General features: G+C 64.1%; 110 protein-coding genes, 1 tRNA gene and 1 pseudogene (1 of these 112 cut by a window edge). 59 read left to right on the forward strand and 53 right to left on the reverse strand.

Translation table 11 applies throughout. The annotated features are described in order from the left end of the window. A pseudogene (locus IQ25_RS07160) lies at window positions 1-203 on the forward strand (IS5/IS1182 family transposase); the annotation flags it as partial. A 178-nt stretch (window positions 204-381) separates the two neighbouring features. Here IQ25_RS07160 and pyk read toward each other — a convergent pair. Continuing rightward, window positions 382-1833: a pyruvate kinase gene (pyk, locus tag IQ25_RS07165; protein ID WP_181447200.1), complete on the reverse strand. Its 1452-nt coding sequence runs from the start codon at window positions 1831-1833 to the stop codon at window positions 382-384. 43 nt (window positions 1834-1876) lie between these two features. Here pyk and IQ25_RS07170 point away from each other — a divergent pair, with 43 nt between their 5' ends. From IQ25_RS07170 to IQ25_RS07185, 4 genes are all read left to right on the forward strand, one after another. After that, window positions 1877-2215, forward strand: coding sequence for a DUF1244 domain-containing protein (locus IQ25_RS07170; RefSeq protein WP_144904273.1), 339 nt, complete (start codon window positions 1877-1879; stop codon window positions 2213-2215). Window positions 2216-2311: 96 nt separating this feature from the next. After that, on the forward strand, window positions 2312-2548 hold the full coding sequence (locus IQ25_RS07175) for a DUF2312 domain-containing protein (protein WP_144904275.1): 237 nt from the start codon (window positions 2312-2314) through the stop codon (window positions 2546-2548). Window positions 2549-2621: 73 nt separating this feature from the next. Then, window positions 2622-2939: a heavy metal-binding domain-containing protein gene (locus IQ25_RS07180; RefSeq protein ID WP_144904276.1), complete on the forward strand. Its 318-nt coding sequence runs from the start codon at window positions 2622-2624 to the stop codon at window positions 2937-2939. Window positions 2940-3038: 99 nt separating this feature from the next. Further along, window positions 3039-3638, forward strand: a complete 600-nt coding sequence (locus IQ25_RS07185; protein ID WP_144904278.1) for a hypothetical protein — start codon at window positions 3039-3041, stop codon at window positions 3636-3638. 3 nt (window positions 3639-3641) lie between these two features. On the opposite strand, the gene IQ25_RS07190 is transcribed toward IQ25_RS07185, so the two are convergent. After that, on the reverse strand, window positions 3642-4331 hold the full coding sequence (locus IQ25_RS07190) for a CPBP family glutamic-type intramembrane protease (RefSeq protein WP_144904280.1): 690 nt from the start codon (window positions 4329-4331) through the stop codon (window positions 3642-3644). 103 nt (window positions 4332-4434) lie between these two features. On the opposite strand from IQ25_RS07190, the gene IQ25_RS07195 reads away from it, so the two are divergent. The 10 genes from IQ25_RS07195 to ruvB all read left to right on the forward strand — a co-directional run bounded on the left by IQ25_RS07195 (window position 4435) and on the right by ruvB (window position 9819). Continuing rightward, window positions 4435-5199, forward strand: coding sequence for a YebC/PmpR family DNA-binding transcriptional regulator (locus IQ25_RS07195; RefSeq protein ID WP_144904282.1), 765 nt, complete (start codon window positions 4435-4437; stop codon window positions 5197-5199). Then, window positions 5199-5762, forward strand: a complete 564-nt coding sequence (locus IQ25_RS07200) for a hypothetical protein (protein ID WP_144904284.1) — start codon at window positions 5199-5201, stop codon at window positions 5760-5762. Before IQ25_RS07195 ends, IQ25_RS07200 begins: the two co-directional genes overlap by 1 nt. 3 nt (window positions 5763-5765) lie before the next feature. Beyond that, window positions 5766-6116, forward strand: coding sequence for a DUF3147 family protein (locus IQ25_RS07205; protein WP_144904286.1), 351 nt, complete (start codon window positions 5766-5768; stop codon window positions 6114-6116). A 1-nt stretch (window position 6117) separates the two neighbouring features. Continuing rightward, on the forward strand, window positions 6118-6594 hold the full coding sequence (ruvC, locus tag IQ25_RS07210; RefSeq protein ID WP_144904288.1) for a crossover junction endodeoxyribonuclease RuvC: 477 nt from the start codon (window positions 6118-6120) through the stop codon (window positions 6592-6594). Between the two features lie 34 nt (window positions 6595-6628). Beyond that, window positions 6629-7138, forward strand: coding sequence for a nucleoside deaminase (locus IQ25_RS07215; RefSeq protein WP_246415709.1), 510 nt, complete (start codon window positions 6629-6631; stop codon window positions 7136-7138). Between the two features lie 82 nt (window positions 7139-7220). Next, on the forward strand, window positions 7221-7838 hold the full coding sequence (gene ruvA / locus IQ25_RS07220) for a Holliday junction branch migration protein RuvA (RefSeq protein WP_144904290.1): 618 nt from the start codon (window positions 7221-7223) through the stop codon (window positions 7836-7838). Between the two features lie 4 nt (window positions 7839-7842). Next, window positions 7843-8193, forward strand: a complete 351-nt coding sequence (locus tag IQ25_RS07225) for a hypothetical protein (RefSeq protein ID WP_144904292.1) — start codon at window positions 7843-7845, stop codon at window positions 8191-8193. A 63-nt stretch (window positions 8194-8256) separates the two neighbouring features. Then, window positions 8257-8505, forward strand: coding sequence for a ribbon-helix-helix domain-containing protein (locus IQ25_RS07230; RefSeq protein ID WP_144904294.1), 249 nt, complete (start codon window positions 8257-8259; stop codon window positions 8503-8505). Then, window positions 8498-8794 (forward strand): type II toxin-antitoxin system RelE/ParE family toxin, encoded by a 297-nt coding sequence (locus IQ25_RS07235; RefSeq protein WP_158637705.1) that lies wholly within the window; start codon window positions 8498-8500, stop codon window positions 8792-8794. The genes IQ25_RS07230 and IQ25_RS07235 overlap by 8 nt, the downstream gene beginning before the upstream one ends. Continuing rightward, the gene (gene ruvB, locus IQ25_RS07240; protein ID WP_144904298.1) at window positions 8791-9819 is read left to right on the forward strand and encodes a Holliday junction branch migration DNA helicase RuvB; all 1029 of its coding nucleotides are present in this window, start codon (window positions 8791-8793) and stop codon (window positions 9817-9819) included. The genes IQ25_RS07235 and ruvB overlap by 4 nt, the downstream gene beginning before the upstream one ends. Here ruvB and IQ25_RS07245 read toward each other — a convergent pair. The 3 genes from IQ25_RS07245 to IQ25_RS21330 all read right to left on the reverse strand — a co-directional run bounded on the left by IQ25_RS07245 (window position 9796) and on the right by IQ25_RS21330 (window position 11603). Next, window positions 9796-10005 carry a helix-turn-helix transcriptional regulator gene (locus IQ25_RS07245; RefSeq protein WP_144904300.1) on the reverse strand — a complete coding sequence of 70 codons (210 nt, stop codon included), beginning with the start codon at window positions 10003-10005 and terminating at the stop codon, window positions 9796-9798. The genes ruvB and IQ25_RS07245 overlap by 24 nt on opposite strands. Then, window positions 9998-10429: a hypothetical protein gene (locus IQ25_RS07250; RefSeq protein WP_144904302.1), complete on the reverse strand. Its 432-nt coding sequence runs from the start codon at window positions 10427-10429 to the stop codon at window positions 9998-10000. Before IQ25_RS07250 ends, IQ25_RS07245 begins: the two co-directional genes overlap by 8 nt. A 556-nt stretch (window positions 10430-10985) precedes the next feature. After that, window positions 10986-11603, reverse strand: a complete 618-nt coding sequence (locus IQ25_RS21330) for a hypothetical protein (protein WP_258536975.1) — start codon at window positions 11601-11603, stop codon at window positions 10986-10988. 4 nt (window positions 11604-11607) lie between these two features. Between IQ25_RS21330 and IQ25_RS21335 the strand changes: the two genes are divergently transcribed. Then, window positions 11608-11697: a PEP-CTERM sorting domain-containing protein gene (locus IQ25_RS21335; protein WP_258536976.1), complete on the forward strand. Its 90-nt coding sequence runs from the start codon at window positions 11608-11610 to the stop codon at window positions 11695-11697. A 103-nt stretch (window positions 11698-11800) separates the two neighbouring features. On the opposite strand, the gene IQ25_RS07260 is transcribed toward IQ25_RS21335, so the two are convergent. From IQ25_RS07260 to IQ25_RS07275, 4 genes are all read right to left on the reverse strand, one after another. Then, window positions 11801-11983, reverse strand: a complete 183-nt coding sequence (locus tag IQ25_RS07260) for a hypothetical protein (protein WP_144904306.1) — start codon at window positions 11981-11983, stop codon at window positions 11801-11803. Window positions 11984-12049: 66 nt separating this feature from the next. After that, window positions 12050-12367, reverse strand: coding sequence for a DUF1294 domain-containing protein (locus IQ25_RS07265; RefSeq protein WP_338112219.1), 318 nt, complete (start codon window positions 12365-12367; stop codon window positions 12050-12052). Then, window positions 12348-12629 carry a hypothetical protein gene (locus IQ25_RS07270; protein ID WP_144904308.1) on the reverse strand — a complete coding sequence of 94 codons (282 nt, stop codon included), beginning with the start codon at window positions 12627-12629 and terminating at the stop codon, window positions 12348-12350. Before IQ25_RS07270 ends, IQ25_RS07265 begins: the two co-directional genes overlap by 20 nt. Before the next feature lie 280 nt (window positions 12630-12909). Beyond that, window positions 12910-13965 (reverse strand): ribonucleotide-diphosphate reductase subunit beta, encoded by a 1056-nt coding sequence (locus tag IQ25_RS07275; protein WP_144904310.1) that lies wholly within the window; start codon window positions 13963-13965, stop codon window positions 12910-12912. A gap of 537 nt (window positions 13966-14502) precedes the next feature. On the opposite strand from IQ25_RS07275, the gene IQ25_RS07280 reads away from it, so the two are divergent. Continuing rightward, window positions 14503-14727 carry a DUF2171 domain-containing protein gene (locus IQ25_RS07280; RefSeq protein ID WP_246415729.1) on the forward strand — a complete coding sequence of 75 codons (225 nt, stop codon included), beginning with the start codon at window positions 14503-14505 and terminating at the stop codon, window positions 14725-14727. Between the two features lie 230 nt (window positions 14728-14957). Here IQ25_RS07280 and IQ25_RS07285 read toward each other — a convergent pair whose 3' ends face one another. Further along, window positions 14958-15419, reverse strand: a complete 462-nt coding sequence (locus IQ25_RS07285) for a PepSY domain-containing protein (protein WP_258536978.1) — start codon at window positions 15417-15419, stop codon at window positions 14958-14960. Between the two features lie 161 nt (window positions 15420-15580). Continuing rightward, the gene (locus IQ25_RS07290; RefSeq protein ID WP_144904315.1) at window positions 15581-17584 is read right to left on the reverse strand and encodes a ribonucleoside-diphosphate reductase subunit alpha; all 2004 of its coding nucleotides are present in this window, start codon (window positions 17582-17584) and stop codon (window positions 15581-15583) included. 496 nt (window positions 17585-18080) lie between these two features. Between IQ25_RS07290 and IQ25_RS07295 the strand changes: the two genes are divergently transcribed. Continuing rightward, window positions 18081-18329, forward strand: a complete 249-nt coding sequence (locus IQ25_RS07295) for a GlsB/YeaQ/YmgE family stress response membrane protein (protein WP_144904317.1) — start codon at window positions 18081-18083, stop codon at window positions 18327-18329. Here IQ25_RS07295 and IQ25_RS07300 read toward each other — a convergent pair. Further along, window positions 18326-19834 carry a YifB family Mg chelatase-like AAA ATPase gene (locus tag IQ25_RS07300; protein ID WP_144904319.1) on the reverse strand — a complete coding sequence of 503 codons (1509 nt, stop codon included), beginning with the start codon at window positions 19832-19834 and terminating at the stop codon, window positions 18326-18328. The genes IQ25_RS07295 and IQ25_RS07300 overlap by 4 nt on opposite strands. A gap of 181 nt (window positions 19835-20015) precedes the next feature. Between IQ25_RS07300 and IQ25_RS07305 the strand changes: the two genes are divergently transcribed. Beyond that, window positions 20016-20714: a hypothetical protein gene (locus IQ25_RS07305; RefSeq protein ID WP_144904321.1), complete on the forward strand. Its 699-nt coding sequence runs from the start codon at window positions 20016-20018 to the stop codon at window positions 20712-20714. Window positions 20715-20726: 12 nt separating this feature from the next. On the opposite strand, the gene polA is transcribed toward IQ25_RS07305, so the two are convergent. Then, entirely contained in the window at window positions 20727-23570 is a 2844-nt protein-coding gene (gene polA / locus IQ25_RS07310; RefSeq protein ID WP_144904323.1) for a DNA polymerase I, read from the reverse strand. 281 nt (window positions 23571-23851) lie between these two features. Here polA and IQ25_RS07315 point away from each other — a divergent pair, with 281 nt between their 5' ends. After that, a complete protein-coding gene (locus IQ25_RS07315; RefSeq protein ID WP_144904325.1) occupies window positions 23852-24040 on the forward strand; it encodes a hypothetical protein in 189 nt (62 codons plus the stop codon). 176 nt (window positions 24041-24216) lie between these two features. Here the strand turns inward: IQ25_RS07315 and IQ25_RS07320 are convergent, their stop codons facing one another. Continuing rightward, the gene (locus IQ25_RS07320; RefSeq protein WP_258536979.1) at window positions 24217-25185 is read right to left on the reverse strand and encodes a serine hydrolase; all 969 of its coding nucleotides are present in this window, start codon (window positions 25183-25185) and stop codon (window positions 24217-24219) included. A gap of 220 nt (window positions 25186-25405) precedes the next feature. Between IQ25_RS07320 and IQ25_RS07325 the strand changes: the two genes are divergently transcribed. From IQ25_RS07325 to IQ25_RS07400, 16 genes are all read left to right on the forward strand, one after another. Next, complete coding sequence (locus tag IQ25_RS07325) at window positions 25406-26725, forward strand: phosphotransferase (RefSeq protein WP_144904329.1); 1320 nt, start codon at window positions 25406-25408, stop codon at window positions 26723-26725. Further along, window positions 26725-28026 (forward strand): acyl-CoA dehydrogenase family protein, encoded by a 1302-nt coding sequence (locus IQ25_RS07330; protein ID WP_144904331.1) that lies wholly within the window; start codon window positions 26725-26727, stop codon window positions 28024-28026. The genes IQ25_RS07325 and IQ25_RS07330 overlap by 1 nt, the downstream gene beginning before the upstream one ends. Window positions 28027-28086: 60 nt before the next feature. Further along, on the forward strand, window positions 28087-28797 hold the full coding sequence (locus IQ25_RS07335; RefSeq protein ID WP_144904333.1) for a sterol desaturase family protein: 711 nt from the start codon (window positions 28087-28089) through the stop codon (window positions 28795-28797). After that, entirely contained in the window at window positions 28794-29231 is a 438-nt protein-coding gene (locus tag IQ25_RS07340) for a DUF2141 domain-containing protein (protein ID WP_144904335.1), read from the forward strand. Before IQ25_RS07335 ends, IQ25_RS07340 begins: the two co-directional genes overlap by 4 nt. Next, on the forward strand, window positions 29231-30502 hold the full coding sequence (locus IQ25_RS07345) for an MFS transporter (RefSeq protein ID WP_144904337.1): 1272 nt from the start codon (window positions 29231-29233) through the stop codon (window positions 30500-30502). Before IQ25_RS07340 ends, IQ25_RS07345 begins: the two co-directional genes overlap by 1 nt. 12 nt (window positions 30503-30514) lie before the next feature. Then, entirely contained in the window at window positions 30515-31387 is an 873-nt protein-coding gene (locus IQ25_RS07350) for an HpcH/HpaI aldolase/citrate lyase family protein (RefSeq protein ID WP_144904339.1), read from the forward strand. A gap of 89 nt (window positions 31388-31476) precedes the next feature. Next, on the forward strand, window positions 31477-32826 hold the full coding sequence (locus IQ25_RS07355) for a PAS domain-containing protein (RefSeq protein ID WP_144904341.1): 1350 nt from the start codon (window positions 31477-31479) through the stop codon (window positions 32824-32826). Window positions 32827-32885: 59 nt separating this feature from the next. Further along, entirely contained in the window at window positions 32886-33842 is a 957-nt protein-coding gene (locus IQ25_RS07360) for an alpha/beta hydrolase (RefSeq protein WP_246415707.1), read from the forward strand. A gap of 49 nt (window positions 33843-33891) precedes the next feature. After that, window positions 33892-35244, forward strand: coding sequence for a M48 family metalloprotease (locus tag IQ25_RS07365; RefSeq protein WP_181447213.1), 1353 nt, complete (start codon window positions 33892-33894; stop codon window positions 35242-35244). Between the two features lie 10 nt (window positions 35245-35254). Then, on the forward strand, window positions 35255-36052 hold the full coding sequence (locus tag IQ25_RS07370) for a DsbA family protein (RefSeq protein WP_144904344.1): 798 nt from the start codon (window positions 35255-35257) through the stop codon (window positions 36050-36052). A 42-nt stretch (window positions 36053-36094) separates the two neighbouring features. Further along, window positions 36095-37252, forward strand: coding sequence for a sensor histidine kinase (locus tag IQ25_RS07375; RefSeq protein WP_144904346.1), 1158 nt, complete (start codon window positions 36095-36097; stop codon window positions 37250-37252). A 97-nt stretch (window positions 37253-37349) separates the two neighbouring features. Further along, window positions 37350-38147: a LytR/AlgR family response regulator transcription factor gene (locus tag IQ25_RS07380; RefSeq protein WP_144904348.1), complete on the forward strand. Its 798-nt coding sequence runs from the start codon at window positions 37350-37352 to the stop codon at window positions 38145-38147. A gap of 53 nt (window positions 38148-38200) precedes the next feature. Next, window positions 38201-39067 (forward strand): carboxylating nicotinate-nucleotide diphosphorylase, encoded by an 867-nt coding sequence (gene nadC, locus IQ25_RS07385; RefSeq protein WP_144904350.1) that lies wholly within the window; start codon window positions 38201-38203, stop codon window positions 39065-39067. A 14-nt stretch (window positions 39068-39081) separates the two neighbouring features. Beyond that, on the forward strand, window positions 39082-39468 hold the full coding sequence (locus tag IQ25_RS07390) for a hypothetical protein (protein ID WP_144904352.1): 387 nt from the start codon (window positions 39082-39084) through the stop codon (window positions 39466-39468). An 81-nt stretch (window positions 39469-39549) separates the two neighbouring features. Then, on the forward strand, window positions 39550-39993 hold the full coding sequence (locus IQ25_RS07395; RefSeq protein ID WP_144904354.1) for a hypothetical protein: 444 nt from the start codon (window positions 39550-39552) through the stop codon (window positions 39991-39993). Then, window positions 39990-40697, forward strand: a complete 708-nt coding sequence (locus IQ25_RS07400) for a ribonuclease T2 (protein ID WP_144904356.1) — start codon at window positions 39990-39992, stop codon at window positions 40695-40697. The genes IQ25_RS07395 and IQ25_RS07400 overlap by 4 nt, the downstream gene beginning before the upstream one ends. On the opposite strand, the gene IQ25_RS07405 is transcribed toward IQ25_RS07400, so the two are convergent. Continuing rightward, complete coding sequence (locus tag IQ25_RS07405) at window positions 40694-41149, reverse strand: nucleoside deaminase (RefSeq protein WP_144904358.1); 456 nt, start codon at window positions 41147-41149, stop codon at window positions 40694-40696. The two genes, IQ25_RS07400 and IQ25_RS07405, sit on opposite strands and share 4 nt — an antisense overlap. A 187-nt stretch (window positions 41150-41336) precedes the next feature. Here IQ25_RS07405 and rpmB point away from each other — a divergent pair, with 187 nt between their 5' ends. Further along, window positions 41337-41621: a 50S ribosomal protein L28 gene (rpmB, locus tag IQ25_RS07410; protein ID WP_144904360.1), complete on the forward strand. Its 285-nt coding sequence runs from the start codon at window positions 41337-41339 to the stop codon at window positions 41619-41621. 73 nt (window positions 41622-41694) lie between these two features. On the opposite strand, the gene IQ25_RS07415 is transcribed toward rpmB, so the two are convergent. From IQ25_RS07415 to IQ25_RS07435, 5 genes are all read right to left on the reverse strand, one after another. Then, window positions 41695-42687, reverse strand: a complete 993-nt coding sequence (locus IQ25_RS07415) for an esterase-like activity of phytase family protein (RefSeq protein WP_144904362.1) — start codon at window positions 42685-42687, stop codon at window positions 41695-41697. A 61-nt stretch (window positions 42688-42748) separates the two neighbouring features. Then, window positions 42749-43240, reverse strand: a complete 492-nt coding sequence (msrB, locus tag IQ25_RS07420; RefSeq protein WP_144904364.1) for a peptide-methionine (R)-S-oxide reductase MsrB — start codon at window positions 43238-43240, stop codon at window positions 42749-42751. Window positions 43241-43386: 146 nt separating this feature from the next. Then, window positions 43387-44724, reverse strand: coding sequence for a cytochrome P450 (locus tag IQ25_RS07425; protein ID WP_144904366.1), 1338 nt, complete (start codon window positions 44722-44724; stop codon window positions 43387-43389). A gap of 76 nt (window positions 44725-44800) precedes the next feature. Continuing rightward, a complete protein-coding gene (locus IQ25_RS07430) occupies window positions 44801-46042 on the reverse strand; it encodes an ABC transporter permease (protein ID WP_144904368.1) in 1242 nt (413 codons plus the stop codon). Next, complete coding sequence (locus IQ25_RS07435; protein WP_144904370.1) at window positions 46039-47028, reverse strand: ABC transporter ATP-binding protein; 990 nt, start codon at window positions 47026-47028, stop codon at window positions 46039-46041. The genes IQ25_RS07430 and IQ25_RS07435 overlap by 4 nt, the downstream gene beginning before the upstream one ends. Before the next feature lie 157 nt (window positions 47029-47185). On the opposite strand from IQ25_RS07435, the gene queG reads away from it, so the two are divergent. After that, window positions 47186-48184, forward strand: a complete 999-nt coding sequence (gene queG, locus IQ25_RS07440) for a tRNA epoxyqueuosine(34) reductase QueG (RefSeq protein ID WP_144904372.1) — start codon at window positions 47186-47188, stop codon at window positions 48182-48184. Here the strand turns inward: queG and IQ25_RS07445 are convergent. Further along, window positions 48181-49422: an NAD(P)/FAD-dependent oxidoreductase gene (locus tag IQ25_RS07445; RefSeq protein WP_144904374.1), complete on the reverse strand. Its 1242-nt coding sequence runs from the start codon at window positions 49420-49422 to the stop codon at window positions 48181-48183. The genes queG and IQ25_RS07445 overlap by 4 nt on opposite strands. Before the next feature lie 169 nt (window positions 49423-49591). Here IQ25_RS07445 and IQ25_RS07450 point away from each other — a divergent pair, with 169 nt between their 5' ends. Beyond that, on the forward strand, window positions 49592-50833 hold the full coding sequence (locus tag IQ25_RS07450; protein WP_246415706.1) for a serine hydrolase domain-containing protein: 1242 nt from the start codon (window positions 49592-49594) through the stop codon (window positions 50831-50833). Window position 50834: 1 nt separating this feature from the next. Here IQ25_RS07450 and IQ25_RS07455 read toward each other — a convergent pair whose 3' ends face one another. The 10 genes from IQ25_RS07455 to IQ25_RS07495 form a co-directional block, all read right to left on the reverse strand. Then, window positions 50835-51443, reverse strand: coding sequence for an ATP-binding cassette domain-containing protein (locus IQ25_RS07455; RefSeq protein ID WP_144904377.1), 609 nt, complete (start codon window positions 51441-51443; stop codon window positions 50835-50837). Next, window positions 51433-52131 (reverse strand): molybdate ABC transporter permease subunit, encoded by a 699-nt coding sequence (gene modB / locus IQ25_RS07460; protein WP_144904379.1) that lies wholly within the window; start codon window positions 52129-52131, stop codon window positions 51433-51435. The genes IQ25_RS07455 and modB overlap by 11 nt, the downstream gene beginning before the upstream one ends. Then, window positions 52128-52898 carry a molybdate ABC transporter substrate-binding protein gene (gene modA, locus IQ25_RS07465; protein ID WP_144904381.1) on the reverse strand — a complete coding sequence of 257 codons (771 nt, stop codon included), beginning with the start codon at window positions 52896-52898 and terminating at the stop codon, window positions 52128-52130. The genes modB and modA overlap by 4 nt, the downstream gene beginning before the upstream one ends. Before the next feature lie 89 nt (window positions 52899-52987). After that, complete coding sequence (locus tag IQ25_RS07470; protein WP_144904383.1) at window positions 52988-57682, reverse strand: NAD-glutamate dehydrogenase; 4695 nt, start codon at window positions 57680-57682, stop codon at window positions 52988-52990. A gap of 234 nt (window positions 57683-57916) precedes the next feature. Next, on the reverse strand, window positions 57917-58909 hold the full coding sequence (locus IQ25_RS07475; RefSeq protein WP_144904385.1) for an LLM class flavin-dependent oxidoreductase: 993 nt from the start codon (window positions 58907-58909) through the stop codon (window positions 57917-57919). Continuing rightward, entirely contained in the window at window positions 58906-59862 is a 957-nt protein-coding gene (locus IQ25_RS07480; RefSeq protein WP_144904388.1) for a tetratricopeptide repeat protein, read from the reverse strand. Before IQ25_RS07480 ends, IQ25_RS07475 begins: the two co-directional genes overlap by 4 nt. A 32-nt stretch (window positions 59863-59894) precedes the next feature. Further along, window positions 59895-60632, reverse strand: coding sequence for an alpha/beta fold hydrolase (locus IQ25_RS07485; protein WP_144904390.1), 738 nt, complete (start codon window positions 60630-60632; stop codon window positions 59895-59897). A gap of 36 nt (window positions 60633-60668) precedes the next feature. After that, the gene (locus tag IQ25_RS20990) at window positions 60669-60836 is read right to left on the reverse strand and encodes a hypothetical protein (protein WP_158637706.1); all 168 of its coding nucleotides are present in this window, start codon (window positions 60834-60836) and stop codon (window positions 60669-60671) included. A 2-nt stretch (window positions 60837-60838) separates the two neighbouring features. Beyond that, window positions 60839-61033: a helix-turn-helix transcriptional regulator gene (locus IQ25_RS07490; protein WP_144904392.1), complete on the reverse strand. Its 195-nt coding sequence runs from the start codon at window positions 61031-61033 to the stop codon at window positions 60839-60841. Continuing rightward, window positions 61030-61464, reverse strand: coding sequence for a hypothetical protein (locus IQ25_RS07495; RefSeq protein ID WP_144904394.1), 435 nt, complete (start codon window positions 61462-61464; stop codon window positions 61030-61032). The genes IQ25_RS07490 and IQ25_RS07495 overlap by 4 nt, the downstream gene beginning before the upstream one ends. Before the next feature lie 350 nt (window positions 61465-61814). On the opposite strand from IQ25_RS07495, the gene thrS reads away from it, so the two are divergent. Both thrS and IQ25_RS07505 read left to right on the forward strand, forming a co-directional pair. Further along, window positions 61815-63809, forward strand: coding sequence for a threonine--tRNA ligase (gene thrS, locus IQ25_RS07500; RefSeq protein WP_144904396.1), 1995 nt, complete (start codon window positions 61815-61817; stop codon window positions 63807-63809). A 41-nt stretch (window positions 63810-63850) separates the two neighbouring features. Continuing rightward, a complete protein-coding gene (locus IQ25_RS07505) occupies window positions 63851-64549 on the forward strand; it encodes a sulfite exporter TauE/SafE family protein (protein ID WP_258536997.1) in 699 nt (232 codons plus the stop codon). On the opposite strand, the gene IQ25_RS07510 is transcribed toward IQ25_RS07505, so the two are convergent. From IQ25_RS07510 to IQ25_RS07550, 9 genes are read right to left on the reverse strand one after another with little or no spacing between them, the layout of a single operon-like run. After that, on the reverse strand, window positions 64550-64912 hold the full coding sequence (locus tag IQ25_RS07510) for a HesB/IscA family protein (RefSeq protein ID WP_144904398.1): 363 nt from the start codon (window positions 64910-64912) through the stop codon (window positions 64550-64552). It lies immediately after the preceding gene. 34 nt (window positions 64913-64946) lie between these two features. After that, entirely contained in the window at window positions 64947-65438 is a 492-nt protein-coding gene (locus tag IQ25_RS07515) for an SUF system Fe-S cluster assembly protein (protein WP_144904400.1), read from the reverse strand. Next, on the reverse strand, window positions 65435-66646 hold the full coding sequence (locus IQ25_RS07520) for a cysteine desulfurase (RefSeq protein ID WP_144904402.1): 1212 nt from the start codon (window positions 66644-66646) through the stop codon (window positions 65435-65437). The genes IQ25_RS07515 and IQ25_RS07520 overlap by 4 nt, the downstream gene beginning before the upstream one ends. Next, complete coding sequence (locus tag IQ25_RS07525) at window positions 66643-67380, reverse strand: SufD family Fe-S cluster assembly protein (RefSeq protein WP_144904404.1); 738 nt, start codon at window positions 67378-67380, stop codon at window positions 66643-66645. Before IQ25_RS07525 ends, IQ25_RS07520 begins: the two co-directional genes overlap by 4 nt. Continuing rightward, entirely contained in the window at window positions 67377-68120 is a 744-nt protein-coding gene (gene sufC, locus IQ25_RS07530; protein ID WP_144904406.1) for a Fe-S cluster assembly ATPase SufC, read from the reverse strand. Before sufC ends, IQ25_RS07525 begins: the two co-directional genes overlap by 4 nt. 11 nt (window positions 68121-68131) lie before the next feature. Next, complete coding sequence (locus IQ25_RS07535) at window positions 68132-68656, reverse strand: endonuclease domain-containing protein (RefSeq protein ID WP_221236716.1); 525 nt, start codon at window positions 68654-68656, stop codon at window positions 68132-68134. After that, window positions 68653-69246: a hypothetical protein gene (locus IQ25_RS07540; RefSeq protein WP_144904408.1), complete on the reverse strand. Its 594-nt coding sequence runs from the start codon at window positions 69244-69246 to the stop codon at window positions 68653-68655. The genes IQ25_RS07535 and IQ25_RS07540 overlap by 4 nt, the downstream gene beginning before the upstream one ends. Further along, the gene (gene sufB, locus IQ25_RS07545; RefSeq protein WP_144904410.1) at window positions 69243-70724 is read right to left on the reverse strand and encodes a Fe-S cluster assembly protein SufB; all 1482 of its coding nucleotides are present in this window, start codon (window positions 70722-70724) and stop codon (window positions 69243-69245) included. Before sufB ends, IQ25_RS07540 begins: the two co-directional genes overlap by 4 nt. Continuing rightward, window positions 70721-71161, reverse strand: a complete 441-nt coding sequence (locus IQ25_RS07550; protein WP_144904413.1) for an SUF system Fe-S cluster assembly regulator — start codon at window positions 71159-71161, stop codon at window positions 70721-70723. Before IQ25_RS07550 ends, sufB begins: the two co-directional genes overlap by 4 nt. A gap of 433 nt (window positions 71162-71594) precedes the next feature. Here IQ25_RS07550 and IQ25_RS07555 point away from each other — a divergent pair, with 433 nt between their 5' ends. The 3 genes from IQ25_RS07555 to IQ25_RS07565 all read left to right on the forward strand — a co-directional run bounded on the left by IQ25_RS07555 (window position 71595) and on the right by IQ25_RS07565 (window position 76357). Further along, window positions 71595-72644 carry a quinone-dependent dihydroorotate dehydrogenase gene (locus IQ25_RS07555; RefSeq protein WP_144904415.1) on the forward strand — a complete coding sequence of 350 codons (1050 nt, stop codon included), beginning with the start codon at window positions 71595-71597 and terminating at the stop codon, window positions 72642-72644. A gap of 10 nt (window positions 72645-72654) precedes the next feature. Further along, entirely contained in the window at window positions 72655-74406 is a 1752-nt protein-coding gene (gene ggt / locus IQ25_RS07560; protein WP_144904417.1) for a gamma-glutamyltransferase, read from the forward strand. A 133-nt stretch (window positions 74407-74539) separates the two neighbouring features. Next, window positions 74540-76357: an AMP-dependent synthetase/ligase gene (locus IQ25_RS07565; RefSeq protein ID WP_407070586.1), complete on the forward strand. Its 1818-nt coding sequence runs from the start codon at window positions 74540-74542 to the stop codon at window positions 76355-76357. A 4-nt stretch (window positions 76358-76361) separates the two neighbouring features. Here IQ25_RS07565 and IQ25_RS07570 read toward each other — a convergent pair whose 3' ends face one another. The 3 genes from IQ25_RS07570 to IQ25_RS07580 all read right to left on the reverse strand — a co-directional run bounded on the left by IQ25_RS07570 (window position 76362) and on the right by IQ25_RS07580 (window position 80632). Beyond that, the gene (locus IQ25_RS07570; RefSeq protein ID WP_220094535.1) at window positions 76362-77117 is read right to left on the reverse strand and encodes a LytR/AlgR family response regulator transcription factor; all 756 of its coding nucleotides are present in this window, start codon (window positions 77115-77117) and stop codon (window positions 76362-76364) included. A 7-nt stretch (window positions 77118-77124) separates the two neighbouring features. Further along, on the reverse strand, window positions 77125-79029 hold the full coding sequence (locus IQ25_RS21475; protein ID WP_407070587.1) for a sensor histidine kinase: 1905 nt from the start codon (window positions 79027-79029) through the stop codon (window positions 77125-77127). 79 nt (window positions 79030-79108) lie between these two features. Beyond that, window positions 79109-80632 carry a fumarate hydratase gene (locus IQ25_RS07580; RefSeq protein ID WP_144904421.1) on the reverse strand — a complete coding sequence of 508 codons (1524 nt, stop codon included), beginning with the start codon at window positions 80630-80632 and terminating at the stop codon, window positions 79109-79111. A gap of 185 nt (window positions 80633-80817) precedes the next feature. On the opposite strand from IQ25_RS07580, the gene IQ25_RS07585 reads away from it, so the two are divergent. From IQ25_RS07585 to IQ25_RS07610, 6 genes are all read left to right on the forward strand, one after another. Next, window positions 80818-81411 carry a protein-L-isoaspartate O-methyltransferase family protein gene (locus tag IQ25_RS07585; protein ID WP_144904423.1) on the forward strand — a complete coding sequence of 198 codons (594 nt, stop codon included), beginning with the start codon at window positions 80818-80820 and terminating at the stop codon, window positions 81409-81411. Window positions 81412-81416: 5 nt separating this feature from the next. Continuing rightward, entirely contained in the window at window positions 81417-82874 is a 1458-nt protein-coding gene (locus tag IQ25_RS07590) for a TolC family outer membrane protein (protein ID WP_144904425.1), read from the forward strand. A gap of 41 nt (window positions 82875-82915) precedes the next feature. Beyond that, complete coding sequence (locus tag IQ25_RS07595; protein WP_144904427.1) at window positions 82916-83332, forward strand: DUF2497 domain-containing protein; 417 nt, start codon at window positions 82916-82918, stop codon at window positions 83330-83332. Window positions 83333-83376: 44 nt separating this feature from the next. Next, entirely contained in the window at window positions 83377-85479 is a 2103-nt protein-coding gene (locus IQ25_RS07600) for a S9 family peptidase (protein WP_144904429.1), read from the forward strand. Then, window positions 85476-85862 (forward strand): (2Fe-2S) ferredoxin domain-containing protein, encoded by a 387-nt coding sequence (locus tag IQ25_RS07605; RefSeq protein WP_144904431.1) that lies wholly within the window; start codon window positions 85476-85478, stop codon window positions 85860-85862. Before IQ25_RS07600 ends, IQ25_RS07605 begins: the two co-directional genes overlap by 4 nt. Window positions 85863-85962: 100 nt before the next feature. After that, window positions 85963-86481 (forward strand): hemerythrin domain-containing protein, encoded by a 519-nt coding sequence (locus IQ25_RS07610; protein WP_144904433.1) that lies wholly within the window; start codon window positions 85963-85965, stop codon window positions 86479-86481. 2 nt (window positions 86482-86483) lie between these two features. On the opposite strand, the gene IQ25_RS07615 is transcribed toward IQ25_RS07610, so the two are convergent. Continuing rightward, entirely contained in the window at window positions 86484-87146 is a 663-nt protein-coding gene (locus tag IQ25_RS07615; RefSeq protein WP_144904434.1) for a GntR family transcriptional regulator, read from the reverse strand. Between the two features lie 57 nt (window positions 87147-87203). Continuing rightward, a complete protein-coding gene (locus IQ25_RS07620; protein ID WP_144904436.1) occupies window positions 87204-89744 on the reverse strand; it encodes a TonB-dependent receptor in 2541 nt (846 codons plus the stop codon). 285 nt (window positions 89745-90029) lie between these two features. On the opposite strand from IQ25_RS07620, the gene IQ25_RS07625 reads away from it, so the two are divergent. The 4 genes from IQ25_RS07625 to IQ25_RS07640 are packed head-to-tail and all read left to right on the forward strand — an operon-like array spanning window position 90030 to window position 96097. Then, the gene (locus tag IQ25_RS07625; protein WP_144904438.1) at window positions 90030-90944 is read left to right on the forward strand and encodes a hydroxymethylglutaryl-CoA lyase; all 915 of its coding nucleotides are present in this window, start codon (window positions 90030-90032) and stop codon (window positions 90942-90944) included. A gap of 7 nt (window positions 90945-90951) precedes the next feature. Then, on the forward strand, window positions 90952-93000 hold the full coding sequence (locus IQ25_RS07630) for a hydantoinase/oxoprolinase family protein (protein ID WP_144904440.1): 2049 nt from the start codon (window positions 90952-90954) through the stop codon (window positions 92998-93000). Window positions 93001-93011: 11 nt separating this feature from the next. Further along, window positions 93012-94898: a hydantoinase B/oxoprolinase family protein gene (locus IQ25_RS07635; protein ID WP_144904442.1), complete on the forward strand. Its 1887-nt coding sequence runs from the start codon at window positions 93012-93014 to the stop codon at window positions 94896-94898. Between the two features lie 2 nt (window positions 94899-94900). After that, complete coding sequence (locus IQ25_RS07640; protein ID WP_181447215.1) at window positions 94901-96097, forward strand: CaiB/BaiF CoA transferase family protein; 1197 nt, start codon at window positions 94901-94903, stop codon at window positions 96095-96097. A 110-nt stretch (window positions 96098-96207) separates the two neighbouring features. Here the strand turns inward: IQ25_RS07640 and purD are convergent, their stop codons facing one another. After that, the gene (gene purD / locus IQ25_RS07645) at window positions 96208-97494 is read right to left on the reverse strand and encodes a phosphoribosylamine--glycine ligase (RefSeq protein ID WP_144904446.1); all 1287 of its coding nucleotides are present in this window, start codon (window positions 97492-97494) and stop codon (window positions 96208-96210) included. Here purD and xseA point away from each other — a divergent pair. The 4 genes from xseA (at window position 97493) to IQ25_RS07665 (ending at window position 103519) form a co-directional block, all read left to right on the forward strand. Further along, entirely contained in the window at window positions 97493-98971 is a 1479-nt protein-coding gene (gene xseA, locus IQ25_RS07650; RefSeq protein WP_144904448.1) for an exodeoxyribonuclease VII large subunit, read from the forward strand. The genes purD and xseA overlap by 2 nt on opposite strands. Window positions 98972-98997: 26 nt before the next feature. Beyond that, the gene (locus IQ25_RS07655; protein WP_144904450.1) at window positions 98998-99198 is read left to right on the forward strand and encodes a DUF2093 domain-containing protein; all 201 of its coding nucleotides are present in this window, start codon (window positions 98998-99000) and stop codon (window positions 99196-99198) included. A gap of 10 nt (window positions 99199-99208) precedes the next feature. Then, window positions 99209-100054: a M23 family metallopeptidase gene (locus IQ25_RS07660; protein ID WP_144904452.1), complete on the forward strand. Its 846-nt coding sequence runs from the start codon at window positions 99209-99211 to the stop codon at window positions 100052-100054. A gap of 462 nt (window positions 100055-100516) precedes the next feature. Then, window positions 100517-103519: a TonB-dependent receptor gene (locus IQ25_RS07665; protein WP_158637707.1), complete on the forward strand. Its 3003-nt coding sequence runs from the start codon at window positions 100517-100519 to the stop codon at window positions 103517-103519. Between the two features lie 326 nt (window positions 103520-103845). Here the strand turns inward: IQ25_RS07665 and IQ25_RS07670 are convergent, their stop codons facing one another. The 7 genes from IQ25_RS07670 to IQ25_RS07700 all read right to left on the reverse strand — a co-directional run bounded on the left by IQ25_RS07670 (window position 103846) and on the right by IQ25_RS07700 (window position 109845). Further along, the gene (locus IQ25_RS07670; protein ID WP_158637708.1) at window positions 103846-105657 is read right to left on the reverse strand and encodes a hypothetical protein; all 1812 of its coding nucleotides are present in this window, start codon (window positions 105655-105657) and stop codon (window positions 103846-103848) included. After that, entirely contained in the window at window positions 105624-106037 is a 414-nt protein-coding gene (locus IQ25_RS07675) for a GtrA family protein (protein ID WP_144904458.1), read from the reverse strand. Before IQ25_RS07675 ends, IQ25_RS07670 begins: the two co-directional genes overlap by 34 nt. Window positions 106038-106057: 20 nt before the next feature. Next, entirely contained in the window at window positions 106058-107656 is a 1599-nt protein-coding gene (locus tag IQ25_RS07680; RefSeq protein ID WP_144904459.1) for an NAD(P)/FAD-dependent oxidoreductase, read from the reverse strand. Between the two features lie 182 nt (window positions 107657-107838). Next, window positions 107839-108531, reverse strand: coding sequence for a PilZ domain-containing protein (locus tag IQ25_RS07685; protein ID WP_144904461.1), 693 nt, complete (start codon window positions 108529-108531; stop codon window positions 107839-107841). 259 nt (window positions 108532-108790) lie between these two features. Further along, a tRNA-Leu gene (locus IQ25_RS07690) sits at window positions 108791-108875 on the reverse strand. Between the two features lie 179 nt (window positions 108876-109054). After that, window positions 109055-109336: an integration host factor subunit beta gene (locus IQ25_RS07695; protein WP_144904464.1), complete on the reverse strand. Its 282-nt coding sequence runs from the start codon at window positions 109334-109336 to the stop codon at window positions 109055-109057. Window positions 109337-109491: 155 nt separating this feature from the next. Continuing rightward, window positions 109492-109845, reverse strand: a complete 354-nt coding sequence (locus IQ25_RS07700; protein ID WP_144904467.1) for a GntR family transcriptional regulator — start codon at window positions 109843-109845, stop codon at window positions 109492-109494. Window positions 109846-110062: 217 nt separating this feature from the next. Here IQ25_RS07700 and IQ25_RS07705 point away from each other — a divergent pair, with 217 nt between their 5' ends. Then, a protein-coding gene (locus tag IQ25_RS07705) for a peptide MFS transporter (RefSeq protein ID WP_246415704.1) crosses the window boundary here: on the forward strand, window positions 110063-111946 show its 5' portion. Its footprint extends 102 nt past the window's final position; the window shows 1884 of its 1986 coding nt (coding positions 1-1884); its start codon is at window positions 110063-110065; the stop codon falls past the right edge of the window.

Genomic DNA, 111946 nt, shown 5'->3' on the forward strand with positions numbered 1-111946 from the left:
CCGAGCGCGTCGCCAGAGCAAATGCGAAGCGCTCAGCCATCCGCTCGGCAGTCGAACACGTCTTTGCCGGGCAGAAGCATCGCATGGGCCTGATCGTGCGCACCATCGGCATTGCCCGCGCCCGCATCAAGATCGGCATGGCCAACCTCGCTTACAATTTCCAGCGCCTCACTTGGCTCGAGGGGCGAAGTGTGCCCGCATAACGCGAAAACGGGGTTCAGAGCGGCGCTCCAGTCTTGAAACCCAAGAAAATCAGAGGATCAACCAACCGAAAACGGGGCTCACCAACCCCTCGCTGGCCGTCACGTCCCTATCCTGCCAAAATCAGACGGTTCTTCGAGGTGTCCATCTTACGCGCAGCGTGGCATATTTACATCATTGTCAGCTGTGCTGATCGAGCTCGTTACCCGTCAGTGTGACGACATGGAGCAGGTTGGTGGCACCAGGCGTGCCGAAGGGGACACCCGCGAGCGCGACAAGGCGCGAACCCGCCGAACCGAAGCCATGGCGCAGCGCCATGCGCTTGCCCTTGGCGATCATCTCCTCGAAGCTGCCGATGTCCTTGGTGCTGACGGCATGTGCGCCCCATAGCAGGCCGACCTTGCGGGCGGTCTTCTGCGAGGGAGTAAGCACGAGCATCGGCACACCGGGGCGTTCACGCGCGACGCGGCGCGCGGTTGATCCGGAGCCGGTGAAGACGATGATGCCCGCAATCGGCAGCGTGTTGGCAATGCTTGCCGCGGCCTGTGCCAGAGCGTCGGCAGTCGTCGGGTCGGGCAGCGTTTCGATGAAGTGGACGCGCGCGCCATAGCCGGGATCGGCCTCCACCTGCGCGGCGATGCGATGCATGATCGTCACCGCCTCTTCCGGCCAGGCACCTGCAGCCGTTTCGGCCGAAAGCATGACGGCGTCGGCGCCATCGTAGACGGCGTTAGCGACGTCGGACACTTCGGCGCGGGTCGGCGTCGGCGCCTCGATCATTGATTCGAGCATCTGCGTGGCGACGACCACCGGCTTGCCTTGGCGGCGAGCGCTTTCGACGATGCGCTTCTGTAGCGGCGGCACTTCTTCGGGGTTCAGTTCGACGCCAAGGTCTCCGCGCGCAACCATGATCCCGTCCGAAAGCTCGACGATCTCTTCCAGACGCGAGATTGCCGCAGGCTTTTCGATCTTCGCCATCAGCGAGCCGTAGCCGCCCATCAGGCGGCGGGCTTCGGCAACGTCCTCGGGTCGTTGCACGAACGACAGCGCGATCCAGTCGGCCCCGTGCTCGACTGCGAACGAAAGGTCGCGCCGGTCCTTCTCGGTCAAGGCAGGCACCGGCACCACGGCGTCAGGTACGTTGACGCCCTTGCGATCAGAAATGACGCCGCCGACTTCCGCCGAGCAGAGGATCTCGTCCATGTCCGCCCGGATCACGCGCAGGCGCAGCTTGCCGTCGTCGACCAGCAGGCGCTGACCCTTCTGCAGAACCCCGAACAGTTCGGGATGCGGCAGCTGAACGCGGGTTTCGTCGCCCGGCTCGGGATTGCGATCGAGCGTGAAGTGCCCCGAATGGCGAATCACCGCACGGCCTTCCTTGAACTTGCCGACGCGCAGCTTCGGCCCCTGCAAGTCACACAGGATCGTGATCGGGCGGTTCATCTTCTTCTCGAGCGCGCGGATGTTGGCGATCGTCTCGGCATGGATGGCGTGCTCGCCATGGCTCATGTTCACGCGGAAAGCATCGGCTCCTGCGCGGTACAGCTTCTCCAGCATTTCCGGCTCGCGGCTGGCAGGACCTACCGTTGCGAGGATCTTCACCTTGCGTCCGCGAGGATCGAGCTTGGCCACGGCTTTGGTACTCCTTATGAAACTTCGCGATGCGCTATGGCCCATGCCATTTCAAAACCCAAGGAACATTACAGTGGATACGAATGCAATCGATGCGCTGCCCGATTCCGTAGCGGCCGCCGCCTTCCGCCGCCTGGTGAAGCACCTCCAGCACCGCCACGATGCCCAGAACATCGACCTGATGGGGCTTTCCGGCTTCTGCCGCAATTGCCTGGCCGACTGGATCATCGAGGGTGGCTTCGAAGGCGACAAGACCGCCGCGCGCGAAGTGATCCACGGCCTTCCCGCAGCCGAATGGAAAGCCCGCTATCAGAGCGAGGCAACGCCTGAGCAGCTCGCCCGCATGGCCGAGAGCGTAAAGAAGAACGCGGGATCACATTAATCCCCGGACTATCCACAGGCCCGGTTTTGCCCGAATCCGGTCGTGCGTCTATCAGCCGCGCGATCTGATTCACCCGAATACCTGGAGACTTTCCCGATGGCCGAATCCGCCGACGACCGCCTGCGCCTTCTGATCGAGCGCATCGAACGCCTCGAAGAAGAAAAGAAGGGCATCGGCGACGACATCAAGGACGTCTACAGCGAAGCCAAGTCCACCGGCTACGACGCCAAGATCATGCGCCAGATCGTCCGCCTGCGTAAAATGAAGCCCGACGACCGCCGCGAAATGGAAGCCGTGCTCGAAACCTACAAGAACGCGCTGGGCATCGACTGATGCCTCCGGTCAACGGTTGACTGGACGACTGCCCACAAGCTGCTAGCCTCGCTGATACAACAGGGAGGCCAGCATGCTCGTATCTACCACCAGCCTGATAGAAGGCCGTCCGGTACAGCGTTATCTCGGAGTAGTGACCGGCGAAGTGATCCTCGGCGCGAACATCGTGCGCGACATTTTTGCCTCTATCACCGATATCTTCGGGGGCCGCTCGGGCAAGTACGAGGAAGTGCTCTCACGCGGGCGTGAACAGGCGCTGCAGGAACTGGAGGCCAAGGCCCACGCCCTGGGCGCAAACGCCGTGATTGGCGTCGACATCGATTACGAGACCATTGGCGCCCGCGGCTCCATGTTGATGGTCAGTGTCAGTGGAACCGCTGTGGTGCTCTGAGGCATGCTGCTGCGAAACGTGATCGCAACGTTGCTTGCTGCCCTAAGGATGTGGGGCAATCCGGTAGTGTGGGTTGCGCTGTTCGTTCTGGTAATCGGAATGATTGCGCGCGCCCGCACGGGCCTCGCTTTCATGCCGGGCATCGGATCGAGCCAGCTAGAGACAGCGTTCCCATTTCTGGCGGCTCTCGGCGCCTATCTCGTCTTCCTCGCCATTGCTCTCGTGCTCGTCTCGCAACTGACGGCGCAAGAGATGTCGAGGCAAGCTCCGCTCTGGGGATCTGCCGGAGGAACCTTTCTTCTCGCCATACTTGCAGTCACCATATTCATTGCCGTCGGTGCCTCGCTGGCAAACAGGGCGGGCTTCAACGGGTCGTGGATGGATGTTGTCGGAGCCGTTGGCGAAGCCCTGATCATGCCGGGCTACGTTCTCATCTTCGCCAGACTGGATGGTGACGCAGATCTCGGCATCGGCGATACGGTGCGCTCCGTTCATGTGATTATTGCAGCGCTGATTGTCATTACACTTGGTATCGTGTTGCAGTCCGTCATACCGAAGGTTGACGTGGCCAAGGGACTGATTCCGTTGCTGCCATCATTCACCCTGACCGCAGTCGTCACCATGACCCAATTGCTGATCGCCTGTTCAACCGGCCGCGCCTTGGCTCATCAAAGCCCGCCCGAAAGCGCATTCCGCTAGGGCTCACCCCGCCAGCAATGCCGCCGTCAGCATGATTGCGTTAGAGGCGATGTGGTTGAGAATCGATCCGGCAAGGCCGATGCGCACCCGCATGTAGCCGAACATCACGCCCGACCATAATTGGGGCAGAACCATCGGCACCGCCACGAGTGTGATCGTAGGATAGTTGAACAGGTGCATCGCGGCGAAGATTGCCGTCGTGCAATAGAACAGCGCGGGAAACGCGCGCACAAACGCTGCCGGAACGTCCGTCCGTCGCCGCAGTCGCCACCAGACGATCGCTGCCACGACAACCGTCGCCAGCAGGATGCCACCGCCGACCAGCGGCTTGCCCCTGCCGAGTGCAGCGAACAGTACCAGCCCGGCCAGAATCACGGCCATGAGCCAGAGCGCACGCCGCGTCCCGCTCATCCAGCCGCGAAAGAACAGCTCCTCCAACACCGGCCCGAGCAGCACCGCGCCTCCCCACAACGCAAGCGGCCCCAGCCCTTCGAAAGCATTCGGCGGAGAAAGCGCAAAGGCCTTCTGCCATGCCGCGACCAATGGCATCACGACCAGCGCCAGCACGCCGATCTGGAATGCCGCCAGCACCAGCCAGCGCGGAATCGCACCATCGGCTTGCAATCCCGATGCCTGCATCGGTGCGGGTCGGCGAAGAAAGGCGAGAAGTTCGGCAAGTGTGACGCGGATCATCCGCCACTGATGCCCGCAAAATGTTGCCTGCGCCACACCGATTGCCGGAATGCCGTGTCTCGGCTAGGGGCACATCAGACTCAGACCCGCAAGAAGACGGACCATGGCAGGCCATTCCAAATTCAAGAACATCATGCACCGCAAGGGCGCGCAGGACAAAAAGCGCTCTGCACAGTTTTCCAAGCTCAGCCGCGAAATCACCGTGGCTGCCAAGATGGGCCTGCCCGATCCGGACATGAACCCGCGCCTGCGCGCCGCTGTCAACGCGGCCAAGGCCCAGTCCATGCCCAAGGACAACATCGCCCGCGCCATCGACAAGGCGTCCAAGGGCGAAGGCGATAACTACGAGGAAGTGCGCTACGAAGGCTACGGCCCGGGCGGCGTCGCGATCATCGTGGAGGCCCTGACCGACAACCGCAACCGCACCGCAACCAATATCCGCACGGCCTTCTCCAAGAACGGCGGCAACCTTGGTGCCTCGGGCGCGGTGAGCCACGGCTTCGAACGCCTCGGCCTGATCGAATACCCCGGCAAGGTGGGCGACGAGGAAAAGGTCCTTGAAGCCGCCATCGAAGCGGGTGCCGACGACGTCGAATCCGATGCTGGCGATGGCGACGAGAACCCGGGCAGCCACCAGATCTGGGTCGCGATCGAGAATCTGCACGAAGTCGCCCGCGAACTCGAAAGGACTCTCGGGGAAGCCGAAGGCGTCAAGCTCGCATGGCGCCCGAACATGAAGACCGAAGTCTCGGCCGACGACGCCGCCACGCTGCTCAAGCTGATCGACGTGCTTGACGATGACGATGACGTCCAGACCGTCTGGGGCAACTACGAGATCCCCGACGAAGTGATGGAAAAGCTGGGCTGATGCACAACGCGGCGGCAGCCTTGCGCTTTGCCGCCGCACTTGCCGTGCTGCTGGTGACCGACGGGTCGGTGGCGAAGCCTGCCCGCACTCGTCCCTCACCACCCGCCAGTTCATGCGCTGACGGCGAACGCGTGGTCTATTCCTGCCGCTTCGGCATGAAGATCGGCAGCATCTGCCTCGGCCGCAATTCGCTCCACTACCGTTTCGGGCGTCCCGGCCGTCCGGACATCACCGTGTCCAGTTCGCCGGACTGGAGCAACATCCACACCGGCGGCAACCGCAGCCAGGGCGGGCTCAATCAGGATTATATCCGCTTCACCAACGGCAAGACGCACTATGTCGTCCATGTCGATGAAACCGGTTCGCTGAACGAGAACCCCGGCATTGCATCGTCCGGTATTGAGGTGCTTGAGGGCGAAACCGGATCGGCCACCCTCGCCAGCCTGCGATGCAAGTCTGCTGCGCGCTTCAACGCAAAGGCCTTCTTCGACCTTAACCGGTCCGCCCCCGCAGCATGGAACGGCGCAGAAGTCCCCGGCGGCCCTTTCGAGATGATCTACTGAACCATGATGCCACTTGCCATAAAGGCGCTGCTCTCGGGCATCCTCATCGCCATCATTTCGGAAATTGGCCGAAAGCTCCCAACAGTCGGCGCTCTCGTCGCCTCGCTGCCGCTGATCTCGGTGCTGGGGATGGTGTTCCTGTGGAATGCCCGCCCCGATCCTGAGAACATGGCCATCCATGCCGAGGCGACCTTCTGGTACGTGCTGCCCAGCCTCCCGATGTTCCTGCTTATCCCGGCCATGCTGCGCCATGGCGTATCGTTCTGGATCGCGCTCGTTGCGGGCTGCCTGCTGACTGTGCTGCTCTACCTTGCGATGATGCACCTGGCCCCGCGTTTCGGACTGAAGCTCTGACATGATCATTCTCGGGATAGACCCCGGCCTCACCGTCACCGGATGGGGCGTCATCGCCAAATCGGGCAGCCGCCTCAGCCACGTCGCCAACGGCCAGATCCGCACCGACAACAAAGCGACGATGGCCGAGCGCCTCGTTGAACTCGATTCCGCGCTCGCCGCCGTGATCGACATCTACAAGCCCGACAGCGGGGCGGTCGAAGAGATCTTCGTCAACGTCAACCCGCAGTCCACGCTCAAGCTTGGGCAGGCGCGTGGCGTCGCCATGGTCGCCGTGGCGCGCTCGGGCATCCCGGTGGCGGAATACCCGACCAAGGTCATCAAGAAGGCGCTGGTCGGCACGGGCGGTGCGGAAAAGCAGCAGGTCCAGCACATGCTCAAGATCCTGCTCCCCGGCGTGCACCTTGCGGGCGAAGACGCTGCCGATGCCCTCGCCGTGGCGATCACCCACGGCAACATGCTCGGCAGCCACCGCTAGCGGAACAACTGCGGCCAGTCGGCGTATCGACCGGATGGACGCACTGAACGACAGATTGAGCGACGAGGACTGGATGGCGCGCGCGAAGGAGCTTGCCGTCTCGCGCAAGGGAACCGATCCTGCCAATACCCCGATCGCCGCAATCATCGTGCGCGATGGGCAACTGCTCTCGCACGGCGTCAACCGCACCGCCGAACATTGCGATGCCACCGCCCACGCCGAAGTCATGGCGATCCGCGCCGCAGGCAAGTCCTCAGGCGAAATGCGCTTTCCCGGCGCGACGCTCTATTCCACGCTCCAGCCTTGCGGCATGTGCACGATGGCTTCGATCTGGGCCGGCATCTCGCGCATCGTCTATGGCGCTGGCCGCGACGACGTGCACGAGATGTACTTCGAGGACCGCCACCTCTCGACGCTGGATTTCGTGGCAGACGCCTACAAGGACGACCTGACGCTGACCGGAGGCGTCCTCGCCCACGATTGTGCGAAGCTCTACTACCGACCATGGGACGACGTGCCTGAGGACAAACAGGCCAACGACTGACGCCCATCCACAGTTTTTGCCCACGGATTTGGCGCGAGTAGGCTCTGGCCATGGTGAATTGTTCCTGCCATAGGAACAAACCATGATCGCCAAGCTCACCGGCATTCTCGATGACACCGGGCCCGATTGGGCCGTGATCGACGTGAACGGCGTCGGCTATCTGGTGCAGTGCTCGGCCAAGACGCTCACCCACCTCGGCATCCGGGGCGACAAGGTCGTCGTTCACACCGAAATGCAGGTGAGCGAGACCGACCAGCGCCTGATCGGCTTCACCAGCGCCGGCGAACGCGCCTGGTTCCGCCTGCTTACCGCCGTGCAAGGCGTCGGCAGCAAGGTCGCGCTGGCCATCCTCTCGGCCCTGTCGATCGAAGAACTTCAGCGCGCCTGCGCCCACGGCGACAGCGCCATGGTCGCCCGCGCCAACGGCGTCGGCCCCAAACTCGCCAGCCGCATCGTCAACGAGTTGAAGGACAAGGCGGGTGGATTGGCAGGCTATGCTTCGCCGGTCGGCATGGCCGGCGGCGAGGTATTCACCCCACCCCCGGGCAACGCCAGCGCCGACGCCGTCTCCGCCCTGCAAAACCTCGGCTTCAAACCTGCGGTGGCCAGCAGCGCCGTGGCCGCCGCGGTCAAGGAAATGGGCGAGGATGCGGGGCTGAACGATCTGGTGCGGGTGGCGCTTAAGAGGGCGGCGGGGTGAGCCTATGTTCGGTTGGTTCAGAAGGCTGCTGGGCTCATTGGAGACACCCGACGGCGAAGTTGGGCAGTTTGTGAGAATACATCTCCATGCTGCGTCGAGCTCAGCCGACCACTGGCATGTGGTAGAGCTGGATTATCTGCTGAACGACCTCCAAAGTAGGCTTGGGATTGAAGGGGAAGTCCGGCCTCCGATTTTCAAGGAAGATGCAGTCTCAATTTTGATTTTCGGTGACGATGCCGAAACCATGTATCGCCTCATTCGGCCGGTGTTGCGACACAAGTCTATGACAAGAAATGCACGTATCGAGCTGATTGGTCCCGAAAAGCAGGTCCGAAGCATTCATTTCGCGAATTAGGCTTCTCTACGAATGCTCTTCCAAACTTTTGCCATCACACCCCCAACACGGTATGATCCAGCCATGACCGATCTCAGCTTCTCGCTTCCCTCGTCGCTCGAAAGCCGCCTGCAGCAGCGGATAGCTGAGGGCGGTTATGCCGATGCCGGAGCTTACCTGCGCGATCTGATCAAGCGCGATCTCGACGAAGCGGCGGACACGGCTTGGGTCCGCCAGATGATCGAAGAGGGAGAAGCTTCCGGGTACATCGAGCGTGACGCACGCGAAGTGCTTCGGGAAATCGTCGAAGAGCGCCGCGCCCGGCGTGCCTAGGATTATTCTGAGCAGGGCTGCCCAACGCGACCTGAGTGAGATCATCGAGTATGGCGAAGCGGAGTTCGGTGCGGCTGCCGCAGATGCTTATAACGATGAGATCGAGGAACGCTTTGAACGCCTTGTCGATCATCCGCTGATTGGCGAAGCAAAGGACAGCTGGGGCGAAGGCGTTCGCCAATTGCCATGCAACCGGCATCGCATCATCTACCGCGTCCTTGGCAATACCGTGCGGATCATTCGCATCCTGCATCACTCCCGCGATGTCCAGAAGCATCTGAAACCATGACCGATAACCCCCTCCTCTCCGCCGCCTCGCAGATCGAGGATCAGGATGCCGCGCTGCGGCCCAAGACGCTGGCCGAGTTCGTGGGCCAAGCGGCGGCCAAGGACAATCTGCAGGTCTTCATCGAAAGCGCCAAGATGCGGCGCGAGGCGATGGATCACGTGTTGTTTTTTGGGCCTCCGGGCCTCGGCAAGACGACGCTGGCGCAGATCATCGCGCGCGAACTCGGCGTCAATTTCCGCGCTACCTCCGGCCCGGTCATCGCAAAGGCGGGCGATCTTGCCGCGCTCCTGACCAATCTCGAACACGGCGATGTCCTGTTCATCGACGAGATCCACCGCCTCAATCCCGTGGTCGAGGAAGTGCTCTATCCGGCGATGGAAGACCGCGCGCTCGACCTCATCATCGGCGAAGGCCCCTCGGCCCGCTCGGTGCGGATCGACCTGCCACCCTTCACCCTGATCGGCGCGACCACGCGGCAAGGCCTGCTGCAGACCCCGTTGCGCGACCGCTTCGGCATCCCGGTGCGCCTGCAGTTCTACTCGGTCGAGGAACTCGAACGCGTTGTCGCGCGCGGAGCCAGCCTCATGGGGATCGGCATCGACAAGGGCGGCGCCACCGAGATCGCCCGCCGCTCGCGCGGCACCCCCCGCGTCGCCGGACGTCTGCTGCGCCGCGTGCGCGATTTCGCGCAAGTGGCGGGGGCGGAGAAGATCACGCAAGCAATTGCCGACAACGCGCTGACCCGGCTCGAGGTCGACAAGATTGGCCTCGACCTGCAGGACCGCCGCTACCTCACCATGATCGCCGATATCTACAAGGGCGGCCCGGTGGGCGTGGAGACGCTGGCGGCAGGCCTGTCCGAACCGCGCGACACGATCGAGGAAGTGATCGAACCCTACCTCATCCAGCTCGGCATGATCGCCCGCACGGCGCGGGGGCGGTGCCTGAATGATCGGGGGTGGCAGCACCTTGGCCTCACCCCGCCGACCGGCTCCACGCCCTCACTCTTCGACCAGCCGGAATAGCTCCTCGACGGGTTTGCCCAGCGCTGCGGCAAGCTTCAGCGCGATGACCGTGGAGGGGATGAAGACCTCATTCTCGACCGTGTTGATGGTCTTGCGCGATACCCCGATTGCTTCGGCGAGTTGCCCCTGAGTCCACCCTCTGCCTTCGCGAGTTGCCTTGAGGTTATTGGTGAGTCTCTCAGGCAAGCGCGTCACGCTCCAGGCGGACGAAACGCATCGTGGCGACGAACAATCCAGCGAGGATGACCATGCGCAACGCAAAGACCGAGGGCATTGCGGTCAGCGAGGCGACAACCGCTCCGGCAATCGCGGTGGCCATCGCTGCGGAAAAGCCCCATTCCAGCGCCTCGGCCCGGTTCGCCCGCGTCACTTCATCATTCGACAGGCGCCGTGCCACCGGGTCGCGCAGCCACATGCCGCCGGTGCGCAGGATCAGCAGCATGACGAGCGCAAGCGCCAACCAGGCGAAGTGCCCGACGTATTCGACGGTGCGCTGGGGCATGTCGACAGGCGGGCGCGCGGACTGGGCGGCAAAGATAATCATCACCGCCGTCATCACGCGCACGCGCCGCGCGCTCAGACGATCGGCGGCTTCGGCAGAATCGGACATTGCTTGGCACTCCCGGACGTTCTGTAACTTCAAGGTTACATGTAACCTGTAGGTTACCCGCCGTCAACTCGAGCCTTCATCCTCCCGCCCCATTCGGTCCCATTCTGGCACAGAGTTAACCGCTGCACCGATCCGGTCCCGTTTTCGGGCAGATTCAAGGCTTACAAGAGGGTTAACGGCATTGCTCCAACCCTGCCCATCTGCGTTCCTTGATCGGTAAGGAAGGGTCAGCAGAGCATTAACCCGCTTCTGATAGCCCTCCGTCAGGAACGAGAACGGAAGCAACGATCATGTCGGTTCGGATGGCATTGGCAAAACTGGCAGCGGCGGCCGCAGGCGGCGCGATGCTCGGCGGCGGTGCGGTGCACGTGTCGGAAGCTCCCTCCAAGGGTGAGATCCACCACGTCAAGCCGATCAAGGTCAAGACGACCAAGCCCGCCAAGCGCATTGCCCAGCGCGCGGCCAAGCGGGTCGTTCACCGCGCCCGCCGCGTGGTGACGACCACCACGACCAAGACCTGCGAACCTGCGCAGCAGATGGCAATGGTGCCAGTGCCCTACATGCCGCCCATGCCCCCGCAGCAAACCGGATCGACCGGCGGTGGTGTGCCGGTGGTGATCGGCGGCGGTGGCATCGGCGGATTCGGCGGAGGCTTCTTCGGCGGGTTCTTCGGCGGCAGCAGCGGTGGTGGCGGCGGAAGCGTCGTCGTCTCCTCGACCAGCACCGGCTCCACCTCCACCTCGGGCGGATCGACCTCGTCGTCGACCTCGGGCGGCTCGACCTCGACAAGCTCTGGCGGCATCACCAGCTCCACCACAACCGGCGGCGTATCCACCTCGACCGGCGGTGTTTCGACGTCGACCTCGACCTCGTCGGGCAACGTCAGCACTTCGAGCGGCTCCGTCAGCACGTCGTCGGGCAATGTCAGCACCAGCTCGGGCAACGTCTCGACCTCAAGCGGGAACGTCAGCACCTCGTCCGGCAACGTCAGCACGAGTTCGTCGACGTCCACGTCCTCGGGCAACGTTGCGTCGAGCTCGTCGACGTCGTCCTCGACATCGAGCAGCACCAGCAGCTCGACCTCGTCGTCGACCTCGTCCTCCACCTCGACGTCGAGCGGGGCGACCACAAGCTCGAACGGCGGCACGACCACGTCGTCCACCAGCAGCGGCACCGAAGTGCCCGAGCCTTCGATGGTGATCCTGTTTGGCGCGGCCGCGGCGGCTCTCGTTGCGCGGCGGCGTTATGGGAAGCAGGCAGCAGCCTGAGCACCAGTTCTCTCCCCGCTGCGGCGGGTGACGAGAAGGGCGGCGTCCGGGGGGAAGCCGCCCTTTTTGCGTATCAGATTGCTTGGAACGTTGCGGTCAGGACCTAATCGCAGCCACCATCGCCGCAATCGCCGCTGCCGGCATCGGTGGCCCACCACATTCCGCCCGCACTATCGCCGGATTCGCGACGCCTTTCCGGCGCCTGAGCCTGCGGCTTGAGCGCGATAAGCGCGAGCCCCAGCACCACAGCAACGATAGCCACGAAACCCCAGAACAGCGCTGGCATAAGCTGATCCCTCCGTCCGGCGGAAAGATTGCGCGCAATGACAGGCCGCGTCAAACGGCGATTGCGTCAGTGCTGCAGCATGCCGCCTGCGTACCAGCCGAGTGCGCCGCCCAGCCCCACGATCTGGAGGAAGGCGATGGTCTTGAGCTGGCCGACGAAGGGCTGCTTGCGGGTCTTGTGCCGGAACACGCGCCGCGCCAGGAACGCACCCGGCGTGCCGCCCAGGAAGGCGCCCATCAGCAGGCTGGATTCGGGCGTGCGCCAGGTGCCGCGCAGTGCCGCGCGCTTGTCGAACCAGAACGCCGTGAAAGTGTGGAGGTTGACCAGGGCCAGCCACGCCCCCGCCATCGTCAGCAGCGGCAGGTCAGCCAGCGCTTGACGCACCGGTTCCATCCTGGACTTTGGCTACCATGTCCATGAAATCGCGCGCCGCATCCCGATCCGCAGCATCCTTGAACGCCACGTCGAGATCGGGCGCGCTGCCCAGCATGTGCAGCAAGGTCCACAACCCGAACCGCCGCGCGCGGTCCTTCTCCAACCCGAAATCCACCAGCATCCGCTCGATCCCGGCTTCGAGCACGGCGGGCGTGGTGGCGGCAAGATCATCGGTGCCGAAATAGCGGCGGAGCTGGTCGTCTAGTTCCATGGGGGAGCGGTAGTTGAGTGTCTCGGACGGTGCAAGGCGTGGTGCTATGATCCGGCTTGCGCCGGATGCCCGCCCCCAGCCCCTCCCACCTGCGGGAGGGGGGGGCAAGAGGTTGCGCACTCGCCGTCAGGCGAGCCGACGCGAGAAGCCATGCTTTGAACTCAGATCATCTTGGCCTGATCACGCGGCGTAAACTTTGAAGGATCTGAAGAATTAAAAGGAGCGCGAGGGGCTATGCCCCTCGCATCAATCCCTCCTTACTTGTTCAACTCCGCCAAAATCACTCCGCCGCAATCCCCGCGGCGCCGAACATATCAACATCCACCTCGACCGGCGCTTCCACATTCGCCGCCGACTTCGCACTCCGGCGCTTGTCGAAGCTCGACCACACCGTGTTCCAGTCGCCCTTGGTGGCGGCCTTCGAGTATTCCGTGGCGCGGGTTTCGAAGAAGTTGGCGTGTTCGACGCCGTTGAGCAGCGGGGCGAGCCACGGCAGCGGGTGGTCTTCGATCATGTAGATCGCGGGCAGGCCGAGCTGCGACAGGCGCCAGTCGGCGATGTAGCGGATGTAGCGCTTGATTTCCTTGGCGCTCATGCCCGGGACCGGGCCCTGTTCGAAGGCGAGATCGATGAAGGCGTCTTCGAGGCGCACCGTCTTCTGGCAGCAATCGATGATGTCTTCCTTCACCGCCTTGGTCAGGCAGCCGCGCTCCTTGACGAAGGCGTGGAACAGGCGGGTGATGCCTTCGCAGTGGAGCGATTCATCGCGGACCGACCACGAGACGATCTGGCCCATGCCCTTCATCTTGTTGAAGCGCGGGAAGTTCATCAGCATGGCGAACGAGGCGAAGAGCTGCAGCCCTTCGGTGAAGCCGCCGAACATGGCGAGCGTGCGGGCGATGTCCTCGTCGGTATCGACGCCGAAGGTCTGCAGGTAGTCGTGCTTGGCCTTAAGCTCCTCGTATTCGAGGAACATGCCGTATTCGCTTTCGGGCATGCCGATGGTGTCGAGCAGGTGCGAATAGGCGGCGATGTGCACCGTCTCCATGTTGGAGAAGGCGGCGAGCATCATCTTGACCTCGGTCGGCTTGAACACGCGGCCGTACTGTTCGTGGTAGCAGTTCTGCACTTCCACGTCGGCCTGGGTGAAGAAGCGGAAGATCTGCGTCAGCAGGTTGCGCTCATGCTCGGAAATCTTCTGCGCCCAGTCGCGGCAATCCTCGCCCAGCGGCACTTCTTCCGGCATCCAGTGGATCTGCTGCTGGCGCTTCCAGAACTCGTAGGCCCAGGGATATTCGAAGGGCTTGTAGGTGTTGCGGGCTTCAAGAAGGGGCATGGGCGGTGTCCTGTGCTGATTCTGTCAATGTAAGGTGTGCGGAGGCCGGGCGAAAGCGCGCGGGGGGCCTTGGCCGGGGATAGTGGCAGGGTTTTCCACGCCCAAGAATCGTGCCCTTTGGGGCAGGAACGCTCGGGCTGGCGATGAGGGCCATCGTACTGGCGCGAAGGGCCGCCGCGGGCCGGAACGGGCGGGGCTGCGAACGGTTGGATGGGCAAGGGCAGGCGAGAGGCCTTGCCCGCTCAAACCCAATGAATTCGCAGGAGAATTGCCATGGGCGAATATGAACCGAACGACTCGCGCAACGTGACCGGTGCCAATGCCGGGGAACGCCAGCAACAGCAGATGAACCAGTCGACCGACGGCGGCATGCGCAGCCCCGGCGGCTCGGATCAGCAGATGGGCGGCGATCGCTGGAGTGGCGATTCCGGCTCGGGCCAGATGGGCCAGCACGGCGACGCCCAGGGCCAGCAGTCGCAGTTCGAGAGCGACAGGCAGAGCGGCGGACAGGACTGGTCCTCGCAGATTCGCGAGCACATGGAAGTGATTGGCGCCGACGGCACGCATGTCGGCACCGTCGACCACATGGACGGCCACCGCATCAAGCTTACCCGCCGCGACAACGACGCCGGGCATGAGGGCGGAACCCATTCGGGTCACCACCATTATCTCTCCAGCGGGCTGATCGCCGGCGTGGAAGGCGACAAGGTTCGCCTCTCTGCCAACGGTGATGTTGCCTGGGGCATGCTCGAAGAAGAATAAGTCCGGCAAGGCAGCGAGGCATTTCCGCTGTCCGACCGACCAACCGGTTCCGGACTGCAAGAACGTCCCGCCCCCTTCGGGACCAGGTCGTGCCACGCGACCGGAGAGCGCTCCGCCGAAAGGCGGGGCGCTTTTCTTTTCTGGCTGGGTGCGACCCTGACATCCGTCAGGGGCTTGCGGCTCCGGCCCGCCCCTGACGGATGTCAGGGGCGTACCAATCAAAGACTCGACTACTTCCAAAACCAGCCGGGCTTTGCCTTCCGATCCTTGCGATTCTTCCACATGGAAAAGTACATCCACAGGCCCGAGATGCTGAAGAACAGCAGCGCCAGCCCGGTCATCAGCGAGATCGCGGTGCCTACGGGTCCGAACTCCTCGCCCGAATGGAGGTGATGGAACCAGCCGACCAGCGACTTCATCCCGCCCGGAGGCGCCTTGGGACGGCACATCATGGTTTCCGGGCAGACGAAGCCTTGCGGAACCGGTGGAGGCCCCGCCTGCTCGCCCGCAGGCCAGAGCGCCGTCACGTGGCTGGCGACGCCAGTGAAGGCCATCCAGATCATGAAGACCCCGAAGAACACCGTGATCCAGCGGTGCCACTTGCGCATGAAACGAACCCCTTTGATAATGCGAATTGATCGCAAGATTAGACAAAGCCGCCTTAGCGGGCCTGCCTGGGATCGTGCAAGCACAAGTCTTGTCGCGGATTGTCGCAGCGAAACGCCAGCCGCAAAGTGTCGCGGGGTGTAACAAGGCCCTGCTGTTCGGCAGCCGTCTGGACGTCTCAAGACGTGCGTTGGCTGCCGAACATGGCATGAGCGCTCTCAGGCGTCGAAGGTTGCTGGCGCCACCATCACTGGCAGGCCAGGCATTCCTCGTAGTCGGTCTCGCCGGCCGAGAGCTCGATCTTGGGGGCCTCGGCGGTGTTGTCCGCCTCGACACCACCGGCGAAGCCTGCGCGCTGGACCGACTTAGAGCGGAGGTAGTAGAGCGACTTGATGCCCTTCTCCCACGCCTGGAAGTGCAGCATCATCAGGTCCCACTTGTCGACATCGGCCGGGATATAGAGGTTCAGCGACTGGGCCTGATCGATATAGGGCGTGCGGTCTGCGGCAAATTCGAGCAGCCAGCGCTGGTCGATTTCGAAGCTGGTCTTGTAGACCGCCTTTTCCTCCGGCGAGAGGAAATCGAGGTGCTGGATCGAGCCGCCATGTTCGAGGATCGAGTTCCACACGTTGGTGGAATCCTTGCTCTTTCCGGCCAGCAGTTTCTGCAGATAGGGGTTCTTGACCACAAACGAGCCCGAGAGGGTCTTGTGCGTGTAGATGTTGGCCGGGATCGGCTCGATGCAGGCAGAGGTGCCGCCGCAGATGATCGAAATCGACGCGGTGGGAGCAATCGCCATCTTGCAGCTGAAGCGCTGCATCACGCCCATGTCGGCAGCATCGGGGCACGGTCCCCGCTCCTGCGCCAGCACCAGCGAAGCCTCGTCAGCTTTGGCGGCGACGTGCTTGAACATCTTGAGGTTCCACGCCTTGGCCATCGCGCTTTCAAAGGCGATGCCCTTGAGCTGGAGGAAGGAGTGGAAGCCCATCACGCCCATGCCGACCGAACGTTCGCGCATGGCCGAATACTTGGCGCGAGCCATCTCGTCGGGCGCGCGATCGATGTAGTCCTGCAGCACGTTGTCGAGGAAGCGCAGCACGTCCTCGATGAAGCGCTTGTCCGCGTTCCACTCGTCCCAGGTTTCAAGGTTGAGCGAGGACAGGCAGCAAACCGCAGTGCGATCGTTGCCGAGATGGTCGCGGCCCGTCGGCAGGGTGATTTCCGAGCAGAGGTTCGAGGTCGAGACCTTGAGGCCCAGATCGCGGTGATGCTTGGGCATCATGCGGTTCACCGTGTCGTTGAACACGATGTAGGGCTCGCCCGTGGCAAGGCGGGTTTCGACTAGCTTCTGGAACAGCGAGCGCGCATCGACCGTGGCGCGGACAGAACCGTCCTTGGGGCTGCGCAGGTGGAATTCGGAACCGTCACGCACGGCTTCCATGAATTCGTCGGTCAACAGCACGCCATGGTGGAGGTTCAGCGCCTTGCGGTTGAAGTCACCCGAAGGTTTGCGGATCTCGAGGAATTCCTCGATTTCCGGATGGCTGACATCAAGGTAGCAGGCGGCTGAACCACGGCGCAGCGAGCCCTGGCTGATCGCCAAGGTCAGCGAATCCATCACGCGGACGAAAGGAATGATGCCGCTGGTCTTGCCGTTTAGGCCGACAGATTCGCCGATGCCGCGGACCTTGCCCCAATAGGTGCCGATGCCGCCACCACGCGAGGCGAGCCAGACGTTCTCGTTCCAGGTGGCGACGATGCCTTCGAGGCTGTCGTCAACCGAGTTCAGATAGCACGAGATCGGCAGGCCGCGGCCGGTGCCGCCGTTCGAAAGAACCGGCGTTGCGGGCATGAACCACAGCTTCGAGATGTAGTCGTAGAGACGCTGGGCGTGATCCTGATCGTCAGCATAGGCATCGGCCACGCGGGCGAACAGATCCTGATACTTCTCGCCGGGCAGGAGGTAGCGATCGTCGAGCGTATCCTTACCGAAATCGGTCAGGAGCGCATCGCGGGAATCGTCGGTGACGATGGTGAAGCGGCGCGGATTGACCTTCTTGGAATCGCTGACCGGCGCAGCCGCGACGGCCGCTGCCGCAACGCTTGCCGCCATGCCCGCCACGAGAGCCTCGCTGCCTGCATCCTTGCTGTTCATGTCGAGTGCCTTCGCCTCACCGGCAGAAGCCGGGGCGCCTGCAAGCGCCAGTTCGTCCTGCGCAACCACGGAGCCGTCTCCAGTCCTGAAATCCACGTCGCAACCCCCGTTCGCAGGCCCGGCAGCCTTGCGGGCCGGGCCTAAATCCACACTCGAATCGGGCGATATCCCGATCCTACAGGAGACGGAACGAAAGTGGAACGATTATGTCCCGCAACGCCCTGCCCCGAAAACGCCTGATCGCAGCCTTGATGCCCTGAGCGCAGGCAAAGCGTTGCCAATGCGCGCAAAACACGCCCAAGCGCTCTAAACTAGGTTTAGAGGTCCCCCTGAAGCCCGACCACAACCTATAGTGCCTCAACCGGAATCAGACACAAGAGGGTAAACGTCCAGACGAAGACTCGATTCGTCGCACATCCGATTCGTTTCGTCGCTGCAAAAGTCATGCTGCAGTGCAGCGACGCGTGGAAAGAGCGGCACTTCAAGTGGCAAATGACATCCGTCGAAATATTTTTCGCACGTCCCAGCAAATTGTGGACAAGAACCGGTCAACAGCCACCATATGTGGTGTCCACAGGAATGGAGTGCGTTTGTGCTGAATCTTCTCTCGATCGTGTTCACTGGCCTTGTTGTGGGCGTGCTGGCGCGGTTCTTCTATCCCGGTGACGTAGACATCGGGCTACTCAAGACGATCCTGCTCGGCGTGGGCGGTGCGCTGGTGGCGGGCGTGTTCGCGAGCTGGAAGTCGGGCGGTAGATTCGGCGACGGCGTGAACCGGGCCGGCTGCCTTGCGTCGGTGATCGGCGCAATGCTGCTGATCTTCGTCGGGCGCAGTCTCTAGGCCCGAGGCGCCACGCGCCGGTAGCTGAGCGCTTCGGCGACATGGATGCGCCCCACCGTTTCCACGCCTGCCAGATCGGCGATGGTGCGAGCCACACGCAGCATGCGGGTATAGCCGCGCGCTGAGAGGCGCATGGCTTCGGCTGCCTGGGCCAGCAGCTTGCGGCCCGGTTCGTCCGGCGTGGCATGGGCATCGAGCAGATCGCCGTTCAGCTCCGCGTTGGAGCGGAAGGGTGTGCCTTCGAGGCGGGCAGTCTGGACCAATCTTGCCCGTGCCACACGTGCGGCAACCTGATCCGAACCTTCCGCTGGCGGCGGCAAGGCCAGATCTGCGGCGGATACGGGATCGACTTCGACGTGCAGGTCTATGCGGTCGAGCAAGGGGCCTGAGACTTTCGACTGGTAATCCGCAGCGCAGCGCGGGGCTCGGCTGCAGCCGAGTGCGGGATCGCCGAGGTGCCCGCAACGGCAAGGGTTCATCGCGGCGATAAGTTGGACCCGCGCGGGAAAGGTGACATGGGCATTGGCGCGGGCGACGGTGACCTCGCCTGTTTCGAGCGGCTGGCGCAGGGAATCGAGGACGACGCGCTGGAATTCGGGCAGTTCGTCGAGGAACAGCACGCCGAGATGGGCGAGGCTGACCTCGCCCGGTCGCACCTTCAGCCCGCCGCCCGTCAGCGCCGCCATTGAGGCGGAGTGGTGGGGGGCACGGAAAGGGCGGGCACGGCTGATCCGCCCATCCTCGAGTGTCCCGGCGACCGAAGCGACCATCGAAACCTCAAGCGCCTCTGCCGGAGTCAGTTCGGGCAGGATGCCGGGGAGGCACGAGGCAAGCAGAGACTTTCCGGCACCGGGCGGGCCTGACATCAGCAGGTTGTGAGAGCCCGCCGCTGCGATCTCCAGCGCGCGCTTGGCGGTTTCCTGCCCCTTCACCTGCTTGAGATCGGCCATGCGGCGGGGCGGGTCTGCCACGCCTTGCGTGGGCTGCGGCAACCGGCTGGTGCCCTTGAGGTGGTTGAGCAGGCCGATCAGATCAGGCGCGGCGATCACGTCGATCCCGCTGGCCCAGCGCGCCTCGGGCCCTTGCGCAGCGGGACAGATCAGGCCCTTGTCCTCACCACTGGCGTGCAATGCCGCCAGCAGCACGCCGGGCGAGGGCAGCACGCGGCCATCGAGCGCCAGTTCCCCAACAGCCACGTAATCGGCGATCTGTTCGAGATCGACAACGCCCATGGCGGCCAGCAGTGCGAGGGCAATCGGCAGGTCATAGTGCGAGCCTTCCTTGGGCAGGTCTGCCGGAGAGAGGTTCACGGTGATCCGCTTGGGCGGCAGTGCCAGACCCAACGCGGAGAGCGCAGACGACACCCGCTCGCGGCTTTCGCCCACGGCCTTGTCAGGCAGGCCAACGACGCGGAAGGCGGGGAGGCCGGGGGCGACCTGGCACTGAACCTCGACAGCGCGCGCCTCGAGCCCGAGATAGGCAACCGTCGATACCAGCGCGACCATGCATCCTCCTGCCCGATACGGGACAATACGGAGCGTAGCGCCTTCAGGCGCATCCAGGGGGCGGGATGCTGCCATTTCCGAGGCATTCCCGTCGAAGCCGCGCTCCAGAAAACACGGTGAACCGAATTTAACCCCGTTCCTTGGCAATTCGGCAATCCGCTCGGGCGGAAAGCTTGAGCCGATGCTCCGCCGTCTCGCCTTGCCTGCAATCTGCGCCCTGCTGGCGTGCCAACCTGCGCTTGCGCGCGAGGTCAGCACGCGGACATGGGTCGAGAACGGCGTCACCTGGACCGAGACAACGGTCGTCGAAGTCGAGGAGCCAGGATCGGAGCGGCTCGTCGGCCTGTCTCGTGCCGATGTGAAGGGCGTGGCGAGCTTCGGGCCGTTCGAGGTGCTCGACGGCAATCGAGCGGCGCTCGTCGCCGAGACTGACAGCTATTCCCCGGCCGATTTCCAGAAGATGCTGCGCGCCTATCCCGGCATTCGCGTGCTGGAAATGCCCGATTGCCCCGGCACGGTCGACGATTTTGCCAACCTGCGCCTTGGCCGGATGATCCGCGCGCAGGGCATCGCCACGCATGTGCCGGACCACGGCTCGGTGCGTTCAGGCGCGGTCGAGCTGTTTCTGGCAGGCGCCAGCCGCAGTGCCGCCCCCGACGCTGAATTCATGGTCCATTCGTGGATCGATGAGGACGGGCGCGAACCGGACGACTTTGCCGCCTCGGCCCCGGTCAACCGCGCGTACCTCGACTACTATCGCGAGATGGGACTGGCGGCGGACAAGGCAGCGGCGTTCTATGCGCTGACCAACTCGGTCCCGAACGAGGACGTCCTGACGCTCGGCACCGCTGATCTGGCACAATACGCGGCGCTGAACTGAAGCCCGGCGCGCCTAGTGCGCGGCGCCCCATGACAGGCCGGTGCCGATCTCGACGCCCAGCGGCACCGTGAGCTTGACCGCCGGTTCCGCCGCTGTCGCCATCACCCGCTCGATCACCGGCCTTGCCGCCGCCACGTCTCCTTCGGGCAGTTCGAACACCAGTTCGTCGTGGACCTGCAGCAGCATCTTCACGTGGCCGAGACCGGCTTCGGCAAGTGCCGGCATCATGCGAGCCATGGCCCGCTTGATGATGTCGGCGCTGGTGCCCTGGATCGGCGCGTTGATCGCGGCGCGTTCGCTGCCCTGACGCTCGGCCTGGTTCTTGGAACCGATGCGCGGAAACCAGGTCTTGCGGCCGAACAGCGTTTCGGAATAGCCGCACTCGCGCACGCTCTCCAATGTTTCGTGGATGTAGCGCTGTATGCCCGGGAAGCGTTCGAAGTAGCGGTCGATCATCGCCTGCGCCTCGTCAGCGCTCACGCCCAGACGCCCGCCGAGGCCCCAGCGGCTGATACCGTAGAGGATGGCGAAGTTGATCGTCTTGGCGCGGCCGCGCGTGTCGCGGTCGACCGTGCCGAACATTTCCATCGCCGTGCGCGCGTGAATATCCTCGCCAGCAGCGAAGGCTTCCTTCAGCGCCGGAACATCGGCCATGTGCGCGGCAAGGCGCAGTTCGATCTGGCTGTAGTCGGCGGCGAGCAGGACGTTGCCCGGCTCGGCCACGAAGGCATCGCGGATCTGGCGGCCGATCTCGGTGCGGATCGGGATGTTCTGGAGATTCGGCTCGTTGGACGAGAGGCGTCCGGTCTGTGCCCCCACGAGGCTGTAACTGGTGTGGACGCGCCCGGTATCGGGATTGATCGCGGCCTGCAGCGCATCAGTGTAGGTTGACTTGAGCTTCGACAGCTGCCGCCATTCCAGCACCAGCGTGGCGACTTCCGCCCCTTGCGCGGCAAGGCCTTCCAGCACGGACTGGTCGGTCGAATACTGGCCGGTCTTGCCCTTCTTGCCGCCCTTGTAGCCAAGCTTGTCGAACAGCACTTCGCCAAGCTGCTTGGGGCTGCCGATGGTGAAGGCCATGCCCGCCGCTTCGTGGATCACGCCTTCGAGGCGGGCGATCTGCGTGGCAAACTCGGAGGAAAGGCCCGCCAGACGCTCACGATCGACCTTGATGCCGTTGCGCTCCATCATCGCGACGACAGGCACCAGCGGCCTGTCGACCTTCTGGTAGACCCGCATTCCGCCTTCCTCGACCAGCCGTGGCTGGAACAGGCGATGGAGGCGCCAAGTGACGTCTGCGTCCTCGGCGGCATAGCGCGTGGCGTCCGCCAACGGCACTTCGGCGAAGGAAATCGCCTTCTTGCCCGTGCCGCACAGGTCCTTGAACTTCATCGTCGCGTGCAGCAGGTGCCGTTCGGACAATTCGTCCATGCCGTGCCCGGCAACGCCCACTTCGCCCCGGCCCGCATCAAGGCAGAAGCTCATCACCATCGTATCGTCGATGGGGGCGACCATTATGCCATGGCGGGCAAGGATATTGAGGTCGTACTTGATGTTCTGGCCGACCTTCAGCACCGCATCGCTTTCCAGCAGCGGCTTCAGCGCGGCGAGCGCTTCGGCGCGATCCACCTGCACCGGCTTTTCGGCAAACATGTCGGACCCGCCGTGGCCCAACGGTATGTAGCAGGCATCATTGGGGCCGAGCGCAAGGCTGACCCCGACCAGATCGGCGCGCATTGCATCGAGCGCGCTGGTCTCGGTGTCCACCGCCACCACACGCGCGGCAAAGGCCCGTGCGATCCACTGCTGCAGTTCGCTCATCGACTGGACGCAAGCGTAGGCGGAAAGGTCCGGCGCGGGCCATGAGGGCAGCGGCTGGCGATTGCCACCCTGGGGAGAGGCAGGAGCCGCAGCCTGATTCTCGGGCTTGGCGGGATTGAGCTGGGTCTTTGGTCCCGGGCTGCCCTTGCCGTCATCCAGGCGGCGCAGCAGGCTGGTGAAGCCATGCTCTTCGAGGAAGGCTGCCAATGGTTCGCGCGGAATCTGACCTAGTGCGAAGTCCTCGATCGGGATCGGAAGAGCGCAGTCTTCCTTGAGCTGGACCAGCACGCGCGAAAGGCGCGCCATGTCGGCCTGCTCGATCAGGCTTTCGCGCAATTTGCCCGGCTTCATCGAAGGCGCAGCGGCTAGCGCCGATTCGAGATCGCCGTGTTCCTGAATCAGTTTGGTAGCGGTCTTCGGGCCGATGCCGCGAATCCCGGGCACGTTGTCAACCGAATCACCCATCAAGGCGAGAACGTCGCCGACCTTCTCGGGGGGTACACCGAACTTCTCGACCACTTCGGGCACGTCGATGCGCAGGTTCTTCATCGTATCGAGCATGTCGACGCAACCGCCGCCGGTCCCGCACTTGCCGACCAGCTGCATCAGGTCCTTGTCGGACGAGACGATTGTGACATCCCAGCCGCGCAGAGTGGCGGCACGGGCGTAAGAGGCGATGAGATCATCAGCCTCGAGCGCGTCTTCCTCGATGCAGGCGAGGCTGAAGGCCCGCGTCGCGTCACGGATCAGCGGGAACTGCGGGACCAGGTCTTCGGGCGGAGGAGGACGGTTGGCCTTGTACTGGTCGTAAAGATCATTGCGGAACGAGGTTCCTGCCTTGTCGAGAATCACGGCGAGGTGCGTCGGGCCATCGGCCTTGTGCAGGTCCTCTGCCAGTTTCCACAGCATGGTCGTGTAGCCGTAGACCGCCCCCACCGGGGTACCTGCCGGATTGGTCAAAGGCGGAAGGCGATGGTAGGCGCGGAAGATGTAGGCCGACCCGTCGACCAGATAGAGATGCTGTTTTTCGTCCATCGGGCGGTGTTAGCAGGGCGGAAGGGCCGCGTCATGGGGATTGCAGGAGGAACTCTCAGCAACGTTCTGACGCATGCGCGGGTCGCTTCAACGCACGGAATTCCGGCAAAAAAAAGGCATAGCGGGCCGCAAAGCACCAAGCCTGCGACAGAATGCATACGTCTTGTGCTTGCAACGCGATGAATTGCCGATTAATTGGGTCAGGAAGTCTACCGACTGAGTAGGCTTTGCGGCGGGCTGCTTGCCCGGCGCTGTTCACTTCAATCCAGGGATTGTACCGCATGCGCAAGCTCATCCTCGCCGCTGTCGCCGGCACCGCCTTCGCCCTCGCTGGCTGCTCGGAAAAGCCGGCAGCTGAAGCCACCGAAGCTGCTGTTGAAGCAACTGAAGCTGCAACCGACATGGCTGCTGACGCTTCGGGCGCCGCTTCGGAAGCCGCCGCTGACGCGAGCGAAGCTGCTTCGATGTAATTCCCGCCCGCAAGGGCAGGTTACACGAGATAGAGGGGGCGTGGTCTTCGGACCGCGCCCCTTTCGCTTTTTCGAGTTTCAAGAACCGAGGAAAGAGCCAAAGCCGTCATGGCGCGTGGCAGGGCAGACGCAGGCGGTGTTCCCTTCGGGGGATCAGCGCCGGATTTGGAGACCCGTCAACGGCGGCGGACGAGATCCTGCGTGCTCTTGGCGAGCGGCGCGCTGTAACCATCGTAGATCGTGCGCATCATCCGCGCGATGAGGCCAGCATGGACCGTGTGCCCTTCAGGACCGGTCACGAAGAACACTACAGCCAGATGGCGTCCATCGGGCAGGCGCACGATGCCCACGTCGTCGGTCACCCCGGCAAGCGTGCCAGTCTTGTGCGCGACCAGCGTGCCTTCGGGCAGGCCGGCACGCATGCGGTTCTTGCCGGTGGTGGTCCGGGTCATCGTATCGAGAAGGACGGCGCGGCTTTCAGGGCTGAGGGCACCACCCCGGTCGATCGCCGAGAGCAGTGCGAGCATGGCGCGCGGCGTGCTTGACGTTTTCACATCGATCACCCGGGCAGGATCAATCCTGCCATCATCGCGGACAAGCGTTGCCATGGTGTGATCCAGCCGCTGGCCGACGATACCCTTGGCCGAAAGCCAGCGGTTGACGTTCTCATACCCGCCGACCGCACGGATCAGCCCGTCGGTCGCCTCGTTGTGGCTGCGGGTGATCATCAGTTCCATCAGGCTTTGCGCCGTCATCAGCTCACCCGAGCGGAGCGGTGCTTCTGCGCTGCGCGCACCGGTTTCCCGCACCGGGATCATCATGGGAAACTGCTGGTCGAGCCGGAACGTGCCCTTTTCAACCTGTTCAAGGAACGTGGCGGCGACTGCCACTTTGGCGGTGCTGGCCATGGGAAACGGCATGTCCGCATTGACGAAAATCTGCCCGCCCCCGTCGAGATCCATCGCTGCAACGCCGATGCGGCCGCGCCCTTCTGCGGCAATTGCTGCGACCTGCTGCTGGATCGCAAGGTCGCGCTGATCCTGTTGGGTCAGCGTCGCCCGGCTCTGCACCGCGGGGACCGTGGCGACAAGCGCGGGAGCTGCAACCATGAGGGCAGCGATGATTCTTGCGGTGCGGAACTTCATGCCCTTGTTGTACCCCGACCCAGGTTTATCCGTCTTTAACATAAGTAACGGATTGCGATTCGTTGGCAAAGTGCCTTTCGGACCACCTCGGCGCGCATGATGCGCAGGCTGGCGCATTGTGGGGAACCGGATTGACACCCGTCGATTCGCGCTGGACTTTAATCGATCGGTTAAGGATAGTGTCTTCAACCGGCACCGTGATGCCGGGGCTGGAGATGCGATGGAAGGGCTGCTCGAAGCCGTCATGGCGCGCGCTGGCGTGGTGGGTCGGGTCACCGGACTGCAGCGGCTGTCGGGTGGCGCCAACATGGAATCGTGGGTGTTCGGCTGCGCGGAGGAGCGCTTCGTCCTGCGCCGCGCCCCTTCGGCAGAATGGATCGCAGCGCGCCCGCTCGACATGGCTGGCGAAGCGGAACTGATGCGCCGCGCCCATGCCGCTGGCGTCCATGCCCCCGAAGTCGTGGCCGAACTTGCCCCCAATGACGCCCTGGGCATCGGCTTCATCATGCGCTGCCTTCCGGGAACCGCTGATCCTGAAGTTGCACTTTCGTCACCACCGAATCTTGCAGACGATCTCGCACGGGCGATGGCCGGCATTCATGCCCTCAATCCCTCTGGGCTGGAGTTCTTGCCGCGCCTGTTCCCTGGCGATGGCGTGGAGGGACTGGCTCAGCAGTTCGCGGATGCAGGTGGAGACCGGCCGGTCATCGCGCTCGGTCTCGCCTGGCTGCGTGCCAACCTTCCCCCGCCCGCGCCGTTGGTCGTGGTGCACGGCGATTTCCGCATCGGCAATCTGATGGTCGAGAACGGGCGCCTGTCGGGCGTGCTGGACTGGGAATTGGCGCACCTCGGCGATGGCCATGAAGATCTCGCCTATGGCTGCATGACCGTCTGGCGTTTCGGGCGGCTGGACAGGCAGGGCTTCGGCCTGACCGATGTCGCAAGCCTCGCCCGCGCCTATGAGGCTGCAGGTGGTGAGCCGTTCGACGCGCCACGGTTCCGCTTCTGGCTGGTCTATCGCACCGTGTGGTGGGCACTGGGCTGTCTGGCGATGGGTCGCTCGTGGCGCGAAGGGACGGACCGTTCGCTTGAACGCGTGGTCGTCGCCCGCCGCTGCGCCGAGCAGGAACTCGACCTCCTGCTGCTGCTGGAAAGCGAGGCACCTGAATCAGAGCGGCGCAAGGCCTTGTCGCTTGCAACTCCCACGCGCCAGGCCGGTCCTGGCGAACCGTCTGCGGCCGAGATCCTCACCGCCATTTCCGAATGGCTTGCCGCGACGGTGAAGCCGAATCTCGCCGGGCGGGAGCGCTGGGAACTGGCAGTTGCGCAGAACGCGCTGGGCATCGTTCGGCGGGAACTCGCCGGACGGGCCGATCCTGCCGACAAACCTCTCGCCGACGACCTGCTGGCAGGCCGCAAGTCGCTCGCCACCCCCGGCCTGCTCGCCACCCTGCGCGCCCGCGTGTTGTCCACGCTGGCCGCCGACATGCCCAAATACCCGGCGCTTGCCGCCGCCGCCAAGCTCTGGGAGCAACACTGATGGACTTCGATCTTCCCGCCGATCTCGTCACCTACCTTGCCGAGCTCGATGCCTTCATCGAGGCCGAGATAAGGCCGTTGGAGCAGGCAGACGACAACATCCGCTTCTTCGACCACCGCCGCGAATGGGCGCGCACCGATTTCGACAATGGCGGGCTGCCCCGCCACGAATGGGAGGCGCTGCTGGTCGAGGCGACCCGCCGCGCCGATTCCGCCGGACACTGGCGCTTCTCAGCGCCGAAGAAATACGGCGGCAAGGATGGCAAGAACCTGTGGATGGCGGTGATCCGCGAGCACTTTGCCGCCAAGGGCCTTGGCCTGCACAACGATCTGCAGAACGAACATTCGATCGTCGGTAACTTCCCCTTCGTGAACATGTTCGAGCATTTCGGCACACCCGAGCAGCAGGACGAATTCATCAACGGCGGCTTTGCCCGCACCCGCCGCACCGCCTTCGGACTGACCGAGCCCAACCATGGCTCCGACGCCACCCACATGGAGACGCGCGCCGTGCCAGAAACGCGCGACGGCGTGCCCGGCTGGCGCATCGATGGCGAAAAGATGTGGACCACCGGCATGCACGTGGCGACTCACTGCGCCACCTTCGCCCGCACCAGCGGCGAGAATGGCGATGCGCGCGGGATCACCTGCTTCCTCGTGCCCAATCCCACCGAAGGTCTCGTCATCGAGGAATACCTGTGGACCTTCAACATGCCGACCGACCATCCCCGCGTATCGTTCACCAATGTCTGGGTGCCTGAAAGCTCGATCCTCGGCCCTGTCGGCGGTGGCCTCGCCATCGCGCAGAGCTTCGTGCACCAGAACCGCATCCGGCAGGCAGCGTCTTCGCTCGGCGCCGCCACCTTCTGCGTCGAGGAATCGGTGCGCTATGCGCGCGAGCGCAAGCCTTTCGGCGAGGAACTGGCCCGCAATCAGGCAATCCAGTTCCCGCTCGTGGAACTCGCCACCCAGTGCGAGATGCTGCGCCTGCTGATCCGCAAGACCGCCTGGGCGATGGACCAGCTCGAAGCCGAGGAAGGCGGACACAAGCGGATCGAGCGCGAACTGTCCGATAAGGTCTCGATGTGCAATTACTGGGCGAACCGGCTGGTCTGCGAAGCGGCCGACCGGGCGATGCAGGTCCATGGCGGCATCGGCTATTCGCGGCACAAGCCGTTCGAGCACATCTACCGCCACCACCGCCGCTATCGCATCACCGAAGGCGCCGAGGAAATCCAGATGCGCAAGGTCGGCGCATTCCTGTTCGGCTATCTGGGCCCACGCAAGGGCCAGTTCGGGTAAAGTGCCCATGCCCCAAGGCAGGGCTGTCCTCGCCCGCCAAAGCTTGGCATAGCGGCCGCGATGAACAGCGTCCTTGCCTCGGCGATTGCCATGACCGTGATCGTCGCGGTGCGCTACCTTATCACCAGCGGCATGTTCGCCTGGGCAACGCACAAGGTCCGCCCCGGCCATTACGCCGGGCTGGAGCGCCAGATCCGCTCCGAGATCACCTGGAGCCTGGCCACGGCTGCAATCTACGGCGTGCCCGCAGGCGTGGTAGCCTGGGGCTGGCAGCAGCGCGGGTGGACCCGGATCTATACCGATCCGCAGAGTTATCCGCTGTGGTGGATGCCGGTCTCGCTGCTGCTCTACCTGCTGATCCATGACACCTGGTTCTACTGGACGCACCGCTGGATGCACCGCCCGGACGTGTTCCGGCGCATCCACGCGATCCACCACGCGAGCCGTCCGCCAACGGCATGGGCGGCGATGAACTTCCATCCCGTCGAAGCGGCCATCGTATCGCTGCTGATCCCGGCGCTGGTCTTCTTCATCCCGATTCACGCCGGGATGCTGGCGCTCGTGCTGCTGGTCATGACGGTGATGGGGGTGACCAATCACATGGGCTGGGAGATGTTTCCCGGATGGCTTGTTCATTCCCGGGCAGGGAATTGGCTGATAACGGCGAGCCACCACCATCGCCATCACGAGCAATATCGCTGCAACTACGGTCTCTACTTTCGCCACTGGGACCGGCTGTGCGGCACAGACAAGGGACTGTCCGCACCATGAAGCGCTCCTCCATTCTGCTGCCTTTGCTGCCCCTCATGATTGCCGGAAACGCTCCGGCCCCGACCAGCGTGACCGTGGACATCACCGGCTTGCGCAATGCCAAGGGCATGGTCTGGCTTTGCATGAGCGCCAATCCGAAGCTGTTTCCGGAAGGCTGTGACAAGGACCCCAACCGTCGCACGGCCTCGATCAGGGCCGATCAACCCGGCCAGCTCGTCATCCGCGACGTCATGCCGGGGCGTTATGCCATCGTTCTCCTGCATGACGAGAACGGGAACAAGAAAATGGACAAGACGCTGTTCCTGCCAAAGGAAGGCTTCGGCTTCTCGCGCGATGCACCGGTGCGGATGTCGGCGCCCAAGTTCGAAGCGGCAGCCTTCGATGTCACCGGCGGCGCGCCGGTTCGCATGAAGTTGAAGGTCCGATATCTGTAGTGCCTGACGCGCAAGTCCCGCCACAAACACAGCCTTCGGGAAGCCCGCTCGCTCCATTCCGCTATCCCGCGTTCCGCGCGATCTGGACCGCAAACCTGTTCTCGAACATCGGCTCTATGATCCAGTCGGTCGGGGCGGCATGGCTGATGACCGAGCTGACCCGTTCGCACGTGCTCGTGGCGCTGGTGCAAGCCTCTGCGACGATCCCGATCCTGCTGCTGGGCGTGTTCGCCGGCGCGATTGCCGACAACTACGACCGCCGCCGCGTGATGCTCGCGGCGCAAAGCGGCATGCTGGTCGTCTCTGCCGTGCTCGCGGTCCTGTCCTACACCGGCAATATCGGCCCTTGGTCGCTGCTGGCGCTGACGCTGATGGTCGGCATGGGCACGGCGCTCAATGGCCCTGCGTGGCAGGCCTCTGTCCGCCTGCAGGTGGACCGGGCCGACCTGCCGCAGGCGATCTCGTTAAACGCGATCTCGTTCAACCTTGCACGCAGCGTAGGCCCTGCGCTCGGCGGGATTCTTATCTCGTTGTGGAGCACGAGCCTTGCCTTCGCATTGAATGCGGTCAGCTACATCGGGATGATCGTGGTGCTCGCCAACTGGCGCCCCGAATCTCTGCCGCCGATGCGCGAGCCGATGATGGCGGCAATCGGACGTGGCATCCGATTCTGCGCGACGTCCTCGCCGATTCGCAAGGTGCTGATGCGCGGCCTAGCCATCGGCTTTGGCGCGGCGGGCCTACAGGCCCTCATGCCAAGCATCGCCCGCGACGTGCTGAAGGGCAGCGAACTGGACTACGGGCTGATGCTCGGCGGCTTCGGCATCGGCTCGATCGTGACGGCGCTGTGGATTTCCAAGCTGCGCAGGCGGCTGGGGAGCGAAGCGGTGGTGACGGCCGCGACCGTGATCTTCGCGGTGGCACAGTTGCTGATGGCTGCTGCCACAAGCGTTCCGATGGCGGTACTCGCCGCCTTCATCGGCGGCATGGGCTGGGCCAGCGCAATGACCAGCCTCAACGTGGCGATGCAGTTGCGCAGTCCAGAAGACATCCTCGGTCGCTGCCTGTCGATCTATCAGGCGGTGACCTTCGGCGGCATGGCGCTGGGCGCTTGGGCCTGGGGCACCGTGGCAGACTTCACCTCGCTACCCACCGCGCTGTATGTTGCCGCAGGCTGGCTCGCCCTGTCTCTTGCCATGCACTTTTTTGCCCCTATGCCGACGCGCGAGGAAGGGCGGCTCGATGCCGTCCCCAATGCCAGACGCCGATAGCCGGAGCCCACGATGACCGACGCCCGCCCCTTGCGCTCACTGCTCTACATGCCTGCCAGCAACCCGCGCGCAATCGCCAAGGCGCGCAGCCTCGATTGCGATGCCGTGGCGCTCGATCTCGAAGATGCCGTGGCTCCCGAAGCCAAGGCCGATGCGCGCGCAGCACTCGTCACCGAGGCACAGGCCGGTGGGTTCGGCCACCGCAGGCTGATCGCACGGATCAATGCCCTGGCCACACCTTGGGGTCATGACGATCTGACCGCCCTCGCCGCCGCGCCTGTCGAAGCGATCCTTGCGCCGAAGGTCGATGACGCAGGCGACGTCGAAGCGCTCTCGCAAGCAATGGACGCTGCGGGTTTCGCGCCCGACGTGGCGCTGTGGGTGATGATCGAGACGCCGCGCGCGGTGCTTGCGCTCGAACGAATCGCGGCCTGCGCCGGAAGCACCCGACTGGCGGGCTTCGTGCTGGGCCTCAACGATCTCGCCAAGGACAGCGGCATTGCCCAGCTACCGGGCCGGAGAGCGTTCCTGCCCGTGCTGACCATGGCGGTCCTCGCCGCCCGCGCACATGGGCTCGTCATCCTCGACGGGGTCTGCAACGCGATCGAGGACACGGCCCGGCTGGAAGCCGAATGCGAGCAGGCGCGCGATTCGGGATTTGATGGCAAGACGCTGATTCACCCCGCGCAACTTGAACCATGCAACCGCATTTTCGCGCCTTCGGCTGCCGATCTTGCCGAAGCGGAGACGATTGTCGCGGCCTTTGCCGATCCTGCCAATTCAGGCCGAGGCGCCTTGCGCGTCAGCGGAAAAATGGTGGAACTTCTGCACCTTGCGCAGGCAGAGAAGCTGCTTGCCAAAGCGGCCGCCATAGCCGCGCGTTAACCCGGAATAAGCCGCACTGGCGCAACTTAAGCACTTCTTCACGAAGTTGCGCCAGACCAGTTCCCGACAAATGGGATCTGGTGAACGTGATGGATACTTTGCGTGGAATTGACCGTGACAGCGTCGAGGCAGAACTCGATCTGACAGGATTCGAAGACGACGCGGCCAGCGAAGCGCCGCCGCCTGTCGTCGGCCAGGACGAACGCCGCATGCAGGTGCGCGCCTACAACTACTGGGCGAGCCAGCTTGGCAACAACTCGTTCCCGCCGGTCGCGTCGCTGCTTGCCGGGCACTATCCTGATTTCGCCGACAATCTCGTGCTGCTGCACTTCGACGAAGGGATCGACGATCCCGCCATCACCTTCCTTGGCGCCAAGCTCGGCGAGGAATGCGGCACCGAAGGCTCGATCGAGCGGCTGAGCCAGGTTCCGGGTCGCTCGCTGCTCTCGCGCATCACCGACCACTACATGCAGATCATCGCCAATCAGGCGCCGATCGGCTTCGAGGCCGAGTTCGTCAACCAGCACGGCCGCACGATCCTCTATCGCGGCATCCTGCTGCCGTTCTCCTCGGATGGGTCGAAGATCGACTACATCATGGGCGCGATCAACTGGAAGGAACTGGCCGATCAGGCGACGACCGACGAGCTCCTGCTGGAGATCGGTCAGGCGCTCGATACGGCCCCGATCAAGCAGCAGCCGCGCCGCCCGCTGATCGAGCCGAGCGATGCCTGGGCCGATGGCCCCGCCGCGCTTGATCTCGATGCCTTTCCCGAACCCGCCTTCGGGCTGGACGATGATATCTTCCCGCCGCCCCCGGCCGATGACGCGCACGAGCCCGAATCTCTGGCCGACTGGCTCGGATCGGCGCGCGAGATGGCGCTTGTCGCCAACTCCAGCGAAGACCGCACCCGCAGCGCGCTTTATGCTGCCATCGGCCGGGCATGGGACTTCGCGCTGGCCGCGCAGGGCGAACCGGAAGAGTTTGCCGAACTGCTCGAGGACGCAGGCCTCACCATGCAGGAACGTGCGCCGATGACCCCGATCGTCAAACTTGTGTTCGGCGCCGACTACGACAAGACCCGCCTCACCGAATACGCTGCAGCGCTGACCCATGCCCAGCGCATCGGCCTCGCCCGCGGCGAACTCGGCAAGTACCTGTCCGAAGCTCCAGGCGGCCTCAAAGGCGTGATCAACGCCGAGCGACGACTGCGCCGCGAGGAAGCGGGCAAGGCTCTGGCCAGGCGCGGACCTGAGGCACTGGCCGAATCGCTGCGTGCCCTGCCTTCGCGCAAGGTCAGCGAGATCGCCCCTCCCGAAGGCGTGGAGTTCGCCCTCGTCGTCGTCCGGCGGCTGGCCAATGGCGAAGTGGTTGCGCTCGGCGAAGTGGCCGACGATGCAGCCCTGTTCGAAAGAGCCGCACGCCACCTCATCGGCTGATGCGTGTATGCCCCTGCAGCCGCTTTGCGACATAGCGGTTGCCTGCTAGCGCTTGCCACATGGCAAGCACGACGAAGGGCAAGTGGCGCATGGGTTGGATCGGCTGGACGGCGACATGCCTCGTCCTGCTAGGGGTCGTAGGGTACGTCGCCTTCCGCCATGCCTTGCAGAACAACGCCGTCGCCGTGCTCGACGGGGCCGACCGGCTGCTCAACGGTGGTGACGGTGCCATCCAGCTTGTGGCGCAGGCCCGATTTGGCAAGGACCCGGCGCAGAAGCTGGAAATGTTCGTGCCACAGGGCGCGAAAGGCGCCTTGCCGATCGTCGTTTTCATCCACGGCGGCAGCTGGGCAAGCGGGGATCCTCACGACTACCGCTTCATCGCCCGCACACTCTGCGCCCAAGGCTATGCAGTGGTTCTCGCCGGATACCGCCTCTATCCTCAGGCAAAGTTCCCCGGAATGCTGGAAGACGGCGCAGCTGCGCTGCGCTGGGTGCATGACAACGCCGGAAAGCTCGGTGGTGACCCGGCGCGCATCGCGCTGATGGGTCATTCGGCAGGCGCCTACAACGTCATGATGCTCTCGCTTGACCCCCAATGGCTGAAGCGCGTGGGGCTCGATACGCAGACGATCCGGGGGACGGTGGCGCTGGCAGGACCGTTCGATTTCCTGCCGCTCGACAGCCCCGCAACGATCAACAGCTTCGGCGATGCACCCGATCCCTCGATGACCCAACCAGTCAATTTCGCCCATGCCGGAGCGCCGCCGCTGCTGCTTGTGACGGGCGATGCCGATACGCGCGTAAAACCGCGCAACTCGAAGGCGCTCGCACGCCGGATGACCGAAGCCGGCGTGCCGACACAGCCGGTCCTGCTCGAAGGCGTGAGCCACGAGATGATCATCATGATGTTTGCGCGTCCCTTCAGCCGCGATGCCCGCGCGCTCGATGTTGTGCTGCCATTCCTCGCGAAGGTGACTGCACCTTCAGTTGCGGTTCAGGCGCAGGGCGGATAGTCCCGCCATCGTGACGCGCCCCCGCTCTGCCCCATTCCGGACGACGTTCCTGAGCCGCCTCGTGGCGGTATTCGTGGCGCTATCGCTGTGTCTGCAGCCAGCCGTCGCGCAATCGGTGCTGCGCGATGCCGAGACCGAAGCGCTGTTCCGCGATGCATCGGCACCGATCTTCAAGGCTGCTGGATTCAATCCCAATGCGGTGGACCTGATCCTGCTCAACGACGGCTCGATCAACGCCTTCGTCGCAGGCGGACAGGCGATCTACATCCATTCAGGGCTGGTCGGCGCGGCTGACAACGTCAACGAACTGCAGGGCGTCATCGCGCACGAACTTGGCCACATCACCGGCGGCCACGTCATCCGCTTTGACGAAGGCCTCAAGCCCGCAACCGGCATTACGGTGCTGTCGCTGCTGCTTGGCGGGCTGGCTGCCGCAGCCGGATCGCCCGACGCGGCGCTGGGCGTGTTCATGGCCGGACAGCAGGCCGCACTGGGCAAGTTCCTCGCCTTCAGCCGCGCGCAGGAAAGCTCGGCCGACGCGGCGGGTGCCAAGTTCCTTTCGGATGCCGGGATTTCAGGCCGCGGCTCGATCGAGTTCTTCAAGAAGCTGCAGAATCAGGAATTCCGCTACGGGTTCAGCCGTCGCAGCAATCCCGATGCGGAGTTCTACAGCACCCACCCGATGACAGCAGACCGCCTGGCCACGCTGCAGGACACCTACGAGAAGGACCCGGCGTGGAACACGCCGCCGCCTGCCGAACTCCAGGCCCGGTTCCTGCGGGTGAAGGCAAAGCTCTATGGCTACCTGGCCGAACCGCAGGACACGCTGCGCGCCTATCCCGAATACCTGACCGACGTTCCCGCGCGCTATGCGCGGGCCTATGCCTTCCACAAGGAAGCCTTCGTCGACAAGGCGCTGGACGAGACCAAGGCGCTGATCGCCAGCGATCCGGCCAACCCCTATTTCCTCGAACTGGAGGGGCAGATCCTGCTCGAATCGGGCCGCCCTGCCGAAGCGGTTGCGCCGCTGCGCAAGGCTACGCAGCTGACCAGCAACGAGCCGCTGATCGCCACCACCTTCGGCCACGCCCTGATTGCCACCGAGGACAAGGACAACTTTGCCGAAGCCGAGAAGGTGCTCAAGACCTCGGTCGCGCGCGACAAGGACAATCCGTTCACCTGGTACCAGCTCGGCGTGGTGTATGAAGCCAAGGGTGACATCCCCCGCGCGAGGCTCGCCAGCGCGGAGCAGCAGCTGATGAACATGCAGCTGGGCGAGGCCGTGCGCAGCGCCGAAGCCGCGGAAAGCGCCCTGCCCAAAGGCACGCCGGACTGGCTTCGCGCGCAGGACATCGCGATGTCGGCCCGCGCGATGATGGAACGCCAGAAGAAATCGCGCTAGGTCACTGCAGATGACAGACAAGCAACCTCGCCGCCTCGGTGCCTTCGCTGCCGTAGCCCTGCTTTTCGCCGCAGGAGGCGCAGCGCTGGGCTGGTGGTACGAACACCGCTCCATCGCCGCGACGGGCAGCGAGGATGCAGAGCTCGAAGCCTCGCTGGCCAGCGCAGGTATCGACGGAAAGGAACGCGCCGCCATTGAGGGGCTGGTCCGCTCCTACATTCTCGAACACCCCGAAGTCCTGCCCGAGGCAATGGAACGGTTGCAGCAGCGCGAGGCCGCCGCGCAAATCGGTCCGATGCGCGGTGCGATCGAAACGCCCTTCCCCGGCGCGGTGCTCGGCAATCCGAACGGGAAGGTCACGCTGGTCGAATTCACCGATTTTGCCTGCACCTATTGCCGCCAGAGCGTGAAGGCGCTCGACGACCTGATCGCGAAAAATCCCGATCTGCGGGTCGTCGTGCGCGAACTGCCGATCATCGCGCCCGAAAGCGCGCCCGCCGCGCGCATGGCCCTGGCCGCCGCCGCGCAAGGCAGATACCCGGCCTACCACAAGGCAATGTTCGAAGGCGCCCGCCCTTCTGAAGAGAGCATTGCCGCAGCCGCCGGTGTTGCCGGACTGGATCTTGCCGCCGCACGCAGCTTTGCTGCAAGGCCCGATGTCGAGGAAGAGCTCAAGCGGAACCTGCAGATGGCCCGCCAGCTCGGCATCAACGGAACCCCCGCATGGGTCATCGGCGACCAGTTGGTCCACGGCGCCGTCCCGGCTGCGGATCTGCAAGCCGCCATCGATGCCGCGCGCAAGAGTTAGGTCGCACTAGCCTAGCCCCCTTCGAACGGTTACAAACCTTTCATGGCCGCGCTGCCGTTCAGACCAACGCCGTTCTTCGGCAACAAGAACCGAGCCTTCTGGCGCCTGCAGTTCATGGGCTGGGGCGGCGCGATGCTGCTGCGTGCCATGTCCTCCATCGCCAATGCGCAGCCTTGGTCGTTCCTCGTCATCGTGGTGATCGCCACGATCACCGGCTTCTCGATCTCGCTGATCCTGTCGGTGATATACCGCGCCCTGATCAACCGGCGCCCGATCGTGACCTGGGGCGTGACGGCCATCGCGATGTCGGTTGCGGTGGGCCTCTATGCCTTCATCGATTCCTGGGTGATCAGCCTTTACCGGCAAGGCGGCGACGCCAGTTTCGCCCAGCTGTTCCTCGGCGTGTTCTACCTCGATCTCACGCTCGTGATTTCGTGGACCGGGCTCTATTACGCGATAAACTTCTTCCTGCAGGTGGAAGAGCAGAATGACCAGCTGATGCGGCTGGAGGCACAGGCGACCAGCGCTCAGCTCGCCATGCTGCGCTACCAGCTCAACCCGCACTTCCTGTTCAACACCTTGAATTCAATCTCCACGCTGGTCCTGCTCAAGCAGACCGAGCCTGCCAACGCGATGCTTTCGCGCCTGTCGTCATTCCTGCGCTACACGCTGGTGAACGAACCCACCGCGCGGGTGACCGTGGCGCAGGAGATCGAGACGCTGAAGCTCTATCTCGATATCGAGCGCATGCGCTTCGAGGAGCGCCTGCGCACCGAATTTCGTATCGACGATGCCGTGCGCAGCGGACTGATGCCCTCGCTCCTGCTCCAGCCGCTGGTCGAGAACGCGATCAAGTACGCTGTCAGCCCCCTGGAATATGGCGCGGAAATCACGGTCGAGGCGCAACTCGTCGGCCCGATGCTGCGAGTCACCGTGTCCGACACCGGACCGGGCTTGCCACCGGGCACCGATCCTTCAAGCGTGTTCGGCGTGAGCAGCGACAGCACCGGCATCGGCCTTGCCAATATCCGCGATCGTCTGGTCCAGGCCTATGGTGAGAACCAGCGATTCGACATTTCCAACCGCCCGGAAGGGGGTTTTCAGGTCGTACTGGAGCTGCCGTTCGAGGCCAAGCCGGATGCGGTTCAGGCCAGTCCTGCGCGACGCCCGATCGGGGTCGGCTTTGGAGTTGGTGCATGATCTTGGGAACCGACTGCCACTTTACCCGTCCTGCCATCAGGCAAACTCTAACGGGGGGACCGTTTCGGGGGCGCAACGTGATCCATAAGGTAACCGCATGACCATCCGCACGATCCTCGTCGACGACGAAAAACTGGCCATTCAGGGGCTGCAACTCCGTCTTCAGGCGTTCCCCGATGTCGAAGTGATCGACACCTGCTCGAACGGGCGCGAGGCCATCCGCAAGATCAAGACCGAAAAGCCCGACCTCGTGTTCTGCGACATCCAGATGCCTGGGTTTGATGGGTTTTCGGTGGTCAAGGGCGTGATGGAGATCGATCCGCCGCTGTTCGTCTTCGTCACCGCCTATTCCGAACACGCGATCAAGGCCTTCGAGGCAAACGCGGTCGACTACCTGCTCAAGCCAGTCGAGGAAGACCGCCTTGCCGACGCGCTCGACCGCGCCCGCACCCGCCTTTCGGAAAAGCGCGGACGCGAAGAGGCCGACAAGCTCAAGACCGTCCTTGCAGAAGTGGCGCCCGATGCCATGCCCGAAATCGAGGACGAGGGCGAACCGGTCGCCGGTCGCTTTGAAAAGCTCATCAACATCAAGGACCGCGGCAAGATTTTCCGCGTCGATGTCGACACGATCGAGCGCATCGAGGCGGCAGGTGACTACATGTGCATCTACACCGGCGACAATTCGCTGATCCTGCGCGAAACGATGAAGGATCTCGAACGTCGCCTCGACCCCCGCGTGTTCCAGCGCGTTCACCGCTCCAAGATCGTCAATCTCGATCAGGTACGGCAGGTAAAGCCGCACACCAACGGCGAGTGCTTCCTCGTGCTGGAGAGCGGCGCCGAGGTGAAGGTGTCGCGCTCGTACCGCGACGTGGTAGCGCGCTTCGTTCACTGAACTCGACAGACAGTTGTCTCGACAGACAGGCCGGGAATGGTAATGCGCACTGAATGAGCAGCTTCTCCATTCCCGGCTTCGATCTCGAAGCCTTCGTCGCCGCAACACTTGCAGAAGATCTGGGCGAAGGGCTGCCCGGTGGCGGGCATGACGTCACAAGCGAAAGCGTAATCCCGGCAGACGCACGCTTTTCCGGCGTGATGGACAGCCGGGATGCCATAACGGTTTGCGGACTGCCCATTGCCGCAGCATTCTTCCGCGCGCTCGATCCCGAGATGAAGATCGAGATCCTCGTCGAGGAAGGCGCGCGAGTTTCGCCGGGCTCCGATCTGATGCGGCTCGAAGGCAATGCTCGCGCCATGCTCACGGGCGAGCGCAGCGCGTTGAACACCGTGCAACACCTTTCGGGCGTGGCGACACTGACCCGGCAGTACGTCGACGCCATGGGAGAGACCGAAGCGCGCCTCCTCGACACCCGCAAGACCATCCCCGGCCTGCGCCATCTGGAAAAGTACGCCGTGCGCACCGGCGGCGGCACCAATCACCGCATGGGCCTGTGGGACGCGGCGATGATCAAGGACAACCACGTTCTCGTGGCAGGCGGCGTTGCCGAAGCCGTGCGCCGTGCCCTGTCGGCGGGCGTGAAAGACGTTATCTGCGAGGTCGACCACATCAATCAGATCGTGCCCGCACTCGAGGCCGGGGCAACTCGCCTGCTGCTCGACAACATGGGCCCTGACCTGCTGCGCGAGGCCGTGGCGCTGGTCGCTGGCCGCGTGCCCTGCGAGGCCTCGGGCGGCGTGCGGCTGGAAACCATCGGCGCAATTGCCGCCTCGGGCGTGGATTACGTCTCGGTCGGCCGCCTGACCCAGAGCGCACCCGCCGCCGACATCGGCCTAGACTTCACTCCGATTGCCTGAACAGGACGAACCCCATGCGCCCCACGACCATTCGCCTGTTCGAAGCCAGCGTGATCGCCAGCCAGCTGATCCGTATCGTCAACATCGTAGTCCACGCAGGCGCGATGGCGGCGGCATTGGAGATCGAGCGCAACCAGTTGCTGATCGGCCCGTTCGCCAATGCTCTGGTAGCAATCGGCCTGGCCCTCGCGGTCTCGCGCGGCCGATTCTCGATTGCACGCTGGTTCCTTGCAGCCGTGATCGCGCTGGACCTGATCGGCCTTGGCGGCATCCCGGCAGTCGCGACGATGATCGGCGTGCCCTTCGCGATCTTCTCGGTCATCGCGATCCTTCTGATGCTGGCGGCAGGCGTGCTGATGTTCCTGCCTGCTTCGTCCGAGTGGCTGAAGCAGCGCGCGTAATCGTACCGGAGATGTGATCAAGGTCGCTATCCGAGCCTGCTCCAAGGCGATAGCATGGCTGCAGATCAAGGGAGCAGCCCGGTGCGTCCACGTTCAATTACGATTTTCCATCGCCTGCTGATCGCCGTCATGGTGATAAGCCTTGTCCAGACTGCGATCTCGTGGACCTCCTCGCAGGACATCCTCCAGGCCGATCCGACAACGCGGATGTTCGGCAGCTGGTGGTTCCTGCTCGGCGTGAGCCTGCTCAGCTACGGCATCTACGCGCTCATCTGGTTCAGGATCGTGGCACGAGCCAGCAACGCCGCACGCTGGGTTTTTACGGTTCTGACAGTGTTGAGTGTTGTCAGCGTACCGTTGAACCTTGCCAATGCCGTCTCCGGTTTGATCAGTCCTGTCACCGCGATCCTGATGCTGGCTTCCGCATTGGTGCAACTGGCTGCCCTCGTCTGCCTGTTCTTGCCCGAATCCCGACGTTGGATCGCAAACAAGGGCGTCATGGCGGACCCGCTCGTCTTCGAATGAAGCTGCTCACGCGCTTACTCCCGTGGCCGCTGGCCCTGCTCGCCTCCCCGGCTCTTGCACAGGGCTGGCAATGCCAGCTTCCGCCGCAGATCAGCGTGCCCGCCCTTCCCGAGCCGGACGCGCCGCCGCGCATCGTGCCGACCAGCGGCTACACGCTCGCCATAAGCTGGTCGCCCGAGTTCTGCCGCACGCGCAAGGACGATCCGCGCCATGCCACGCAGTGCTCGGGCAAGTACGGTCGCTTCGGCTTCGTGCTCCATGGCCTCTGGCCTGATGGCAAGGGCGGCAAGTACCCGCAATACTGTCCGATGCGCCGCCTGCCCGATGCGCAAGTCCTGCGCCGCAACTTCTGCACTACGCCTTCGGCTGACCTGATGCTCCACGAATGGGCCAAGCACGGCACCTGCATGAGCAGGGACCCCGCCGCCTACTTCGACAAGGGCCGCGCCCTGTTCCAGGCCATGCAGTTCCCCGACATGGCCCGCCTCTCGCGCAGCGATGGGCTGGATGCGGGCAAGGTGCGGCAGGCCATGATCATCGCCAACCCGCGCCTCAAGCCAGACATGATCCGCCTGTTGCTGGGCCGCGATGGCTGGCTGCGCGAGATCCACGTCTGCCACTCGATTCGGATGAAGCCTGCGCGCTGTCCCGGCGGCAATGGTCCGGCTGACACCATGCCGGTGAAGATCTGGCGCAGCTTCTAGCGCCGCTCGCGGAAGAACTCGCGCAATAACTCAGCAGCTTCAGCCTCGCCCATGCCGGAATAGACTTCGGGCCGATGCAGGCAGGTAGGCTGTTCGAAAACCCGCGCCCCATGCTCCACCGCGCCGCCCTTGGGATCGCTCGCCGCATAGTAGACACGCGCAATGCGGGCGTGAGAGATAGCGCCCGCACACATCGCGCAGGGCTCAAGGCTGACCCACAGGTCGCAACCCTCCAGCCTTTCCTGCCCGAGCGCCGCAGCCGCCGCGCGAATCGCCAGCACCTCGGCATGGGCAGTAGGATCGCACAAGCTGCGAGGCTGGTTGTGGGCCGCGGCAATGACCTTGCCTTGCTTGACCACGACCGCGCCGATGGGCACTTCGCCCTCGCCAGCCGCCCGCGCAGCCTCATCCAGAGCCATTCGCATCGGTTCAGGCAGGGGCCAGCGGGTCATGCCTACGGCATATTCGTTTGCTGGCCATTCGCAAGGCGAATGGCAGACGGCACCGGCCCGCGTCAGGATCGCCGCCCTTGCGGCGATCCGGTCCAGACATGAAACGCGAATCCTTGACTTCGTCCTGTGAATCGATAAGAGCCGCGCCTTCCCGATAGGTATTATCGAACACAAGCGAGTTTTAGCCATGTCGCGTATCTGCGAACTGACCGGTAAGGGCCGCCAAGTCGGTCACAACGTAAGCCACGCCAACAACAAGACCAAGCGTCTGTTCCTGCCCAACCTGCAGAACGTCACGCTGATGAGCGAGAAGCTGGACCGCAGCTTCAAGTTCCGCGTTTCGACGCATGGTCTGCGTTCGGTCGAGCACAACGGTGGCCTCGACAACTGGCTGCTCAAGCAGTCGGACACCAAGCTCTCGTCGCGCGCCCTCAAGGTGAAGCGCGAGCTGGTCAAGGCGACCGCCGCCTAATTCTTCTGCCCGCAAGGGTTGAGTCATCGAAGGCCCCCAATCCCAGGCGGATCGGGGGCTTTTGTTGCATTTGCTATCGGGCGGGAAGCCGGGCTGGATCGAACCAGAGCCTGAGCAGCCGCGTCTGCTGAAACGTCGAGGCGTTGGCGTCGGCCACGAGCCAGAGAATCAGCCCGTCCTTGTCCTGCGTCAGCGCCATGCCTTCCCAGTTCTCGCGCAGGGCAGGCCCTTCGAGACGGGCCAGTTCCACGCTCGGCAAAGGCCGCCGGAGATCGAGCCGCGACAGGTCTGCAAGCACGATTCGGGCCGAGAAGCCCGGAGGTGACAGCCCCAGCTTTCGGACGAGAATCAGCAGCCGGCCATCCTGCAGCGGGACAGCATCGACAGGATCGAATCCGTTGGGCACGATGAAGCCGAACTTGTGCGCCTTCGACAGGCCCGGACGACCTTCGAACAACAACCCAAGGTGCAGGCCGCCACGACCGGTCCCGCAGGATTCACAGAGCATGACCCAGCGACCATCTGGCAGTCGCGCCATGGCCTCGGCCCCGCCATTGCGCGGCCAGTCGCGTGTCTCGTTCACCGGGATCAGGTTGATGGCGCCAGTGCGAAGATCGGTGCGGACCACGTGCCAATCGTCTTCCAGCCCGATCCAGAGACTGCCATCGATCGGATCGCGCACAGCGCTTTCGGTATCGAAACCGATGGTGGTGTGCCCGTCCGGCCAGCGCTGCACGACCATATTGGGCATGGCCGAAAGGAACGCGCCGGGCTTCAGCGTCGAGGGGATCGACAAGGTGCGATTGCGGTCGCTGATGGCAAGCAGTCCGCCGTCCTGCGGCACCAGCGCGGAATAGCCACCAAACCGGTGATCCGCACCTTCAAGCAACCAGGCCTGCTGCAGCTTGAATGGTCCAAGCTGCTCCCGCTCGGTTGCAGGGATGCCGGGAAGCAGATCCGTTACTTCGACCCGTCTGTCGAACGTGAACGGATCGTTGCGCTGCGTCGCCCAGACCAGCAGGGCCATCGGCAGCAATACCAGAAAAGTGAAAAGTTTACGGCGCACCAGCCTGCCGTGGGGACAGTGCCCGGAGCCGTCAATTGCGAAATACGCGTAAGCCCTGCGATCAGGCGGGACGGAACTTCAGCGCATCGCCGTTGATGCAGTAGCGCAGGCCCGTTGGCGCTGGGCCATCGTCGAAGACATGCCCAAGGTGTCCGCCACACTGGGTACAATGGACTTCGGTGCGCGACATGCCAAGGCTGCGGTCGGTGCTGGTGGCAACGCCCTTGGGCAGCGGCTTCCAGAAGCTCGGCCAGCCGGTCCCGCTGTCAAACTTGGTGGTCGAGGAGAACAGCGCAGTGCCATCGGCCGCGCAGACGAAAGTTCCCTTGCGATGCTCCTTGAGCAGCGGCGAGGTAAACGGGCGCTCGGTCCCTTCCTCGCGCAGGATGTAGAACTGCTCCGGCGTCAGCACGCGGCGCCATTCGGCCTCGCTCTTCATGATCGGGAACGTGCCCTTGGCCGCAGGCTTGGCGCTGCAGGCGCTGGCAAAGGGCAGGACCGATCCTGCGGCAAGAAAGGCGATGAAACTGCGGCGACTGGACTGGGCGATCATGTTCAAACCTTCTAGTGTCCTGCCGATGGATGAGAGGGTGTTACCTCGGGGGCGGAAGTTCCCACCGGCAGGACCTGGACATTTCTAGCCCGGCCCTGCTCTGCCCATCGTGACGAAGGTCATAGCACGACAACCTGTATGCGAGATTACCGCTTTTCGAGCACGACCTCGAGCTTGCGGAAGCCGTGCACGAAGTTGGCACGGACGCGCTCGACCTCTCCGGCCACGCGCACCTTCATCCGGCGCTCGTGCATTTCCTCGAGCAGGATGCGCAGTTGCAGTTCGGCAAGGCGCGCGCCGACGCAGCGGTGCACGCCATAGCCGAACGACAGGTGCCGTCGCGCATTGTCCCGGTCGACGATCAGCTTGTCGGCGTTCTCGAACACGGTCTCGTCACGGTTGGCCGAGATGTACCAGAGGATCAGCTTTTCACCCGCTTTGATGTTCTGCCCGAACACCTCGGCATCGGCCGTGGCGGTGCGGCGCATGTGCGCGAGCGGCGTGACGTAGCGGATGCATTCCTGCACCGCGTTGGGAATCAGCGAGGGATTGCTCGCCAGCAGGTCGCGCTGGTCGGGGAACTGGTCAAGCGCGTGGATGATGCCCGACATCGTGTTGCGCGTGGTATCGTTGCCGCCGACGATCAGCAGAACCAGATTGCCCATGAACTCCTGCGGGCTCATGTGGTTCATCGCCTCGGAATGGATCATCATCGAGATGAGATCGCCCGAAGGGGCGCTGCGCATCCGCTCGCCCCACAGACGCTGGAAATAATGCGCCATCTCGCCAAGGAAGCCGAAGCGCATATCGGAAAGTTCACGCGCCAGGATCAGCTCAACGTCGCCCGCCCAGTCGGACCAGAACGTCAGCAGGCGACGGTCCTGCCACGGGAAGCCGAACAGCAGCGCCAGCATGCCCGTGGTCAGTTCGATCGAGACCTTGTCCACCCAGTCGAACTTCTCGCCCCACGGCAGCGAATCGAGAACTTCACCGGTGCGCTGGCGGATCTCCCGCTCCATTTCGACCATCTTGGCAGGGGTAAAGGCCGGGGCAACGGTGCGGCGCTGGCCGGTGTGCTCGGGCCGGTCCATCGCGATGAACATCGGCAACTGCCGCTCGGCCAGAAGCGCGGGATCAGTGTCCGCCGGTGGATCGCCGATCGTGATCCCGCCATACTGCCACGACGAGGAGAACAGTTCGGGCAGCGATTCGACGTGCTGGATCGCCTTGTGGTTCACCACGTTCCAATATGCGCCATAGGGCGATTCGGGGACGAAGTTGACCGGGGCTTGCGCCCGCATCTCGGCAAAGATCGGCTGCCAGCGGTCCTCAACATAAATGTCGGAGCGGCTGACATCCCACTTGTGTGTATGCGGCGGAAAGGCTTGCGGATTCTCCTTGAGCCAGGCGGTGAACGCCTCGATCGCGGTGGGCGAACTGCGGTAGCTGAACTGCTGGGCTTCGGGAGCAAGCTGCGTGGCCATGGTCATCCTCCGGCAGGGCCGCGCTTTGGCGCGCGGTTCCCTTCACCGTGACAAGCTGCCACAACCTACACAGATGTCAATAAGCGTTGTCCTCGCGGCGGCGGAAGAGCTTGGCAAGCAACGACACCGACGACTTGCCCCTTGCCGGACCCGACTTCATCACATTGCGGCGGAAAAGTTGCGCGCCTGCCCTCACGATCACGATCACCCACAGGACCTGCCAACCCAGCGCTGCCAGATGTGGCCACACTTCAGGCTCCTTGGCGGCGCGCGCCAACATGGCGTAGGGCGAACTGACCGGGAAACCGATCGAGAGCCACTCGACCCAGGTTCCCGGTATCGTCAGCGCATAGCTGGAGAAGAAGAAGATCATCAGCTGGAACATCGACACCGGCATCGACAGCGTCTGCACCTCGCGCACGGTCGCAGCCATGCCGCCGATCGAAAGGAACAGCGAGCCCATCAGCAGGTAGGCCATGGCGAAATAGAGGAAGCCCAGGATCAGGAACAGCGGCCAACCGACAGCGGGCGTCGAGACCGCCGGCAGGCTCTTTGCGCCCATCAGCAAGATTGCCCCGATCACCGTCCCCCAGACAGCAATGCCGACAAGGCTGACGGCCAGCATGGCGAACAGCTTGCCCATGAACATCGCGTCCATCGGGATCGCGGCGGCCAGCACCTCGATGATCTTGTTGCCCTTTTCCTCGACAAGGTTGGACAGCACCATGCCTGCCAACAACATCGTCAGCAGGAACAGCAGTACTTGCGCAGCCTGAGCTGTGTAGATCTGGCCGGTCTTGACCTTGGCGAGCGAGGTCGTGACCTCCTGCACCCTGACGTCCGGATAGGCGGTCGGAGACGGGGCACGGGCGCGGGCGGCAAGGTTGGACACCAGCCCCACCCACTGCCGGGCACGTTCCGCAGGAGCCGTCAGCGTCGGCGCATCGAGCGTGCCGCCGACGACTGCCGTCACCTGCCGGTTTCCGTCGGCAAGCGCGGCCTTGGCGTCGAAGTCTTCTCCTGACCCCACATCCTGCAGCACGATGAGCTGCGGAATGCCTCCGGCCATCCGCCCCTCCAGCTCGTCCCGCGCCGCCAGCATCCGCTGCGAGTCGCTCGCGCTCATGGCCAGGCCGATGGTCGGTCTCTCGACATTCTGCTGGACCTTCGCCCCGATGTTTCCGGCAAGACCGCCGACCACCACCGGGAACGCCGGGCCAATAAGGAAGAAGATGAAGGTCTTGGAGAAGACCACCGCCACGAAATCCCGCCGCGCCACGACCAGCGCCGCACGAAGCTTTTCACGAAGACCGGTCATCGTGCCTCTCCTTCGCTCTCTTCAAGCGCTCGTGCCGCTGCCTCTCCGGCGATGGCAACGAAGGCATCGTGCAGCCCTGCCCGTTCGATCGACAGGCTGAGGATTCCCGCATTGCCCTCGATCAGCGCGCGCAGCAGCGGCTCGACGCCGGTCTCGGGCAAGGTGAAGTACCAGAAGGCGCCTTCGTGCCGCGCATCGGCAGGAAGCGCGGCGCGCCACGGCCCGTCCTGATCGCGCGTTTCGAGGCGGACCTGCGGGCGCAACCTGTCGCGCGCCAGGTCGACCGGCCCGGCGAACGGCACCTTGCCGCCTGCGATGATGGCGATGCGGTCGCACAGGCGCTCGGCATGGGCGATGACGTGGGTGGAGAAGATCACCGTCGTGCCCCGCGCGGCGAGCGCCCGGATCATGCGCTCGAGCTTGCCCTGGTTGAGCGCGTCGAGGCCGGAGAAGGGTTCGTCGAACACCACCAGATCGGGCTGATGAACCAGCGTGCCGAGGAGCTGGACGGTCTGGGCCATGCCCTTGGACATCTGCCGGATCTGCCGGTCAGCGGCATAGCCAAGCCCATGTTCTTCCAGCAATTCCCGCCCCTTGCGCCGCCCCTCTTTCAGCGGCACGCCGCGCAGGGCAGCGAGGAATCCGATGGCCTCGTAGGCCTTCATCGCGGGGTAGAGCCCGCGCTCTTCGGGCAAGTAGCCGATGCGCCGTGCCACGTCCGTCGGTCGCTCTGCGCCGAGCACGCGGCGGTAGCCTTCGTCGGGATCGATGATGCCGAGCAGCATACGCAGCGTTGTCGTCTTGCCCGCGCCGTTGGGGCCGAGAATCCCGAAGATCGAGCCCTTCGGCACCGAAATGTCGACGCCGTCGACCGCGGTGAAGCCGTCGAACCGCTTGACCAGCCCACGCGCCTCGATGGCGAGTTCCACGCCCGTCAGGTCAGACACATTGCCTCCCACGGGCCATTCCCCTAGCTCGATTTTCATGGGTCATCGCGATAACGATAGGCGATGAACGAGCGAGGCAGCAAGTTTGGTTAACCCCACCGCAACTCTCGGAGGCCAAAGTCCAACTCTCGGGGGCAGAGGGGCAACTCTCGAAGGCAAAGCGCCAACTCTCGAGGGCAGACTGGGGGCAGAAGCCATGCGTCTCGGCTTCGCCGCCTGCGGCATCGCACCCGCCGAGGATGACCCCCTGCGCGCCGCCCGTCTCGAGCAGTGGCTCGGCGAAGGTCATCACGCGACGATGGAGTGGATGGAAACCCGGCTTCACCACCGGCGCGGCCCGCAATCGCTCTGGCCCGAAGCGAAGAGCGTGATCGCGCTGGGCATGAGCTATGCCCCCGCCAGCGATCCGCGCGCGCTGGAGGCCCGGCCCGACCGGGGCCGCATTTCGGTCTATGCCCAAGGCGGCGATTATCATGATGTGGTGAAGCGCAATCTGAAGGCGCTGGCCCGCTGGCTCGTGGCCGAAGTGCCTGAAGCGCAAGTCAAAGTCTTCGTCGATACCGCGCCGGTGATGGAGAAGCCGCTGGGGCAGTTGGCGGGGATCGGGTGGCAGGGGAAGCATACCAACCTTGTCAGCCGGACCCACGGATCGTGGCTGTTCCTTGGCGCGATCTACACCACGCTGGAGCTTGCCGCCGATGCGCCCCATGCCGACCGCTGCGGATCATGCACCGCGTGTCAGACGGCCTGTCCGACAGATGCCTTTCCGCAGCCTTATCAACTGGATGCGCGGCGGTGCATTTCCTACCTGACCATCGAGCATAAGGGGCCGGTGCCGCAGGAGTTCCGAGCCGCGCTTGGCAACCGGATCTATGGCTGCGACGATTGCCTTGCGGCATGCCCGTGGAACAGCTTTGCCCAAGCCGCGCAGGCGAACCGGGCGTTCCTGCCCCGTGCCGAACTTGCCGCACCGAAGCTGGCCGAGCTGCTGGCGCTGGATGACGCGACGTTCCGGCAGGTGTTCAGCGGCAGTCCGATCAAGCGGATCGGGCGGGACCGGATGGTGCGCAACTGCCTCTACGCCGCCGGAAACAGCGGCGACCGGACGCTGCTGCCGAGCGTGACGGCGCTTGCCAAAGACCCAGACCCGGCGGTGGCAGATGCCGCCCGCTGGGCCATGGACCGTCTGGCTTAAGCCACCATTTCCTTGAGCGGCACGCTGGCATCGGCCAGCTGCTCGGGCGAAATCTGGGCGCGCGTTTCGACCAGCTTCTTGCCCTGAACGTAGTCCTTGACCATGTTCACGCAGTCGAGCGCGACGACCTTGCCGCCCTTGAGGTACACGACCGAGAACGAGCGCGTGGCCGGATCGCCGCGAAGGACGGCATTGTCGTGGCCGGTCGAGAGACCGACCGTCTGCAGGCGCAGGTCATACTGGTTTGACCAGAACCACGGCGTGGCCTTGTAGGGCACCGGCGCACCGCAGATGTCCTTGGCGGCCGTGGTCGCCTGATCGTTGGCGTTCTGAACGGATTCGAGGCGGATGACCGCGCCATCGACGAAGTCGTTGGCGTGGGCCGCGCAATCGCCGATCGCGTAGACATCGGGCAGCGAGGTGCGGCAGAATTCGTCGACGTCGACGCCGTTCCCGCCCGCAGCGCCAGCGACAAGGAGCGGGCCGACGCAAGGGATGATGCCGATGCCGACGATCACGATGTCAGCGGGCAGCACCGAGCCGTCCTGCATCCTGACGCCGGTCACCTTGGTGCCATCGCCTTCGATGCAGTCCATCGCCGCACCCGTGCGCAGATCGACACCATGGGCGCGGTGTTCGGCCTGATAGAATTCGGACAGCGCTTCACCGGCAACGCGCGCCAGCACGCGCGGCAGCGCTTCGAGCAGGGTGACCTGCACATCGAACTTGGTCAGCACGGCAGCCGCTTCGAGCCCGATGTAGCCGCCGCCGATGACGACAGCGCGCTTGGCGCCTGCATCGAGTTCCGACATCAGCCGGTCGGCGTCTTCCTTTGTGCGCACGGCGTGGACGCCGACAAGCTCTGCACCCATGCACGACAGGCGGCGCGGATCACCACCGGTTGCCCAGATCAGCTTGCCATAGCCGATCTCGGAGCCGTCACCGAGCTTGACGGTGTGTGCGGCGGGATCGAGCGCGACAACTTCGGCGCCGAGCTTCATCTCGACCTGCTTGTCTTCCCAGAACTGCGCAGGGCGGATGCAGATGCGATCGAAGGTCTTCTCACGCGCGAGGTATTCCTTCGACAGCGGTGGACGCTCGTAAGGAATCTCCGGCTCGCGCCCGATCACAAGAATGCGGCCCTCAAAGCCATTCTGGCGCAAGGCGATCGCTGCCTGAGCGCCGCCATGCCCTGCCCCCACGATGATGACGTCTGCGCGATCTGCTTCGTTTGCCATTCGAATCCTCCGGTCTCTCTGTGCCGTTTGGCTAAAATGACGCGAGCGTCAATTGTCGAAAGTCAAATTGTCCCTTCCCGACAAGCAACGATCACACTTGCGTGATGACTGACGATAGCATTACGCTATATAGTATAACAAAAGGGTGAGCCGCGGACCGGAGAGGGAAATGATGCGCAATTCAGACGCTGGTCGCCTGCTGGCCATGGGCATTGCCGTGGTGGTGGGCATCGCTGCCATTCCTGCCACTGCCGAAAGCCCGCTCTCCACGCCACCCGCCATTCCGGTCGATCCGGTGATCCTGATGCGCCAGCATTGGCTGGATGCCGACATCAACAGCTTCAACTTCAGGAACTCGGCACAGATCTTCGAAACGCGGACGGTGGCCACGTCGAAGAAAGCATCGGCCCTGCCAAAGGGACCTGCCGCCGCGATGCCCGCGAACTACGACACCTGGGCCCGCCGCACTTACACCAATGCCCTGCTGGTGATCCACGATGGCAAGATCGTGTTCGAGGACTACCGCAACCGGACGACACCCGAGGACCGGTTCATCTCGTTCTCGATGGCCAAGACGATCACCGCCCTGCTCGTTGGCCTTGCCGTGCAGGACGGCAAGATCGCTTCCATCGACGATCCCGTGAGCAAATACGTGCCCGCGCTGAAGGGCGGCGGTTACGAGGGCGTCTCGATCCGCCACGTCCTGCAGATGCGCTCGGGCGTTGCCTACGAAGAGCGCTACGATTTCGGCGCAAATCCGAGCCTTGCCGCACTGATCCACATGAACGCGATCGTGGCGAACAAGGAACGCTTTGCCGACCGCGCCCGCACGATTGCCAAGGCTGCAGAACCGGGCTCGCGCTTCAACTACGCCACGCTGGACGCGGCGGTACTCGGCTGGGTCGTGGAACGCGCGACCGGCGAGAAACTGGCCTCATACATGAGCCGCCGGCTGTGGCAGCCGTTGGGCGCGGAGGCCGACGGTTTCTGGATCGCCGATGGCCCCGAGGGCGCCAAGATCGGCGAGGGCGGCCGTGAGTTGTCGGGCATGGGGTACAACGCACGCCTGCGCGACTTTGGCCGCATCGGGCTGATGCTGCTCAACAAGGGCAAGGCGGGCGGCAGGCAGGTCGTCCCGGCTGAGTGGGTGAAGCAGCAGACCACGATGATTCCCTTTGCGGCATCGGCCGCGCTGGGCATTGGCAGGGGATACGGCTTCCAGACCTGGCAACTCGACAGCGAACCCGGGGCATATTCGGCAGTCGGGCTTGCCGGGCAGTTCATCTATGTCCACCCGGCGAGCAAGACGGTGATCGTGAAGCTGAGCCATTTCCCCAATCCGGAGCCGGAGGGGATCATCGACGAGACTTTGAGCGGGTTCCACGCGATCATCGCGGGGCTGCCGAAGTAGGTCAGATCTCGACGATGTGCCCCGCCAACCGCTTCACCTCGGCGCGGTCATGGCTGACGTAGAGGATCGGTAGGCCGAGTTCGTCCCGCAGACGTTCGATGGTGCGCATCACCTCTTCGCGGCGGGCGCGATCGAGCGCGGCAAGCGGTTCGTCCATGAGCAGGAAGCGGGGATTGCTGAGCATGGCGCGGCCGATGGCAACGCGCTGCGCCTCACCGCCCGACAGCGTGCGCGGCCAGCGGTCGAGCAGGTGGCCGATGCCGAGAAATTCTGCTGCATCGGCCAATGACATCAGTCCATCATCCGAACTGCCAAAGAGCAGATTGTCCCGCACGCGCATGTGCGGAAACAGGCGGCCGTCCTGAAAGACATAGCCCGCACGGCGGGCCTGCACCGAGATGTCGGTGCCCGAGGTGCTATCGAACAGCACTTCCCCCGCCACGACTATCCTGCCTTCGTCGGGCTTGAGCAGGCCTGCGACCATGTTGAGGACCGAGGTCTTGCCTGCGCCAGAGGGTCCGAACAGCGCCGTAAGGCCTGCATCGGCAACGAAGGCGCATTGCACGAGCGTGTCACCCAGTCGCCGTGAGACGCTGATCTCAAAGGACATGGGCGCTCTTCCCCATGTGTCTGGCCATACGGCGGGCGAGCACTTCGGACACGACCAGCGCGGCGAGCGAGAGCGCAACGGAAATGCCGGCCAGCCGGGTTACCGCAGCTTCGCCGCCGGGGACTTGCAGGGCGCTGTAGATGGCGAGCGGAAGAGTCTGCGTCTCGCCGGGGATGTTGGAGACGAAAGTGATCGTTGCGCCGAACTCTCCGAGCGAGCGGGCGAAGCCGAGCACCGCGCCCGCGACCACGCCGGGCAGCGCAAGCGGCAGGGTGATCGTGCGAAACACCCGCCAGCGCGAGGCGCCCAGAGTCATGGCAGTGGCTTCAAACCGCAGGTCGACCGCCTCGATCGACAGGCGCATGGCGCGAACCATCAGCGGCAGGGCCATGACCGCCGCCGCCAGCGCCGCGCCGGTCCAGCGAAACATGAAGGTGAGGCCAAGCGCGCTTTCGAACCAGCTGCCGACGGGCCCTTGCGGACCGAAGGCTATCAGCAGCATCCATCCAGTGACCACCGGGGGCAGCACCAGCGGCAGGTGGATCAGCGCATCGAGCAGGACCTTTCCCGCAAACTTTCCCCTTGCCAGCACCCAGGCGAGCGCGAAAGCGAGCGGCAGGCATCCGCCGACCGCGACGGCGCTGACCTTCAGAGACAGGTGCACGATGGCCCAGTCTTCAGCGGTCATTGCGGTTTGCCGAAACCGCGACGGGCGAGAATGGTACGGCCCTCACGCGAAATCAGGAAGCGCCGGAAGGCTTCGGCATCGCGGTGCTGCGAAGTCTTGAGCAGGGCCACGGGATAAGTGATCGGGCGGTGGCTCGATGCCGGGAACAGGCCGACGATGCGTACGCCCTTCGATGCTCGTGCGTCAGTTGCATAGACCACGCCGAAGGGGGCTGCGCCGCGTTCGACCAGAGCAAGCGCTGCGCGGACGTTCTCTGCCGCGGCGATCTTTCCGGCAACGCCTGGCCAGACCCCGAGGTTGGTGAGCGCTTCGCGGCCGTAGCGGCCCGCCGGGACCACTGCGGGATCGGCCATCGCCAGTCTTCCGCTGCCAAGCGCTCGAGCCAGGGGAAAGCCGCGCGCGATGCGCAAGGTGGTGCGGGAGCGGAGCGGCGCGACAAGTACCAGCCGGTTCTCGGTCAACCGCGCGCGCGAGCCGGGCTTCAGCAGGCCCTTGCCTTGCAGATAGTCCATCCACTCCTCGTCCGCAGATGCGTACAGGTCGGCGCGCGCGCCAGCCTCCACTTGCCGGGCAAGCGCGGAGGATGCGGCGAAGGACAGGACCGGGCGGGCGTGGCCCTTGGCGACCCAGCGATCTGCTGCATCGCCCAGCGCCTCCTGCAGGCTCGACGCGGCAAGCACCAGCGGCCCGCGTTCCTGCGCGGTGGCTGGCCTGGCGAACGACGCGAGCAGGAGCAGGGCAAGGATCGAACGGAAGAGCGGCTTCATCGAGGCTCCGGGCGCTGGCTATGTTCGGGCGTATATAACAACCCCGAAGCATAACCAAGCGCCCCTGCGCCGCTTCCGTTCCTGCTTGGTCAGCGCCCGAGCAGGGTCCTTGCCTGGCTGGCGACTTGCGCGAGCATGGCTGGCGCGACGACGGGCGCGGCCTGCGCGCGTTCCACAAGACTGCGGAACTGTCGCACGGGAGTGGCATTGGCCGAGAGCCAATCGGCCACGAACTGGTCCGGCGAATCGCCCTTGGACTTGGCAAGGAAATCCAGCCGCATCTGTTCGAAATCGCGCGACAGGCCTGCCACCAGCAGTCGCTCCCACGGATCGGACAGGTTCATGCGCCGTGCCGCCTGCTGCGCCCAGTCCAGACCGAGAGCCGCACCCAGATCCGCAAAGGCACCGGTCAGCGCGCAGGCATCGACGTTCAGTTCACCAGCCAGATGGGCAAGGCCGATGGCGCCGTCCATGTCATAGAGATGGACCAGCCGCACTGCGATCTCTGCCGGGACGCCAGTGCTGGCCAGCTCATCGGCCATGCGACGGGCCTGCAACTGTGCCGCGCCGCGCAGCAGTTCGGCAGCGGTCTGCGAAAGCAGAGCAACGCCGCCGAACAGATCATCGATCAGCACGTCGGGCGATTGCGTACCACGACCTGCCCGCAGCACGTCGGCAACATGACCGCGCAGGCCCACAGCAACCCGATCGAACAGATCGAGGCGCAGGGTTTCGGGCATGTCGGCGTGATCGAGCAACTCCCACGTCTTGCGCAGATCGAGAAGGCGTTCGGCTGCGACGAAGGCCGAGGCTACCTGCGCGAGGGATACGCCTTCCTCTTCGCACAATTCGAACGGGATCACCGGGCCCATGCGATTGACGATGCGATTGGCGAGCTTGGTCGCGATGATCTCGCGGCGCAGGCGGTGGTGGACGATTTCGGTCTCGAAAGCCTCCTGCATCTGCATCGGGAAGGCGGCGACCAGCTCTTCTTCCAGCACGGGATCATCCACCACCGCGCTCTCTTCGAGCGCGCGCTGCAGGACGAGCTTGGTGCTGGACAGGAGCACGGCCAGTTCGGGGCGGGTGAGGCCCTGGCCCGAAGCGGCACGGCGGGCGAGGTCTTCGGCAGAGGCTAGACCCTCGGTCTTGCGATCAAGGTCACCGCCTTCCTCGAGTACGTCGATCAGGCGTGACCATGCGGGCATGGCCGGTGCACCGCCGCGTTCGGCGATGGAAAGCGCGAGGGCCTGGAGGCGGTTGTCTTCGAGCACGAGGTGGGCGACTTCGTCGGTCATCGAGACGAGCAGGTCGACGCGGGCATCCTCGGTGAGCTTGCCCGTGCGCTTGGCCGCAGCCAGCGCGATCTTGATGTTGACCTCGTTGTCCGAGCAATCGACGCCGGCTGAGTTGTCGATGAAGTCGGTATTGATGCGGCCCCCGTGTTGCGAGAATTCGATGCGGGCGGCTTGTGTCGTCCCGAGGTTGGCACCTTCGCCGATGACCTTGGCGCGGACCTCATTGGCCGAGACGCGGACGGCATCGTTCGAGGGATCACCCACGTCGACGTTGTTCTGGGCGCTGGCCTTCACGTAAGTGCCGATGCCGCCGAACCACAGCAGATCGACCGAACTCTGCAGGATTAGCGAGATCAGCGAATCCGGGTCGATCTCGGGCAGGCTGACGCCAAGCAGCACCTGCACTTGCGCCGAGAGCGGGATGGATTTCATCGTCCGGGGGAAGACGCCGCCGCCCGCCGAGATCAGGCTCTTGTCGTAATCGTCCCAACTCGACCGCGGAAGCGCGAACATGCGGGCGCGTTCCTCCCAGCTCCTTGCAGGGTCCGGATCGGGATCGAGAAAGATGTGGCGGTGATCGAACGCGGCGACGACTTTGAGCGCCTTGGACAGGAGCATGCCGTTGCCGAACACGTCGCCCGACATATCGCCGCAACCGGCCACGCGAACCGGCTCGCTCTGCACGTCGACGCCCAGTTCGAGGAAGTGGCGGCGGACGGAGAGCCATGCGCCCTTGGCGGTAATGCCCATCGCCTTGTGGTCGTACCCCTTCGAGCCGCCGCTGGCGAAAGCATCGTCGAGCCAGAAATCGCGCGATTCGGCGATGGCGTTGGCAACGTCGGAGAAGGTCGCGGTGCCCTTGTCAGCGGCGACGACGAAGTACGGGTCCTCGCCATCGCGGACCACGACGCCCGCAGGGTGGACGACCTTGCCTTCAACGATGTTGTCGGTGAGCGAGAGCAGCGTGCGGATGAAGACCTGATAGCTCGCCTTGCCCTCGGCCAGCCAGCCTTCGCGGTCGCGCACCGGATCGGGGAGCTGCTTGGGGTAGAAGCCGCCCTTGGCCCCGGTCGGCACGATAACCGCGTTCTTGACGCGCTGCGCCTTCATTAGGCCGAGGATCTCGGTACGGAAATCGTCGCGCCGGTCCGACCAGCGCAGGCCGCCACGGGCGACGGGTCCGGCGCGCAGGTGAATGCCCTCGACGCGCGGGGAATAGACGAAGATCTCGCGCCACGGCAGCGGCTTTGGCAGGCCGGGGACGCTTGCGGAATCGATCTTGAACGCGAGCGCTTCGGCAGCGGCAGGCGCAAAAGCATTGGTGCGCAGGATCGCGCCGACCAGTGCGCGGAAGCTGCGCAACAGGCGGTCGTCGTTGATCGCGGCAACGCCAGCAAGGCCGGTCTTTATCCGCTCGTCGGCAGCGGCGAAGGCGCTATCGCGCTCGCCCTTGAACGCGGGATCGTGGCGCGCGACGAAGCTTTCGATCAGCCCGCGCGTGACCGCAGGAGCGTTCTTGAACGCTTCGACCACGGTGGGCACGCCGAAGGTCATGCCTGCCTGGCGCAAGTAGCGGTAGAACGCGCGCAGCCAGTTGGCCTCGACGGCGGTAAGGCCGGTGCCGACGATCAAGCGGTTGAACGCATCGTCCTCAGCCGCGCCGTTGAGCACGGCGGACAGCGAGGATTCGATGGAGGTGGCCCGCGCCATCAGGTCCTCGATCGAACTGTCAGCTGGATGCGAAACGAGGAAATCGTGGATGAAGCCAAGGCGGCCGCCGTCGAGCGGGGTGGGCACTTCTTCCAGCACGCGGAAACCGAAGTTTTCGAGCACCGGGACCGCATCGGACAGCACGATCGCGCCTTCGCGCTGGTACAGCTTGAGCCGCAATGCCGCCTCGCCCGGATGGCGATGAAGCCGTGCGGCGCGGCGCGGGGCATTGCTGCCCGAAAGCGTGCGCAACACGCGGATGTCCTGCGCCGCTTCCGCGGGGCCGGAGATGTTGCGGTAGGAAATCGGGAAGGCATCGGCGTAGCGCGCGGCGATAGCAGCGGCACGCGAGGGTTCTTCGCTTGCGCCAAGCTCTGCCTCGACCGCACCTGCCCAGCCGCGCACCATGCCCTGCAGCTGATGATCGAGCGCCGCTTCGTCGGCGTGGCCACCCTGTTCACGCACGTCGAGCACGAAGCGCAGCATGGCGAGCGTGCTGCCTTCGACCTGAAGCGACCAGTCGATGACTTGCGCCCCGGCCCCGGCTTCGAGCATGGCGCGAATGGCGAGGCGCACTTCGGTGGAGAGCACGTCACGCGGGAGCCAGACGAAAGCGAAGAGGTGACGGGCGAGCGGGGCTTCGACCAGCGCAAGACGAGGGCGTGGGCGATCCACGAGGCTCATCATCGCGGTGGCGACACGTTCGAGATCGTCTTCGGCAAAGCTGACCAGCAGATCGTGTGGCAGCGCGGTGAGCGCGTGGACGAGCGCCTTGCCGGCATGGCCGTTGGGCGCAAAGCCGAACTTGTCCATCAGGCCGGAAAGTTGCGTGCGCAGGCGTGGCACGCGATCGGGCGTGGCGGCGAGCGCGGCGCTGGTCCAGACGCCTGCGTGGACCGACAGCGCAACGACCTTGCCACTTTCCACGCGCGGCACGATGAACAGATCGAGCGGTACGCGGCGATGGACGTTGGCAATGCGGTTCGCCTTGACGATCAGCGGCGCGCGACCGGTGCCGCTTTCGAACCAGCGAAACGCCCTTTCGAACGAGGAGGCGGCAAGCAGGCTGCGTTCGCTGGCGCGGCAGATGCCGAGCGGGCGCTCCTCTGTGCCGTCGCGCAGGCGGGTGACGCTTCCAAGCTGGGTCAACATGCCGTCTGCCAGCCAGCGCAACAGCGCAGCGCCTTCGGGATCGGCCAGCACTGCTGCATCATCGCGCATTGCAGACTGCATCATCGGCCAATCGGCAACCGCGGCGCGCACGTCGGACAGGGTTTCTTCCAGCGCGAGGATCAGGCTGCGGCGCTGGCGGGCGTCGGCGCGTTCGGTTTCGAGATAGACGATCGATTCGCGCCGTTCGCCGCTGGCATCGCCTTCGGGAAATTCTGTCAGGCGCCCTTCGGCATCGCGGCGCACGGCGACGACCGGGTGGACCAGCCGGTCGATGGCCAGACCCTGTGCGGTGATCGTGGCCGTGATCGAATCGACGAGGAACGGCATGTCGTCGTTGATCACGGCGATCCGCAGGTGCCGCCCCCCCGAATCCGAACCGCTGACGCTTTCGATGGCGATGGCAGGTTCGTTGCCCTTGCGCAGCGCTGCCGCGCCTGCTGCGAAGCGCGCGGCTTCGGCGAGACGGGCAACATCGAAATCGCGGGCTTCGTCGGGGAGCAGCGCGGCGGCAAAGCGCTCTGCCAAGGCTAATCCCAACGGGTCTGAGGGTGCCTCCGCAGCATCGGGGAGGGATGAGCGATCAATTGCGGTGTTCGACGCCATGGCGTTTTCCCGGCTCTCCAGCGAGAGAGGATGTTACCCTCTCTTGTAATTATCGAATACGTTCTTGTATCATTATTCCAGATGGTAATCCAGCCGTTGCGAAGGCTCAAGTCCGGTTGATCGTCGCTTCCGGCTTAACCTGCCGTTGTATCTTCTCTGGTCGCAAATTGGTGCCGCAGCATTGCCTGCCAGTGACAATGGGTGCGCGAATACGCCCTATGGGCGGTCAAGCCTTCAGGCCGCCGCCAGTTCCCGCGCGGCTTCTGCGGTGAGCCGGAGCGAGCGTAGGCGAGACGGCTGATCGTAGATCGATGCCGCGACAATGAGCTCGTCCGCGCCGGTCCGCTCGGCAAATGCGGCCAGACCTGCCCGGACCGTCTCGACCGAGCCGCAGGTGCTGACCTGCCGCACATGCTCGAGCATGGCGAGTGCGGGCGGCGGGAGAGTGTCACGATAACCCGGCACCGGAGGCCTGAGCTTGCCCGGCGTGCCGGTGCGCAGGGCAACGAAGGCCTGATCCATTGACGAGGCAAGCAATTGCGCCTCCTCGTCAGTTTCGGCGGCCACGACATTTATCGCGGCGGCGCAGTAGGGTGCATCGAGCGTGGCCGAAGGCTGGAAGCGCTCACGATAGATCTTCAGCGCGGCGTCGAGGTGATCGGGCGCGAAGTGCGAGGCGAAGGCGTAAGGCAGGCCGAGCATGGCGGCGAGCTGCGCGCCGAACAGGCTGGAGCCTAGAATCCACAGCTGCGGCTTGGCCCCCTTGGCGGGATAGGCCTGCAAGGGCACGCGCGGATCGCCTGCGAACTGGAGTTGCAGCTCCACCACGTCCTGCGGAAAGTCTTCGGCGGCGCGGTTGGTGTCCTTGTGCAGGGCGCGCATGATCCGCTGATCGGCACCGGGCGCGCGTCCCAAGCCAAGGTCGATGCGGCCGGGAAACAGGGCATCGAGCGTGCCAAACTGCTCGGCAATCACCAGCGGATTGTGATTGGGCAACATGATGCCGCCCGCACCAATGCGGATGGAGGAGGTCGCCTGCCCGATATGGGCGAGAGCAACGGCAGTAGCCGCGCCGGCAAGGCCTTCCATGCCGTGGTGTTCTGCCACCCAATAGCGCTGGTAGCCGCATTCTTCGGCCACCCGTGCGGCGGCGGCAGAATTGTCGAGCGCTTCCCGCGCCGTCCCGCCCTCGACCACGCTGACCAGATCGAGGACCGAGATTTTCATGGCGCTGTCTTTCCTGCTGTTGCCGGCTTTGCTGCGGTAGCGGGCGCTTCAGATTTAGGCGCAGAGCCAAGCTGTTCAAGGTAGCCTTGGGCAGTCTTGCCCGCTTCGCCGTCCTTGTCGGCCAGAACGACCGATTCCCACGATTTGCGCGCAGCATCGTCGCGGCCGGAAAGCACGGCGATAACGCCTGCCTCCAGCCCGATCCGCGGATCGCGCGGACCATACTGGGCTGCAACTTCGATATCCCGCTGGGCGCGGTCGAGATCGCCGCCGCGCCGCGCCAGGGTTGCCGAAAGCAGCCAGCCTTCGGGGTCTTCGGGCGTGAGGCGGTGCACTTCATCGAGCGCGCCTGCGGCCTCGGCATTGCTGCCAAGCGCGACCAGCGCGCGGGACCGGTCGATCTCGATTGCGGCACGGCCTGCGTTGTCGGCCCCGTCCTTGAGTGCGAGCGCGCGGTCGAACCAACTGGTCGCGACCTCGGCCTTGCCTGCAGCGAGCGCGGCATTGCCTGCCATGGCCATGAGCGGCACGGCGGCCACTTCCTGCTGGCTCGGCACGCCTGCCACGGCCTGGGAGAACGCCTCGAGCGCGCCGTCGAAATCACCGGCGTTCGAACGCAGCATGCCCAGGCACTGGTTCGCGCGGACCTGCTGGCCGGTATCGCGGCTTTCGCCAAGCCAGGTCTGCACCTCGACCATTGCCGCATCGGGATCGCTTGCGGCTTTCTGCAGGCAAAAGGCCAGCCGATCCTGCTCGGGAAGGTCAGGACGCACGAGCCCTGCTTCCTTTTCAACCTGCTTCTGCTTTTCAGGATCGCGGCGGCGCGGAATGGGCAGATCGGACGGGCGCATCGGCATGGTGGCGGGGCCAATCTGCATGAGCGAGGCGCCTTGGAGCGCGCCCTGTTCGAGCCTGTGCTCCACGGCGAACAGCGGCGCAGGGAGATCGATCATGGCAGGCTTATCCTTCGGCACTTCGGGCTTCATCAGGCGGCATGGAGCCCGGCCAGTTCGCGCAGGAGCAGCGCGATGTCGGCAGGGCGGGAAAGCCGGTGGTCACCGTCCTTGATCAGATGCACCTGCACATCGGCTGAACGCAACGCTCCTGCCAGCTGGATCGAGATGTCCCACGGCACGTCTGGATCGGCCTGTCCGTGGATCAGGCGCACCGGACCATCAAAAGCCACACCGCTGCGCAGGCGCTTGTGCCGCTCGCCATCAGAGAAGAATCCGGCATGGGTGGGGGTGGGTTCGGGGCCGTAGGGGTTGTCTTCATAGATCGTGCGACCGGCAGCGAGTTCGATGCGTTGCGATTGCGACAGGCCCCATTCGGTGAAATCTGGCGCGGGCGCGATGCCGACAAGGGCTGTTGCCCGCTCGCCCAGCGCCTCGGCGATCAGCAGCATCAGCCAGCCGCCCATGCTGGAACCGACAAGCTGGACTGGTCCGATCCCAAGATGATCGAGCAGGGCGACGACCTCGTCCCGCCATTGCGAGAGGCGGCCGTCCGCGAAATCACCGTCGCTCTGTCCGCAGCCGGTGTAATCCAGCAGCAGGCAGGACCGGCCCTGGTCCTGCGCCCAGTCGAGCACCGCTTGCGCCTTGCTGCCCGACATGTCGGACATGTAGCCGGGGAGGAACACAATGGTGGGCGATTGGCCGGGGAGATGGCGGTAGGCCATGGCCTTGCCCGAGGGCAGAGTGAAACGCGCTACGTCGGTCATGCCCCGTCATGGCCCGCAGGCGCGGGCACGGCAAGCTCAGTTGAGCGGAAACGTCAGGGTGATGCGGGCGGGCGTGTGTGCGGCAGCGGCAGCCGTCGGCCGGTCCTGCTTGTGCGGCTTGCTTGAGGACATCGAGGCTGCGGTGATGGCAACGGCAATTGCCGCCCACATCCCGAACTGGCGCGTGGCATTCTTGCAGGGCATGGTCATTCTCCTCTTTCGAAGATCTCTTCGATGGGCAGGCCGAACAGGTCGGCGATGCGGAAGGCGAGTGGAAGGGAAGGGTCGTACTTGCCCGTCTCGATTGCGTTGACCGACTGGCGGCTGACCTCGAGCTTTTCGGCAAGATCGGCCTGGCTCCAGTCACGCATCGCGCGCAGGACCTTGAGGCGGTTCTTCACTTGCAGCCTCCATCCCAGCCCGCGTCACCGATGGTGAGCTTGTTGAACAGGGCGCCGAGGCCAAGCCCTGCGAACCAGAAGAACGCTGCGCCGAACCCTGCATCACCCGCTGCGATCATGTCAAAGTTCTGCAGCCATTCCCGGATGGTTGTGACGACAAGCGCAAAGCCGGTGGCGAAGAGGCATTGGCGGACCAACAGCATGCGAAGATATTCATCCGTCTGCTCGACCAGCAGCCGCATGACGGCCCAGAACACGCCGATGATCGGCAGGGCAGGCAGGACTGCCAGCACATAGCCCAGTGCACCTTCGGCAAAGCCGCGCTTGAACATCCACTTGGCGAAGATCAGCAGCAGGACATAGGCGGTCATCAGCACGAACAGCCGCAGGGTGTAGCGGCGCGCGGCGGGGTTCTTGATAGTGGCGGGCATTGGTCAAGCCTCCTTGATCTGATGACAAGCTTACTTGACCAGATTCGCGAGGATGTCAAGCGACATTGTCATTGTGACGGGGAAGCTTGACCTAACGAGCGGGATGACTCTTGGCCTCAATCTCGTTAGAAGCCCTCCATCATGGCACGCCGTACCACCAGCACTACAACCACTACCCCCGCGAGCCGGGGGCGGTCGCTGCTGGCCTAGCGCTTGGCCAGCGATGCCGCCGCCCGGTTCGGGTGGCTTTGCGCATCGCCTCCCGAACCGATCAATTTGCCTGATGCGCGCCCTTCCGGTGGCGGCGCTCCTGTGCCAAAGCGCTGCCACGAGATTGCAGAGAGACCCGCATGTCCGAGTTGCTGAAGATCACCCTGCCCGATGGTTCCGTGCGCGAGGTTTCGCCGGGCAGCACGCCTGCGGACATTGCCGCCGCAATCGGCCCAGGCCTTGCCAAGGCGGCGCTGGCGGCGAAAGTCGATGGCGAACTGGTGGACCTGTCGCGGCCTTTCACCGCTGACGCACAGCTGGCGCTGGTGACCGCGAAGGACGAGGCCGAAGCGCTCGATCTTGCGCGGCACGACTATGCGCACGTGCTGGCCGAGGCGGTGCAGGCGCTGTTTCCGGGCACGCAGATCACCTTCGGGCCGAGCACGGACGACGGGTTCTATTACGACTTCGCGCCGAAGGATCGCCCGTTCACGGATGAAGACCTGCCCGCGATCGAGGCGGAGATGCGCAAGATCATTGCCGCCAACAAGCCGCTGCGCCGCGAGGTGTGGAGCCGCGAGCAGCTGATCAGCCGCTGGAAGCAGCAGGGCGAGAGCTTCAAGGCCGAATGGGCTGCCGAACTGCCCGGGGACGAGCCGCTTACGGTCTACTGGTCGGGCGACGACTGGCTCGACATGTGCCGCGGCCCGCACCTGCCCTCTACCGGCAAGCTCGATCCGGCAGCCTTCAAGCTGACGCGCGTTTCGGGTGCTTACTGGCGTGGTGACCAGAAGAACGCGATGCTTTCCCGCGTGTACGGCACCGGCTGGCTCAACAAGAAGCAGCTCGATGCACACCTGACGCGGCTGGAAGAGGCGGCCAAGCGCGACCACCGCAAGCTCGGCAACGAGATGGACCTGTTCCACCTTCAGCAGGAAGCCCACGGATCGGTGTTCTGGCACCCCAAGGGTTATCTGATCTGGCGCGAGCTGGAAGCCTACATGCGCCGCGCGATCGATGGTGCGGGCTATCGCGAGGTGAAGACGCCGCAGGTCATGGACGCACGGCAGTGGGAGCAGTCCGGCCACTGGGGCAAGTATCGCGAGAACATGTTCGTGATCCCCGACGAAGTGCCGAACGTGGAGGACGAAGGCCCGGTCATCAGCGGTGAGGCCGACTGGATGGCACTGAAGCCGATGAACTGCCCCGCGCACGTGCTGATCTTCCGGCAGGGCATCAAGTCCTACCGCGAACTGCCCTTGCGCCTGTATGAGAATGGCTGCTGCCACCGTAACGAGCCGCACGGCGCGCTGCACGGGTTGATGCGCGTACGCCAGTTCACGCAGGACGATGCGCATATCTTCTGCCGCGAAGACCAGATCGTGGACGAAGTGCAGGCGTTCTGCGAACTGGCCGACCGGATCTACAAGCACTTCGGCTTCACCTACTCGATCAAGCTCGCGCTGCGCCCAGAAAAGCGCTTCGGCACCGAGGAGATGTGGGACAAGGCCGAGAGCGAGTTGCGCGCCGCCGTGGTCCGCGCAGGTCTGGCAACTGAAGAGTACGGCTGGGAGGAACTCCCCGGCGAAGGCGCGTTCTATGCGCCCAAGCTGGAATGGCACCTGACCGACGCGATCGGCCGCACCTGGCAGGTCGGCACGATCCAGTCCGACCGCGTCCTGCCCGATCGCCTTGATGCGACCTACATCGGTGAGGATGGCGACAAGCACCGCCCGGTCATGCTGCACCGCGCGATCTTCGGCTCCTATGAGCGCTTCATCGGCATCCTGATCGAGCACTTCGCCGGACGCCTGCCCGCGTGGCTGGCACCGGTGCAGGCGGTGGTTGCGACCATCGTTTCGGACGCGGACGACTATGCCAAGGACGCGCTGGCCAAGCTGAAGGCCGCGGGCATTCGCGCCGATACGGACCTGCGCAACGAGAAGATCAACTACAAGGTCCGCGAACACTCGCTGCAGAAGGTCCCGTACCTGCTGGTGGTGGGCAAGCGCGAGGCCGAGGAAGGCACCGTGGCGATCCGCACGCTGGGCGAGCAGCACCAGAAGGTGATGTCACTGGACGAGGCGATTGCCCTGCTGAAGAGCGAGGCCACGCCACCGGATCTGCGGAGCTGATCACGCTCGACCTGCCGCTCCTTTCGCTGGGCCTTTGCGCGCTGGCGGCGTTTATCGCCGCCTTCGTGCGCGGACTGGCAGGATTTGGCATGGCGATCCTGCTGGTGCCGCTGATCGGGCTGGTGATTCCACCGGGAGAGGCCGTGGTCGTGTCCAACATGCTCGGGTTGCTGATCGGTCTCGTCGGCGCGCGCAAGGTGTGGAACGCGGGAGAGAAGAGCGCAGGCGTAATCGGCGGGCTTGCCATGCTGCTGACGCCGGTCGGGCTGCTTGCCCTATTTGCGACGCCGCCCGAAGTGGCGCGCGTGCTGATTGCGGCAGTGGCCATAGGCGCGTTCCTGCTGGTGCTGTTGCCAGCCAAGCCGGGCCACGCACCGGGCAAGCTGGAAACGGGGTTTACCGGGGCCGCAGCAGGCCTCCTCACGGGGTTTGCCGGAATGCCGGGGCCACCGGTCGTGCCCTATTACCTGCGCCGCCCGATCCCCCGCGAAGTGGCACGCGCCTCGATGCTGACGGTGTTCCTGCTGACGTCAATCGCCAGCACGGCTGCGGCGCTGGCGCTGAAGCTGGCGTCGTGGCGCGATGCCTTGTTCGCGCTTGTTCTGTTCGTGCCGGTGCTGATCGGCAACCACTTCGGCACGCGCGCCTTCGGCAAAGTCAGCGATGCAGCGTGGCGCGGCTTTGTCGGCTTTCTGCTGGCAGTCTCTGGCCTGATGGCCGTGGCTCGCCTGCTGACCTGATCAGACGGTAAAGCTCTCGCCGCAGCCGCACGAACCCTTGGCATTGGGGTTCTGGAACACGAAGCCGGCGGTGAAATCGTCTTCCTGCCAGTCCATCGTGCTGCCGATCAGGTAGAGCACCGAGGCGCTGTCGATGAAGAACAGGCCGCCGGGTGTTTCGATCTTCTCGTCGAGCGGGTTGGCTTCGGTCACATAGTCCACCGAATAGGCAAGGCCCGAGCACCCCCGGCGGGGCGTCGAAAGCTTCACGCCGATGGCGCCTTCGGGGGCGGTTTCCATCAGGTGCGCCACGCGCGCCTCGGCACTGGCCGTGAGGATCACGGCTGCGGGACGGGGGCGGCGGACTTTTGTTTCGGTGGTCATGGCAACACCTATATGGGGCCTAATTCACAAATGTTCAGAGCATGCCCAGCTCAAGCTTGGCTTCATCGCTCATCTTGGCGGGGTCCCAGGCGGGATCCCAGACGAGATTGACCTCGGCATCGCGCACGCCGGGGACAGACGAGACACGCAGTTCGACTTCGCCGGGCATCGATTCCGCCACCGGACAATGCGGCGTGGTCAGCGTCATCGTGACGGTCACGTCCGACTCATCCGAAACATCGACGCCGTAGATCAGGCCGAGATCGTAGATGTTGACCGGGATTTCCGGGTCGAAGATTTCCTTGAGCGCGGCAATCACGCCCTCGTAGATGTCGCCGCCCGGTTCGGCGGGCGAGACGGCCTCGGGCTTTGCCGCAAGGAAGCCTTCGAGATAGTCGCGCTTGCGCTCGAGCTTTTCGGCTGCGGTCTCTTCGGCGGGTTCGGGAATGTCGTCCACGCGGGCCCGGCGCGGGGCGTTCACCTCGGCCACTTCCTCGACTGCGAACTTGGGTTCTTCATTGCTCATCCGAAGATCCTCTTGGTCCTCTCGATGCCGCGCACGAGCGCGGCAATATCGCTTTCATCGCTGTAGATGCCGAAGCTGGCGCGCGCCGTGGCGGGAATGCCAAGGTGCGCCATCAGCGTCTGGGCGCAGTGATGCCCGGCGCGGATCGCCACGCCTTCCTCGTCAAGAATCGTGCCCAGATCGTGCGGGTGCACGCCTTCGAGCGCGAAGCTGAGGATGCCGGCGCTATCGGCAGGGCCGAACAGCTTGACCGAATTCATCCGCCCGAGCGCTTCACGGGCTTTCTCCACCAGCGCGCATTCGTGGGCGTGGATGGAGGCGAGACCTTGCGCCTGAACGAAATCCACTGCTGCACCAAAGCCGATGGCCTCGACGATGGCAGGGGTGCCCGCCTCGAACCGTTGCGGCGCGGGGGCATAGGTGGTCTTATCGAAGGTAACCCTGTCGATCATCGCGCCGCCGCCCTGCCATGGCGGCATGGCATCGAGAATGTCCGCCTTGGCCCAGAGCGCGCCGATGCCGGTGGGGCCATAGAGCTTGTGCGCGGAGAAGACGTAGAAATCGCAGTCCAGCGCCTTCACGTCTACCGTCAGACGCGCGACCGACTGGCAGCCATCGAGCAGGATCTTCGCGCCGACGCTGCGGGCCAAGGCGACCGCGCGGGGCGCGTCGAGCACCGAGCCAAGCACGTTCGAAACATGCGCGAAGGCGACCAGCTTGTGCGCAGGCGTGATCATGCGCTCAGCCGCGTCGAGGTCGATCAGCCCGTCTTCGGTGAGCGGGCAGACGTCGATGTCCACACCCGTGCGGTCGCGCAGCATCTGCCACGGCACGATATTGGCGTGGTGCTCCAACGTGGAGATCAGGATGCGGTCACCGGCCTTGAGGTTCTGCACGCCCCAGGTCTGCGCGACGAGATTGATCGCCTCGGTCGCGCCGCGGGTGAAGACCAGTTCGTTCTCGATCCCGCCGATCAAGCCAGCAACCTTGCGCCGGGCAGCTTCGAACGCGAGCGTCATGTCCGCCGAGCGGGCATAGACGCCGCGATGGACGGTGGCGTAGTCGCTGCCCAGCGCGCGGGTAATGGCGTCGATGACAACTTGCGGCTTCTGCGCGGTGGCAGCGGTATCAAGATAATGCCAGCGGCTGCCGTCAGGATTGACGAGGCCGGGCCACTGCGAGGCGCGGGTCAGCGCGTCGACTGTCACAGCACCGCCTCTAGCGCCTTGAGGGCAGCTTCGGTCAGTGCTTCTTCATCGGCCGCGCCGACAAAGGCCTCGGCGATGAAGGCCTGCAGCATCAGCTTCTTGGCGACGGCAGGCGGAAGGCCGCGCTGAGCGAGGTAGAACAGCCCTTGCGGATCGAGTTCTCCGACCGCGCAACCGTGCGCACACTTCACGTCGTCGGCGTAGATTTCGAGTTCCGGGCGGGCGTTGGCGGTGGCTGTACGGTCCAGCAGCATCGCCCGGATCGACTGTTCGCCATCGGTGCCGATCGCGCCTCGAGCCACAGCAACCTTACCGAGATAGGTGCCGGTGGCGTGGCAGCCGAGAACCGAACGCACGACCTGGCTCGATACGGCATCGGGCTCTGCGTGGGTGACTTCAGTGACAATCTCTACCGTCTGGTCGCCGCCTGCAATCTGCGCCGCGCCGAGGTGGAACTTCGCGCCCTTGCCGAGCGTGACACGAACCACAATGCGGCCATAAGCGGAACCGGCGTTGAGCAGGCGCAGGTCATACTCCGCGCCGTCTTCCAGCGTTATGGCAATATCATGAGCGGCATCGTTGGCGCCATCGAGCACCATGGCCAGCGCGCCCTGCTCGCCCGCGCCAACGCGGATGTCCTGCACCGGAAGCGGCCAGAGCGTTTCGAGCGCGGCAAGGTCGGCGTAGCGATACGCTTCGTCCTTGCGTGTCGGCAGGGCGAGCGCTTCACTCATGCCGCGACGGCCTCGTAGCCGTTCTCTTCGAGTTCGAGCGCCAGTTCCGGGCCGCCGCTGCGCACGATGCGGCCACCGGCAAGGACGTGGACGAAGTCCGGCTTCACGTAATCGAGCAGGCGCTGATAGTGGGTGATCAGCAGCACGGCCTTGTCGGGCTTGCGCATGATCGCGTTGATGCCTTCGCCGCAGATACGCAGCGCGTCGATGTCGAGGCCGGAATCGGTCTCGTCAAGGATGGCGATCTTGGGATCGAGGATGCCCATCTGGACCATCTCGGCGCGCTTCTTCTCACCGCCCGAAAAGCCGACGTTCACCGGGCGTTTGAGCATGTCCATGTCCATGCGCAGCAGGCCCGCCTTCTCCTTGGCGAGCTTGAGGAATTCGCCGCCAGAGAGCGGTGCCTCGCCCCGCGCCTTGCGCTGGGCATTGGCGGATTCGCGCAGGAACTGGACGAAGGAGACGCCGGGGATTTCGACCGGGTACTGGAAGCCAAGGAACAGGCCAGCGGCGGCGCGTTCGTACGGTTCGAGTTCGAACAGGTCGGTGCCATCGAGCGTGGCGGTGCCGCCGGTCACTTCATAGCCGGGACGCCCGCCGAGCGTGTAGCCGAGCGTCGACTTGCCTGCGCCGTTCGGCCCCATGATCGCGTGGATCTCACCCGCGTTGATGGTGAGCGAAAGACCCTTGAGGATCGGCTTGTCGGCAACGGTCGCCTGGAGGTTCTGGATTTCGAGCATGATCATCTCTCTCAGTCGCGAGCCCGTGGGTAGGGGCTGCGCTGCGGGCGCGCGCCGGAGCGCGAATAGGAGGGGCGTTGCGGGCGCGAGGCGGCGCGCAACTCTTCGTAGCGGGCCTTCATCTCGCGCAGCACGGCAGCGCAGGCGCCCTCGGGATCGCCGAGGACTTCGGCAGCGTCATAGCGCAGGACCTTGAGGCCGACTTCGGCGAGGCTGGCGTCGCGGCGGCGTTCGATCTCGGGGTTTTCGCCCCGGTCGAGCGCAACGACCAGTTTCAACGGCTGGCTGGCAAAATCAACAAGGGCCGATCCGATCACCGCGTAGCGCTTGAACTTGTACTTGCCGAGGTCTTCCTTCGCCAGTTCCTCGGCCAGCGCGAGATGCGCCTCGTCCGGCTCACGGCGCATCTGGCGCGCACGGTCATGGATCGCATCGAGGCGCGAGCCCGAGATCGCCCAGCCGCGACCCTTCTTCTGGATCTTCGGCGCTTCAGCACGTTCGCCGACGGGGCGGATGGAAAGGGTCTTCTTGATCATTGTGCCGTCCTTGGGGCGAAGAGTTGACCGGCCAGCGCGCTCAGCACGTAAATGCCCAGCAGCACGGCCCCGAAGATGATCAGCGTCTTGATCGCAAAACGCTTGTCCTCGGCGCTGGCCCTCGACGGCTTGCGCCTGGGCTCTGCCGGGGCGGGGTTCGCCTCGATCGCCTTGATCGTCTCGATGCAGAATTTGATCATGTCGGCATTGCCGAGACGTTCTTCGCCCTCCTGCCACCAGCCCTGCGCATCGGTAAGCTCGCAGATCGCGCGCTGAACCAGTGACATGGCGAGAATGGAGCTCTGGTGCCCGCGGGCTGCGAACGCCAGCACGATATTGCCATGCTCGGGATAATCAGGGGCTTCCAAGTCATTCCCGAGATACTGCTCGCGCGACATCACCCCGTAATCGAAACCGGTGTCGACGCCATTCAGCAAAGCTGGCACCCAGCCCGAATGAGCCTTGTCGGTGGTTTCGAAACCAGCCGGAAAGGCAATCGCATGTCCGTATTCGGCAACCTTGCGCACGATCGCATCCGCCACAGGGACGGCGGAGAAATCGAGAAACAGATCGCTTTCGGAAAGGCTCATCCCACGCTGCCTTCAAGGCTGATTCCCAGCAACTTCTGCGCCTCGACGGCAAACTCCATCGGCAGCTGCTGCAGCACTTCGCGGGCGAAGCCGTTGACGATCAGGGCGACGGCGCTTTCCTGATCGAGGCCGCGCTGCATGGCGTAGAACAGCTGGTCGTCGCTGATCTTGCTGGTGGTGGCTTCGTGTTCGATCGTGGCGCTGGGGTTGCGCACTTCGATGTAGGGCACGGTGTGTGCGCCGCATTCTGCGCCCAGCAGCAGGCTGTCACACTGGGTGAAATTGCGCACGCCTTCGGCCTGCGGGGCAACGCGGACGAGGCCGCGATAGGTGTTGTTGCTCTTGCCCGCCGAGATGCCCTTCGACACGATGGTCGAGCGCGACCCCTTGCCGTTGTGGATCATCTTGGTGCCGGTATCGGCCTGCTGGTGGTTGTTGGTGACGGCAACCGAGTAGAACTCGCCCACCGAATCCTCGCCATTCAGCACGCAGGACGGGTACTTCCAGGTGATGGCAGAGCCGGTTTCCACTTGCGTCCACGAAACCTTGGAGCGAGCGCCCTGGCAAAGCGCGCGCTTGGTGACGAAGTTGTAGATGCCGCCAAGACCCTCGGCGTTGCCGGGATACCAGTTCTGGACGGTGGAGTACTTGATCTCGGCATCGTCGAGCGCGACAAGTTCCACGACAGCGGCGTGAAGCTGGTTCTCGTCACGCTGCGGCGCGGTACAGCCTTCGAGATAGGAGACGTAAGCGCCCTTGTCGGCAACGATCAGGGTGCGTTCGAACTGGCCGGTATTTTCCGCGTTGATGCGAAAATAGGTGGACAGCTCCATCGGGCAGCGCACGCCTTCGGGGATGTAGACGAAAGTGCCGTCCGAGAAGACCGCGCAGTTCAGCGTGGCGAAGTAGTTGTCGTGCATCGGCACGACCTTGCCGAGCCACTTCTTCACAAGATCGGGGTATTCGCGGATCGCTTCGGAGATCGAGCGGAAGATGACGCCTGCCGCTTCAAGCTCCTTGCGGAAGGTCGTGGCAACCGAAACGCTGTCGAACACGGCATCGACCGCGACCTTGCGCGCGCCTTCGACGCCGGCGAGCACCTTTTGCTCCTCGAGCGGAATGCCGAGCTTTTCGTAGATGCGCAGGATTTCCGGATCTACCTCGTCAAGGCTGCCGAGCTTGGGCTTGGCCTTGGGTGCCGCCCAGTAATAAGCGTCCTGATAGTCGATCGGCGGGACATTGAGCTTGGCCCAGTCGGGCGTGGGCATGGTCAGCCAGTGGCGATAGGCCTTCAGGCGCCATTCGAGCATCCATTCGGGCTCGTTCTTCTTGGCCGAGATATAGCGGACAGTATCTTCGGAGAGGCCCTTGGGCCCGTACTCCTGCTCGATATCGGACGACCAGCCGTGCTCGTAATCGGCAACCTTTGCCGCCGCCTCGCGCGCAGCCTGATCCTTTACTTCGACGTTCTCGGTCATGCCATAACCTCCGCCACCGGGACCGCCGGGACGGCGGGGCGGGACAATTGGGTAAGCGGTATTCCGGCCAGCGCGCCGCGCAGGGCGGCATCGACCGCAGGCCAGTGCGGACGAACGGTACACGCTGCTTCCAGCGTGCAATCGTGGCGCCCATGCTCGCTGCAGGGCGTAAGCGCAATAGGGCCTTCGACCGCCTCGACGATATCCGCCAGAGTGATGGCTGCGGCTGGACGGGCGAGCTTCAAGCCGCCGCGTGCGCCGCGCACCGACTTGAGCAGGCCGGCGGCCGAGAGCTTGCTGACCAGCTTCTGCACGGTGGGCACCGGAAGGCCGGTTTCGTCAGCCAGTTGCTGCGCGCAGACGCGCTGGCCGCCGCAGTGGCGTGCAGCGGCGGTCATCGTCACGACGGCATAATCAGCCATGCTGGAAAGGCGCATTGGCGAAGGTCCCGGGCAATGGTCCGCGAAATCGGACCGAATCACTCCGGTTATCTAGGCGCAGGCATGTGGCGGCACAAGGGGCTGAGGTGCTTGAGCGATAGCGCAAAAAAAGGGCGGCCGATCCCCAAGAGGGTTATCGGCCGCCTGAAAGTCGAGAACCCGTTGCATTGCTGCACCGAGCCCTTCGGGTCGCAGCGCCTTCCTACGCAGAAGGCCGTAAGGTGAATTGTATGGATTCGACAATTTCGGTGGCAAACGCGCAACATATCAAGCGCAATCAATTACAAATGCTGTCAGAATCGAGAAGTTCCGACTTGGCCATTGCAGAATCTCGTCCCAAAGACATGGGACAGAGCTGCGCGCGGTCTTGAATCGTCGCGAACGCGCCCGAATCGAATCTGCTGAATCTCCAATCCGGAACCTTTATCCCTTGACGCCTTATTCCCTGCTGCGCCCGCTGATCTTCCGCATACCTGCAGAACCAGCCCATCGGCTGACCATCAAGGCGTTGGCACTGAGCCAGCCTTCCGGCCCGATCGCGCCCACCCCGACGCTTGCCCAGCGCATCGCCGGGATCGCGTTCCCCAACCCGGTCGGCATGGCGCCGGGTTTCGACAAGAACGCCGAAGTGCCCGATGCGATGCTCGGTCTCGGGTTCGGCTTCGTCGAAGTGGGCACGGTCACGCCGCTGCCGCAGGAGGGCAATCCCAAGCCCCGCCTGTTCCGGCTGATCGAGGACCGCGCCGTGATCAATCGCATGGGCTTCAACAACGAAGGGGCGCAGGCGGTCACCAACCGCTTGGTCAAGCGGCTGGAAACCGGCAAGCACGGGCTGCCCGGCATCGTCGGGGTCAACATCGGCGCGAACAAGGATTCGGTCGACCGTATCGCCGACTATGCGCAGATGACGCGGATCATGGCGCCACTGGCGTCATACCTTACCGTCAATATTTCCTCGCCTAACACGCCCGGCCTGCGTGCGCTGCAAGACGAAGGTGCCCTTTCGGCGCTGCTCGACGCGGTGATCGAGGCGCGCAGCAACATCAACGTGCCGGTGTTCCTCAAGCTTGCCCCGGATCTTGAGCCTTCGGACATCGATGCGATCTGCCGGATCGCGCTGGAGAAGCGGCTGGCCGCGCTGATCATTTCGAACACCACGATCACCCGACCGGCCCTGCACTCGGCCCATGCTGCTGAAACCGGCGGGCTTTCGGGAGAGCCCTTGCGCGAACTGGCGCTGCAGCGCCTGCGCGATTTCCGCAAGGCCAGCGGCGGCGCAATCCCGCTGGTCGGCGTGGGCGGCATCAGCACGGTGGACGATGCCTGGGCACGCATCCGCGCAGGCGCCAGCCTGATCCAGATCTATAGCGCGATGGTCTATGAAGGCCCGGGCCTTGCCAGGCGCATCGTCGCAGGTCTGGAACGCAAGGTGCGCGAAGCAGGCATGACTTCCATTGCCGAGGCGGTCGGCAGCGAATAGCAAGGGAGGCATGACCCTGCCTCTCCCAGTACGGATTATTCCCCTTGCAGTCGCGCTTTGTGCCAGCGCGTGCGTTCCCCCGCCCAATGCGGCGGTACCTGCCGTTTCTCCTGTCGCCTCCGCGACGCAGGGCGTGCCTCTCGAGGGTCCTGGCCTCGTCTCGGCAGCCGATCCTCGCGCAGCCGAGGCCGGAGCGCAGATGCTCCGCCTTGGCGGCAGCGCGACCGACGCCGCCATTGCGACGATGCTGGCGCTGACAGTTGTCGAGCCGCAAAGTTCGGGCATCGGCGGCGGGGGCTTTCTCGTGGTGGGCGACGCGGCGGGTAGCGTCGATACCATCGATGGGCGCGAGACCGCACCGAGGGCAGCAACCCCGCAGTGGTTCTACGTCGATGGCAAGCCGCTCTCTTACGGTGAGGCGATTCCAGGCGGGCGCAGCGTCGGCATTCCCGGAAACCTGCGTCTTGCGGCAAGTGCGCACAACGCCAAGGGCAAGCTTGCCTGGCGCACGCTGTTCCAGCCCGCAATCCGCCTCGCCCGCGAAGGCTTTGCGGTAACACCGCGCCTCAATTCCATCCTCGCGGCTGCCAGCCGCACCGGTGCGCTCGATCCTGATGCACGCGCGCTCTATTATGGCGCTGCCGGACTGCCTCTGCCCGTCGGTACGATCGTGCGCAATCCGGCACTCGCAGCTACGCTTGAAGCCATCGCCGCGCGCGGCGCCGACAGTTTCTACACCGGCGACAACGCCGCGACGGTTGCCGCCAAGGTCGGCACATCGCCGCGCAATCCCGCGCCGATGACCACGGCCGATCTTGCCGCCTACCGTGCTATCGGGCGGCCAGCCGTCTGCGGGCAGTACCGCGCATACCGCATCTGCGGGATGGGTCCGCCCTCGTCGGGTGCGACGACGGTCTTTGCCATCCTCAAGCAGCTTGAACGCTTCGATCTCAAGACACTTGGCCCCGCCAATCCTGTATCGTGGCATCTGATCGCGGAATCCGAGCGCCTCGCCTATGCCGATCGCGACCAGTATCTGGCCGACAGCGATTTCGTCTCGGTCCCCGTCGCGGGCCTGACGGACCCGTCCTATCTCGCCGGGCGCTCTGCCCTGATCTCGGAAGGCAGTACCTTGCCGAGCGTCCAGCCCGGCACGCCGCCCGGGGCAAAGGTCGCCTTCGCGCCTGCGCCACTTCAGGAAGAGCATGGCACCACGCATTTCGTTGCGGTCGACCGCTGGGGCAATGCCGCCAGCTATACCTCCACCATCGAAGGGCCGTTCGGTTCGGGCCTGATGGTCGGCGGGTACTACCTCAACAACGAGCTGACCGATTTCAACATCGTGCCAGATCGCGATGGCAAGCCCACTGCCAACCGGGTCGAAGGCGGCAAGCGGCCGCGCAGTTCGATGGCGCCGACACTCGTCTATGGCCCCGATGGCAAGCTTCGACTCGCGATAGGCGCAGCAGGGGGCACGACCATCCCAGCGCAGGTTGCCAAGGCGATCATCGGCGTGCTCGACTGGAACCTCTCGGCTCGCGAAGCCATTGCCTTGCCAGTGATCTTCGCACCCGGCGGCGACGTGGTCTTTGTCGAGAAAGGCACCCGCCTCGAACAATTGATCCCCCTTCTCCAGCAGCTGGGGCACGCGCAGGTCGTCGCCCGCTCGCCATCGTTCAAGGCCAATGCGATCGAACGGGTCGGCGATCGCTGGCGAGGGGCAGCCGATCCCCGCAGCGAAGGCGCCGCCATTGCTCCGTGACCTGGCCCGTTCGGGCATATCTTCCCTTGGCTTGGTCTCACCGGTTGCCGTGAAGGAACTGCGTCACTAGGTTCCCGTTCAACTGGCGGGGAGCTTTGCTTCCTCTTGCCGACAAGGGACGAGGGTCAACGACGTGCAGCTTACGGATTTCGCAGGCTTTCCGAATCTGGTTTCGATGTTCCTCGACCGCGCGGGCAAGCGCGGCGATGCGCCATTCCTGTGGGCCAAGAGCAAGGGCGCGTGGCATTCGCTGAGCTGGGCGGAGGCCGCGCGGCAGATTTGCGTGCTTGCACAATCGCTGCGCGCGCTTGGCCTCAATCCCGGCGACCGGGTGGCGCTCGTATCGGAAAACCGGCCCGAATGGTGCATTGCCGACCATGCCATCATGGCGGCGGGGCTCGTCACCGTGCCGACCTACATCACCAATACCGAGCGCGATCACCTGCACATTCTCGAAAACTCGGGCGCGCGGGCGGTGATCGTCTCGACGGCCAAACTCTCGCAACCGCTGCTTCCCGCCGCACTGTCCGCGCCCTGTGTCGAACACGTGATCGGCATGGAGCCGCTGCGCCAGATGCAGGCCGGCAAACTTGCCTTTCATGACTGGCAGACGCTGACCAGCGGCGACGGCGCCGAGGCGCGTGAGGCGGTCGATGAGCGGCTGCGAAACATGGGCCGGGATGATCTGGCGTGCATCATCTACACCAGCGGCACCGGCGGAAGCCCGCGCGGCGTGCGGCTGCATCATGGTTCGATCCTGTGCAATGTCGAAGGTGCCGCCGAGATTCTCGCCAACGACTTCGGCTGGGACGAGGAGGTGTTCCTGTCGTTCCTGCCGCTGTCGCACGCCTACGAGCACACCGGCGGGCAGTACCTGCCGATCGGCATGGGCGCGCAGATCTACTATTCCGAAGGGCTCGAGAAGCTCGCCTCCAACATCGAGGAAGTGCGCCCGACGATGATGGTCGTGGTGCCGCGCCTGTTCGAGGTGCTGCGCACGCGGATCATGAAGCAGGTGGAAAAGCAGGGGAAGCTGGCCAACTATCTGATGGACCGCGCGCTCAGCATCGGCACGCGCAAGGCTGCCGGGAAGGGCCGCCTCATCGATGCACCGATGAGCCTGATTCTGGAGCGCACGCTGCGGCCGAAGATTCGCGCGCGCTTTGGCGGACGGATGAAGGCGATGGTTTCTGGGGGGGCGCCGCTCAACCCCGAAGTGGGCGTCTTCTTTGACGCAATGGGCCTGACCATGCTGCAAGGCTATGGGCAGACCGAGGCTGGCCCGGTGATCTCCTGCAACCGGCCCAAGGTCGGCCTGAAGATGGATACCGTCGGCCCGCCGATGAAGGGCGTGCAAGTGAAGATTGCCGAGGACGGGGAAATCCTCGTGCGCGGCGAACTGGTGATGCATGGCTATTGGCACAACGATGCCGAGACCGCCCGTGCGATCCCGACCGACGGACCCAACGCAGGCTGGCTGCACACCGGCGACATCGGCCACCTCGATGCCAAGGGCCGCATCGTCATCACCGACCGCAAGAAGGACATGATCGTCAACGACAAGGGCGACAACGTCTCTCCGCAGAAGATCGAGGGCATGTTGACGCTGCAGCCGGAGATAGCTCAGGCGATGGTCTCGGGTGACAAGCGGCCCTACATCGTAGGCCTGATCGTGCCCGATCCTGAATGGTCGCTCGAATGGGCCCGCGCGCAGGGCGAGCACTTCAACTTCAAGGAACTGCAGGACCTGCCTGCGTTCAAGAGCGCCATCCGCGCGGCGGTGGACCGGGTGAACAAGGAGCTCTCGGTGATCGAAAAGGTCCGCCAGTTCACCTTCGCCGACGAGGCGTTCAGCATCGACAACGGCGAGATGACCCCGAGCCTCAAGATCCGCCGCCACAAGATCAAGGAACGCTACGGCGCGCGAGTGGACGCGCTCTACAAGGCGTGAGAGGTCAGCGCCCCGCCATCGCTTTCACCCGCGCGAGGTAGGTGCGGCCGATCCGCTGCAGCGATCCATCGGCCAGTTCCGCTGACCAAACACCGAGACCATCATGCTTCAGCCCGGCAATCCGGTCGCGCCGGACGATGGTCGATCGGTGGAGGCGGATGAAGTGTTCGGGATCGAGGCGCGCCTCCAACCCGGCGATGGTGTGCAGCATCATGTAGCTGCGGCCCTGACCATGCTGGCTGCCGACATGCAGGCGCACATAGTCGCGCTCTGCGTCGATGCGTTCGAGGTCGGAAGCCGCCACCCGGATCAGTTCGGAGCGATGCGGCACCCAGAACTCCTCGATCCATTCGCTGGCGGGCTTCTCGGGCGTCAGCGGTGTTTCGACAGGAGCGCTGCGACGCGCCTGTGCGCGCTCGACCGCACGCTCCAGCCGCTCCTGCGCCACGGGCTTGAGCACGTAGTCGACCGCATCGCAATCGAAAGCCTCGACTGCAAAATCGTCATGGGCCGTGACAAAGACTACCGCAGGGCGATTGGCCTGCCCGGTCAGTGCACGTGCCACACCAAGGCCATCCATCTCGGGCATCGTCATGTCGAGCAGCACAAGATCGGGCGCCAGCGCCTCGATCAGGCGCAGCGCCGCGGCGCCATCGCTGGCTGTGCCGACCACTTGCAGCGCAGGTATCCGCGTGCAGAGGATCTGCATCCGTTCAACCGCCAGCGGTTCGTCATCGACAATCAAGGTCCGCAACGACAAGTCCCCCTCAGCATTCGTTCCTGACGACCGGCATAGTCAGCACGGTAGCATAGCCACCGGCCGGCAACGGGCCGCTTTCGACTTTCCCCGCGTCCTCACCGAAGCGGGCGGCAAGGCGGCTTTTCACGTTGGCAATGCCGATCCCGGTTCCGCCATTGGCAAAACCTTCACCCGGACCGTCGTCGGCCACGGTCAGCACGAGGAAGCCTCCGGCCTCGCGCGCGGTGATGCGGATGGTGACCGGACGGATCGTGGTCGAAACCGCGTACTTGATCGAATTCTCGACCAGCGGCTGGAGAATCATCCCCGGCACGCAGGCGCTCATCAGCTCCTCGGGGATATCGAATTCGCAGCGCAGCCGTTCGGGGAAGCGCACCGCCTCGATGTCGAGGTAATGCCGCTGCAAGGCGATCTCGTCCTCGAGCGGCATGTCCGTGGTCGGATCGCCGGCAAGGCTGTGGCGATAGAAGCGCGAAATCGACTGGATCATCCGCTCGGCCTGTTCGGTTCGCCCGACCATGACCAAAGCTGACAAGGAATTCAATGTGTTGAACAGGAAGTGCGGGTTGACCTGATAGCGCAAGGACCTGAGCTCCGCAGCCTTAGCCGCGCGCGCATACTGCCCTTCGCGATATTCCGCCGCGCGTAGCTGCTCGCCATTCCCCAGCGCCAGATACAGCGCAGCCCAGGCGATCAGCAGGAAGTAGCGCCCCAGTGCCACATCGGTCAGCTGCCGCCACAGGCCTTCGTTCTCGACCGTCTGGCGGATGATCGTGACGTGGTCAGGCCCGCGATACTCCTCGCTGACGATATCAGACGGCGAGGGCTGCGGACTGTCGGCAACCGGCACTTTGGGGGCCGTCGCGGGAGCGGCCTTCGCCGGAGGCTGACGGGTCTCTTCGGCAAGCCGGGCGTTTTTTGCCTGACGGGTCCGCGCCGCCCGGTCTCGCTCTTGGGCGATCTCGCGCAGAGCTTCGGCCTTGGCCATGGCTTTTTCAGCTTCGCGCTGCGCCGTTTGGCGGATCCGCTCCTGCATCGCCGCGGAAAGCACCGGTGCCGGTGGAGCGGGTGGAGCCGGTAACGCAGCCGTGGCGGGCAGCGCAGGCGGAGCAGGCGCTTCCTCGACGCCGGCTACTTCGCCATCCTCGTCGACCGTGTAGACTTTGCCGCCCGTGCGAACCTCGGAGCGGCCATCGGCATACTGCTTCACGTAGAGACCCGGCTGGGTGATCACCGTGCTGCCATCAGGATTCTGGATGATGCCAGCATCCTTGAGCGCTGCAATCGTCCGTTCGTCACCCAGCTTGCGCAGTTCGGCGATGTCTTCCTCGTCGAGCAGCGGCTCTGGCGTGGGGGTTGGCCGGGCGGAAGGCGCGGGATTCGGGGACGGTGCAGGTTTCGGAGCAGGAGGCTCCGGCGGCTCGGGAGGAATGAAGCCTTCGTCAAGAACATCGACCAGCACGTTCCCCGCCATGTCGTGCCGAATCTTGACCCCGCCACCTTTGCCGGTGCCGTTTGTGACAGTGGTCTGGGTGGTGGTGCTGGTCTGGCCGGACTGGTCATTGCTGATCCGCTCGATCATCCGCTTTTCGACCGGGGCGAAGGCCCACTGGTTCACCGCAGCAAGCGCAAGAGCGGCCGGAAGCATGATTACCAACGCTGCTGCAACGCGCGTGGCCAGCGGCCTTGCATCGAAGCGCCGCAGCAGGGGCCAGCACGCCACCGTCACGACGATCCCTGCCGCCGTCACCAGCGCGCGTCGCCAGAGCAGGTCGCTGAAGTCCCCCAGCTCGACCACCAGGCCCCGCACGGTGATCAGCAGGAAATAGCACAGCCACAGCGCAGCGGCCGACAGGATCACCTGCCGGGCCGGTACGCGCGGGATACCCGGATCGATTTGCGACGACGTCATCGCAGGATGTCTAAACGCGATCCGCCCGACGCGCCATAACGGCGGTCGGGCGGCATAGGTCGTTCATCGAAGCGAAAGGTTACGCAGGAAGGAGGCCTCCGTCCGCGATCTTCTTCTTCCAGACCAGCGGCGCGCTCTTGTGGACGTTCTCGCCCTCGCTATCCACGGCGACGGTCACCGGCATATCCTCGACAGTGAACTCGTAGATCGCTTCCATCCCGAGATCCTCGAAGCCGACGACCTTGGACTCCTTGATCGCCCGCGCCACGAGATAGGCAGCGCCGCCCACGGCCATCAGATAGGCGCTCTTGTGGTTGGCGATAGACTGCGTGGCCGCCGGGCCGCGTTCGGCCTTGCCGACGCTGGCTAGCAGGCCGAGATCGAGCATGGTATCGGAGAAGCTGTCCATGCGCGTGGCCGTGGTCGGCCCTGCAGGCCCCACGACTTCATCGCGAACCGGGTCGACCGGACCGACATAGTAGATCACGCGGCCCTTGAAATCGACCGGGAGCTCTTCACCCTTGGCCAGCATGTCCTTGATCCGCTTGTGTGCGGCATCGCGGCCGGTCAGCATCTTGCCGTTGAGCAGCAGGCGATCGCCCGCCTTCCAGCCCTGCACTTCTTCCTGCGTCAGCGTGTCGAGGTTGACGCGCTTGGCCGCGCTGTCGGGCGCCCAATGCACTTCGGGCCATTCGTCGAGCTTGGGACGCTCGAGATAGGTCGGCCCCGAACCGTCGAGCACGAAGTGGGCGTGGCGCGTTGCGGCACAATTGGGGATCATCGCGACCGGCTTACCTGCGGCGTGGCACGGTGCGTCCATGATCTTGACGTCGAGGATGGTCGAAAGGCCACCAAGCCCCTGCGCCCCGATACCGAGCGCATTGACCTTGTCGAAGATCTCGATGCGCAGCTTTTCGATGTCGTTCTGTGGCCCGCGCACTTTGAGCTGGGCCATGTCGATCGGTTCCATCAGCGCCTTCTTGGCAAGCAGGACGCAGTGTTCCGCCGTACCGCCGATGCCGATGCCGAGCATACCCGGCGGGCACCAGCCGGCGCCCATCTGCGGCAGCATCTCGATCACCCAGTCGACGATCGAATCGCTGGGATTCATCATCTTGAACTTCGACTTGTTCTCCGAGCCACCGCCCTTTGCAGCAACGTCGACGACGACCTTCGAGCCCTTGACCATTTCCACGTGGAGCACGCAGGGTGTGTTGTCGCGCGTATTGCGGCGGGTGAACGCCGGATCTGCCAGAACCGAGGCGCGCAGCTTGTTGTCCGGGTTCAGATAGGCGCGGCGCACACCTTCATCGACCACGTCCTGCAAGCTGAGATCGGAATCAAAGCGGCAATCCTGTCCCCACTTGATGAAGACATTGACGATGCCCGTGTCCTGACAGATCGGGCGGTGCCCTTCGGCGCACATCCGGCTGTTGGTGAGGATTTGTGCGATGGCATCCTTGGCGGCCGGGCCCTGCTCTGCCTTGTAGGCCTCACCCAGAGCGCGGATGTAATCCATCGGGTGGAAGTAGCTGATGTACTGCAGCGCGTCCGCGACGCTTTCGATGAGATCCGCTTCCCGGATCGTGACCATATCCGCCATCTCGATGACTCCCTCCAGAGGTCGATGCCGCGCCGGACGGCGCAGAAACTGCGAACGCCCCATACGCCTCGACAATGGACATGCAAATCCCTTGGAAACCGCAGATCGATATTCTACAGGCACTTGGAAACATTGCCGCTGCCTTGCCATGCAGACGTGCGGCGCAATTGGAAATGAGGGTTCGAATGACCGTGGTTGAAGACCGCCCGGCAGCAGACGAGATGCTGGTCGCCCGTCGTGCGATGATCGATAGCCAGCTCCGAGTGAGCGGGGTGAATTCGCCCGCAGTTCTCAACGCCTTCAACGCCGTGCCGCGTGAGGATTTCGTCTCGGCAGAGCGCCGCGCCGTGGCCTATGCCGATCGTGCGCTGCCGCTTGGCGATGGTGCCGTGCTTTCTCCGGCGCTGACTTACGGCCAGATGCTGGAAGCTGCCGCCACTGGCCGTGATGATCGCGTTCTGGTGATTTCGACCAACGGTTATCTCGCAGCGCTGGCCAGCCAGCTTGCAGGCGACGTGAACCGCGCCGACAGCCTCGTTGCGGCGCAGGGCGGTCCCTACTCGCTGATTCTGATCGATGGCGCAGCCGAAGTCCTGCCCGATTCGTTGGCCGCCCTGCTCGCCGACGATGGCCGGGTGGTCACCGGTCTGGTCGACCGTGGGGTTACCCGTCTGGCCGTTGCGACCAAAGCGCATGGCCACGTGGTAGCAACGCCGCTGTCCGATGCCGACTTCGCCGTTCTGCCGGAATTTGCCGCGCCCAAAAAGTGGAGCTTCTGAGCCTCATGGCCACCCACAAGGCGCTACGCCTCATGCTGGCGGCAAGCGCCGCCGGCCTCGCTGCATCGCCGGCACTGGCCGACGACCTGCGCGAGGCGCTGACCAGCGCTTACAATACCAATCCGACCTTGCAGGCCGCACGCGCCAATCAGCGCGCTACCGACGAAGGCGTGCCGCTTGCAAAGGCGCGCGGTTTACCGAGTCTGCAAGGGCAGGCCAATTACACCGAGTTTCTGAAAAAGAATCCGGTGGCCTTTACCGCGCCTGACCGTGCCCTGACTGCCGATTTGCAGCTCGGGCTGCCGGTGTTTTCGGGTGGCTCGGTCAAGAATTCGATCCGTGCTGCCAAGACTCGTGTCGAGGCCGGGCAAGAAGACCTGCGCGCCACCGAGGCCGGCGTGTTCTCGCAAGTCGTCGCCGCCTATATGGACGTGATCCGCGATTCAGCGATCGTCGGCTTGAACAAGAACAATGTCGACGTGCTGGAGGTGAACCTCAAGGCTACGAGCGACCGCTTCGAAATCGGCGACGTGACGCGCACCGACGTTGCCCAGTCGAACTCGCGCCTTGCGCTGGCCCGGGGCGATCTGCGCACCGCGCAGGCCAATCTCGTTGCCAGCCGCGAACGGTACATTCAGGTCGTGGGCAAAGTACCGACAGCACTGCAGCCGCCACCGCCACTGCCCGGCCTGCCACGCGATCCTGACGATGCAGTTGACTTCGCGCTTGAAAACAACCCTGATCTGCTCGCTGCACGTGAACGTAGCAAGGCGGCGGGCTACGACGTACGTGTGGCGGACGCCGCGAAACTGCCGACAGTCTCGCTGACGTCCAGCGGCAGCTACCAGAACTTCCTCGGCACTCTTGGTGGCGGCATTCCCGGCGGCGTTATACAACGCTCGACGACGGCGCAGGCCGGCGTAAGTGTGTCTGTCCCGCTTTTTCAGGGCGGTGGCCCGGCTGCGCAGACGCGGCAAGCGCAAGCGCGCGAGAGTGCCACAGTTGAACAGGAAATTGGCGTTGAGCGCGAGGTCATTGCCTCGGTCCGTTCTGCCTATGCTTCTTGGCTTGCCGCGAACGAGATCATCGCGATGAACCAGACCGCAGTCGATGCCGCGGCGCTCAGCCTTGAAGGCGTGCGCGCGGAAAACACCGTGGGCAATCGCACGATCCTCAACATCCTCGACGCCGAGCAGGAGCTGCTTCGCGCACAGGTGCAACTCGTCGCCGCGCGGCGCAACGCCTATGTCGCGGGGTTCAACCTGCTTTCGGCGATGGGCAAGGCCGATGCCAACGATCTCGGCCTCGATGGCGGCGCGCTCTATGACCCTCAGGTCAACTATGACCGGGTCAAGGGTCGTATCTGGGACTGGGACCGCGATCCGACGCCAAAGGCCGTCTCGACGCGCACCGTTGACACGCCCGCACAGGATGCGACAATTCCGCCCGCACCGATGCCTTGAGAGAATCGGTGCTGCAGGGGCATTTGGGGGTAGAAGTTGCGATGCGTCAGGCCGGTGAACCGTCCGTCGAGGAAATCCTCGAGTCGATCAAGAAAGTGATCGCGCGCGACAACAAGGCGGAGGCGCAGGCGCGCCTGCGGCCGGAACCCCGCCCCGCGCCACGCCCCGACGTGCTCGAACTGACCGAAACCGCGCAAGACGATGACGATGACGCGACCGGCGGGCTGATCGCTGATGCAGCAGCAGCCTCGATGCGCGAATCGCTGGCAGCGCTTTCGATGCTGGCCCAGCCCGGCGTTGCCCCGCAGATCGTCCGTTCAGGGGAGACTTCGCTCGAAGGTCTGGTGCGCGAACTCCTCAAGCCAATGCTGGCCGAGTGGCTCGACAAGAACCTGCCCGCCATGGTGGAAAAGATGGTCGCAGCAGAAATCGCCCGTATCGCTGGGAAGCGCGGCTGATTTTGCAGTTTGCGCCGTGAACTTACGGCGCTAATCCGGTTTCCATGAAAACCAACTCGCTGTTGCTGGCGGCCGCCTCGCTGGCCGTCGCATTCGCCGCTCCTGCAATCGCCCAGCAGGCCGCTCCTTTCTCGCCGCAGGATCTGGTGACGCTCGGCCGCCTTGGCGGCACGGCAGTTTCGCCAGATGGCAAGACCGTCGCCTACATCGTCACTACCACCGACCCTGCCAGCTACAAGCGCACCCCGTCGCTGTGGGTCCGCAGCGCCGATGGCAAGGGCGAGCCGCGCCGCATCGACACCGGCGGCAGCGCCAGCGATCCGGCCTTCGCACCCGACGGCGCGCTCTACTATCTCTCCGATCGCAAGGTGGGCGAGGCCGAGACCACGCAGGTCTGGAAGGTCGACGTAGCATCGGGCGTGACCACGCAGGTGACCGCGTTCAAGGCCGAGGTTTCGGGCTTCGAGCTTTCGCCCAACGGCAAGCGCATTGCCGTGTGGGGCGACATTGCGCGCGATTGCGCGACCTTCGGCTGCGAAAGCGATGGCAACACCGCCCTTCCCGGCCCCGGCACCGGCCGCCATTACAAGGACGGCGCGGGCTTCGTCCGCCACTGGGACGCATGGGAAACGCCGGGCAACTACAGCCGTGTCTTTGCCTTCGATCTGGGCGCGGATGGCAAGGTCATGGGCGAAGGCAAGGCCGCTGACGGCCCTGTCGGCACACTTACTGGAGACAGTCCCGTCAAGCCATTCGGTGGTGGCGAAGACGTGGCTTGGGCAGTGGACTCGCAATCGCTGTTCTTCGTGGCGCGGCAGGCGGACCGCAATGAGCCGACTTCGACCAACCTCGACATCTGGCAATCGAAGCTGGACGGCAGCGTGCCGAAGAACCTGACCGAGACCAACAAGGCGACAGACAATACGCCCGCCCCTTCGCCAGACGGGAAGTGGCTGGCCTACGCAGCGATGGCGCGGCCCGGTTACGAAGCGGACCGTCTTGTCGTCCATCTCATCAACTTGCAAACAGGCGAAAGGCGAGAACTGACTGGCGCGTGGGACCGATCAGTCGCTTCGCTGACGTGGACTCGTGACAGCAAGGCGCTTATCGCAACTGCCGAGGACGTGCTTGATACGCCTGCTTTCCGCGTCGATCCGGTGAGCGGAAAGGTCACGCGCCTTGTCCTCAATCCAGGACGCGAAGGCCACATTGGCAATGTCGTGCCGTTCAATGACGGCCGCCTGGTCTACACCCGCGATTCGATTGACGGTCCGGCAGAACTGTTCATCGGCAAGCCGGGCAAGGCAGGCACGCGCCTGACCGATGTTGCTACTTCGGCGCTCGCCCAACGCGCGCCTGTCGTCACGCAGCGCTTCAGCTTCAAGGGTGCGGACGGTGACACCGTTTGGGGCCAGATTACCAAGCCGAGCTGGATCAAGGGCAAGATGCCCTCGGTTCTGTTTGTCCACGGCGGGCCGCAGGGCTCATACAACGACAGCTGGTCAAACCGTTGGAACCCGCGAGTCTGGGCAAGCCAGGGCTATGCCATCGTGTCGGTCGATTTCCACGGCTCGACCGGATACGGGCAGGCCTTCACCGACGCCATTAACCGCCAGTGGGGTGGAAAGCCTCTGGATGACCTGCAGAAGGGCTTTGCCGCCGCGATCACGCTCGACAGCCAGATCGATGGCGACAATGCCTGTGCGGCAGGCGCATCCTATGGCGGCTACATGATGAACTGGATCGCAGGCGTGTGGCCAGATCGCTTCAAGTGCCTTGTCCAGCATGACGGCGTGTTCGATGCCCGCGCCATGGCCTATGAAACCGAAGAGCTGTGGTTCGACGAATGGGAACACGGCGGGCACCCTTATTACGAAGCGCCGGAAGAGTTCGAGAAGTGGAACCCGGTCAACCACGTCGCCAAATGGAAGACGCCGATGCTGGTCATCACCGGCGAGAAGGACTTCCGCATTCCCTATACGCAAGGACTGGCCGCGTTCACTGCCCTGCAGCGCCGAGGCATCCCATCCGAGCTGCTGGTGTTCCCCGATGAGAACCACTGGGTGCTCAAGGCCAAGAACTCGTTGCAGTGGCACCAGACCTCGTTCAACTGGCTCGACCGCTGGTTGAAGAAGAACGAGAAGTGACAGCAAGCCACGAAGAGATACGTCAGGCCGAGATTGCGCTCGAAAAGCTGGGCGGGTTCAACCCGCAACGCCACATCCTGCTGTGCGCCGGACCGGACAAGGACAAGTGCGCCCCGCGCGAAGTGGGGGACGAGGCATGGAACTTCCTGAAAAAGCGCCTCGGCGAGCTGAAGCTTGGCGGGGCGCAGGGTATCCTGCGCAACAAGGTCGGCTGCCTGCGGGTATGCCTCGTCGGACCGGTCGCGGTCGTCTATCCGGACAACGTCTGGTACCACTCCTGCACCCCGCCCGTGCTTGAGCGAATCATCCAGGAGCACGTGATCGGCGGGGTTCCGGTGGAAGACTACCGGCTTACGTCACCCGGTAGATGGCCTGAATCGTGAACCCAGCCTGCGGGCTGGCATGAATTGGCTGCACACGGAACATAAGTGGACCTTGGGGGATTGGTCGGACAACCGACGCATTTTCCAAGGATTTTCAGCCATGGCCCAGCCCAAGTTCACCGATGCCATAGCCCTGCTCAAGGCCGATCACCGCGCTGTCGAGGCACTATTCGAGAAGTTCGAAAGCGCGCGTGACGACCGCAAGCAGGCGCTTGCCCTGCAGATCTGCAACGAACTCAAGGTCCACACGATCATCGAGGAAGAGATCTTCTACCCAGCACTGCGGGGCAAGATCGAGCAGGAAACCTGGACCGAGGCCTATGTCGAGCACGACGCCGCCAAGGTGCTGATCAACGACATCATGGCTAGCACGCCCGACGACGAGTTCTTCGACGCCAAGGTCAAGGTGCTCAGCGAAGAGATCAAGCACCATGTCCATGAGGAGGAGGCACGATCGCAGGGGATGTTCTCTCAGGCACGCGAAACCGGGGTCGACATGGTTGCGCTGCGCGATGCGATGATAGCGCGCAAGCAGGAGTTGATGCAGCAGATCGGCAAGGGGGCGGACGCCAGCGCGCTGCCCGAGGCCGAACTGCGCGTGGTCCAGACTGTCGCCTGACTCTATGCCTGCGCCGTCTCCGCGCCGTGCCGCATCGTGCGGTAGGCATTTGCGGCGCGGCGGATATGTGTGTTGGCCACTGCGCCCGCCCATTCCTCGTCACGCATCTCGAATGCGCTGACGAGGTCGCGGTGGTCGCGCTGGCTCTGTTCCATATCGGCGCGCGAGTACTGCTCGGCCGTACGGTGGACGACAATCTGGCTGACGACGAAGCGCATGAGCTGCCCCAGACGCTCGGACTGTGCTGCGGCAAGTATGACCGCGTGAAAACGCCTGTTGCCTTCGACGAAGCCTGAAACGTCCGGCCCCTCGGGTGCGGCAATTGCGCGATCGATGAAGTCGCAATGACCGCGCAATTCGCTTATCTGCTCTTCGGTGATCAACCGCGCTGCACGGCTGGCGCAGTGGCTCTCCAGCATGGCGCGCAGGGTGAACAGCTCTTCCTCGTCCTCGTCCGACCAGACGGGCACAAAGACCCGGTTGGTGCCCGAGCGCTGCAGCAGCATCTCGGCGACGAGTTCGGCTATGGCCTCGCGCACGGGCGTGCGAGAAAGGCCGCAATACTGCGCAAACTCGTCTTCGGGCACGAATTGCCCGGCAGGAAAGTGCCCCGAAAGGATCCCCGCGCGAATCTTGCGGTAGGCTTCCTGCGAGGCTTTGGACACGTAAGCTCCTTTATCATGCGGGAAGCCGGCCGAAAGGCCTGCTTCCCGCAGCCTTGATCAGAACGATGCGCCCACTTCAACCCCGATCAGGCGACGCGCGCCTGGCGAGATGAACGAGCCGCCGAACTCAATCGCTGGAATGGCCTCGGCAATGTATTTCCGGTCGAGCAGGTTGTCGGCAAACACGGCGATCCGGTAACGCGGCGTGGTGATGCCTGCGCGCAGGTTGAGCACGCCGAAGGCATCGCGCTTGGCAACATCGTAGCGGGCGTTGCCGAAGGCCGGCGGCAGGAAGGGCAGCTGCGAGATCGGCAGGAGCCCTGAGAAGATCGTTGGGCGCTCCTGATCCTGCACCGAATGGAACCACGTCGGACCGGTCACGCGGTAGTCGGCACGGAACAGAAGCTTGGCGCTGTCGCTGAGCGGTGCGGTGATTTCACTGCCAAGGTTCAGCGTCCAGTCCGCCGTGTAAGGTGACTTGTTGCCGACGGTGTAGGGGCGCGAGGCGTTCTTCTTGATCTCGCTGTCGGTCACGTTGAACGAGCCGAACACCTTCCAGCCATCGACGATCTTGCCGGTCAGGTTGATCTCCGCCCCCTTGATGTCGACGCGATCGATGTTCGAGACCACCCGCAGCAGGCCGAAATCACCGACGAAGAATTCGAAGAACTGCATGTCGGTGACGCGGGTGTAGTAGCCCGCGAGGTCGTAGGTTATGCGGCCGTCGAACAATTCGCCCTTGATGCCGGCCTCGAAAGCACTCGACTTTTCCTTGCGGTACTGGTCGTTGATCGTCACGTCGGCATCGATCGTGCCCGGCGTCACACCATTGTTGAAGCGGGTGTTGACCACTGCCGACGAACCCTGGTTGTTGAAGCCGCCCGACTTGAAGCCGATACCCCAGTTTGCGTAGATATTGAGGGCATTGGTGGGGTGATAGCTGAGCGTCACCTTGGGCTGGAGCTGCTTGAACGTTGCGTTCTGCGGAGTGAATGCCCCGAAAGCGAGGCCCGGATTGATCGGCCCTCCGGTGAACGGATCGACCGCGTTGGGGACCAGCGAATTGGCCGCACGCTCCTCGATATCATAGCGCAGCGCGATGCCGCCGGTGAAGACCTCGGACGGTTTCCACTCGGCCGCGCCGAACGCCGCGTATACATTGGTGCGGAACTTGTCGGCGAGCAGCAGCGACGTCGGGTTGACGGTGTTGGGTGCGTTGTAGAGCTGCTTGATCACGCCCTGCCCGGTATCGGCACCAAGACTGACCCCGGTCTTGCGGTCGATGTGCAGATAATACGCGCCAAGCTGCCACGTCAGCGGGCCATCGGTGTTCGACAGCAGACGGACTTCGGTGCTGAAGTCCTTCTGGTTGCGCAGCTGGTACTGGATGCCGTCGCAAGTCGTGGGGCTATAGGGCCCGAAAGTCGATCCGTTTGCCGGTGCGAACAGGAACGGTACCGGGATCTGCCCGATATTGCCCGGCTGGTTGACCGGGAAGCCGGTGAGCGCAGCGGTGCTCGAGAAGCAGCTTGCAACCGAGCTGTTCACCGCAGGGTCGGTGTTCGTGATATAGCGCGCGAAGTCTGCCGACGTGCCATCGGCGACGAGGTCCTGCTTGACGTCCGAATATAGCGCCCAGGCGACCAACTTCATGCCGTTGCCGAATTCCTGATCAATCTTGATCGAGGCATCGAAGCTCTTCTGGTCGTTCGTCGCGCGGATGTTGTTGTAGAAGTTGAACGGGTGCTTGTTCACGTCCTCGTAAAATGCAGGGTTCACTGCCCCGAACTGAGGCAGGTGGAAAGAGGCGTTGAACGGCAGCGAGGCACCGTGGAATTCAGCATAGCGCGCCTTGACGTCAATCTGGGTAGCGGTGCCGCGTCCAATCATCACCCGACCGTCGAGCGCCCAGTTTTCCTTGTCGTCCACGGTCTTGGAATTGTTGAGGAACTTGTTGCGCCACCAGCCATCGGTGGTGAAGTAATAGCCCGAAGCAACGAAGCCGACGTTCTCGCCAAGAGGACCAGCAATGTGCGCGGTCGCTTCATACGTGGCTTCATTTGCGTAGGATGCGCGCATGCCGCCGGTCAGCGTATCGGTCGGCTTGAGCGTCTGCAGCACGATCGCGCCGGCCGCGGCGTTGCGGCCATAGAGCGCGCCCTGTGGGCCCTTCAGCACTTCGACCTGCGATAGCGTACCCTGCGGCTGGTTTAGCTGTGCCGTATTGGTCTTGAGAATGCCATCGACGACGAGAGCGACCGAGCTTTCGGCATCGCGCGCGCCGTTGATGCCGCGAATGTTGATCTGGGTGTCGCCCGCTTCAGCCGTGCCGGTCACGATGGTGACGCCGGGCGTGAGTTGGGTGAAGTCCTCGGCCTTGACTGCGCCGGTGTTCTGCAGCGCCGATGCGGTGAGGACCGAAACCGAGGCCGGCACGTCCTGCAACCGCTCGTTCTGGCGGCGGGCGGTAACGATGATCGTTTCGCCGGTCTCGTCAGCCTTGGCCGAGTCCTGCGGGGCTTCCTGCGCAAGCGCTGGCATGGCGGCGAGCATCAGGCCCAGGGCCGATGCATTCACTAGAAGACGGCTGGCACGCATTCTCAAACCTCCCTGTTCGGTTCGATGTCGTCGTGGCCCGAAAGCCATGGTGCGTTCGAAATCCGGTTGCGCAGCGAACGCTGGGCTATCTGCCCCCCTCTTGACGCTCGCTTGTGACAAGGGCAGCTTATTGTATACAAACCTGAGCGGTCAAGGCGCTTAAAGATGTGCACCAACGTGCAGGTTTCGACACTCCATGCGATGAGCGCAGAGTGATATTGAATACGAAGTGAGACCTATTTTGATGATCTGCCACCTGCCCTCCTCCAGTCGCGGCCGCACGATATGAGTGCCCGGAAGGTCACTTTCGTCGAAGTCGGCCCGCGCGACGGACTGCAGAACGAGAAAACGATCATCTCCACGGCGGACAAGCTGGAGCTGATCCGCCGCAGCATCGCTGCCGGTGCGCGCCGCATCGAAGTGAGCAGCTTCGTCAATCCCAAGCGAGTGCCACAGATGGCCGACGCGGAGGACGTCTGCGCAGGCCTTCCGCAAACAGACGAAGTCAGCTTCATTGGGCTCGTGCTGAATGCAAAGGGTGCCGAGCGCGCCATCGCAACGGGTCGCCTTCACGAACTCGGGGCTGTGTGCGTCTCGACTGACAGCTTTTCAATCGCCAACCAGGGCCAGACCAGCGATGAATCAGTCGTCGCTGCCAAGGCGATCGTTACCATGGCCAAGGCTGCAGGCCTCAGGGGACAGGCCACCATCGGCGCATCGTTCGGCTGCCCTTTCGAAGGCGAGGTATCGGAAGACCGCGTGGTTGCCATGGCAGCCGCGCTGGCTGAGGCCGGGCCCATCGAGGTCGCCTTGGCCGACACCATCGGCGTTGCCGATCCGGCGCACGTCTCGCGCCTCGTCCGTCGCGTGGTCGAGGCAGTTTCGCCGCTTCCGGTTCGCGTACATTTTCATAACACGCGCGGCACCGGCATCGCCAATGTCTGGGCCGCGGTTGAGGCAGGCGCATCGGTGGTCGACGCGGCGCTGGGAGGCTTGGGCGGCTGCCCCTTCGCACCGGGCGCTGCCGGCAACGTCTCAAGCGAGGATGTCATCTACATGCTTCACCGCGCGGGCGTGGAAACCGGCATGGACCTTGCCCAGCTTATCGAGGCCAACCGCTGGCTTTCTGGCGTGATGAGCCGTGCACTTCCTTCGATGGTGGTCAAGGCGCCGCCGTTTCCCAAGACAGTTCAGGAGTAATCGAGCAATGGGCTATCGCCTTGGCGTAGACGTCGGTGGCACGTTTACCGACCTCCTGCTTTTTGACACCAGCAGCAGCGCGTTCTGGCGACACAAGACGCCGTCAACTCCGCATGACAGCTCGGAGGGCATCCTCAACGGCGTGAGCGCGATCTGCGAGAAGGCGGGCATCACGCCGGGCGATGTCGATTACTTCCTCCACGGCACCACGGTCGCGACAAATGCCGTGCTTGAAGGCAAGGGCTCGCGCGTCGGCCTCGTCACGACCGAAGGCTATCGCCACATCATGCAGATTGCGCGCAGCTTCGTGCCGGGCGGGCTTGCGGGCTGGATCGTCTGGCCAAAGCCGCAGCCGCTGGCCGCGCTTGAAGATACCGTGACGATCAGGGGCCGGATGAGCGCCGGGGGCACCGAAATCCGCCCCATCGACGAAGCCGACATCCGCAGCCAGCTCTCGGTGCTGAAGGCCAACGGCGTCGAAGCCATCACCGTCAGCCTGATCAACGCCTACACCAATGGCACTCACGAAGCGCGCGTCGGCGAACTGGCGGCAGAGATCATGCCCGGCGTGCCGGTCTCGCTCTCCCACGAAGTCCTGCCTGAAATGCAGGAGTACGAACGCACCCTGACGACGGTTGCCAACGCCGCCGTGCGCCCGGTTGTCGGCAAGTACGTCTCCAACCTGCGCTCGCGCCTTGCCGAAGCAGGCATGAACGGCAAGCTCTCGCTGCTCCGCTCCGATGGCGGTCTGATGAGCGCGCAGAAGGCCGAGGAGCACCCGGTCAACATCCTGATGTCCGGCCCTGCAGGCGGCGTCACCGGCGCGATCTGGGTTGGCCGCAATGCCGGGATCAGGAACATCCTCACCCTCGATGTCGGCGGCACCAGCACCGATGTCGCCCTGATCGAGAATCTCGAAGCCCGCCGCCAGCGCACCACCGAAGTGGGCCACCTCTCCGTCCGTGCCTCGGCATTGGACGTGAAGACGGTAGGCGCAGGCGGCGGTTCGATCGCCTATGTTCCTGAGCTGACAAGAGCCCTTCGGGTCGGGCCGCAGAGCGCAGGAGCCGTGCCGGGGCCGGTCGCCTATGGAAAAGGCGGCACCTTGCCCACGGTGACCGACGCGAATGTCGTGCTCGGCTACCTTCCCGAGAACCTATTGGGCGGCACTTTCAATCTTGACCGCGAAGGCGCGAAGAAGGCGGTGCAGACCATCGCCGATGCGCTCGGCATCGACCTCATGGCCGCTGCGCGCGGGATCATCGATATCGTCAACGAGAACATGTTTGGCGCGCTTCGCATGATCTCGGTCCAGCAAGGCTACGACCCGCGCGACTTCGCGCTGATGGGCTTTGGCGGCGCAGGACCGCTTCACGTGAATGCGGTCGCCCGCCTTATGGGCAGCTGGCCCGCGATCTCGCCGGTCAGCCCCGGCGTGCTCTGCGCCCTCGGCGATGCGACGACGCGGATGCGCACCGAAACCGCGCGCTCGTTCAGCCGTCTCGCTAGCCAGACCGAAGCAGCCGACCTCATCGCCATCCTCGACGAGATGGCAGCGCAGACCCGCGCCGAGCTGCTCGCCGATGGCGTGCCCGAGGATGAGATCAGCACCGCCTTTGAAGTCGACGTGCGCTATGCCGGACAAGCCTTCGAAGTGCCGCTGACGATTACGCCCGATGTGCTCACCGCCGATGGCATCGCCGGGATACTCGCCCGCTTCGATGCCGAGCACAAACGCCTGTTCACCTTCAACATGGACACCCCGCACGAGATCGTGAACCTGCGCGCAGTCGCCATGGGCCGCGCGCTCGATCTGCCGGCAGCAGAACTCGAGAAGGGCGACGGCAATCCCATCGCCGCCAGAATGCGCGACCACACCTTGTGGATGGACGGGCGCGAACAGGCCGCGGTGATCTATGAACGCAGCAAGTTGCGCGCCGGGGACGTGATCCCGGGTCCCGCCATCGTCTGCGAGATGGACTCGACGACGCTGATCGAGAGCGGCTGTGTCGGCACTGTCGACCATGTCGGCAACATCCTGATCAATCTGGCCTGAGGGAGCGAGACATGCCTGCAGCCATCGTCCAGACCAACGACAAGCCTTTCGAACGCGTTTCCATCGACCCGGTTACGCTCGACATAATCGAGAACGCGCTGCGCAACGCCCGCATCGAGATGGACGCGACGCTCGTGCGCACCGCGATGTCTCCCGGCATCCGCGAGCAGGGCGACGCCTTCCCGCTGATCGCCGATCACACCGGCAAGATGATTGTCGGTCAGTTCGGCTCATTCATCGGCGGCTTCCTCGAGAACTACGAGGGCACGCTCGAGGACGGCGACATGATCTTCCTGTCCGATCCCTACTCGGTCGGAGGCGCGATCAGCCACTCGAACGACTGGCTCGTGCTGCTGCCCGTGTTCAAGGACGGCAGGCTCATCGCCTATACCTCGATGTTCGGCCACCAGTCCGACATCGGCGGCAAGGTCGTCGGCTCTATGCCGATCAACGCCCGCTCGATCTTCGAGGAAGGCGTGCGCATCCCGCCAGTCAAGATCTGGAAGAGGGGCGAGTATAACGAGGACCTCATCCGCCTCGTCATGCACCAGACGCGCAAGCCCGACTGGTGCGCGGCAGACCTCAACGCACTCATCGCCGCATGCCGCGTCGCCGCACGTCGCGTAATCGAGATGGCAGAGCGCTTTGGCGATGATGTCTATGTCTCGGCATGCCAAGAACTCCTCGCCCGCAACCACCGCGCGATGAAGGCGCTGGTCGGCATGGCGATTGCCGAGGAGCCGGTAAGCTTCGAGGACTACATCTGCGACGACGGCATGGGCTTCGGCCCTTACAAGATCAAATGCACGATGTGGCGCGAGGGGGAGAAGGTCATCCTCGATTTCGCAGGCACCGACCCGCAGTCGGTCGCCTCGATCAACTTCTTCCTCAACGAGAACATGTTCAAGATGTTCTTCGGCATCTACATGATCATGGTCTTCGACCCGCAGATCCTGTTCAATGACGGATTCTACGACCTGATCGACGTGCGCATTCCCGAAGGATCGCTGCTGAAGCCAAAATTCCCGGCAGCGCTTTCGGGCCGCACCCATGCGCTGGGCCGCATCTTCGATATCCTCGGCGGTCTCCTCGGCCAGAAAACCCCGGAATTCCTCAATGCTGCCGGGTTCTCCTCATCCCCGCACTTGTTCTATGCCGGCAATGACGAACGTACAGGCAAGAATGGTGACTGGTTCCAGCTGTTTCAGATCGGCTTCGGCGGCATTCCGGGGCGACCGATGGGCGATGGTCCGGATGGCCACTCGCTCTGGCCGGGCTTCACCAACGTGCCCAACGAGTTCCTCGAACGCTACTTCCCGATGGTGATCGAGCGTTACGAGTGCGAACCGGATTCGGGCGGCGCGGGGCTGCATCGCGGCGGCAATGGCATTCGCATGACCTATCGCTTCCTGTCGAAGGGCACGATCGCCATCCACGACGACCGCTGGTTCGTGCCGCCATGGGGCGTCAACGGTGGCGAGCCGGGCGCGCGGGCACGCAAGATCCTCGAAAAACCGGATGGCACCCAGACCATTGTCGGCAACAAGGTGGAAGACCTCGACGTGGAAGCGGGCGACATCCTGCACTTCATCACCTGGGGTGGCGGCGGCTGGGGCGACCCGCTCGATCGCGATCCCGCGCTGGTGGCCAAGGAAATCGTGCAGGGGCTCGTCACACCGCAAGGCGCTCTTGCTTATGGCGTGGTTGCCGATGACCTTGGAACGGTCAATCTCGCGGAGACCGAAGCCCTGCGCGCGCGCCAGCGAGCAGAGCGAGGCGAGCTACCGTTGTTCAACTATGGCCCCGGCATCGAAACACTCCGCGCGAACTGCAAAGCGGAAACCGGCCTGCCTGCTCCCATCCAACCCGAATGGCCGCTACTGGAGGCGGCGGAATGACCATGGCATCTGAAAATCCCGGCGCTCTGAGAAATATTCGTGTCGTGGAACTCGGACAGTTGCTTGCTGGCCCGTTCTGCGGCCAGCTGCTGGGCGACATGGGCGCAGACGTGATCAAGGTCGAACCGCCCGTGACTGGCGATCCCATGCGCGAGTGGGGGCAGGGGTCCGAGAAAGTCCAGTGGGAAGTCATCGCGCGCAACAAGCGCTCGGTCAGTGCCAACTTGCGCGTTCCTGAAGGTCAGGCGCTGGTGAAGAAGCTGATCGCCCACGCTGATGTGGTGATTGAAAACTTCAAGCCCGGTACGATGGAGAAGTGGGGACTCGGCCCAGACGTTCTCCTTGCCGAAAAGCCCGACCTGATCATCGCGCGCATGTCAGGCTACGGCCAGACCGGCCCCTATTCGGACCGTGCAGGCTTTGGCGGAATTGGCGAGGCCATGGGCGGATGGCGCTACATCGTCGGCGAGCCTGACCGCGCGCCAAGCCGCATGGGCGTCTCCATCGGCGATACGCTCACCGCAACCTATGGCTGCATGGGCGTTCTCGCCGCGCTGCACGAACGCGCGCAGACCGGGCGGGGACAGGTGATCGACGCCGCGCTCTATGAATCCGTGCTGCAGGTGATGGAAGGGCTGGTGCCCGAATATGACCGGATGGGCCTGATCCGCGAACGCTCAGGCTCCGTCCTCAAGGGCATTGCGCCATCCAACGTCTACTCATGCAGGGACGGCGAATTCATGATCGGGGCCAACAAGGACTCGCTCTGGAAGCGGCTCGCCAGTGCCATGGGCCGCCCCGAACTCGGCGACGATCCGCGCTATGCCACGCACCTTGCCCGCGGCGAGAACCAGGACGAGCTTGATGAACTGATCAACCAGTGGACCCGCACCCTGACGGTTGACGAAGTCGACGCGCTGATGATCGAACATTCGATACCCGCAGGCCGCGTCTATCGCGCGCCCGACATGCTGGCCGACCCGCACTTTCAGGCGCGCGAGGCGATCATCGAGGTTGAAACCGAGCGTTTCGGTCCGCTCAAGATGCAGTCGAGCTTCCCCAAGTTGTCCGCCACCCCGGGCACCGTGCGACGCGCCGCCCCGTCCAGGGTCGGGCAGCACAATGCCGAGGTTTACGGCGAGTTGCTGGGCCTTGGCGAAGCGGATCTGGCGCAGATGGCTGCAAACGGAGTGATCTGAACAACTGCCGCTGGCCCACCCACAACCCTCCCGCAGGCAGGAGGGGTTAGGGGTGGGCATTCGCCGACAGGCGAACAAGGGCGCTACAGACACGCAGCGCCAACCAACTTTCAGTCCCCCGATTCTTCCCGCTCGATCTCGCGCCAGCCGATGTCGCGACGGCAGAAGCCTTCCGGAAAGCTGATCGCATCGACCGCCGCATAGGCCGCGTCGCGCGCTGCCTTCACGCTCGGCCCCTTGGCCGTCACGTTGAGAACGCGCCCGCCATTGGCCGAAAGCACGCCATCGGCCGAAAGTGAGGTTCCTGCGTGGAACACCTTCGCTCCGTTCGTTTCGGCTGCCGGAATCTGATCAATCCGCCCGCCCTTCTTCGGCGTTCCGGGATAGCCTTCCGCCGCCATGACGACAGTCATCGCCACCTCGTTCGAAAAGCGCGGGCTGGCGATGCTCGAGAGCTTGTTGTCGGCACAGGCCAGCAGCAGTTCGACGAGATCGCTTTCCAGTCGCATCATCAGCACTTGGCACTCGGGATCCCCGAAGCGCGCGTTGTACTCGATCAGCTTCGGCCCATGCTCGGTGAGCATGAGCCCGGCATAGAGCACGCCGGAATAGGGCATGCCTTCGTCAGCCATGGTCTTCACCGTCGGCGCGATGATCCGCGAGAGCACTTGCGCTTCGAGCTCGGGCGTCAGCACCCGCGCCGGGCTGTAGGCACCCATGCCGCCGGTATTGGGGCCTGTATCGCCATCGCCCACGCGCTTGTGATCCTGGGCGGAACCGAACGGCAAGATCGTCGCGCCGTCGGTCAGCGCGAAGAAGCTGGCTTCCTCGCCGGTCATGAATTCCTCGATGACGACTTCGGCCCCGGCAGAGCCGAATGCGCCATCGAACATGTCTTCGACCGCAGCCTCGGCCTCGGCCATGGTCATCGCCACGACCACACCCTTGCCCGCCGCGAGTCCATCAGCCTTGATCACCACCGGTGCGCCGAAATCCTTCAGGGCTGCACGCGCTTCTTCCAGCGACTTCGTGCGCACATAACCTGCCGTCGGAATGTCAGCCCGTGCGCAAAGGTCCTTGGTGAAACCCTTCGAACCCTCAAGTTGCGCCGCCACACGGCTCGGCCCGAACACCGAAAAGCCTGCTGCGCGCAGCGAATCTGTCAGGCCGTCCACCAGCGGGGCTTCCGGGCCGACCACAACAAGGCCGATGCGGTGCGTCTCGCAGAACGTCACTACGGCGGCATGGTCGGTCAGGTCCAGCGCCACCACATCGGCATGTTGCGCGATACCGGGGTTGCCAGTTGCCGCATAGAGCTTGCCCGCCAGCGGCGATTGGGCCAGTTTCCAGCTGAGGGCATGTTCGCGCCCACCCGATCCCAACAGCAGGATATTCATGGCATTCCCTTCCGCGCCCTATGACGACGACGATACAAATGGCTCGGGCGGGCTCCTAGCGAGGGAATCGGCTGGCGACAACGCTCCGGCCCTGTCGATCTCCGAGATTTCCGCGCTTCTGAAGCGCACGGTCGAGGACCGGTTCGGCTTCGTGCGCGTGCGCGGCGAGCTTTCGGGCGTGAAGCGCGCGGCCTCCGGCCACCTCTATGTCAGCCTCAAGGACGAGAGCGCGCGGCTTGATGGCGTGATGTGGCGCGGCAATGTGCAGCGCCTGAACTTCCGGCCCGAGGACGGCGTCGAGGTCATCGCCACGGGCAAGCTGACCACCTATCCCGGTCGCTCGAACTACCAGATCGTGATCGACCGCATGGAAATTGCTGGCGAAGGCGCGCTGCTCGCCCTGCTCGCCAAGCTCAAGGCGCGGCTCGAGTCCGAGGGTCTGTTCGATCCTGCGCACAAGAAGCCCCTGCCCTTCCTGCCCCGCGTGATCGGTGTTGTCACCTCGCCCACGGGCGCTGTCATCCGCGACATCCTCCACCGCCTGTCCGACCGCTTCCCCACCCGCGTCGTCGTCTGGCCGGTGCTGGTGCAGGGCCAGGGCGCGGGCGCGCAGATCGCCAATGCGGTGCGGGGCTTCTCCGCCCTGCCCGAAGGTGGACCGATCCCGCGCCCAGATCTCGTGATCGTCGCACGCGGCGGTGGCTCGATCGAAGACCTGTGGTGCTTCAACGAAGAAGAGGTCGTCCGCGCCGTCGCTGACTGCACCATCCCGATCATCAGCGCCGTGGGCCACGAGACCGACACGACGCTATGCGATTTCGCGGCAGACCTGCGCGCGCCAACCCCCACGGCCGCCGCCGAGCTCGCCGTGCCGGTGCAGGCCGAGCTTGCCGCCTTCGTCGCCGATCTCAACGCCCGCCAGCGTCGCGCGCTCGCCCGCCAGCTCGCTCAATCGAAGGAGCGCCTCGAAGCGCGCAGCCAGCGCCTGCCCCAGCCACAAGCGCTGCTGCAGGGACAGGCCCAGCGCGTCGATGATCTGGCCGAGCGCCTGCGCCGCGCCCTGCTCCATCGCACCGAGATCGCCGGATCGCTCCTCGCCCGCCACGCCGGAGCGCTGCGTCCTGCCCTGCTCACCGCCCGCGTCGAGCGCGAAGCCGAGCGCCTTGCCGCCCGCCGCCTGCGCCCAGAAGTCCTGCTCCAACGCATCGAACATGCGCGCGGCAAGGTCGATGCGCTCGATCGCCTGCGCAAATCGCTCAATCCCGAAGCCCCGCTCGAACGCGGCTACGTGCTGGTGACCGACCGCAACGGCGACCTCGTCAAGGACAGGGCCACGGCTGCACAGCGCGCCGCCCTCACGCTCAAGTTTGCCGATGGCACGCTCGACGTCAGCACGAGCGAAGCAGCGTCACAGCCGCGTCCTGCGTCCAAACCGCGCCCCCCTGCGACACCCGGCACGCAGCAGGAATTGTTCTGAAGCGCGCGAGCGACTACATTGCCCTCATGCTGATGTCCCAATCCGGCCGCCTCGCGCGCCTGCACTACCTTTCCGGCTCCTTCCGCCAGCTCTCGGGCGGTGACCACGTGATCTGCGCGGTCTCGGGCGAGAAGATTCCGCTCGATGCCCTGCGCTACTGGTGTGCGCAGCGGCAGGAAGCCTACGCCACCGCCGAAATCTCCACTCGCCGCCACCTCGAAGGGTGAGGTTCTGCCGATGATCCTGCAGCGGCGCGCCTTCCTCACCGGGTCCGCCGCCACACTGGCAGGCATGGCCTTGGGCGGAAATTCCCCCCAGGCCGCGCTGACGATCGAACCGGGCGGCAGAGCAACGCAAGGCGGATGGTTGCGAGGCCGGGTCCAACCCGGCTCAACCGCGCTGATGCTCGATGGCAAGACCGTAGACTTTGCATCCGACGGGGCCTTCCTTCTCGCCTTTGACAGGGACGCTGACCCGTTGGCGCGGATCACCGTCTCGCCGCCTGGCGGAAGTGCATTCGTGCGTGACATCGCCATCGCCCCGCGCGCGTGGCGGATCGAACACATCAACGTGGCGCGCAAACCCGGCGGCGTGACCGACGAGAACTACCTGCGCCTGCGCCGCGCCGAACTCACCCGCATCTCGGCAGCCCGTGCGCTCGACACTGGCGCAACAGGCTGGCGACAAAGCTTCGTCCGCCCTGCCCCTGGCCGCTTCTCGGGCTTCTTCGGCGCACAACGCATCTACAAGGGTGAACCTGCCGCCTACCACTCCGGCCTCGACATCGCAGGCGGTGCTGGCACCACTTATGTGGCGCCTGCCGACGGCGTGGTCATCCTCGCAGCGCAGACGCCGTTCAGCCTCGAGGGCCGCCTGCTCATGCTCGATCACGGCATGGGCCTGAACAGCGCCTTCCTGCACGCCTCGGAACTCCTGGTAAGCGAAGGCCAGAACGTGCGGCAGGGCGATCCGATCGGACGAATCGGTAGCAGCGGCCGTGCCACCGGGCCACATCTGCACTGGTCAGTGAAATGGCGAGAGAGCCGCATCGACCCCTTGCTGCTGATCGCCCCTGCTTCCTGACTCGCGATAACCCTGCGGAACTCGGCGCGGCGTTACACAGTTTGCGACCAACCTCGCTCCCGACATTCGCGCCCACCGCGATTCCGGTATCTCCTGCAACCCGTTTAGGACGTAAAATAGGCAGTTGTTTCAACGGAAACGGTCGCCGTTGAAATTAATGGCAAGTCCACCGAAGGTAACTGTAATTTCCGTGCATCACATGTAAGTGTAGGGAATCCGGGCCCTATGTGCATGCCCCAAAGGCGGTGTGGCACTTTCGCTACACATGCTTCGAATTCATTTCACAACTTACAATCGTGTTTTGATGGCCCGACACATTTCAGCCACACAGAGCCATCTTGCCCGTCAACCAGGGGGCCAAACGCGATGCGCGCCAGCACATCGCCAAGGTTTGGTGAAACGGGAAAGTGCCTGCGACAGCCTCACCGGCCCGTGGGCTACAGGACAAAAGGGACTGGAAACGTGAACATCAAAACCTTCTCTGCGCTCCGTGCGAGCGCCGCGCCATTGGCGCTGGTCGTCGCCGGTTTCGCCGGCTCGGCCGCCTTCGTTGCGCCTGCCATGGCGCAGGACGTTACTGCCGCAAGCCTTTCGGGTACTGTCGTTGACGACTCGGGCAAGCCGATCTCGGGCGCCCGCGTCGAAGTAACGTCGGTTGACCGTGGCTTCACCCGCACCACCACCACTTCGGGCAACGGCACGTTCACGCTGCCGGGCGTGCAGGTCGGCACCTACAACGTGACCGTGATGGCTGACGGCTACACCACGACCCGCAGCGAGAACGTGTCGGTCGGCCTCGGCGGCAACAACTTTGACTTCACCGTTTCGAGCGAAGCGCCGACCACCGGCGAAATCGTCGTCCGTGGCGCGCCGGTTCGCAAGGTGGACTTCTCGGGCACTGCCACCGGCATCGTGTTCGACGTCCAGAAGGTTGCCGAGACTGTTCCGGTCGGCCGTTCGATCGAAGCCATCCAGCTCCTCACCCCGCAGGTCACCTCGGGTGACTCGGCATTCGGTGGCGTTTCGATCGCCGGTTCGTCGGTTGCCGAAAATGTCTACTACATCAACGGCATGAACATCACGAACTTCCGCACCTTTGTGGGCGGAACCACCGTGCCGTTCGAATTCTACGATCAGGTCCAGGTCAAGACCGGCGGCTACCAGGCAGAATTCGGCCGCAACACCGGCGGCGCGGTCATCGCGCTGACCCGTTCGGGCTCTAACACCTTCCACGGCGGGTTCAACGTCTACTACCAGCCGGAATGGGGTTACGAACAGGCACCGAACACTTACTCGCAGAACAACAAGCTTGATAAGCGCGAAGTCATTGAAGGCAACATCTGGGCCTCTGGTCCGGTGATCAAGGATCGCCTGTTCTTCTTCGGTTTCTTCAACCCGCGCCATTATACCCAGAGCGACACCGATGCGTTCGGCGATACAACGACCCGCGTGAACAACAAGCCTTTCTACGGCGGCAAGCTCGACCTCAACCTGTTTGACGGTCACCGCGTCGAAGGCACGTACTTCAACGATTCGCAGGACGAGAAAGTCAAGTTCAACGGCTCTCCGACCACTAACTTCTCGGGCGGTTCGAACTACATCGTCAAGTACACCGGTGCCTTCACCGATTGGTTCACTCTTTCGGCTCTGTACGGCAAGTCGAAGTTCAACCAGACCTCGGCTGGCGCGGATGATGCTAACCCGTACGTGCTCGATGGTCGCGTGCCGGAAGACGGTCTCAAGCTTATCTCCGGCAATCCGGCCGGTGTGATCGATACCGGTCGTGACCAGCGTACCAACTACCGCATTGACGCCGACCTCAACTTCTCGTTGCTGGGCGAACACCACCTGCGCGCCGGTTGGGACCTTGAAAAGCTGCAGGCTGACAACGCCACGATCTACTCGGGCGGCGTATACTACCGCTACTACCGTTCGGGTGCCGGTGGCGCTCTGAGTGGCCGGATCGCGCCGAACACCGACTATGTCCGCGTTCGCACGCTAAACTCGGGCGGCAGCTTCAAGTCCGAAAACACCGCTTTCTACATCCAGGACGACTGGGACGTTACCGACCGCGTCAACCTGTCGATCGGTGTGCGCAATGACAAGTTCGTTAACAAGGATGGCCTCGGCGCGCCTTTCACCTCGCTCAAGAACCAGTGGGCTCCGCGCCTGGGCATCAACTTCGACCCGACTGGGGACAAGACCGCCCGTATCTCGGCGTTCTATGGCCGCTACTACCTGCCGGTGGCCGCTAACACCAACATCCGTCTCGCCGGTTCCGAAACGTTCTTGCAGGACTGGTACACGCTTCCGACAGGGGCTGGCGGGGCGTACACAGGTAGCCTGACCTCCCCCACGCTCGGCACCAAGGTTCTGGCCGAAGTGCTCTCACCGGGAGGCGTTGCCGATCCGACGACACTGGTGTCGAAGAACCTCAAGCCGCAATACCTAGACGAATTTATCGTCGGCGGTGAATACAACTTCCCGAACCGCATGAAGGTCTCGGTCAACTTCACGTACCGCAAGCTCGGCGCGGTGCTCGAAGACGTCGATTTTGACGGCAGTGGCGACCCCACTTCGCCAAGCACCTATTATGGATCTATCATCAAGGCCTTCTGTGCAAACCAGAGCCAAGCTTGGTGCAATTCGACCACCGTTCCGACTATCGGCAGCGGCGGTTACGTGCTGATGAATCCGGGCAAAGACCTAGTCATCAACGTTGCAGACGCCGCTGGTGCTTTGCACGAAGTAACTATCCCGGCTTCGTTCATCGGACTGCCGAAGGCAAAGCGCACCTATTGGGCCGCTGAACTGAAGTGGGAGAGGCCGTTCGAAAACGGTTGGGGCCTTACCGCCAGCTACGTTTGGTCGCGTTCGCGCGGCAACTACGAAGGCGGCGTGAAGTCGGACAATGGTCAGGACGACACCGGCCTGACGCAGGACTTCGACGAACTCGGCTGGGTAGACGGTTCCTACGGCTTCCTGCCGAACCATCGCGAACACACCTTCAAGGTGTTTGGCAACTGGAAGCCGACCGATCGTCTGAACCTCGGGTTCAACGCCCTGCTCCAGTCGCCACGTAAATTCGGCTGCATCGGCACCTATCCGAAGGGTGACCTTCGGGCGACGGGCACTTCCGCAGCTTCTTGGTATTGCGATTCGCAAATCAACGCCGGCAATATCGATGGCACAGTGGGGCAGCCTGTTGGCCGCGGTACAGTGTTTGATAGTGACTGGAACAAGCGCGTCGACATGAGCATCGCCTACACGATCCCTATGGAATCGATCGCAGGCGGCATCACGCTACGCGCCGACGTCTTCAACGTCTTCAATTTCAAGAGCAAACTCGACTTCAACGAGTTCGGCGATCTTGATACTGTTACATCGATCAACCCGAACTATCGCAAGGTTACCGGCTACCAGACCCCGCGGTTCTTCCGTTTCGGCGTCTCGGCCAACTTCTGATCCTTCGCCGCAAGGCATTGATCAAGAATCAGGGGCGGTTCTTCGGAACCGCCCCTTTTCTATTCAGCTATCGGCCTCACGCGAGCCTGCCCGCAGTCCTGCCTCATCTTGAATGTTCTCAAGAGCGTTAGATCAGGCCTTGAGCCTCATGTCGGTCCGTCTGGATTTCCAAGTGAACGGTTTCGCTGCGATCCCTCCGACTCGCCCTCCGCAGAGGGGAGACAAGGCACAAACGCCGACCAGCCCGCACGGCATCGCTTCCATAGAGGCGAACTCACAGTCCAGACGTAGCAAATCAGCCCGATGTCATCCGACCGCGGCAGTCTTCACCGCGCCCGCAACCGCCACACCTTGACCCCGCTCTGCGCCGGAACCGCCACGGGTTCCAGCCAGGCAGGCGCCTTGCCCGCTATGAGATGCGCCATGAAGCCGTCCGGAGCGATCTTCGCATAGACGCGGGATTCGCTTCCCGCAGCGCAGATCGCCACCAGCGTCGCTCCGCGCTTGGCCATCACCGCCCGCGCACCCACGTCCGGGCCGAGGAAGGCGACGAGTTCGTCGCGCATTGCGGCGCTCGCGCGGTGGTGGGCGGTGGCAATTACGGTGTGCCCGGTCGTCACCAGCAGCGTCGGCCCGATGTCCAGCCCGGCAAGCACGGTTGCGGGCGGCATGGCCGCCATGGCCGGAATCAGCGCGGGAAAATCGCAGGCCTGTGTCGATGCGCGAGCGGTGTGTTCAGGCGGCGCAATGATGGCCTGCGCCATGCCGATGACGCCGCCCGGCAGGAGCAACGCGATCATTGCGCCCACGCGGGCCAGGCGTCGCCACAGCAGGCGATCGGCCTGCCAGCGCACGAACATGTCCTCAAGCTGCCAAGCCGCAGGCACGGCCGCAAACAGGCAGGCGACGCCTGAGGCGCGCGCCACCATCCATCCCACCAGCGTGGCACCGGCCAGCAGCAGGCCCATGTCCAGCCACCAGTCACGCGTTGCAGCATCGTGGCTGTCGCGCCACAATCGCCAGCACGCAACCAGACCGATCAGCGGCACCAGCACCATGGTCCCGCCGAGCACCAGCCCCTGCCGCCACACCGGCAAACCTTCGCGCACAGACCCCAGCCAGACCTTGCGCACAAGTGGATCGAGCTCGGCAAAAGCATCGCCTGAAACGCACTGTGGCGCTGCAAGACCGGCAATAGCGAGTGCGCCAAGCCCTAGCACAGCGAGCGTCGCAAGGCTCAGCATCGGCGGGCGGTTGCGCAGGCGCGGCAGGATCAGGGCGCACCCTGTCCCGGTCCACACCAGCACGGCCACGTGCACCGGCGAAAGCGCATCGCAATGCTGTCCAAGATCGCTCAGGCCCCGGGTAGCAAGGAAAAGCGCCATGCTGCCGAGGGCAAGGCTCGCCATGTACGAGACCAGCCATTCGCCCTGCCCGCGCAGCAGGCGCAGCGTACAGACTGCCGCGAAGATCACCGTCAGCGGCAGGGATTCGAGCGATATCGACAGCGCCAGCGCCAGCGCCAGGCCCGCCACTGCCCCGCCGCTCTTCGGCACCCGCGCAGCCATGCCGTTGAGCGCGACCAGCGCGAGCACGAACTGCCAGGCATGGTGATCGATGCGCAGCGGCATCATCCGGAACGATGCGGGCACGGCGGCGGTCACCAGCACGGCCGCCACGATGCCAACGTTCCGCCCGAACTGCCGCGCCGCCAACCGCGCGGCCAGTGCCATCGCAGCCAGCAGGCTAAGGAGGGGCACGACCACGATCGCGCAGATTTCGGCCAGTGCAGTGCCGATGAAGGGGCGCAGCAGCAGGATGACCGCCGCGATCGGCAGGTCCACCACGCGGGTCCAGTGCATCGCCACCCCTTCGGGCGGCGCGATGCGGTATTGATTCAGATCGAACCAGCCCTGCCCAGCCAGCAGGTCGCGCACCTGTTGCAGGCGCAAGGCATCGTCACCGTCCGAGAACGCTGCAGGGGTCAACCGGCCGCCGCTCGCCAGAAGCATCAGAGCTGCGACCGCGATCCATACCACGATCACGCCGGTCCACGGCAGGCTCCCGCGGCGTTCTCCCGGCGGCGGGCCGGAAACACTCTGCATCACTGAAAGACGACCCGCTTCCTGAGCAGCCATGTCGCTGTGAAGCTCGCACCGATGGCAATGAGTTTCGATACCCGCGAATCAAGCCCCAGCGCGGTTCCAGCGCCGACGATCAGCGTGGTCAGCGCCAGCCCGACCAGCGCCGAGCCGACGAACAGCGCCTTCTGCCGCGTGCGTGCCCCACGTTCGGCGGCGACCGAGTCGGTAAAGACCGCACGGCTCGACAGCAGCCAGTGCGCCACGATGCCGAGCGAGTATCCGCTCGCCGAAGCGACCACGGGTGCTGTCCCCATCGCCAGCAGCGCAAGGAACGAGCCCATGTCCACCGCCAGCGCACCGATGCTGGCGAGCAGGTAGCGCAGGAGCAACACACGGCGCAGGCGGTCGATCATCGGCAGGATCATCCCGGTCATTTCGCGGTCCAGACTTGCGTTCAGGCGGCCTTTGCAGGCGCGATCCGCTCGGGCACGTCGCGCACCGAGGCAAGCGCTGCAGCCTGGTCCTCGCTCAACGCGGCGCGTGCCGGGATGGACTGCTCGGCACCCTCGTTGCCCGCCTCGTGATACTCGGCGTCCTCGTTCACACACCAGGTGTCGTAGACGCGCGCACCGGCGGCAATGTTCTCCACCGTCAGCATCGCGGTCATCATCGCGTGATCCTGGTTGTTGTAGCGGTGCATGCCGTTGCGGCCGACCATGTGCAGCGTCGGATGGCGCGCTTCGAGTTCGGTCCGCATCGCGGCCACGTTGGCGGCATATTCGTCGTCATAGACGGGATAGGCCTTTTCCTGACGCACCACCACGCCGCCGATCACCTTGTCAGGGCTGACCAGCCCGAGGATCGCCATTTCCTTCGTGGCGAGTTCAATCAGGTCCGCGTCCGCCGAATCCCACAGATCATCACCTTCGAAGCAGAAGTATTCGAGGCCGACGCAAGCCACGCTTTCGTCAGGCACCATTTCGGGTGACCACGAGCGGAAGTTCTGGATGCGGCCAACCTTCACCTTGCTGTCGTGGATGTAGATCCAGTTGTCGGGGAACAGTTCCTCCGAACGGATCTTCAGTGCGACAGTCAGGAAGTCGCGATACTTGAGACGGCTCGCCTCAATCGTCGTTGCCGGAAGCGGATGCAGGCGCGCTGCCAGCTCGCGCATCGGCGCTGAACTGATGGCATGGCCTGCCTCGATCACCACGTCGCCTTCCGGACCGGTCGCAGACAGGCGCCAGCCGCCCTCGCCATCGGCAGCAAGCTGCTTGAAGGCATGGCCCATCAGCACTTCGCCCTTGCCGCTGGCCACGATCTTGTCGCGCGCGGCGTCCCACATCATGCCGGGCCCGAGGCGCGGATAGCGGAAGGTTTCGAGCAGGGTCTTGGTCTGCATCCCGTCGTTCGGGCGCTTGTTCAGGCCGAGGCTGCGCTTGAGCCCGTCGGTCACCGCGCCCCAGAGCGAAAGTCCCTTGATCCGCTGCGCCGCCCAATCCGCGCTCATTTCATCACAGGGCATGCCCCAGACCTTCTCGGTATAGGTCTTGAAGAAGATCGAATAGAGCTTTTGCCCGAACTGGTTGACGGTCCAGTCCTCGAAGCTCTTCACCTTCTTGTTGGGAAATGCCTTGGCCTTGGCAAAGCTTGCCATGCACAGCGTCGAGCGCACCAGGCCAAGGTTCCACAGGGCTTCGAACGCGCGCAACGGATAGGAGTAGAACTTGCCCTCATAATAGATGCGGCTCATCCGCGGGCGCTGGATGAAGTCGTCGGGCAGGATCTCGTTCCACAGATCGACCACCTGCTGCGACTTGGAAAAGAAGCGGTGCCCGCCAATGTCGAAGCGGTAGCCTTCGTGCTCCACGGTGCGGCTGATCCCGCCGACGTAGGTCTGGTCCTTCTCGATGATCGCAACACTGAAACCGCGCTTGGTCAGGAGGTAACCGGCAGTCAGACCTGCTGGCCCTGCGCCGATGATCGCAACGTCAACCTTGCGGCTCGCGCCCGCATCCGTCGCACCATTTGCGCGAATCGTCCCGTTAACCATCAAAACCCCCGTCTGAAGCGCTGTTCGCAAGAGCAGAGGTGAAGGAAATTGGATAAAGGATGGTTAACGCCAGCCTGCGGTTTTGCGAAATGGGCAAGGTCTCGTGCAAATCAGGCCCGCGAGCATGCCGCAAACAAGCAACGCTACGAAAAAGGCCCGCTGCGAATCAGGTGCGGAGCAGTTCAGCGGCGCCCGAAGCGCTCGCCACCAAAGCTCTCACCGCCAGAACCTTCGCGCCCCCCGCGCGCTGCATCAGGATGGTCCGAAGGCTGCAACGACGCGGTCAGATGCGCCAGTTCGTCAAGCTTGAAGGTCTGCTCGAACAGCACGCCATAGCGTGGATGGCTGCGCCACCGCACCTTGGCATAGATCGGCTGCATGACGCCGGTCTCGAGCCGGACCAGCTCGTTCATCAGCAGCCACTTGTCGCTTTCAATGCAGGCGCCCTGTTGCGAAATGTCCAGGAAGGACACGCGCACGGCCTCGCCACCGGAGTGGAGAATCGCGTCGAGGTGGATGCGCAACCGCACCTGTCGCTTGGGAAACGTCCCATGGCTTTCGTCGAGAAGGCGCTCGATGTCGACATCGTCGACAAAGCGAAAGCCCGCGTACTCGCCCTCGCTCCAGATCTGCTCGACAGGATAGCGGTCGCCGTTGCTCATCTCGATCGCCAGTTCCCGGTGCGCCGGAAGGGCGTTGAACAGACGGATCTTGAGGCCTGACGCAGAGGCATCGCGGATCACGCAGAGGAACTCGCTCTCGCCATCGACGATCAGCTTGGCAGCGCGGATCAGCAGGGTAAAGCGCGGCGCAGCGCGCTGCTCCGCGTCCCGGCCTTGCGCCGATGGCACCTGATCGTCGTCTGCCTGGGCCAAGCCCGTTTCCCCTTGCGTGCGCTCGCAACGGTCGACATACTGCCGACCAGGTGCCGGGACGCACGCAAGTCCCGGACGGATACAGTATAAATGCGTAAGTCCTACCGACGGGTTACCAAGCAAACTGCGGCAATAATTTAATATTTTACAGTGTTGTAAGTTAATCGACACATTCCGTGACTTCGCTGGACTTGGCATTGGGGCGAAATCTGCTTGCCCTCAAGAATCGCCAAAGACGTCGCAGCGTGGACGACAGCATTGGTGCGGACGGCGGGACTCGAACCCGCACGATCAAGGATCAAGGGATTTTAAGTCCCCGGCGTCTACCATTCCGCCACGTCCGCATCGCCAGCGCGACTTTGCGCGCGCCGACAGTGCCATGCGCCTGCCACAGCACAAACCGCGCTGCAACGATTGTTGCCGTCCGACGTCCCTGCACTCTTTCGGCAAGACGCAAGCAGAGGGCCCGCAGCCGATTAGCTGCAGGCCCCGTATCACCGCTTGGCAGTTCGATCAGCGCAAGTCAGTCCGCATTCAGGCGCAGGCGCATTTCCTTGCCGGCCTTGAAATAGGGTACCCGCTTGCCCGGCACTTCGACGGTTTCACCAGTGCGTGGGTTGCGTCCCTTGCGGGCATCGCGTTCTCGCGTAGAGAAGGCGCCGAAGCCCCGCAGTTCTACACGACCGCCCTCGGCCAGCCGCTTGGCGATTTCATCGAAGAACACGTCGACGACGCGTTCGATTTCTTCGCTGCGCATTCCCGGGCTCTCCTTGGTGAGTGCCTGCAGCAGCTCCGATCTGATCATATTATCCCTCCGCCAGGCGGCCTTGCGGACGCCCCCCAGTTATTTGACGATCCCAGCGCTCCAACCCCCGTAAGAGCGCTAGATGCCATTCTGCCACGCCACAAAGGGCATTACAATCGTTTCATATTACGCAGTGGGGCCAAAAATGCATCGTTTCAGGCCGTTTCCGTAACGTCCTGATGAAGGTCGGACAGTTTCAGGCCCAAGCGCTGCATCCTGGCGGCGATGATCGGCCATTCCTCGTGCAGGAATCGTTCGCGCTCGCGCCGGCGCAGAGCCTCTACAGCGCCGGGCGCCACGAACATCCCCACGCCCCTTTGCACCACGACAAGCCCTTCGTCCTGGAACTGCTGGTAGGCCTTGGCCACGGTCAACGGGTTGGCCCCCTGCTCTGCGGCGAATGCCCGCACCGAAGGCAGCATCTCGCCTTCCGGATGGCGTCCGTCGAGGATCGCGGCGCAGATCTCGTCGCGCAGGCGCAGATAAACGGGACGATTGGCCTGGGTCATGGTGATGCACTGCCATAATACAGCGAGGCGCACAACAGCACGAAAGTACCCGACCGAGGATGCTGAAACGCCGTAGAGGAATCCGGTTGCGATTGAAAATAGTTTCTTGCCATGCGGGATCGTGCCACTAAGGCAAAAATGCTGTCGCGCGGGAGTGGCGCGGCTTCATGCCAGAACCAGTTCCGGAAACCGGATAACGACGAGAACGCTCTCCCGCATGGCCCAGATCGACACGAATCCCGCACGAACCCCCGCAACCGGCGAGTGGTTCGGCCATCCTGCGCAACTCAAGCGCCTGTTCACCACCGAAATGTGGGAGCGCTTTGGCTACTACGGGATGCGGGCGATCCTTACGCTCTATCTCGCCAAGCACTTCCTGTTCAACGATACCACCAGCACCGGCATCTACGGCGGCTTCACCGCGCTGGTCTATCTCACCCCGCTGATCGGGGGCCTGATCGCCGACCGCTATCTCGGCTCGAAGCGCTCGGTGAAGTTCGGCGCGATCATGATGGCGATCGGCTATTTCATGCTCTGTTTCGGCGGCGAGGCGGCCAAGCCCTACGCCGTGATCGAAGGGCAGCGCTATGAGGTGACGGTCAGCGAGGCGAACGGCAGCGAGCTGCGCTCGATCGATATGGCCGGCCAGAAGCTCGAGATCGTCGGCAACGACGACAAGTCGGTCTCGCTCAAGGCCGCCGACGGCACCGAAGCCAAGCGCATCGCTCCCGGGGCTTTCCAGTCCGATGGCGAACGCTCCTCGTTCCACATCGCCATCCTGCTCATAGGCCTCTCGCTCGTCACGGTCGGCAACGGCTTCTTCAAGCCCAACATCTCGACGATCGTCGGCACGCTCTATGCCGAGGGAGATCGGCGACGCGACGCCGGGTTCACCATCTTCTACATGGGCATCAACCTCGGCTCACTGATCTCGCAGTTCTTCTGCCCGATCCTTGCCGAGAGCGTGGGCTGGTGGGCGGGCTTTGGCCTTGCCGCGATCGGCATGACCTTCTCGTGGGTGCTGTTCCAGTTCGATGGCGGTCGCCTCGATGGCTACGGCGAGCGCCCCGCCGGAGCCGATCCGCGCAAGGACTGGCTGATCTACGGCGCGGCTCTGATCTGCGTGCCGCTGTTCTTCTTCCTGTTCACCAATCTCATGGCCTATGTTCCCCCGCAAGCGGGCCAGGGCCTGGTCGGCTACTTCCTCGGCCTGCCGATCATGGGCAAGCTGATGTTCGGCACCTTCCTGATCGCGATCCCCGGCATCCTGATCTGGGCGCTGGCGGCGGGCAGCAAGGTCGAGTTCCAGATGATGGTCGCGGCCATGGTGCTGATTGTCTTCAACACCGTGTTCTGGACCCTGTTCGAACAGGCCGGCTCCTCGCTCACACTCTTTGCCGAGCGCAATACCCAGCTCGAGATCGCCTGGACGCGCCCGCTCTTCGCAATGTTCCGGTCAACCCCGGCCAGTTATTACCTGTTCTTTGCCCTGCTGCTCGGTGGTCTTGGCTGGGCGCTGGCCTGGTTCTTCGGCAACGGCGAAGCACTCGAGACGAAGCGCAAGATGGCCTTGGGCTTCGGCGTGGTCATGATCGCGGGCTTCTTCGGCATGGTTTACGCGCGGTCGCAGGGTTTCGGAAGCGAAGACGTCTATGTCATGCCCGCCGGGCAGACGCAGATTTTCAACGCCCTGTTCATCGTCGCACTCGCACCGGTTTTCAGTGTGATGTGGAACGCGATGGCGCGGCGCGGCGTGGAACCTTCGATCCCCGTCAAGTTCGCCATTGCGCTCATGGGCGTCGGCGGCGGCTTTCTGCTGCTGGTCTGGGGATCGCAGTTCGCCGATGCACAGTTCAAGGTCGGCCTAGTCTGGCTCGCCGGGCTTTACCTGATACATTCGATGGCAGAACTGTGCATTTCGCCTGTCGGCCTGTCGATGATCACCAAGCTCTCCATGGCCCGCATCGTCGGCATGATGATGGGCGTGTGGTTCCTCTCGATCGCGGTTGCCCAGTATGTCGCGGGCATGGTTGCGCAAGTTGCCAGCGTGGAAACGGTCGGGGGGCAGGTCACCAATCTCAGGGTCAGCCTCGAAACCTAT

Source organism: Novosphingobium taihuense (genome assembly GCF_007830315.1).
GTDB classification, from domain to species: Bacteria; Pseudomonadota; Alphaproteobacteria; order Sphingomonadales; family Sphingomonadaceae; genus Novosphingobium; species Novosphingobium taihuense.

What these genes read in the sequence shown, in the direction of transcription:
- IQ25_RS07170 (WP_144904273.1), top strand. Translation starts at nt 1,877, where the DNA reads ATGCCATTTCAAAACCCAAGGAACATTACAGTGGATACGAATGCAATC.
- IQ25_RS07175 (WP_144904275.1), top strand. Translation starts at nt 2,312, where the DNA reads ATGGCCGAATCCGCCGACGACCGCCTGCGCCTTCTGATCGAGCGCATC.
- IQ25_RS07180 (WP_144904276.1), top strand. Translation starts at nt 2,622, where the DNA reads ATGCTCGTATCTACCACCAGCCTGATAGAAGGCCGTCCGGTACAGCGT.
- IQ25_RS07185 (WP_144904278.1), top strand. Translation starts at nt 3,039, where the DNA reads ATGATTGCGCGCGCCCGCACGGGCCTCGCTTTCATGCCGGGCATCGGA.
- IQ25_RS07190 (WP_144904280.1), bottom strand. Translation starts at nt 4,331, where the DNA reads ATGATCCGCGTCACACTTGCCGAACTTCTCGCCTTTCTTCGCCGACCC.
- IQ25_RS07195 (WP_144904282.1), top strand. Translation starts at nt 4,435, where the DNA reads ATGGCAGGCCATTCCAAATTCAAGAACATCATGCACCGCAAGGGCGCG.
- IQ25_RS07200 (WP_144904284.1), top strand. Translation starts at nt 5,199, where the DNA reads ATGCACAACGCGGCGGCAGCCTTGCGCTTTGCCGCCGCACTTGCCGTG.
- IQ25_RS07205 (WP_144904286.1), top strand. Translation starts at nt 5,766, where the DNA reads ATGATGCCACTTGCCATAAAGGCGCTGCTCTCGGGCATCCTCATCGCC.
- ruvC (WP_144904288.1), top strand. Translation starts at nt 6,118, where the DNA reads ATGATCATTCTCGGGATAGACCCCGGCCTCACCGTCACCGGATGGGGC.
- IQ25_RS07215 (WP_246415709.1), top strand. Translation starts at nt 6,629, where the DNA reads ATGGACGCACTGAACGACAGATTGAGCGACGAGGACTGGATGGCGCGC.
- ruvA (WP_144904290.1), top strand. Translation starts at nt 7,221, where the DNA reads ATGATCGCCAAGCTCACCGGCATTCTCGATGACACCGGGCCCGATTGG.
- IQ25_RS07225 (WP_144904292.1), top strand. Translation starts at nt 7,843, where the DNA reads ATGTTCGGTTGGTTCAGAAGGCTGCTGGGCTCATTGGAGACACCCGAC.
- IQ25_RS07230 (WP_144904294.1), top strand. Translation starts at nt 8,257, where the DNA reads ATGACCGATCTCAGCTTCTCGCTTCCCTCGTCGCTCGAAAGCCGCCTG.
- ruvB (WP_144904298.1), top strand. Translation starts at nt 8,791, where the DNA reads ATGACCGATAACCCCCTCCTCTCCGCCGCCTCGCAGATCGAGGATCAG.
- IQ25_RS07250 (WP_144904302.1), bottom strand. Translation starts at nt 10,429, where the DNA reads ATGTCCGATTCTGCCGAAGCCGCCGATCGTCTGAGCGCGCGGCGCGTG.
- IQ25_RS07260 (WP_144904306.1), bottom strand. Translation starts at nt 11,983, where the DNA reads ATGCCAGCGCTGTTCTGGGGTTTCGTGGCTATCGTTGCTGTGGTGCTG.
- IQ25_RS07270 (WP_144904308.1), bottom strand. Translation starts at nt 12,629, where the DNA reads ATGGAACTAGACGACCAGCTCCGCCGCTATTTCGGCACCGATGATCTT.
- IQ25_RS07275 (WP_144904310.1), bottom strand. Translation starts at nt 13,965, where the DNA reads ATGCCCCTTCTTGAAGCCCGCAACACCTACAAGCCCTTCGAATATCCC.
- IQ25_RS07280 (WP_246415729.1), top strand. Translation starts at nt 14,503, where the DNA reads ATGGAAGTGATTGGCGCCGACGGCACGCATGTCGGCACCGTCGACCAC.
- IQ25_RS07300 (WP_144904319.1), bottom strand. Translation starts at nt 19,834, where the DNA reads ATGGTCGCGCTGGTATCGACGGTTGCCTATCTCGGGCTCGAGGCGCGC.
- IQ25_RS07305 (WP_144904321.1), top strand. Translation starts at nt 20,016, where the DNA reads ATGCTCCGCCGTCTCGCCTTGCCTGCAATCTGCGCCCTGCTGGCGTGC.
- polA (WP_144904323.1), bottom strand. Translation starts at nt 23,570, where the DNA reads ATGGACGAAAAACAGCATCTCTATCTGGTCGACGGGTCGGCCTACATC.
- IQ25_RS07315 (WP_144904325.1), top strand. Translation starts at nt 23,852, where the DNA reads ATGCGCAAGCTCATCCTCGCCGCTGTCGCCGGCACCGCCTTCGCCCTC.
- IQ25_RS07320 (WP_258536979.1), bottom strand. Translation starts at nt 25,185, where the DNA reads ATGAAGTTCCGCACCGCAAGAATCATCGCTGCCCTCATGGTTGCAGCT.
- IQ25_RS07325 (WP_144904329.1), top strand. Translation starts at nt 25,406, where the DNA reads ATGGAAGGGCTGCTCGAAGCCGTCATGGCGCGCGCTGGCGTGGTGGGT.
- IQ25_RS07330 (WP_144904331.1), top strand. Translation starts at nt 26,725, where the DNA reads ATGGACTTCGATCTTCCCGCCGATCTCGTCACCTACCTTGCCGAGCTC.
- IQ25_RS07335 (WP_144904333.1), top strand. Translation starts at nt 28,087, where the DNA reads ATGAACAGCGTCCTTGCCTCGGCGATTGCCATGACCGTGATCGTCGCG.
- IQ25_RS07340 (WP_144904335.1), top strand. Translation starts at nt 28,794, where the DNA reads ATGAAGCGCTCCTCCATTCTGCTGCCTTTGCTGCCCCTCATGATTGCC.
- IQ25_RS07350 (WP_144904339.1), top strand. Translation starts at nt 30,515, where the DNA reads ATGACCGACGCCCGCCCCTTGCGCTCACTGCTCTACATGCCTGCCAGC.
- IQ25_RS07355 (WP_144904341.1), top strand. Translation starts at nt 31,477, where the DNA reads ATGGATACTTTGCGTGGAATTGACCGTGACAGCGTCGAGGCAGAACTC.
- IQ25_RS07360 (WP_246415707.1), top strand. Translation starts at nt 32,886, where the DNA reads ATGGCAAGCACGACGAAGGGCAAGTGGCGCATGGGTTGGATCGGCTGG.
- IQ25_RS07370 (WP_144904344.1), top strand. Translation starts at nt 35,255, where the DNA reads ATGACAGACAAGCAACCTCGCCGCCTCGGTGCCTTCGCTGCCGTAGCC.
- IQ25_RS07375 (WP_144904346.1), top strand. Translation starts at nt 36,095, where the DNA reads ATGGCCGCGCTGCCGTTCAGACCAACGCCGTTCTTCGGCAACAAGAAC.
- IQ25_RS07380 (WP_144904348.1), top strand. Translation starts at nt 37,350, where the DNA reads ATGACCATCCGCACGATCCTCGTCGACGACGAAAAACTGGCCATTCAG.
- nadC (WP_144904350.1), top strand. Translation starts at nt 38,201, where the DNA reads ATGAGCAGCTTCTCCATTCCCGGCTTCGATCTCGAAGCCTTCGTCGCC.
- IQ25_RS07390 (WP_144904352.1), top strand. Translation starts at nt 39,082, where the DNA reads ATGCGCCCCACGACCATTCGCCTGTTCGAAGCCAGCGTGATCGCCAGC.
- IQ25_RS07400 (WP_144904356.1), top strand. Translation starts at nt 39,990, where the DNA reads ATGAAGCTGCTCACGCGCTTACTCCCGTGGCCGCTGGCCCTGCTCGCC.
- IQ25_RS07405 (WP_144904358.1), bottom strand. Translation starts at nt 41,149, where the DNA reads ATGACCCGCTGGCCCCTGCCTGAACCGATGCGAATGGCTCTGGATGAG.
- rpmB (WP_144904360.1), top strand. Translation starts at nt 41,337, where the DNA reads ATGTCGCGTATCTGCGAACTGACCGGTAAGGGCCGCCAAGTCGGTCAC.
- msrB (WP_144904364.1), bottom strand. Translation starts at nt 43,240, where the DNA reads ATGATCGCCCAGTCCAGTCGCCGCAGTTTCATCGCCTTTCTTGCCGCA.
- IQ25_RS07425 (WP_144904366.1), bottom strand. Translation starts at nt 44,724, where the DNA reads ATGGCCACGCAGCTTGCTCCCGAAGCCCAGCAGTTCAGCTACCGCAGT.
- IQ25_RS07430 (WP_144904368.1), bottom strand. Translation starts at nt 46,042, where the DNA reads ATGACCGGTCTTCGTGAAAAGCTTCGTGCGGCGCTGGTCGTGGCGCGG.
- IQ25_RS07435 (WP_144904370.1), bottom strand. Translation starts at nt 47,028, where the DNA reads ATGAAAATCGAGCTAGGGGAATGGCCCGTGGGAGGCAATGTGTCTGAC.
- queG (WP_144904372.1), top strand. Translation starts at nt 47,186, where the DNA reads ATGCGTCTCGGCTTCGCCGCCTGCGGCATCGCACCCGCCGAGGATGAC.
- IQ25_RS07445 (WP_144904374.1), bottom strand. Translation starts at nt 49,422, where the DNA reads ATGGCAAACGAAGCAGATCGCGCAGACGTCATCATCGTGGGGGCAGGG.
- IQ25_RS07450 (WP_246415706.1), top strand. Translation starts at nt 49,592, where the DNA reads ATGATGCGCAATTCAGACGCTGGTCGCCTGCTGGCCATGGGCATTGCC.
- IQ25_RS07455 (WP_144904377.1), bottom strand. Translation starts at nt 51,443, where the DNA reads ATGTCCTTTGAGATCAGCGTCTCACGGCGACTGGGTGACACGCTCGTG.
- modB (WP_144904379.1), bottom strand. Translation starts at nt 52,131, where the DNA reads ATGACCGCTGAAGACTGGGCCATCGTGCACCTGTCTCTGAAGGTCAGC.
- modA (WP_144904381.1), bottom strand. Translation starts at nt 52,898, where the DNA reads ATGAAGCCGCTCTTCCGTTCGATCCTTGCCCTGCTCCTGCTCGCGTCG.
- IQ25_RS07470 (WP_144904383.1), bottom strand. Translation starts at nt 57,682, where the DNA reads ATGGCGTCGAACACCGCAATTGATCGCTCATCCCTCCCCGATGCTGCG.
- IQ25_RS07475 (WP_144904385.1), bottom strand. Translation starts at nt 58,909, where the DNA reads ATGAAAATCTCGGTCCTCGATCTGGTCAGCGTGGTCGAGGGCGGGACG.
- IQ25_RS07480 (WP_144904388.1), bottom strand. Translation starts at nt 59,862, where the DNA reads ATGATCGATCTCCCTGCGCCGCTGTTCGCCGTGGAGCACAGGCTCGAA.
- IQ25_RS07485 (WP_144904390.1), bottom strand. Translation starts at nt 60,632, where the DNA reads ATGACCGACGTAGCGCGTTTCACTCTGCCCTCGGGCAAGGCCATGGCC.
- IQ25_RS20990 (WP_158637706.1), bottom strand. Translation starts at nt 60,836, where the DNA reads ATGCCCTGCAAGAATGCCACGCGCCAGTTCGGGATGTGGGCGGCAATT.
- IQ25_RS07495 (WP_144904394.1), bottom strand. Translation starts at nt 61,464, where the DNA reads ATGCCCGCCACTATCAAGAACCCCGCCGCGCGCCGCTACACCCTGCGG.
- thrS (WP_144904396.1), top strand. Translation starts at nt 61,815, where the DNA reads ATGTCCGAGTTGCTGAAGATCACCCTGCCCGATGGTTCCGTGCGCGAG.
- IQ25_RS07510 (WP_144904398.1), bottom strand. Translation starts at nt 64,912, where the DNA reads ATGACCACCGAAACAAAAGTCCGCCGCCCCCGTCCCGCAGCCGTGATC.
- IQ25_RS07515 (WP_144904400.1), bottom strand. Translation starts at nt 65,438, where the DNA reads ATGAGCAATGAAGAACCCAAGTTCGCAGTCGAGGAAGTGGCCGAGGTG.
- IQ25_RS07525 (WP_144904404.1), bottom strand. Translation starts at nt 67,380, where the DNA reads ATGAGTGAAGCGCTCGCCCTGCCGACACGCAAGGACGAAGCGTATCGC.
- sufC (WP_144904406.1), bottom strand. Translation starts at nt 68,120, where the DNA reads ATGCTCGAAATCCAGAACCTCCAGGCGACCGTTGCCGACAAGCCGATC.
- IQ25_RS07535 (WP_221236716.1), bottom strand. Translation starts at nt 68,656, where the DNA reads ATGATCAAGAAGACCCTTTCCATCCGCCCCGTCGGCGAACGTGCTGAA.
- IQ25_RS07540 (WP_144904408.1), bottom strand. Translation starts at nt 69,246, where the DNA reads ATGAGCCTTTCCGAAAGCGATCTGTTTCTCGATTTCTCCGCCGTCCCT.
- sufB (WP_144904410.1), bottom strand. Translation starts at nt 70,724, where the DNA reads ATGACCGAGAACGTCGAAGTAAAGGATCAGGCTGCGCGCGAGGCGGCG.
- IQ25_RS07550 (WP_144904413.1), bottom strand. Translation starts at nt 71,161, where the DNA reads ATGCGCCTTTCCAGCATGGCTGATTATGCCGTCGTGACGATGACCGCC.
- ggt (WP_144904417.1), top strand. Translation starts at nt 72,655, where the DNA reads ATGACCCTGCCTCTCCCAGTACGGATTATTCCCCTTGCAGTCGCGCTT.
- IQ25_RS21475 (WP_407070587.1), bottom strand. Translation starts at nt 79,029, where the DNA reads ATGACGTCGTCGCAAATCGATCCGGGTATCCCGCGCGTACCGGCCCGG.
- IQ25_RS07580 (WP_144904421.1), bottom strand. Translation starts at nt 80,632, where the DNA reads ATGGCGGATATGGTCACGATCCGGGAAGCGGATCTCATCGAAAGCGTC.
- IQ25_RS07585 (WP_144904423.1), top strand. Translation starts at nt 80,818, where the DNA reads ATGACCGTGGTTGAAGACCGCCCGGCAGCAGACGAGATGCTGGTCGCC.
- IQ25_RS07590 (WP_144904425.1), top strand. Translation starts at nt 81,417, where the DNA reads ATGGCCACCCACAAGGCGCTACGCCTCATGCTGGCGGCAAGCGCCGCC.
- IQ25_RS07595 (WP_144904427.1), top strand. Translation starts at nt 82,916, where the DNA reads ATGCGTCAGGCCGGTGAACCGTCCGTCGAGGAAATCCTCGAGTCGATC.
- IQ25_RS07600 (WP_144904429.1), top strand. Translation starts at nt 83,377, where the DNA reads ATGAAAACCAACTCGCTGTTGCTGGCGGCCGCCTCGCTGGCCGTCGCA.
- IQ25_RS07610 (WP_144904433.1), top strand. Translation starts at nt 85,963, where the DNA reads ATGGCCCAGCCCAAGTTCACCGATGCCATAGCCCTGCTCAAGGCCGAT.
- IQ25_RS07620 (WP_144904436.1), bottom strand. Translation starts at nt 89,744, where the DNA reads ATGCGTGCCAGCCGTCTTCTAGTGAATGCATCGGCCCTGGGCCTGATG.
- IQ25_RS07625 (WP_144904438.1), top strand. Translation starts at nt 90,030, where the DNA reads ATGAGTGCCCGGAAGGTCACTTTCGTCGAAGTCGGCCCGCGCGACGGA.
- IQ25_RS07630 (WP_144904440.1), top strand. Translation starts at nt 90,952, where the DNA reads ATGGGCTATCGCCTTGGCGTAGACGTCGGTGGCACGTTTACCGACCTC.
- IQ25_RS07635 (WP_144904442.1), top strand. Translation starts at nt 93,012, where the DNA reads ATGCCTGCAGCCATCGTCCAGACCAACGACAAGCCTTTCGAACGCGTT.
- IQ25_RS07640 (WP_181447215.1), top strand. Translation starts at nt 94,901, where the DNA reads ATGGCATCTGAAAATCCCGGCGCTCTGAGAAATATTCGTGTCGTGGAA.
- xseA (WP_144904448.1), top strand. Translation starts at nt 97,493, where the DNA reads ATGGCATTCCCTTCCGCGCCCTATGACGACGACGATACAAATGGCTCG.
- purD (WP_144904446.1), bottom strand. Translation starts at nt 97,494, where the DNA reads ATGAATATCCTGCTGTTGGGATCGGGTGGGCGCGAACATGCCCTCAGC.
- IQ25_RS07655 (WP_144904450.1), top strand. Translation starts at nt 98,998, where the DNA reads ATGCTGATGTCCCAATCCGGCCGCCTCGCGCGCCTGCACTACCTTTCC.
- IQ25_RS07660 (WP_144904452.1), top strand. Translation starts at nt 99,209, where the DNA reads ATGATCCTGCAGCGGCGCGCCTTCCTCACCGGGTCCGCCGCCACACTG.
- IQ25_RS07670 (WP_158637708.1), bottom strand. Translation starts at nt 105,657, where the DNA reads ATGGCTGCTCAGGAAGCGGGTCGTCTTTCAGTGATGCAGAGTGTTTCC.
- IQ25_RS07675 (WP_144904458.1), bottom strand. Translation starts at nt 106,037, where the DNA reads ATGACCGGGATGATCCTGCCGATGATCGACCGCCTGCGCCGTGTGTTG.
- IQ25_RS07680 (WP_144904459.1), bottom strand. Translation starts at nt 107,656, where the DNA reads ATGGTTAACGGGACGATTCGCGCAAATGGTGCGACGGATGCGGGCGCG.
- IQ25_RS07695 (WP_144904464.1), bottom strand. Translation starts at nt 109,336, where the DNA reads ATGATCAGATCGGAGCTGCTGCAGGCACTCACCAAGGAGAGCCCGGGA.
- IQ25_RS07700 (WP_144904467.1), bottom strand. Translation starts at nt 109,845, where the DNA reads ATGACCCAGGCCAATCGTCCCGTTTATCTGCGCCTGCGCGACGAGATC.